Source organism: Thiothrix caldifontis (assembly GCF_900107695.1).
In the GTDB taxonomy this organism is placed as follows: Bacteria; Pseudomonadota; Gammaproteobacteria; order Thiotrichales; family Thiotrichaceae; genus Thiothrix; species Thiothrix caldifontis.
This window is the reverse complement of sequence record NZ_FNQP01000010.1, coordinates 57672-157157: the sequence shown is the minus strand read 5'-3', so window position 1 is coordinate 157157 and position 99486 is coordinate 57672. Positions and strand designations below refer to the sequence as shown.

General features: G+C 49.9%; 97 protein-coding genes, 6 tRNA genes and 1 other RNA gene (1 of these 104 cut by a window edge). 38 read left to right on the top strand and 66 right to left on the bottom strand.

What is annotated here, in order from left to right:
* Nucleotides 1–42: 42 nt before the first annotated feature.
* A complete protein-coding gene (locus BLV87_RS19355; protein WP_175517799.1) occupies nt 43–216 on the bottom strand; it encodes a hypothetical protein in 174 nt (57 codons plus the stop codon).
* Between the two features lie 89 nt (nt 217–305).
* On the opposite strand from BLV87_RS19355, the gene BLV87_RS10275 reads away from it, so the two are divergent.
* A complete protein-coding gene (locus BLV87_RS10275; protein WP_093068341.1) occupies nt 306–1325 on the top strand; it encodes a multidrug effflux MFS transporter in 1020 nt (339 codons plus the stop codon).
* On the top strand, nt 1322–1810 hold the full coding sequence (locus BLV87_RS10270) for a SixA phosphatase family protein (RefSeq protein WP_093068338.1): 489 nt from the start codon (nt 1322–1324) through the stop codon (nt 1808–1810). Before BLV87_RS10275 ends, BLV87_RS10270 begins: the two co-directional genes overlap by 4 nt.
* Before the next feature lie 11 nt (nt 1811–1821).
* Here BLV87_RS10270 and ychF read toward each other — a convergent pair whose 3' ends face one another.
* The 8 genes from ychF to BLV87_RS10230 form a co-directional block, all read right to left on the bottom strand.
* Nucleotides 1822–2916 (bottom strand): redox-regulated ATPase YchF, encoded by a 1095-nt coding sequence (gene ychF, locus BLV87_RS10265; protein WP_093068336.1) that lies wholly within the window; start codon nt 2914–2916, stop codon nt 1822–1824.
* Nucleotides 2917–2969: 53 nt separating this feature from the next.
* Complete coding sequence (gene pth, locus BLV87_RS10260; RefSeq protein WP_093068334.1) at nt 2970–3545, bottom strand: aminoacyl-tRNA hydrolase; 576 nt, start codon at nt 3543–3545, stop codon at nt 2970–2972.
* Between the two features lie 11 nt (nt 3546–3556).
* Nucleotides 3557–4129 carry a 50S ribosomal protein L25/general stress protein Ctc gene (locus BLV87_RS10255; RefSeq protein WP_093068332.1) on the bottom strand — a complete coding sequence of 191 codons (573 nt, stop codon included), beginning with the start codon at nt 4127–4129 and terminating at the stop codon, nt 3557–3559.
* Nucleotides 4130–4204: 75 nt separating this feature from the next.
* Complete coding sequence (locus BLV87_RS10250) at nt 4205–5161, bottom strand: ribose-phosphate pyrophosphokinase (RefSeq protein WP_175517906.1); 957 nt, start codon at nt 5159–5161, stop codon at nt 4205–4207.
* A gap of 30 nt (nt 5162–5191) precedes the next feature.
* Nucleotides 5192–5266, bottom strand: a tRNA-Gln gene (locus BLV87_RS10245).
* 7 nt (nt 5267–5273) lie between these two features.
* Nucleotides 5274–6131 (bottom strand): 4-(cytidine 5'-diphospho)-2-C-methyl-D-erythritol kinase, encoded by an 858-nt coding sequence (ispE, locus tag BLV87_RS10240; protein ID WP_093068329.1) that lies wholly within the window; start codon nt 6129–6131, stop codon nt 5274–5276.
* Nucleotides 6132–6137: 6 nt separating this feature from the next.
* Nucleotides 6138–6776 (bottom strand): lipoprotein insertase outer membrane protein LolB, encoded by a 639-nt coding sequence (gene lolB, locus BLV87_RS10235; protein ID WP_093068326.1) that lies wholly within the window; start codon nt 6774–6776, stop codon nt 6138–6140.
* 28 nt (nt 6777–6804) lie between these two features.
* Nucleotides 6805–8523: a tetratricopeptide repeat protein gene (locus BLV87_RS10230; protein WP_093068324.1), complete on the bottom strand. Its 1719-nt coding sequence runs from the start codon at nt 8521–8523 to the stop codon at nt 6805–6807.
* Nucleotides 8524–8713: 190 nt separating this feature from the next.
* On the opposite strand from BLV87_RS10230, the gene hemA reads away from it, so the two are divergent.
* The 3 genes from hemA to prmC are packed head-to-tail and all read left to right on the top strand — an operon-like array spanning nt 8714 to nt 11894.
* Entirely contained in the window at nt 8714–9976 is a 1263-nt protein-coding gene (hemA, locus tag BLV87_RS10225; RefSeq protein ID WP_093068321.1) for a glutamyl-tRNA reductase, read from the top strand.
* A 6-nt stretch (nt 9977–9982) separates the two neighbouring features.
* A complete protein-coding gene (prfA, locus tag BLV87_RS10220; protein WP_093068318.1) occupies nt 9983–11062 on the top strand; it encodes a peptide chain release factor 1 in 1080 nt (359 codons plus the stop codon).
* The gene (gene prmC, locus BLV87_RS10215; protein ID WP_093068314.1) at nt 11055–11894 is read left to right on the top strand and encodes a peptide chain release factor N(5)-glutamine methyltransferase; all 840 of its coding nucleotides are present in this window, start codon (nt 11055–11057) and stop codon (nt 11892–11894) included. Before prfA ends, prmC begins: the two co-directional genes overlap by 8 nt.
* Here prmC and BLV87_RS10210 read toward each other — a convergent pair.
* The 6 genes from BLV87_RS10210 to BLV87_RS10185 form a co-directional block, all read right to left on the bottom strand.
* Nucleotides 11891–15505 carry a PilC/PilY family type IV pilus protein gene (locus BLV87_RS10210; RefSeq protein ID WP_175517905.1) on the bottom strand — a complete coding sequence of 1205 codons (3615 nt, stop codon included), beginning with the start codon at nt 15503–15505 and terminating at the stop codon, nt 11891–11893. The two genes, prmC and BLV87_RS10210, sit on opposite strands and share 4 nt — an antisense overlap.
* A gap of 50 nt (nt 15506–15555) precedes the next feature.
* Nucleotides 15556–16023 (bottom strand): type IV pilin protein, encoded by a 468-nt coding sequence (locus BLV87_RS10205; RefSeq protein WP_093068309.1) that lies wholly within the window; start codon nt 16021–16023, stop codon nt 15556–15558.
* A gap of 12 nt (nt 16024–16035) precedes the next feature.
* On the bottom strand, nt 16036–16542 hold the full coding sequence (locus BLV87_RS10200) for a pilus assembly PilX family protein (protein WP_175517904.1): 507 nt from the start codon (nt 16540–16542) through the stop codon (nt 16036–16038).
* 10 nt (nt 16543–16552) lie between these two features.
* On the bottom strand, nt 16553–17425 hold the full coding sequence (locus tag BLV87_RS10195) for a PilW family protein (RefSeq protein ID WP_217629976.1): 873 nt from the start codon (nt 17423–17425) through the stop codon (nt 16553–16555).
* An 8-nt stretch (nt 17426–17433) separates the two neighbouring features.
* A complete protein-coding gene (pilV, locus tag BLV87_RS10190) occupies nt 17434–18003 on the bottom strand; it encodes a type IV pilus modification protein PilV (protein WP_093068305.1) in 570 nt (189 codons plus the stop codon).
* Between the two features lie 265 nt (nt 18004–18268).
* Nucleotides 18269–18451 (bottom strand): hypothetical protein, encoded by a 183-nt coding sequence (locus BLV87_RS10185; protein WP_093068302.1) that lies wholly within the window; start codon nt 18449–18451, stop codon nt 18269–18271.
* Between the two features lie 138 nt (nt 18452–18589).
* Between BLV87_RS10185 and BLV87_RS10180 the strand changes: the two genes are divergently transcribed.
* A complete protein-coding gene (locus BLV87_RS10180; RefSeq protein ID WP_093068300.1) occupies nt 18590–19480 on the top strand; it encodes a formylglycine-generating enzyme family protein in 891 nt (296 codons plus the stop codon).
* Here the strand turns inward: BLV87_RS10180 and BLV87_RS10175 are convergent.
* The 9 genes from BLV87_RS10175 to hisC all read right to left on the bottom strand — a co-directional run bounded on the left by BLV87_RS10175 (nt 19477) and on the right by hisC (nt 27441).
* On the bottom strand, nt 19477–20814 hold the full coding sequence (locus tag BLV87_RS10175; RefSeq protein ID WP_093068297.1) for a dihydroorotase: 1338 nt from the start codon (nt 20812–20814) through the stop codon (nt 19477–19479). The two genes, BLV87_RS10180 and BLV87_RS10175, sit on opposite strands and share 4 nt — an antisense overlap.
* A gap of 20 nt (nt 20815–20834) precedes the next feature.
* On the bottom strand, nt 20835–21320 hold the full coding sequence (folA, locus tag BLV87_RS10170) for a type 3 dihydrofolate reductase (RefSeq protein ID WP_093068294.1): 486 nt from the start codon (nt 21318–21320) through the stop codon (nt 20835–20837).
* A 5-nt stretch (nt 21321–21325) separates the two neighbouring features.
* A complete protein-coding gene (locus BLV87_RS10165) occupies nt 21326–21844 on the bottom strand; it encodes a ClpXP protease specificity-enhancing factor (RefSeq protein WP_093068293.1) in 519 nt (172 codons plus the stop codon).
* A complete protein-coding gene (locus tag BLV87_RS10160; RefSeq protein WP_093068289.1) occupies nt 21841–22470 on the bottom strand; it encodes a glutathione S-transferase N-terminal domain-containing protein in 630 nt (209 codons plus the stop codon). Before BLV87_RS10160 ends, BLV87_RS10165 begins: the two co-directional genes overlap by 4 nt.
* A gap of 84 nt (nt 22471–22554) precedes the next feature.
* Nucleotides 22555–23313 (bottom strand): cytochrome c1, encoded by a 759-nt coding sequence (locus BLV87_RS10155; RefSeq protein ID WP_093068286.1) that lies wholly within the window; start codon nt 23311–23313, stop codon nt 22555–22557.
* Nucleotides 23314–23324: 11 nt separating this feature from the next.
* On the bottom strand, nt 23325–24752 hold the full coding sequence (locus tag BLV87_RS10150; RefSeq protein WP_093068284.1) for a cytochrome b: 1428 nt from the start codon (nt 24750–24752) through the stop codon (nt 23325–23327).
* Nucleotides 24752–25354 (bottom strand): ubiquinol-cytochrome c reductase iron-sulfur subunit, encoded by a 603-nt coding sequence (petA, locus tag BLV87_RS10145; protein WP_093068281.1) that lies wholly within the window; start codon nt 25352–25354, stop codon nt 24752–24754. The genes BLV87_RS10150 and petA overlap by 1 nt, the downstream gene beginning before the upstream one ends.
* A gap of 282 nt (nt 25355–25636) precedes the next feature.
* Nucleotides 25637–26392, bottom strand: coding sequence for a Nif3-like dinuclear metal center hexameric protein (locus tag BLV87_RS10140; protein ID WP_093068278.1), 756 nt, complete (start codon nt 26390–26392; stop codon nt 25637–25639).
* On the bottom strand, nt 26389–27441 hold the full coding sequence (hisC, locus tag BLV87_RS10135; protein WP_093068276.1) for a histidinol-phosphate transaminase: 1053 nt from the start codon (nt 27439–27441) through the stop codon (nt 26389–26391). The genes BLV87_RS10140 and hisC overlap by 4 nt, the downstream gene beginning before the upstream one ends.
* Before the next feature lie 42 nt (nt 27442–27483).
* Between hisC and BLV87_RS10130 the strand changes: the two genes are divergently transcribed.
* Nucleotides 27484–28464, top strand: coding sequence for a hydrolase (locus BLV87_RS10130; protein WP_093068273.1), 981 nt, complete (start codon nt 27484–27486; stop codon nt 28462–28464).
* A 50-nt stretch (nt 28465–28514) separates the two neighbouring features.
* On the opposite strand, the gene ssrA is transcribed toward BLV87_RS10130, so the two are convergent.
* Nucleotides 28515–28879: a transfer-messenger RNA gene (gene ssrA / locus BLV87_RS10125) on the bottom strand.
* 180 nt (nt 28880–29059) lie between these two features.
* On the opposite strand from ssrA, the gene BLV87_RS10120 reads away from it, so the two are divergent.
* On the top strand, nt 29060–29608 hold the full coding sequence (locus BLV87_RS10120; RefSeq protein WP_093068270.1) for a sulfur globule family protein: 549 nt from the start codon (nt 29060–29062) through the stop codon (nt 29606–29608).
* Nucleotides 29609–29883: 275 nt separating this feature from the next.
* Here BLV87_RS10120 and BLV87_RS10115 read toward each other — a convergent pair whose 3' ends face one another.
* A complete protein-coding gene (locus BLV87_RS10115) occupies nt 29884–30561 on the bottom strand; it encodes a c-type cytochrome (protein WP_093068267.1) in 678 nt (225 codons plus the stop codon).
* Nucleotides 30562–30747: 186 nt separating this feature from the next.
* Between BLV87_RS10115 and BLV87_RS10110 the strand changes: the two genes are divergently transcribed.
* Both BLV87_RS10110 and BLV87_RS10105 read left to right on the top strand, forming a co-directional pair.
* Nucleotides 30748–31191, top strand: coding sequence for a hypothetical protein (locus tag BLV87_RS10110; protein ID WP_093068265.1), 444 nt, complete (start codon nt 30748–30750; stop codon nt 31189–31191).
* Nucleotides 31181–31627, top strand: coding sequence for a hypothetical protein (locus BLV87_RS10105; protein ID WP_093068262.1), 447 nt, complete (start codon nt 31181–31183; stop codon nt 31625–31627). Before BLV87_RS10110 ends, BLV87_RS10105 begins: the two co-directional genes overlap by 11 nt.
* Here the strand turns inward: BLV87_RS10105 and mnmC are convergent.
* Nucleotides 31624–33525, bottom strand: a complete 1902-nt coding sequence (gene mnmC / locus BLV87_RS10100) for a bifunctional tRNA (5-methylaminomethyl-2-thiouridine)(34)-methyltransferase MnmC2/FAD-dependent 5-carboxymethylaminomethyl-2-thiouridine(34) oxidoreductase MnmC1 (RefSeq protein ID WP_093068259.1) — start codon at nt 33523–33525, stop codon at nt 31624–31626. The genes BLV87_RS10105 and mnmC overlap by 4 nt on opposite strands.
* Nucleotides 33526–33566: 41 nt before the next feature.
* Between mnmC and dbpA the strand changes: the two genes are divergently transcribed.
* The 3 genes from dbpA (at nt 33567) to ssb (ending at nt 36881) form a co-directional block, all read left to right on the top strand.
* Nucleotides 33567–34943: an ATP-dependent RNA helicase DbpA gene (gene dbpA / locus BLV87_RS10095; RefSeq protein ID WP_093068256.1), complete on the top strand. Its 1377-nt coding sequence runs from the start codon at nt 33567–33569 to the stop codon at nt 34941–34943.
* A 72-nt stretch (nt 34944–35015) separates the two neighbouring features.
* A complete protein-coding gene (locus BLV87_RS10090) occupies nt 35016–36374 on the top strand; it encodes an MFS transporter (RefSeq protein ID WP_093068253.1) in 1359 nt (452 codons plus the stop codon).
* A gap of 33 nt (nt 36375–36407) precedes the next feature.
* Nucleotides 36408–36881 (top strand): single-stranded DNA-binding protein, encoded by a 474-nt coding sequence (gene ssb / locus BLV87_RS10085; RefSeq protein WP_093068251.1) that lies wholly within the window; start codon nt 36408–36410, stop codon nt 36879–36881.
* 229 nt (nt 36882–37110) lie between these two features.
* On the opposite strand, the gene BLV87_RS10080 is transcribed toward ssb, so the two are convergent.
* Both BLV87_RS10080 and radC read right to left on the bottom strand, forming a co-directional pair.
* The gene (locus BLV87_RS10080) at nt 37111–37824 is read right to left on the bottom strand and encodes a hypothetical protein (protein ID WP_093068248.1); all 714 of its coding nucleotides are present in this window, start codon (nt 37822–37824) and stop codon (nt 37111–37113) included.
* 37 nt (nt 37825–37861) lie between these two features.
* Nucleotides 37862–38533 carry a RadC family protein gene (gene radC, locus BLV87_RS10075; protein ID WP_093068245.1) on the bottom strand — a complete coding sequence of 224 codons (672 nt, stop codon included), beginning with the start codon at nt 38531–38533 and terminating at the stop codon, nt 37862–37864.
* A 53-nt stretch (nt 38534–38586) separates the two neighbouring features.
* Here radC and coaBC point away from each other — a divergent pair, with 53 nt between their 5' ends.
* From coaBC to argB, 5 genes are read left to right on the top strand one after another with little or no spacing between them, the layout of a single operon-like run.
* Nucleotides 38587–39810 (top strand): bifunctional phosphopantothenoylcysteine decarboxylase/phosphopantothenate--cysteine ligase CoaBC, encoded by a 1224-nt coding sequence (coaBC, locus tag BLV87_RS10070; RefSeq protein ID WP_093068243.1) that lies wholly within the window; start codon nt 38587–38589, stop codon nt 39808–39810.
* Nucleotides 39797–40252, top strand: coding sequence for a dUTP diphosphatase (gene dut / locus BLV87_RS10065; protein WP_093068240.1), 456 nt, complete (start codon nt 39797–39799; stop codon nt 40250–40252). Before coaBC ends, dut begins: the two co-directional genes overlap by 14 nt.
* 3 nt (nt 40253–40255) lie before the next feature.
* Nucleotides 40256–41656 (top strand): phosphomannomutase/phosphoglucomutase, encoded by a 1401-nt coding sequence (locus BLV87_RS10060; RefSeq protein ID WP_093068237.1) that lies wholly within the window; start codon nt 40256–40258, stop codon nt 41654–41656.
* 34 nt (nt 41657–41690) lie between these two features.
* On the top strand, nt 41691–42011 hold the full coding sequence (locus tag BLV87_RS10055) for a DUF3144 domain-containing protein (RefSeq protein ID WP_093068234.1): 321 nt from the start codon (nt 41691–41693) through the stop codon (nt 42009–42011).
* Nucleotides 41989–42876: an acetylglutamate kinase gene (gene argB / locus BLV87_RS10050; protein ID WP_093068231.1), complete on the top strand. Its 888-nt coding sequence runs from the start codon at nt 41989–41991 to the stop codon at nt 42874–42876. The genes BLV87_RS10055 and argB overlap by 23 nt, the downstream gene beginning before the upstream one ends.
* On the opposite strand, the gene BLV87_RS10045 is transcribed toward argB, so the two are convergent.
* From BLV87_RS10045 to thiL, 3 genes are all read right to left on the bottom strand, one after another.
* Nucleotides 42797–43477 carry a DUF4124 domain-containing protein gene (locus BLV87_RS10045; protein ID WP_093068228.1) on the bottom strand — a complete coding sequence of 227 codons (681 nt, stop codon included), beginning with the start codon at nt 43475–43477 and terminating at the stop codon, nt 42797–42799. The two genes, argB and BLV87_RS10045, sit on opposite strands and share 80 nt — an antisense overlap.
* A gap of 145 nt (nt 43478–43622) precedes the next feature.
* Complete coding sequence (locus BLV87_RS10040; protein WP_175517903.1) at nt 43623–44204, bottom strand: SPOR domain-containing protein; 582 nt, start codon at nt 44202–44204, stop codon at nt 43623–43625.
* An 83-nt stretch (nt 44205–44287) separates the two neighbouring features.
* Complete coding sequence (gene thiL, locus BLV87_RS10035; RefSeq protein WP_093068222.1) at nt 44288–45235, bottom strand: thiamine-phosphate kinase; 948 nt, start codon at nt 45233–45235, stop codon at nt 44288–44290.
* A gap of 127 nt (nt 45236–45362) precedes the next feature.
* Between thiL and BLV87_RS10030 the strand changes: the two genes are divergently transcribed.
* Complete coding sequence (locus BLV87_RS10030; protein ID WP_093068219.1) at nt 45363–45998, top strand: arginine N-succinyltransferase; 636 nt, start codon at nt 45363–45365, stop codon at nt 45996–45998.
* 3 nt (nt 45999–46001) lie between these two features.
* Here the strand turns inward: BLV87_RS10030 and nagZ are convergent, their stop codons facing one another.
* Nucleotides 46002–47084: a beta-N-acetylhexosaminidase gene (gene nagZ, locus BLV87_RS10025; protein ID WP_093068216.1), complete on the bottom strand. Its 1083-nt coding sequence runs from the start codon at nt 47082–47084 to the stop codon at nt 46002–46004.
* Nucleotides 47085–47105: 21 nt separating this feature from the next.
* On the bottom strand, nt 47106–47753 hold the full coding sequence (locus tag BLV87_RS10020) for a class II aldolase/adducin family protein (RefSeq protein ID WP_093068213.1): 648 nt from the start codon (nt 47751–47753) through the stop codon (nt 47106–47108).
* 32 nt (nt 47754–47785) lie between these two features.
* Here BLV87_RS10020 and BLV87_RS10015 point away from each other — a divergent pair, with 32 nt between their 5' ends.
* Both BLV87_RS10015 and BLV87_RS10010 read left to right on the top strand, forming a co-directional pair.
* A complete protein-coding gene (locus BLV87_RS10015; protein ID WP_093068210.1) occupies nt 47786–48535 on the top strand; it encodes a spermidine synthase in 750 nt (249 codons plus the stop codon).
* Nucleotides 48536–48577: 42 nt separating this feature from the next.
* Nucleotides 48578–50152: a peptide ABC transporter substrate-binding protein gene (locus tag BLV87_RS10010; protein WP_093068208.1), complete on the top strand. Its 1575-nt coding sequence runs from the start codon at nt 48578–48580 to the stop codon at nt 50150–50152.
* Between the two features lie 33 nt (nt 50153–50185).
* Here the strand turns inward: BLV87_RS10010 and BLV87_RS10005 are convergent, their stop codons facing one another.
* The gene (locus tag BLV87_RS10005) at nt 50186–51094 is read right to left on the bottom strand and encodes a CPBP family intramembrane glutamic endopeptidase (RefSeq protein WP_093068205.1); all 909 of its coding nucleotides are present in this window, start codon (nt 51092–51094) and stop codon (nt 50186–50188) included.
* A gap of 171 nt (nt 51095–51265) precedes the next feature.
* Here BLV87_RS10005 and oppB point away from each other — a divergent pair, with 171 nt between their 5' ends.
* The 4 genes from oppB to mnmH are packed head-to-tail and all read left to right on the top strand — an operon-like array spanning nt 51266 to nt 55274.
* A complete protein-coding gene (gene oppB / locus BLV87_RS10000; RefSeq protein ID WP_093068202.1) occupies nt 51266–52186 on the top strand; it encodes an oligopeptide ABC transporter permease OppB in 921 nt (306 codons plus the stop codon).
* Nucleotides 52179–53039, top strand: coding sequence for an ABC transporter permease subunit (locus tag BLV87_RS09995; RefSeq protein ID WP_093068200.1), 861 nt, complete (start codon nt 52179–52181; stop codon nt 53037–53039). The genes oppB and BLV87_RS09995 overlap by 8 nt, the downstream gene beginning before the upstream one ends.
* 60 nt (nt 53040–53099) lie before the next feature.
* Nucleotides 53100–54140 carry a selenide, water dikinase SelD gene (gene selD / locus BLV87_RS09990; protein WP_093068197.1) on the top strand — a complete coding sequence of 347 codons (1041 nt, stop codon included), beginning with the start codon at nt 53100–53102 and terminating at the stop codon, nt 54138–54140.
* A gap of 3 nt (nt 54141–54143) precedes the next feature.
* Nucleotides 54144–55274 carry a tRNA 2-selenouridine(34) synthase MnmH gene (mnmH, locus tag BLV87_RS09985; protein ID WP_175517902.1) on the top strand — a complete coding sequence of 377 codons (1131 nt, stop codon included), beginning with the start codon at nt 54144–54146 and terminating at the stop codon, nt 55272–55274.
* Here mnmH and BLV87_RS09980 read toward each other — a convergent pair.
* Nucleotides 55267–56904 carry an alpha-D-glucose phosphate-specific phosphoglucomutase gene (locus BLV87_RS09980; protein ID WP_093068194.1) on the bottom strand — a complete coding sequence of 546 codons (1638 nt, stop codon included), beginning with the start codon at nt 56902–56904 and terminating at the stop codon, nt 55267–55269. The two genes, mnmH and BLV87_RS09980, sit on opposite strands and share 8 nt — an antisense overlap.
* A gap of 157 nt (nt 56905–57061) precedes the next feature.
* Here BLV87_RS09980 and BLV87_RS09975 point away from each other — a divergent pair, with 157 nt between their 5' ends.
* Together BLV87_RS09975 and iscR are read left to right on the top strand one after the other, a co-directional pair.
* The gene (locus tag BLV87_RS09975; RefSeq protein ID WP_245706990.1) at nt 57062–57445 is read left to right on the top strand and encodes a DUF1249 domain-containing protein; all 384 of its coding nucleotides are present in this window, start codon (nt 57062–57064) and stop codon (nt 57443–57445) included.
* A 197-nt stretch (nt 57446–57642) separates the two neighbouring features.
* Nucleotides 57643–58146 (top strand): Fe-S cluster assembly transcriptional regulator IscR, encoded by a 504-nt coding sequence (gene iscR, locus BLV87_RS09970; RefSeq protein ID WP_093068189.1) that lies wholly within the window; start codon nt 57643–57645, stop codon nt 58144–58146.
* 80 nt (nt 58147–58226) lie between these two features.
* Here iscR and BLV87_RS09965 read toward each other — a convergent pair whose 3' ends face one another.
* From BLV87_RS09965 to BLV87_RS09945, 5 genes are all read right to left on the bottom strand, one after another.
* The gene (locus tag BLV87_RS09965; RefSeq protein ID WP_093068187.1) at nt 58227–58979 is read right to left on the bottom strand and encodes a metallophosphoesterase; all 753 of its coding nucleotides are present in this window, start codon (nt 58977–58979) and stop codon (nt 58227–58229) included.
* A 142-nt stretch (nt 58980–59121) separates the two neighbouring features.
* Complete coding sequence (locus tag BLV87_RS09960; protein WP_245706989.1) at nt 59122–59469, bottom strand: DUF423 domain-containing protein; 348 nt, start codon at nt 59467–59469, stop codon at nt 59122–59124.
* A 122-nt stretch (nt 59470–59591) separates the two neighbouring features.
* The gene (locus BLV87_RS09955; RefSeq protein ID WP_093068182.1) at nt 59592–60293 is read right to left on the bottom strand and encodes a class I SAM-dependent methyltransferase; all 702 of its coding nucleotides are present in this window, start codon (nt 60291–60293) and stop codon (nt 59592–59594) included.
* The gene (locus BLV87_RS09950; protein ID WP_245706987.1) at nt 60293–60484 is read right to left on the bottom strand and encodes a SlyX family protein; all 192 of its coding nucleotides are present in this window, start codon (nt 60482–60484) and stop codon (nt 60293–60295) included. The genes BLV87_RS09955 and BLV87_RS09950 overlap by 1 nt, the downstream gene beginning before the upstream one ends.
* An 18-nt stretch (nt 60485–60502) precedes the next feature.
* Nucleotides 60503–61723 carry an argininosuccinate synthase gene (locus tag BLV87_RS09945; RefSeq protein WP_093068177.1) on the bottom strand — a complete coding sequence of 407 codons (1221 nt, stop codon included), beginning with the start codon at nt 61721–61723 and terminating at the stop codon, nt 60503–60505.
* 90 nt (nt 61724–61813) lie between these two features.
* On the opposite strand from BLV87_RS09945, the gene BLV87_RS09940 reads away from it, so the two are divergent.
* The 4 genes from BLV87_RS09940 to BLV87_RS09925 all read left to right on the top strand — a co-directional run bounded on the left by BLV87_RS09940 (nt 61814) and on the right by BLV87_RS09925 (nt 66518).
* Nucleotides 61814–62926, top strand: coding sequence for a TRAP transporter substrate-binding protein (locus tag BLV87_RS09940; protein WP_093068175.1), 1113 nt, complete (start codon nt 61814–61816; stop codon nt 62924–62926).
* Nucleotides 62927–63010: 84 nt separating this feature from the next.
* Nucleotides 63011–64282 (top strand): DEAD/DEAH box helicase, encoded by a 1272-nt coding sequence (locus tag BLV87_RS09935; RefSeq protein ID WP_217629975.1) that lies wholly within the window; start codon nt 63011–63013, stop codon nt 64280–64282.
* 104 nt (nt 64283–64386) lie between these two features.
* On the top strand, nt 64387–64929 hold the full coding sequence (locus BLV87_RS09930; RefSeq protein WP_245706986.1) for a TRAP transporter small permease subunit: 543 nt from the start codon (nt 64387–64389) through the stop codon (nt 64927–64929).
* The gene (locus BLV87_RS09925) at nt 64926–66518 is read left to right on the top strand and encodes a TRAP transporter large permease (protein ID WP_093068170.1); all 1593 of its coding nucleotides are present in this window, start codon (nt 64926–64928) and stop codon (nt 66516–66518) included. The genes BLV87_RS09930 and BLV87_RS09925 overlap by 4 nt, the downstream gene beginning before the upstream one ends.
* 113 nt (nt 66519–66631) lie before the next feature.
* Here the strand turns inward: BLV87_RS09925 and BLV87_RS09920 are convergent.
* The 7 genes from BLV87_RS09920 to cysM form a co-directional block, all read right to left on the bottom strand.
* Nucleotides 66632–66705: transfer RNA gene (locus BLV87_RS09920), tRNA-Cys, on the bottom strand.
* A 30-nt stretch (nt 66706–66735) separates the two neighbouring features.
* Nucleotides 66736–66810: transfer RNA gene (locus BLV87_RS09915), tRNA-Gly, on the bottom strand.
* A gap of 51 nt (nt 66811–66861) precedes the next feature.
* A tRNA-Gly gene (locus tag BLV87_RS09910) sits at nt 66862–66936 on the bottom strand.
* Nucleotides 66937–67008: 72 nt separating this feature from the next.
* Nucleotides 67009–69018 (bottom strand): NAD-dependent DNA ligase LigA, encoded by a 2010-nt coding sequence (ligA, locus tag BLV87_RS09905; protein ID WP_093068168.1) that lies wholly within the window; start codon nt 69016–69018, stop codon nt 67009–67011.
* Nucleotides 69019–69041: 23 nt separating this feature from the next.
* Complete coding sequence (gene rlmD / locus BLV87_RS09900; RefSeq protein WP_093068165.1) at nt 69042–70406, bottom strand: 23S rRNA (uracil(1939)-C(5))-methyltransferase RlmD; 1365 nt, start codon at nt 70404–70406, stop codon at nt 69042–69044.
* On the bottom strand, nt 70403–71182 hold the full coding sequence (locus BLV87_RS09895) for a 3'-5' exonuclease (protein ID WP_093068162.1): 780 nt from the start codon (nt 71180–71182) through the stop codon (nt 70403–70405). Before BLV87_RS09895 ends, rlmD begins: the two co-directional genes overlap by 4 nt.
* A gap of 14 nt (nt 71183–71196) precedes the next feature.
* Complete coding sequence (gene cysM / locus BLV87_RS09890; protein ID WP_093068159.1) at nt 71197–72090, bottom strand: cysteine synthase CysM; 894 nt, start codon at nt 72088–72090, stop codon at nt 71197–71199.
* 186 nt (nt 72091–72276) lie between these two features.
* Between cysM and BLV87_RS09885 the strand changes: the two genes are divergently transcribed.
* Entirely contained in the window at nt 72277–74085 is a 1809-nt protein-coding gene (locus tag BLV87_RS09885; protein WP_093068157.1) for an ATP-binding protein, read from the top strand.
* On the opposite strand, the gene acpS is transcribed toward BLV87_RS09885, so the two are convergent.
* The 14 genes from acpS to rpoE form a co-directional block, all read right to left on the bottom strand.
* A complete protein-coding gene (gene acpS / locus BLV87_RS09880) occupies nt 74029–74412 on the bottom strand; it encodes a holo-ACP synthase (protein WP_093068154.1) in 384 nt (127 codons plus the stop codon). The two genes, BLV87_RS09885 and acpS, sit on opposite strands and share 57 nt — an antisense overlap.
* Entirely contained in the window at nt 74409–75143 is a 735-nt protein-coding gene (pdxJ, locus tag BLV87_RS09875) for a pyridoxine 5'-phosphate synthase (RefSeq protein ID WP_093068152.1), read from the bottom strand. The genes acpS and pdxJ overlap by 4 nt, the downstream gene beginning before the upstream one ends.
* Nucleotides 75136–75825, bottom strand: coding sequence for a DNA repair protein RecO (recO, locus tag BLV87_RS09870; protein ID WP_093068149.1), 690 nt, complete (start codon nt 75823–75825; stop codon nt 75136–75138). The genes pdxJ and recO overlap by 8 nt, the downstream gene beginning before the upstream one ends.
* Nucleotides 75826–76731 (bottom strand): GTPase Era, encoded by a 906-nt coding sequence (gene era / locus BLV87_RS09865; protein WP_093068146.1) that lies wholly within the window; start codon nt 76729–76731, stop codon nt 75826–75828.
* The gene (gene rnc / locus BLV87_RS09860; protein ID WP_093068144.1) at nt 76728–77393 is read right to left on the bottom strand and encodes a ribonuclease III; all 666 of its coding nucleotides are present in this window, start codon (nt 77391–77393) and stop codon (nt 76728–76730) included. The genes era and rnc overlap by 4 nt, the downstream gene beginning before the upstream one ends.
* A complete protein-coding gene (locus tag BLV87_RS09855; RefSeq protein WP_093068141.1) occupies nt 77390–77770 on the bottom strand; it encodes a DUF4845 domain-containing protein in 381 nt (126 codons plus the stop codon). The genes rnc and BLV87_RS09855 overlap by 4 nt, the downstream gene beginning before the upstream one ends.
* A gap of 48 nt (nt 77771–77818) precedes the next feature.
* On the bottom strand, nt 77819–78577 hold the full coding sequence (gene lepB / locus BLV87_RS09850) for a signal peptidase I (protein ID WP_093068140.1): 759 nt from the start codon (nt 78575–78577) through the stop codon (nt 77819–77821).
* An 18-nt stretch (nt 78578–78595) separates the two neighbouring features.
* A complete protein-coding gene (gene lepA, locus BLV87_RS09845; protein ID WP_093068137.1) occupies nt 78596–80401 on the bottom strand; it encodes a translation elongation factor 4 in 1806 nt (601 codons plus the stop codon).
* Nucleotides 80394–80651, bottom strand: coding sequence for a glutaredoxin family protein (locus BLV87_RS09840; protein WP_093068135.1), 258 nt, complete (start codon nt 80649–80651; stop codon nt 80394–80396). Before BLV87_RS09840 ends, lepA begins: the two co-directional genes overlap by 8 nt.
* The gene (locus tag BLV87_RS09835; RefSeq protein ID WP_093068132.1) at nt 80638–82038 is read right to left on the bottom strand and encodes a Do family serine endopeptidase; all 1401 of its coding nucleotides are present in this window, start codon (nt 82036–82038) and stop codon (nt 80638–80640) included. Before BLV87_RS09835 ends, BLV87_RS09840 begins: the two co-directional genes overlap by 14 nt.
* An 18-nt stretch (nt 82039–82056) precedes the next feature.
* Nucleotides 82057–82542: a SoxR reducing system RseC family protein gene (locus BLV87_RS09830; RefSeq protein WP_175517901.1), complete on the bottom strand. Its 486-nt coding sequence runs from the start codon at nt 82540–82542 to the stop codon at nt 82057–82059.
* An 82-nt stretch (nt 82543–82624) separates the two neighbouring features.
* Complete coding sequence (locus BLV87_RS09825) at nt 82625–83515, bottom strand: MucB/RseB C-terminal domain-containing protein (RefSeq protein WP_175517900.1); 891 nt, start codon at nt 83513–83515, stop codon at nt 82625–82627.
* On the bottom strand, nt 83502–84104 hold the full coding sequence (locus tag BLV87_RS09820) for a sigma-E factor negative regulatory protein (protein WP_093068125.1): 603 nt from the start codon (nt 84102–84104) through the stop codon (nt 83502–83504). Before BLV87_RS09820 ends, BLV87_RS09825 begins: the two co-directional genes overlap by 14 nt.
* A gap of 36 nt (nt 84105–84140) precedes the next feature.
* Nucleotides 84141–84716 (bottom strand): RNA polymerase sigma factor RpoE, encoded by a 576-nt coding sequence (gene rpoE, locus BLV87_RS09815; protein ID WP_093068122.1) that lies wholly within the window; start codon nt 84714–84716, stop codon nt 84141–84143.
* 112 nt (nt 84717–84828) lie between these two features.
* On the opposite strand from rpoE, the gene nadB reads away from it, so the two are divergent.
* From nadB to BLV87_RS09785, 6 genes are all read left to right on the top strand, one after another.
* Nucleotides 84829–86427 carry an L-aspartate oxidase gene (gene nadB, locus BLV87_RS09810; RefSeq protein WP_217629973.1) on the top strand — a complete coding sequence of 533 codons (1599 nt, stop codon included), beginning with the start codon at nt 84829–84831 and terminating at the stop codon, nt 86425–86427.
* A gap of 68 nt (nt 86428–86495) precedes the next feature.
* Nucleotides 86496–87863, top strand: coding sequence for an adenylosuccinate lyase (purB, locus tag BLV87_RS09805; protein ID WP_093068119.1), 1368 nt, complete (start codon nt 86496–86498; stop codon nt 87861–87863).
* A 1-nt stretch (nt 87864) separates the two neighbouring features.
* Entirely contained in the window at nt 87865–89010 is a 1146-nt protein-coding gene (locus tag BLV87_RS09800; RefSeq protein WP_093068116.1) for a cupin domain-containing protein, read from the top strand.
* Nucleotides 89011–89197: 187 nt separating this feature from the next.
* The gene (locus BLV87_RS09795) at nt 89198–89500 is read left to right on the top strand and encodes a hypothetical protein (RefSeq protein WP_093068114.1); all 303 of its coding nucleotides are present in this window, start codon (nt 89198–89200) and stop codon (nt 89498–89500) included.
* 230 nt (nt 89501–89730) lie between these two features.
* On the top strand, nt 89731–90432 hold the full coding sequence (locus tag BLV87_RS09790; RefSeq protein WP_093068111.1) for a response regulator transcription factor: 702 nt from the start codon (nt 89731–89733) through the stop codon (nt 90430–90432).
* A gap of 27 nt (nt 90433–90459) precedes the next feature.
* Entirely contained in the window at nt 90460–91926 is a 1467-nt protein-coding gene (locus tag BLV87_RS09785; RefSeq protein ID WP_093068109.1) for an ATP-binding protein, read from the top strand.
* A gap of 11 nt (nt 91927–91937) precedes the next feature.
* Here the strand turns inward: BLV87_RS09785 and pbpC are convergent, their stop codons facing one another.
* From pbpC to BLV87_RS09765, 4 genes are all read right to left on the bottom strand, one after another.
* Entirely contained in the window at nt 91938–94274 is a 2337-nt protein-coding gene (gene pbpC / locus BLV87_RS09780; RefSeq protein ID WP_093068107.1) for a penicillin-binding protein 1C, read from the bottom strand.
* 12 nt (nt 94275–94286) lie between these two features.
* On the bottom strand, nt 94287–99158 hold the full coding sequence (locus tag BLV87_RS09775; protein ID WP_093068105.1) for an alpha-2-macroglobulin family protein: 4872 nt from the start codon (nt 99156–99158) through the stop codon (nt 94287–94289).
* A 131-nt stretch (nt 99159–99289) separates the two neighbouring features.
* Nucleotides 99290–99365, bottom strand: a tRNA-Glu gene (locus BLV87_RS09770).
* 49 nt (nt 99366–99414) lie between these two features.
* Nucleotides 99415–99486 (bottom strand) — tRNA-Glu (locus tag BLV87_RS09765) (it continues 4 nt past the right edge of the window).

Here is a 99486-nt window from a genome sequence, read left to right as displayed (position 1 = left end):
CCTGTGGACTAATGGGGAGCTGTTGGAAGGCGGCTGTCCGACTTAATCCATCCAATGTGCTGGCAGGATTGCCCATCCAGCCAAACACCAAGCTGCGGATGAAGTTCGAGCCGCTGAGTTTGCGCTGGCGTTGAATGAAGCCGCTTTTTTTGCTAACGCGTCCGCTTTTTCATACAAGATGGCTTGCAATGCGGTGGCTACTTTTGTCAGTATCAATGCGCGGTCTCCTTGTCGAAGTCGATCTATTCGGTGTGCAAAACTAATAGCCTACCAGAGAGGGAGACCGCTTTCGCGGGTTAAAGTTGATGCGTATAGGGCAGGTATTTTTCGGCCCCTTATCCGACGCGACTGGGCGTAAACCGCTGATGTACCTAGGCTTAGGCATCTTTATGCTCGGCAGTTTGCTATCAATGGTAGCGCAAGACTTTTCGCACATGCTGATCGGGCGCTTTTTGCAAGGAGTCGGCGCATCTGCCCCGCGTGTGTTAACGATGGCACTGGTACGCGATTGCTATTCCGGGCGGGCAATGGCACGGGTTATGTCATTCACCATGAGTATTTTTATCCTTGTGCCGATGATTGCGCCATCATTAGGGCAAGGTATTTTGCTGGTGTCCGGCTGGCGCAGTATTTTCACGCTGTTTTTTGTGCTGGCGCTCAGTGTGGCGGTATGGTTTTGGTGGCGAATGCCAGAAACCCTACCCGCCGCACAACGCCGCGCTTTCCGTTTCAGCGAGTTCTGGCAGGGGCTAAAAGAAGTCGTCAGCAACCGCACCAGCATGACCTACACCCTCACCACTGGGATTGTGTTTGGGGCATTTCTCGGCTATTTGAGTTCATCGCAACAAATCCTGCAAATCCAATACGGCTTGGGGGAACGCTTCCCGCTGTATTTTGCGCTGCTGGCGCTGGCGATTGGCGGCGCATCGTTACTGAATGCCAAGCTGGCAATGCGCTACGGAATGCACTGGATTTCAAAGCGGGCATTGCTGCTGTTCACGCTGCTATCGGGTGCATTTTGGCTCATCACTTACAGCAGCGCCGGACACCCGCCACTGCCACTGTTGATGGCGTATTTCATACTGGCATTCTTGGCATTAGGGATGTTATTCGGCAATCTCAACGCGCTGGCGATGGAACCGCTGGGGCATATTGCCGGAATTGGCGCATCGGTCATCGGCTCGCTATCCACCCTGATTGCGATTCCGCTAGGAACATTTGTCGGGCAAGCCTACGATGGCACGGTAATACCCCTGATCAGCGGTTTCTTGATTTTCGGCTTAGCCGCAACCACCGCCCTATTTTCACAGCGAAAACCAGCATGACAACCACACTAACTTTTTTACGTCACGCCACTGCCGAAGATCATGATCTGCCGATTCCTGATGAGGCACGTCGCCTCACCCCCAAAGGTCACAAGCAAGTGCAACGGCTCGCCCGTTTTTGCCAACGCCACGCCTTACTGCCCACCCACTTGCTGTGCAGCCCACTGGTAAGGGCGTTGGAAACCGCGCAAGGTTTACGCGAGCACTTAGCCAATTGCCCCAAAGCCATTATTGTGCCTTGGTTAGCGCATGGCACAGATACCCAAACCACGCGACAAGCGCTGGCAACGTTAGCCGCAAACGGTGACGATAATGTTTGGCTGGTGGGTCATGAGCCGGAATTTTCAATCTTAATCGCACACTTGTTAGGCAGCCCTAACAGTCGTATTAAAGTCAAAAAAGCCGGATTGATACGCCTAGAAGTCGATATGACAAGCGGTGTTGGGGAACTCCAGTGGAACATCCCCAACGCGCTAATGAAGTAACGGGAACTCTCTTATACGTTAAACAGGAAATTCAATACATCGCCATCTTTTACAATGTATTCCTTGCCTTCCGCCCGCATTTTTCCGGCTTCTTTCGCGCCCTGCTCACCTTTGTAAGCAATGAAATCTTCATACGCAATGGTTTGCGCACGGATAAAGCCACGTTCAAAGTCAGTATGGATCACGCCCGCTGCTTGTGGCGCAGTCGCATTTTTCGGGATAGTCCACGCCCGCACTTCTTTCACACCTGCGGTGAAATACGTCTGCAAGCCCAGCAAGTCGTAACCGGCACGAATCACGCGGTTCAAACCCGGTTCGTCCAGCCCCATGCCCGCCAAAAACTCATCGCGTTCCACATCGTCTAATTGCGAGAGTTCCGATTCCATTTCTGCACATACGGGTACAACCACTGCATTTTCACGCACTGCAACGGCACGCACCTGATCCAGATACGGGTTATTTTCAAAGCCGTCTTCATTGACGTTGGCAATGAACATGAGCGGCTTGATGGTAATCAGGTGAAATTCGCGAATAGCCAATGCGCGTTCTTCGGGGGTCATGTCCATTGACCGTGCTGAATGCCCTTCGGACAAGTGCGCAAACAAACGTTCTGCCAAGACTTTTTGCGCAAGCAAATCTTTACTGCCGGATTTGGCGGAACGGGTCAAACGGTTCACCGCTTTTTCCGCTGTATCTAAATCCGCTAACGCCAATTCCGTATTGATGGTGTCGATGTCAGAGGCGGGGTCAATTTTGCCTGCAACGTGAATAATGTCATCATTATCAAAGCAACGTACTACTTGCGCAATCGCATCAGTTTCGCGGATATGCGCCAGAAACTTATTGCCCAAGCCTTCGCCTTGTGACGCGCCTGCCACTAAGCCTGCGATGTCCACGAATTCCATCGTCGTCGGTAGAATTTTGATGGGCTTCACGATGGCTGCCAAAGCATCCAAACGCGGATCGGGCATGGGAACGATGCCTACATTCGGCTCAATCGTACAGAACGGGTAATTCGCTGCCTGAATGCCCGCTTTGGTCAATGCATTAAATAAAGTGGATTTACCCACGTTTGGTAAACCAACAATGCCGCACTTGAATCCCATGAATCCGCACCTTCTTTCGTAGGTCGGGTTTCAACCCGACAAAAGTTATACCGTTACTTCGTATGCAGCGCGTTCATCGCCTTCTGCATCTCACCGGCTAAAATCAATTCAATCTGGTCGGCGGCTTTATCAATCGCGCGTGAAATGACGATTTCATCATCCAACGAGGGGCGCGACAGCACATAATCGACCACTTTATTACGGTCTCCGGGGTGTCCGACACCCAACCGCAACCGCCAATAATCCGCGCTCAAATGCGCATGGCAATCACGCAGACCGTTGTGTCCGCCATGACCACCGGCTAATTTCAAACGCACGTCACCCGGTGCAATATCCAGCTCGTCGTGCGCTACTAAAATTTGTTCTACCGGAATTTGGTAGAAACTGGCTAACTGCTTTACTGCCAGCCCGCTACGGTTCATGAAAGTCATGGGCTTGATCAGCCATACCGTGGCGCTGCCGACTTGCAGTTTACAGACTTCACCGGAAAAACGCTTCTCGACAGCAAACTTACCGGAGTAACGTCTTGCCAGTTCGTCCACAAACCAAAACCCGGCATTGTGCCGGGTTTTGTCGTACTGGCTACCGGGGTTGCCCAAACCTGCAATGAGGCGGATCGGGGTTCCCATCAGTATTGACCTTAGTGAATCGCCGCGATGGCGTTATCGTGGTCTTCGCCCAGTGCCAAGGCTGGCAGGCTCACGCCTTCTGGCAATTTCAGGTCAGACAAGTGCAGAATCTGACCCTTTTCGACGTTGATCATGTCAACTTCGATGAATTCAGGCAGGTTCTTCGGCAAGCAAGAGACTTCAACTTCAGAAATCATGTGGCTAACTGTACCACCCTGCTCTTTCACACCTTTCGCCGATTCGTCATTGAGGAAGTGCAGCGCCACGTGAACGCGGATTTCTTCATCGTCACGGATGCGCTGTAAGTCAGCGTGCATAATGATTGGCTTGGCTGGGTGACGTTGCAGATCACGCAGGATCACTTGCTCTTTACGATCGCCGAAATCCACCGTAATGATTTGCGAGTAGAAACCTTCTTCCTGCAAATTACGCAGCATTTCATTGTGACGCAAGGAAATGGATTGTGCTTCACCGCCTGCACCGTAAATAACGGCAGGAACCATACCGGTGTTACGCAGGCGGCGGCTCGCACCCTTACCCTGCAATTCACGTACCTGCGCTTGCAGAACGTATTGTTTTGACATGTTATTTCTCCAATAGAATCGTTACCGAACGCGACCGGACGGCAACTAAAAAAACCCGTGAACGGGGACTAAAACTTATATGCCATCAAACAAGGAACTCACCGAGTCATCTTGATTAATGCGTAAAATAGTTTTCGCTAACACCCCGGCTACCGAAAGCTGGCGAATCTTAGCACATTTTTTCGCAGCGTCGCTTAAAGGAATCGTGTCAGTAATAACCACTTCATCTAATTGTGAACTATCTATGTTGCTGACCGCTTTGCCCGAAAATACTGCATGAGTCGCGTAAGCCCGTACACTTAATGCACCATGTTGTTTCAGTGCTACAGCGGCATTACACAAAGTACCACCAGTGTCGATCAAATCATCAATCAGGATGCAATTACGCCCTTCTACATTACCGATGATATTCATGATCTCGGATTTGTTCGGTTCAGGACGGCGCTTGTCGATAATCGCCAACTCGACATCGCCTAACCCTTTTGCCAAAGCTCGGGCGCGAACAACACCACCGACATCCGGTGAAACCACCATGATATTATCTAAGCCACACGCCAGCACATCCTTAATCAACACACCCGATGCGTAAACGTTATCTACAGGCAAGTCAAAAAAGCCTTGTACTTGGTCGGAATGCAAATCAATAGTCAGTACACGGTCAACATGTCCTGTCGCGATCATATCCGCCACCAATTTGGCAGAAATTGGTACGCGCCGTGAACGTACCCGACGATCTTGCCGCGCATAACCGTAATACGGGATGACAGCCGTGATTCGCCCTGCGGAAGCCCTATATAACGCATCAGCGATGATCAGTAGCTCCATCAAATTATCGTTAGTGGGCGCACAGGTAGATTGCACGATGAAAACATCACGACCACGCACGTTTTCCAAAATCTCAACGTGCACTTCACCATCGCTGAAGCGTTCTGCTTTGATTTTACCGGAGGGAATTCCGAGGTGATCGACGATTTTGTCGGTGAGTTCAGGATTAGCGTTACCTGTAAACACCATCATTTTATCGTCAGCCATGACATATCCGCATAGATTGGGGGAAGAAAATGGCAGGGCCGCCAGGATTCGAACCTGGGAATGCTGGAATCAAAATCCAGTGCCTTACCGCTTGGCGACGGCCCTTCTGAAACTAATTGTAAAGCGTTGGCAATGTTACTAGCTTTTGCTGCAAAGGCGAAATAGTCACACCCTTTGCGACAAATCCGAACCATTCAACAGGTAGGTTTTGTAGGATTATTTCACCTTCTTGCCTACTGCTTACTGACCCAAACAGGCAACTGCCTGAACCTGTTAACCTTGCATGTGAGTACCCAGATAGCCAGCTTATTGCTTTAGCCACTTCGGGATAACGCTTTTCTACGACTGCTTGGAAGACGTTAATGCCTGCCCCGCCGTGGAAGGTCGCTAATGTAATCGCAGGGCAGTTGCGTGTCAAGTCTGATGCAGAAAAAAGTTCTGCTGTCGGAACATGAACCTGCGGATGGATCACCACATACCAAGATTCAGGCAAATCAACCGGCGTTAATTGCTCACCGACCCCTTCCGCCCATGCCGCATGACCCTGTACAAACACCGGTACATCCGCGCCTAAACATAGCCCTAACGCAGCCAACTCATCATTACTCAAATCACATTGCCACAGGTAATTTAACCCGTGTAACACCGTCGCTGCATCCGAACTGCCGCCCCCCAAACCGCCGCCCATCGGGATACGTTTCAACACATGAATATCCACACCGAGACGAACCCCCGTTGCCTGTTGCAACAATCGCGCTGCCCGCACCGTTAAATCAGCGTCTACTGGTACGTCCTCAGCTCCCTGCGGTCGACAAATTTCACCATCACTGCGCACGCTCAGCGTAATCTCATCCGCAAAATCAAGAAATACGAAGAGGGTTTGCAACAAATGATAGCCATCTGCCCTCCTGCCCGTAATGTGCAGAAACAGATTGAGTTTAGCGGGTGCCGGAAGTGTTAACGTTTGCATGGAAACTTAATAACGGGTTTGCCAATCTTTCGCGATCACCTTAACCTTGGTGTTATCAGGCACGCGGCTCAAATTAATTTTTTCAGGTAATGCCTTCCAATCGTTGCCTTGCCAACCCGTGTATTCGATCAACCAACCGGATTGTTGTAACGATTCGGGGCGGCCTTGCGAATCCAATTTGACTTGCTGCACGGGCGAGTCGGGTGAAGGTATACCTCGCACCCAATATTTCATCCCATCCAATGGCAATGAAACACCCAATTGTCCTTGCAACAAACGTTCAGCACTCGCGTCTTTGTAAGTCTTGCCATTGGCTTGCAAGGTCACTTCGGAACGGTCTCCCTTGAGGTAAGCCATAATCGAACCCGTCAGCGGATTCTTAATGTTCATTTCATACTGGTCTTTTCCCGTCTGGAGCCAAGACAGATTAAATGAAGCACTTTGCTCCTGAAACTGCATTCCCACCTTACCTTGCAACCGCCAGCTACTCATACGAGCAAAGTTAGTCTGACGTTGTTGCCAAGCACTTTGGGCGTTTACAGGTTTAGTTGATGCATCGACACCTTGGGAAGGGCTTTTTGTCTGCGTCGCACACCCACCAAACGTCACCGCACAACAAGCCGCCACCAGCATCCATTGTTTCATGATTCGTTATCCTTAAGTAATGAGAAGGTTACAAGCCAACCAGCTTTTCCTTAACCTTCAGCAACAAATTGTCATCAGGGAATTTACTGAGCATGGTATCGAGAATAGCCTGTGCCTCTGCCTTATTACCGCGAACTGCTAACACTTCAATCAAGTGACTGGCAACTTCGGGGTCTTGTAATTGAGTATAGGCTTTGCGTAACCAAGCTTCCGCCTCCTCCGTTTTGCCTGTGAGATATAATACCCAGCCCATGCTATCCATAATCGCGGGATCATCAGGGCGACCAGCCAAGGCTTTCGTAATGAGTTCGCTGGCTTCCGAATAACGTTGCGTATTCACCGCCAGCATATATCCCAATGCATTTAATACAGTCGTATTATCAGGCTGTGACTTAAGCACCGCCTGTAAATCAGCTTCAGCCTTACTGAAATCACCCAGCTTTTCAGCACTCAGGGCGCGAGAATACAACACATCAGGGTCATTTGCTTTTACATCCAGCGCCTTGCCAAAGCTGTTGATAGCCTCAGCGTATTGTCCCTGATCATGCAACAGTTGCCCGTCTAATTGTAGCAATAGCCCCTTACGTTCATTATCAGCGGCTATCTTAACTTGTTCTGCCACCCATTCACGCGCGCTGGCTAAATTGCTTGTTTCCACTAACAAACGTGCCACACGCACCGTCGCTTCACGGTCGTATTTCCCCCCAACAGCCTTTTTATAAACCTCGATGGCTGGTTTGGGGCGCTGCAATCCTTCATGAATTTGCCCCATGAAATAATTAGCCTCCGCAGCACGGTCTGGCACTGTCAGCAACTTACTGATTAACGGTTCTGCCGCTGTGAAAGATTTTTGTTCCAGATGCAATAAGCCTAAGGTATACAAAACGTCCACATTATCGGGGAAGCTGGTGTAAAGCTGTTGGTAAATCGGTGTCGCTTCCGCACGGCGATCTGCCAAAATTAGCAAACGCCCATAATCCAGCTTTAGTTCCGTATCCTCAGTGTTTTTATTGATCGCTTCTAACGCCTTAATCGCGTCGGGTAATTTATCCAACCCCACTAATGCCTTAGCAGCCCAGCGAGCAGCTTGCACTTTTTCAGCCGCATCCCCCTTTTGTTTCGCCGCTTGACTCGCCTGTAACGCTGCCTCAAATTGATCCGCATTCAATGCCAGTGAAGCCAGCGCCAATTGTGCACGGGGTGAACTATCCACGCTCTTCACATAACGTTTGAAAGTTTCGTAGGATTTAGTAGCATCAGGCTCTAGCGTCAACAACGACACAATGAAAGCAAAACCGTGTTCATTTTCTTTATTCGCCCTATCACGGATTTTTACCAAATCCTTCACCGCTTCATCGTACTTTTCGGCGCGTAAATTTGCCAATGCCTGATATTGAACTGCCTCGGAAGAATCCGGTGATAATGTAATCCAGCGCTCCAAAGCTCGCCCTGCTAAAGACGTATCTTGTGCACTCATTGCCAACTCCACCGCACGTTGCGCAACCGCAGGATCATTGGTCTGCTGAGCAGCAGCCACATAATGCAAGGCAGCCTGAGACACATTACCCTGTTTAACAAACATTTCCCCTGCGAGGATATTGTAAACCTGATAACTCAGCGGACTGCTGAAAGTCGCTACATTACTAACCGACTGATCCGCAAACGGGGCATTCCCCAAGGTGCAACCACCAATCAATAAAGCCAATACTAGGCTCACAAAACGGCGCGGCAAACGATTGCTGGGCATGTATTTCTCCGGTCCATCACAATCCCCGATTATGACTGATCGTGTTATGTTGCAAGAGGATTTAAGGATATATTCAACGAATTACCTTGTAATAAGCCATAACGTATCAGAAAATTCGCGGTTCCGAAAGTTAACTACCTCGTTCTGAAAAGGTGCAAAGGCTGAAATGTATCCGTTGGTGAAATACTGAATGTCCATCCTGATCGTTGGAGTCAATCATAAAACCGCCCCAGTCTCCATCCGGGAAAAGGTTTCGTTCTCACCTGACAGCCTGCCATTGGCACTGCACGCTGCCCATCAGGTTGTGCCTGAAAACCTGATACTCTCGACCTGCAACCGCACTGAAATCTACGCCGCTGCTCATCCGCAGCAATCCGTGGAAGCCTTGGTCGAGTGGCTGGCAAGCTGGCATAAAATGCCAGCAACACAATTACAACCCTACTTGTATATCTACCAACAAGACGAAGCAGTGCGTCACGCCTTGCGCGTAGCCTGTGGGTTAGACTCACTGGTACTCGGTGAACCCCAAATCCTTGGGCAACTGAAAACTGCCCTACAAGCTGCCAGCGACCAAGCCACCACCGGCAATCAATTAAACCGCCTGATGCAACATGCGTTTTCCACCGCTAAAAAAGTCCGCACCCAAACCAGCATTGGTGCTAATCCCGTCTCCGTTGCCTTTGCTGCGGTCAGTCTTGCCAAACAAATTTTCAGCAAACTCGAAAAACAAACCGCACTATTGATTGGTGCAGGTGAAACCATCGAACTCGTCGGCAAACACCTTGCCACCAACCACATTGGTAAAATCATTGTTGCCAACCGCAGCATCGACAAAGCCCAAAAACTCGCCGCAGAATACGGCGGCAAGGGCATCGGCTTGCCAGACTTAGCCGATCACTTGCCTCAAGCGGACATCATTATTTCTTCCACTGCCTCTCCCGTTCCCATTCTCGGTAAAGGCGCGGTAGAACGTGCCCTAAAAATTCGCAAACACCGCCCCATGTTCATGGTAGACATTGCAGTGCCACGAGATATTGAACAAGAAGTTGCCAACCTAGATGATGTCTACCTCTACACTGTTGACGACCTACACTCAGTGATTGAAGAAAACCTCCAATCACGGCGTGCTGCTGCCGAACAAGCTGAAGGCATGGTGCTAGAAGAAGTCACTAACTTCATGTCATGGCTACGTGCACAAGACCATATGAACACCATCCGTGCCTATCGTGCGCGTACCGACACTATTCGCCAAGCAGTATTCGATAAAGCCACCACATTATTACAAAATGGCAAAAGCCCCGAAGAAGCCCTGCAATTTCTAGCACATACCTTGGCGAACAAACTGTCTCACGACGCCACCCAAGCCATGCATCACGCAGCACGCAACGGCGACCATCAATTGCTGGAACACGCCCGCACCCTGTTTAACCTTTCTAATGACGATAACGGCTAAAAATCTGTGAAAGCATCTATCCTGCAAAAACTCGAAGCCTTGAGCGAACGTTACGCCGAAATTGCTGCGCTATTAGGTGAAGCTGATGTGATCAGCGACCAACAACAATTTCGTAAACTCTCGATCGAATACAGCCAACTAGAACCTGTGGCGCAAGGCTTTCACGCCTACCAGCAAACCGCAGCCGACATCGATGCTGCACAGGAAATGTTGGCAGACCCTGAAATGCGCGACATGGCACAAGAAGAAATCGAAACAGCCAAAGCTCGTCGTGCCGTATTGGAAATCGACTTACAGAAGTTGTTATTGCCACAAGACCCGCACGACAATAGCAATGTGTTCCTTGAAATCCGTGCAGGCACAGGTGGAGATGAAGCCGCCATTTTTGCTGGAGATTTATTCCGCATGTATGCCCGTTATGCTGAGAGCCGTCGCTGGCAGATTGAAATCATCAGCCAAAACGAAGGTGAACACGGTGGTTTCAAAGAAATCATTTCCCGCGTGATAGGGCAAGGCGCGTATTCACGGCTCAAGTTTGAATCCGGTGCTCACCGTGTACAACGGGTTCCTGCTACTGAATCCCAAGGGCGCATCCACACCTCAGCAGCAACCGTTGCTGTCATGCCGGAATTGGATGAAGTAGAAGCGGTTGATATTAATCCAGCCGACTTAAAGATCGACACCTATCGCTCCTCTGGTGCGGGCGGGCAGCACATCAACAAAACCGAATCCGCGATTCGTATTACCCACCTGCCAACCGGCATTGTGGTGGAGTGTCAGGAAGAGCGCTCTCAGCACAAAAACCGCGCAAAAGCGATGGGGCTATTGCAGTCACGCATCTTTGAGGGTGAACGCCAAAAACAAGCCGCCGAGCAAGCTGAAACCCGCAAAAACCTCGTTGGCTCTGGCGACCGCTCGGAACGCATCCGTACTTACAACTTCCCACAAGGGCGCGTCACCGATCACCGCATCAATCTGACGCTGTATAAATTGGATGAAATCATGGCCGGTAGCGTTGATCAAGTAATCGAACCACTCATCAACGAATACCAAGCGGATCAGTTGGCGGCATTGGCGGGTGAATAACCAAAACTTACTGGCTGAGGCGATTCAACAACTGCAATCCCATTCAGATTCAGCACAGGCAGATGCCGAAATATTGCTAACACATTGCCTTCAAAAGTCCCGAACGTATTTATACACCTGGCCTGAAAAAACCGTAGACAGTGTGACAGAAACCACCTTCCGGCAGTTGTTGGCAGAACGCTTGCGCGGTGTGCCGATTGCCTATCTAACTGGCCAACGCGAATTCTGGACACTCAATCTGAAAGTCACTCCCGACACCCTAATCCCCCGTCCTGAAACCGAACTCTTGGTGGAAACTGCCCTCTCTTTACTACCAACATACCCAGCAAACATCCTTGATCTTGGCACTGGCACTGGCGCAATTGCTTTGAGCCTCGCCAGCGAACGCCCTGACATTAGCATCACCGCTTGCGACTTCTCCACCGCAGCCTTAAGTGTTGCAGCAGAAAACGCCCACAACCATCAGATACAGAATGTACACTTCACCCACTCAGACTGGTTTGCTACCCTGCCCCAACAACGGTTTGATATGATTGTTTCCAACCCACCCTACATCGAAGCCAATGACCCGCATCTGATCCAAGGCGATGTGCGCTTTGAACCCATCACCGCGCTCACTGCCGGTCACGATGGGTTGGATGACATTCGCCATATCGTACAAACCGCACCGCATTGGTTGGTAAACTGTGGCTGGCTATTACTCGAACACGGTTATAATCAAGGTAATGCTGTCAAGGCTTTGCTGCAAACAATCGGCTTCCAACAGGTACGTTGCCTACCGGATTTGGCAGGCAACGATCGTGTTACCCTAGGGCAGTGGCTGGCTGCCTAGTCCGTCACATTGTGATCCAGCCAGAACATGCGTGGTAAAATATCTGTCAGGTCAACGCTACCAGTCACGCCTCCAACACCTGTACCCTGTTCGTCATTACTCGCATCCAGAATCGGCATTTCTAGTTTTCCAACCCGAATTTCCACGGTTTGCTGACAATCACCCTCAACACAAGTACCACCATCAGCAGCACTAGGCAAACGGAAGATAATCTTGGCGGCATCCAAAATTTCATTGAAACCCGCTACCACAAACTCATCCTTACTACCGCCAGTGTCTCGGTCAAGATTAGCAACTGCTTTACCTGTGAACAGATCCAACACATAAGCACGCGCACTATTCGGAGGTACTTCACATGGGTCAGGTGATGGCCCCTGTCCATCTTCATCCACAGGAGCAAAAGTGGTGAACACCACTTTATTGAGGAAAGTCACGGCGGGTGCAAGTACCTTTTCTCCACTATCGCTGAAGTCGTAATACCAACCCTTGTGATTGCCATTAAGCAAGTTGTCATTCGGGTCAGTAAAACCGGTACGCGCATTGGTCAAATCGGTATTTTTGAGCGCAACAAAACCTGCCGGTGGCTCATTGTAAACATTCGGATCCATCAAGACGTAGAAACGGTCTTCCGTATTCGTATTCAAGGGGTGAGAGCGGTAGCCGCTGCCCAGTGAAATGGTCATGTGAACCTTGCCATTATCCTGGATCAAGGCAATATCCGGCTCGTAGAAAAACTTGCGGGTATCCGTGCCGTAATCCCCATTGGTCCCCAAATCGGCTATTTTGGTGAGAATCGCATCATCGTAGTTGTACATGTCCGGGTCACTGTCACGCAGATCGTGATCCATATCGACCCGCCACACATTCCCCCCCGTATCAGAAAAATACAGACGGTCGAGTGCACCGTTACGATCCATATCCATGACGCGAATATCACCCGGAATGCTGTGTTTGACCGGGTTATTAGCCGCTACGTTATTATACAAGTCGCGCTGTAATGACCAGTGGATCGTACCATCCAAGGCATCCACAACCATGACATCCCGCCCCAACGTATCGGCTGGACGCTCACTTACCGTTTCCACGTCTTTGTTAGGGTCATACCCTGCCCCAAAGACAACCACATTGCGTATTTCATTCGAGGTGCTGCTGCCGACACGCATCTTGGCAAGCGTGGGTTTTGACCATGTTTCACCTAGGGAATCTAATACACCCTCATCAACGTCGAGATTGTTTTCTTTTTTCCACAAAATGACAGGGCTATCGGGTTCTGTAATATCCAGAGCGTAATAGGCGTTGCCACCACGGCGTAAACCAAAAAACAAGACACGCTTATCGCCAACATCGGCAATGTCACCGTCCGAATTTTTATCGTAATTCCACAACGTCAGCGGGCCATCAATGCCGTAAACATGGTCTTTAGTAGGTAAATTTTCCATAAAGGTTTTGATATTGGGTAACAAGCCTTTCGGCATGAATGCCCACTGCTCTTCGCCATCACCCGTATCAATAGAATGCAAGAAACCTTCGTTAGTCGCCGCGAAGATACGTTCCTCACCATCACCGTAGTCCACCACTAAAGGTTTACTGTTCAGCATGTCCCCCATGTGTTGGCGGGCAGTTCCATCTGGGTTTTCACCACGGGCAAAATCCAGTAAGGCTTCACGCTGACTATCCGTTAAATAATCGGAAGCAGGACATGTAATGGCAACACTGGCGATTTCGACACAACCTTCTTTGGTCTCATAATCGCCCAATACAATGTGTTTTTTACCCGTACAATCGTCGTAATACCCTAAACAACTTGTGCCATCACCATCAGCATCTGGCAGCCAATACTTCACCGGTCCACCGGCAATGTCACTTAAACCAACCAGCATACCATCCGTTATCTTGGCATTAGAGGAAATCAGCGCATTAGTCGTTGCTGTAAGATCCGCATCCGTACTGACATCGGTGTACAAATTCCTATCAGATGGCGCAGGTAATTGACTGGCAGCACCGCCACTGGTGACATCGGAACCGCTGATAGGCCCCCACACATCATCAGCCGTTTCTAAAAACTCGCCTTTGTCATTAACTACTGCTGCTCCACCTTCACCGACTATTTGACCATCCACAGTGCGGGTAAATTTTTTCAGATTACCAGACCACATAGCCGTGGTGCTGCGATCAAACATCGGGATGTAGACTTCATCGCTGTGTGCCAGCATATTGTTGGTGTCGATGGCATAGGTAGGAGAACTGAACGATGACGAAGCCTTGCTAATGGAATTCAGGATAGCTTTGAAAGCCCCTGCTAATTCCTCAGCATTGTCAGCGGTGAAAGCACCATCTTCTTTCGTTGCCAAATCTTTTAGGTATGCTGTGCCTTTTGGTTCATCGCCGAGTGCAAACGCCACTGTATAGGTTTCGACTCCCTGCTTACCCTTGAGGGTAGTATTGTGGTCAGTATCCGCCAACCAGCGTGTTAATTCTGGCCCACAACGACCACTGTTGTAATCTTGTGGTGCAGCGGCAGTCCCATCACACCCATTCGCGCCTGTTGTTCCCAGATAATCCTGTAAACGTGGCGCTACTTTAATCTGACTATTACTGGCGGTGATCAAGTCAGTAAAATACGTAGCCCAATCTGGATTTGGCATGGGTTTGAAATCGCCAATTGCCAGATCTTTCACAGAGGGTGGGTAATAATGCGTACCATCGGTATCCCCTAAGCCGGGAAAATAAGGGTATTCGGGTTTACCATCCGACATCAACACCAAATAGTTGGCTTGGCAACTGTATTGAATCGGGGATTTGTAGGTGGGATCACCCTCTACCGTATCGCAAATGGTGTGTTGGCACTTCTCAATGACCGTCGAACAGGTGTAATCATCATTTTTGCAAGAGCCAGATCCATCGCCTCCGGTCGGAATCCATTCACAGCACTGGTTGTGGCTGGTTGAAGCACAGCTACCCTCCACAATGTTGGTGTTACATTGCCCCCAACTCTTCACGCAGGGTTCAGTATGCGAGGCACTACACGTCGGGGCATTATCATACGTCAAGGGATGCGCTGCCCAACCAATCGTGGGTACATCCATACCCCACTCAACCGTATCACCGCGAAAATAGCGTGCCGCTTCATACAAGGAATCCACAATCGGCGTGTAACCATTAGCTTCCCAATCGTGCACAATGTCAGCGAGAAATTCACGCACCACCGTGCCAGCAGCAGGGTCAGGTAAATTGTCATCACCTAGAGCTGGTACTTCTCCATCAATCGGGGAGATTGGAAAATTCGTCCCCTTAATGGAACTCCACCAATAGTCATTACCTAAACCGTGGTTGGCGTAATGCATCAAACCTACATTGAGATTGCTAGGTGCGGTATTCATGACCTCCTGAAAGGAATCTTTCAAAACTTGTAGGCGGGTACGCCCGCTGGCATCGCCACTTACCACTTGCTTCATGCTGCCTGACGCATCAATAACAAACAAGACGTTGGGCGCAACAGTACCGCTTTTATCAGCAAAATAGATTTCAGTTTCATCCGCCATCAGCACGGAAGCAAACAGTAAAGGTGCGGTTAACAACAGCCACCGCAGGCTACAACGTAGTTTTTTCATGGCATTATTTTTGTGATTAAGTTTAACGAACGCTAATTCAAGGAGTTCAATTACTTCCAACATGCTTGGGTATTATCCGCCGCAGCTGTTGTCGCGTTGGTTCCGCCACGTTTTCTCCCACGGTTATCCAAGGTCATGACTTGACACGGGGTATCGTGAGTTTGCGGTTTCCCGGTCTCTGGCGTGGCACTGGCAACATATGACTCACATGCTGCTGCCCCTGCAACTCCAGTGCAAGCATTCGGCTCTCCAATAATACTCAGTCCATATTGACCATCCGCACTGGTAGCGGCATACCCTAGCTGCGTCACATCTTTGGCATAACTGTAATTGCGTAGGAAGTAGGCTTCTTGTCGCTGTGCTATTTCCTGTAAGGCTACCTGTGCATCGGCACGGCGGCTTTTTTGTACTTGTGCGGTATAGCTTGGGTAAGCAATAGCAGCCAGAATGCCGACAATGGCAACCGTGATCATGAGTTCAATCAGGGTAAAGCCTTGGTGATGTTTTATTGTTGTCATGGTTATTCCTGCTTAGTTGATTTTGGGTACAGGTTTGAGAACGCCTTCGGAATGCTGGCTTTGCGCACCTGTACCGGATAAGGATGCATTCGCCTCAGTGGTAAAAACTCGGCAAGCAATGCCACCCGCATCGGGGGTCATTTCAGTTGTCATGGCAATCCCTTTCAGCGGCGGGCAACCGGATTCCTCACTCATGGCGGATTCCCCCTGCACCTCAACGCCGCTTTCGGTATCATCAAACTTATCGAGCACTAACACCTTCACCTTGCTCGCTTTATAACCACTGGTTGGCGTCTCACCTGTTTGTGCCGTTTGCAGTACCTGATACAAGTTGGTCGAAATCCTAAGCAGCGAGTCCGCCCCCTGAAAGGTCAACATGTACATCATCTGATTCCCCGCAATACGGTTATCAACCGTTGCCATGCGAGTGGCGGCAAAACCAATAATCGTTAGGGTCAAGAGAATCACCATCCCCCACACGAGTACCGCACCTTGTTGTTTATGTTTACTGATTTGCATCGTTATCACCTTAGCCGTCAACCACATTGCGTAAATGGATCACCACGCTATACACCGAGCGTTGGTAACGGTCATTGCGATCCAAAGTTGTATCCAATACCTGATAAGACTTCTCTTCATCTGCGGGCAACACCGGCTCTAAGGAACGCACCAAAATACCGGCTTTAATGCTAATCACCCGTTGCCAAGCCGAGGCTAATGAAACGGCTGTCGCATTCAGGTATTGCTCAACCGTACCATCGGCATTGGTATCCACACCGTACAAAAACTGAAGATTTTCCACGCCATTGACAATGGGGTTTTTATATTGATTACCGTTGGAACCAACACCGTATAAAATCGGCACCCAATTTCCCAAAGAATCCTTGGTGATATCATCCTTATCCACATGGAACGCATTGTAAATCAGTGCTGATTCTATAGTCGGGCTACCGCCACGGCAGGATGCCCCAAGGTCACTGCCTAAAACGTCAGTAAACAATTTGTCATCACCAATGAAACGGATACTTACCGCATCACCGTAATTGCTGCTGAGGGAATCTTGTGTCGGGCTATTTTTGACGGCGCTCAGTGCACGGCTTTCCAACGTATCACAGTTGCCAGCTTTAGGATCCGCAGCGCCACTCACGTAAAAATACCCCCCCACGCTATCCAACGGTAACTTAGCCGGTGTTGCATAACCGGCGTGCTCCAGATGTTTGCTCAGGGTGTTCAACGCAACCCGTGCGGTTTCATCCATCAACGACAATTGGTCACGGGCATGGTAATTACGCTTACTGCTTACATAGACGGTTCCCACACCGGCTACCAGCACCAAGCTGACCACCATGGCGATCATCAATTCAATTAAGGAAAGACCCTGCTGTTTATTTTTATGGTTCATCATGCTACCTACAACACAGCATTCAGATTGATCGTGAAGGTTTCAATGCCATCCGTGCCGCCATCGAAATCCGCCTGACGGGTTGCATTACGTTCATCCCACTGCAAATTTATGGTCACACCATTACGGCAATTATTGGTTGGGCAGGTAATTTGCAACTGCCCTCCCATCAAAACATTACTGATACCACTGGTTGCTCCATACCCACACAACGTTCTGTAAAGGTCATAGGAGGCAACCGCCTCCTTGGTACAAGTTGTAGTGGCGCAGTTAGTCGGGGCAGGATTCCCGCAAAAAGTGGCCGCATTGGTAAGCTCAGGCAATAAATAATTGGAAGCAGGAGAAGAATCCGTGTCGACACGAAACACTTCTGTCCGATTTGCTCGCATTTGTTCCAATAAATCATGCACAATCCAAGTGGCTTGTTGCATCTGATAGGAATTGTGAGTGGTCTTCATCCCGGCAATTTGCAAACCTGCAAGACCAAGTAACCCAGTAGACAGCACTACCGTGGCAATTAAAACTTCAAGCAGGCTCAAACCTGACTGTTGGCGTCGGGAAGATAAGCGTATCGGCATAGAGCCACCTGTTACTATTATGATTGGGGCGTATTAACTAAAGCCATTATACCGAAAACAAAAATCTATGCAGGAAAAATACAAATCATGCTGATAAGCTGCCTGATTTAGGGAATCAATGGTATTTTCTGGATAAATATTCGCCTTACAAAAAAACCCCGGTAGAACCGGGGCTATAAACTCTCAACTCATGACTTATGACACTGTTGCGCTACCCTAAGAGTCGCTACATCTGTCCCAATGGTTCATGCGTATGTCAATGTTTTTAGTGAAGCCTTAATGAAAAAGCAGCGTCGAAACTTGATTTCACCCCACCTTCACGTAGCAAGCGCTCTAATTGCTTCCCTAAATCACCCAAATCTTGGCGATAAAGCATTAAACCATCCAGCAAAAGCTGAGCGGTAATCCGCTGCCTTACACTATCCCTAGCCAAAAGTCTTCTATTCATCTACCAGCTCCCCGGCTTTGACCACTAGTACTAACCCTCAGTTTAACTATAGTGCAAAAATAATTTTTTGGTGTTGTCTTTCCACTAAGTTTGGGGATAATACAAGAACTTTAGTATATTACCTGTTACTGATTGAGCATGATGATGACCGAAACTCTTACCTATGAATCGCACACAGTATTTGTTGACGAACTAAGTACTCAACAAATTAAACAGTTACAGCTAGAAACAGCCAACGCTCATGGCTTGTCACCACATTTCCACGATACATTGAAAGCAGGTATCAATGGCCCTGAATTAGCGGTCATCCCCGCAGGGCGCTTTGAAATGGGTTCAGAGCCTAGTGAATTAGGCCATCAGCGCGATGAAGCCCCTCGCCACCTTACCATGATCCGAAAATCATTCGCTATCGGCATCTACCCGATTACCGGCGAGGAATTTCGACAGTTTCGCCAAGAGACCGAATGGTTTTTACGTCCAGAACTCATCTGGCACGAAGGCCGTTACCCCGCTATTAATATACGTATGGAGGATGTCAAATTATTTCTGGCATGGCTCAGTACGCAAACAGGAAAAACTTACCGTTTACCAACCGAAGCAGAATGGGAATATGCCGCTCGTGCTGGAACCACCACACCGTTTCATCACGGCGAAGACGTCAGTTGCCGAGAAGTCCACTTCAATCCTTTCTTTCCTTACCGAGAACAACCTGAAAAGCGCTCATGGTTCATGCCACGTTGCTTCCCTAGCCCTAAAGCCAGCGAGGTTGGTTTGCAAACTCCGAATGCATGGGGATTGCACGACATGCACGGTAATGTTTGGGAATTCACGCAAGATCATTGGACAAGCTCCCACCTCAATGCTAATCGTGATGGCAGCCCATCAGTAGCAGCTAACCCTTACTGGTATGTCACCAAAGGCGGATCATGGTTCGATCCTGCAGCGCGTGCCAGAAGCGCTGCTCGCAAGAAACGCTACATGGATGAAATGGATACTAACCTTGGCTTTCGGGTAGTACGCGAACTTTAACGATCAAATTCCAGCGCCATACCTTTTGGCACAACATCCAGCAACTTGCCATCTTTCCAAACCAACTGTCCGTTCACAAGGGTAGCAGTAATGCTTGAGCGGAATTCATAACCATCAAAGGGAGTCCACCCACATTTTGATAAGCTGTTAGCGTGCGTCGAGGTGAATGGCTGCTCCAAATCAACCAACACCAAATCCGCCCAATAACCTTCACGGATATACCCTCGTTCTTTGATATTGAACATCTCTGCAACTGCGTGACTGGTTTTTTCGACAATGAATTCCAATGTAAAAATACCATCCTGATAATGCTCTAACACCAGAGGGAGTGCGTGCTGCACCAGTGGTAAACCTGAAGGTGTCTTGAAGTAACTGGGGTTGTGTTTTTCTTCCCAAGTATGCGGCGCATGATCAGTACCAATCACATCCAACCGACCATCCAATAATGCCTGAATGATACCCGCACGATCTTCCGCCGTTTTAATCGCTGGGTTGCACTTGATTAACGCACCTTTGCTGGCGTAATCTTCATCAGCAAAATGCAGGAAATGCACACAAGCCTCTGCCGTAATTCGCTTATCTTTCAAGTCGAGATCAGCAAACATCTCCGCTTCTTTAGCCGTCGAAATATGCAGAATATGCAAGCGCGTACCGCAACGCTTCGCCAACTCCATCGCCATTGACGATGATTTATAGCAAGCCGCTTCACTGCGAATAATGGGGTGCAAACTAAACGGGATGTTGTCACCGTAAATACTACGGTAACTTTCCTCATTTTCCATAATGGTTGGCGTATCTTCGCAATGCGCTGCAATCAGGGTAGGCGCATGAGTGAAAATTTGCTCCAACACCTCTGGGTCATCGACCAACATATTACCTGTTGACGCACCCATGAATACTTTTATCCCACACGCATCCTTAGGATTCAGCGCTTTAATCGCTTCAAGATTATCGTTAGAAGCACCGAGATAGAAAGCATAATTTCCCACAGACCGACCCGCAGCTAACTGTTTTTTCTCATTGAGAATCGCAGAAGTCAGGGTGTTAGGCACAGTGTTCGGCATATCCATAAAACTGGTAATACCACCCGCTACTGCTGCACGGCTTTCTGTTGCCATATCAGCCTTGTGAGTCATCCCCGGCTCACGAAAATGCACCTGATCATCAATCATACCGGGCATCAAATAGCGACCAGCCGCATCCAGCACTTCAATGTCTGGCGCTGACAATTGCTGACCGATAGCCTCGATACGCCCGTTGCGGACTAATACATCGGCCTCAAAAATCTGCCCTTCATTAACCACATTAGCATTGACAATCAACAGTGAACTCATGGGGAAGAGTCTCCTTGGGATCAGGATTCCCGTTCAAGAATCAGAAAAGAATAGGAATAAGGGTTTTTAGCGTCAGCAGGGTAATTGGCCTGCTCTAAAGTGCGCCATTGATGCTGATTATAGTCGGGAAAAAAAGTATCACCTGTAAAATCAGCATCAATTAGAGTTAAATACAGACGATCGGCCACCATGAGGAAATGCTGGTAAATTTGTGCTCCACCGACGACCATGATTTCTGGCGCATCAGTAATGGAGTCAAGTGCCGCTTCCGGTGAGTTAACACGTTCCGCACCGACAGGCTGGAATGCTACATCCCGCGAAATCACGATATTGCGCCGCCCCGGTAACGCACGTCCAATCGAATCCCATGTTTTACGCCCCATAATGATGGGCTTTCCTAGGGTATTTCGCTTAAACCACGCTAAATCAGCCGGTAAATGCCACGGCATAGCACCGTTGCACCCAATCACCCGCTGATGTGCCATTGCAGCAATCAGGGATAACATTGGTTTTATTTTACCACCCGCAACGCTGGACGTTTAGTAGGTTTAGGTGGTGGCGGCTCATCCTGACCACCATCGTCTGCTTCGGTACCGGTTTCGCTGACAGCCGCTCCACCCACCGTTGCCAACGCAATGGGACTAGCCGCTGACATTCCAGATTCAGGGGTTTGCATATTCTCGGAATATTCTTCTAGCGGGAAATGCAGCCCGTCTTGGGTTTCACGCGAATAAATCGCCATGATCGACCACATCGGTAACCAAATCGACATTGCTCGACCACCAAAACGTGCATTGAAGGTCACTTTGTCGTTATCCATCATCAAATTATTCGCAGCGGTCATACTAATATTAAGCACGATACTGCCATCTTTGACGAATTGACGTGGCACACTAACTTCGGTAGAACGGGCATCCACCAAGATGTGCGGGGTCATGCCGTTATCCACGATCCACTCATAGAAAGCACGTAATAAATACGGGCGTTTCGGGGTACTAGGGGGTATAGGTGGGTTGTTAGACTGGTTCATGGGCGAATCGACTTTTCAACCTTACTCAATGATTGCTGGAACGCATCCCGTGAAAAGACTCGCTCCATGTACTTTAAAATAGGCTTGCCTTGTTTCTCTGGCACATCAATACCGTATTTCGGCAAACGCCATAAGATCGGCGCAATCGTACAATCCACTAAAGAAAAATCGTCACTGAGGAAATACGGTTTGACTGCAAACACTTCAGCAGCAGACAACACACTTTCACGCAAGATTTTGCGTGCTTGTGATGCCGTTGCTTCATCACCGTGTTCAATATCATGCACTAGTGAGAACCAGTCTTTTTCGATACGGAACAATGCCAAACGGGAATGCGCACGAGTCACAGGGTCAACCGGCATCAAGGGTGGATGTGGGAAACGCTCATCCAAGTATTCCATGATAATACGGGCGTCATACAACACTAAATCACGATCCAACAAGGTTGGGGTGGTGTTGTATGGGTTCAACTCCGCGAGGTCTTCGGGTTTGTTATCGGGGTTGATGTTAAGAATGTCGACGGTAATATCTTTTTCCGCCAGCACAATACGCACCCGATGACTGTCTGCACAGTCGGGGGCGGAAAATAATGTCATCACAGATCTTCGGCTGGAAAGCGAAGCCATATAAGCGGAACTCCCTGGACTGAAAACAAAAAAGCCACTCTATATTACACTAGAGTGGCTTCAAGGTGTTATACCGATGAAAGATTAATGCACGTCTTTCCAGTATTCCTTCTTGAGCAGGTACGCAACCACGGCGAACAATACTAAGAACAACAACGTGAAGATGCCGTAAGTACTGCGGTGCAAGTTAGCAGGCTCACCCACATAAGTCAGGAAGTTAGTAATATCACGCACAGTTTGATCATACTCAACCGGCGTCATACTACCCGCCTTAGTCAATTTTAACTCACAATGCTCAACCGCGTGTTCGCCTTCCCCTTTGGTACAATGCTTTTCCTGCCAACCTTGCAATTCCCACAAAACATGCGGCATACCCGCATTAGGGAATACGGTGTTATTCGCACCAAGTGGACGGGTCGGGTCGACATAGAATGCTTTCAAATAACTGTAAATCCAGTCCGAACCGCGTGAACGTCCTACCAACGACAGATCCGGTGGCGGTGCACCAAACCATTCAGCAGACTGCTTCTGAGACATGCCGTTCTTCATTAACGCGCCCGGCTTTTCCAACTCACCATCCGCATCACGGGTAAAGATCAGGTTTTTAGCCACCTGTTCTTCGGTCAAACCCAAGTCAGCAGCTACACGGTTGTAGCGGCTGAAATTCAAGGAGTGACAACCCATGCAGTAGTTAACGTAATACTTCGCACCACGTTGCAAGCTAGGCTGGTTATGAATATCGACTTTCGCATCTTCCAGTTCAACACCGCCACTCGCCATCGCGGTAGTGGTCATCAGAGACGCGGACAGTGCGAACATTATACTGACAATAAATTTTTTCATGTTGCTACACCTCAACCTGTCACACGGTCTGGAACGGGCTTTTCCGCGTTGCAACTTGCTTTGAAAGCAGGCAACAACAACGTCAACGCCAAGTAAGCTACGGGCCAAATGAACTGAATCAACATTTGGCTGGTCGCTTCTGCATCACCGGGGATATAGCGGAACATAATGTCATACGCGACGATCGCCGCCAGCAAAATCCCAAACCACATCACATACTTTGCTTTCGCTGGCGTGCTGTGAATCCACAGAACCACAAAGAAGATGAAGTAGATTTGGGTCATACGAGTACCCAATTCTTTGTAGGCAGGCGTAACCGCCTCAACACCCATCCAACCCAACACAATGAATACCGCTGCGAACAAGAGCAAATTGATCTTGTGAGCGCTGTTACGATAACGCCAAGATTTCACTGGGTTACGGTCAATCCACGGCAGCACGAACAGTACCGCAATCGCACCAAACATCGCCAAGGTTCCCAAGAACGGGTCAGGAATTGCCCGCAATACGGTGTAGAACGGTGTGAAATACCAAACCGGCGCAATGTGCTCAGGCGTTTTCAGGGCATTCGCAGGCTCGAAGTTAGGCGCTTCCATGAAGTAGCCGCCGCCTTCTGGTGCGAAGAACAAAATGGCAAAGAAACCAATCAGGAATACCACCACACCCAAAATATCTTTCACAGAGTAGTAAGGGTGGAACGGAATACCATCAGCCGGAGCCGTTTCGCTCCAACGGTTGCCTTTAGGCCCTTGCTTGATTTCAACACCATCAGGGTTATTAGAACCCACTGCGTGCAATGCCACAATGTGAACAAACACCAAAGCAGGCAAAATCAGTGAGGGTAGGAAGAAGTGCAGTGCAAAGAAGCGGTTCAAGGTTGCATCGCCTAATACGAAGTCACCACGAATCCAAGTAGACAAGCCTTCGCCAATATAGGGGATGGTGTTAAACAAGTTAATGATAACCTGCGCACCCCAGTAAGACATTTGTCCCCAAGGTAGCAAGTAACCCATGAACGCGGTTGCCATCAATACCAGATAAATCGCCATGCCGATCAACCAGATCAGTTCACGTTTACCCTTGTAAGACCCGTAAATCAGGGCGCGGAACATGTGTAGATACACCACGATGAAGAACGCTGACGCGCCCGTGGAGTGCATGTAGCGGATAAACCAGCCACCCGGCACATCCCGCATAATGTATTCAACCGATGCAAACGCCAGATTCGCATCCGGTTTGTAATGGAGTGCCAAGAACAGGCCAGAGAAAATCTGGATAACCAGCACCAGCATCGCCAGTGAACCGAAGAAATACCAGAAGTTGAAGTTTTTAGGCGCATAGTAACCAGCCAAATGCGCTTGCCAAGTTTCCATCATCGGGAAGCGGTCTTCGACCCACCCCAAGAAACCGGTGTAATTGTGTGCAGGACGTTCAGCCATTATGCAGTGCCTCCGTTTTCACCAATGACGATGGTGTTATCATCTTTGAAATAGTAAGGGGGAACTTCAAGGTTTGCCCCGGCTGGAACGTTCTTGTAAACCCGACCTGCCAAGTCAAAACGCGAACCGTGGCATGGGCAATACCAACCACCTTTCCAGTCCGCACCCAAATCTGCCGGAGCCACCTCCGGGCGATAAGTCGGAGAACAACCCAAATGGGTACAAATCCCCACCAACACCAAATACTGCTCTTTACCTTCACGGGTACGTGCCAAGTTTTTGGCATATTCCGGTTGCTGCTTCACATTCTCAGAATTCGGGTCTTTCAATGCCTCTGCCAACCCTTCCAAGGTAGCGAGCATTTCTGCGGTGCGGTTTACCAGCCAAACCGGTTTACCGCGCCAAATGACACGAATTTGTTGTCCCGGCTCGGCCTTAGTCACCGAAATCTCAACCGGTGCACCAGCGGCAAGCGCCCGCGCACTAGGATTCCAGGAATTAAGGAACGGAGCCGCAACCGCTGCCACACCTGCTGCCCCAACCACGGATGTGGCGGCAATCAGGACGCGGCGGCGGCCTTTATCTACTCCAGAATTTGCCATCGTTAGCACTCTCCCAAATGTTCAAAACGTAATCTGCTGCACGCCTGCAAACACACCGTTATGATGTTTGCAGCCGCACTAAATATCTGAGCCATTAACTTAGGTATAGCTATATTAGCATATACTAAAAGACTACGTAGGATGTCCGAACTCACATGTAAAATCAAGCGGAAATCCGTGTCTTAATGGGTAAAACGCAAAGGTTTTGATTTAGATCATTTACGGCTGACCCATCAGCAAGGCGCGGCAATAGTAGCATAAAAACAAACAAAATAACCTGACTTATGCCGGGTTATTGATGTCCAGAAAATAATGTTCCAGCCCGAATTGCTCTGCCAGATAGTTTCCGAGCGCCTGAATGCCATAACGCTCAGTCGCATGATGCCCCGCCGCAAGGTAATGAATGCCGTTTTCCCGTGCAACATGCACTGTGTGTTCAGAAATTTCACCACTGAGATACGCATCCACCCCCAACTCAACAGCCTGCTGGATATGCCCTTGTCCACCACCAGTACACCATGCCATGCGCCGAATGGGATGCTCACCACCTGTAATCAGCAAGGGTTTACGCCCTAACACTGCCGCAACATGTTGCCCAAACGCGTCCAAACTCACGGGTTCAGCCAGCGAACCAACATTGCCCACGCCTTGCAGTTCACGTTCATCCATCACGCCTTCGGTGCAAATCCCCAGCCGTGCTGCCAGTTGCGCGTTATTACCCAACGTTGGATGCGCATCCAACGGCAAGTGATAGCCCAACAAGCTGATGTCATGCTGGAGCAAAGTCGCAATCCGGCGTTTTTTCATGCCACGAATCACCGGCGACTCACCCTTCCAGAAATAACCGTGATGTACTAATACCGCATCGGCATTATGTTCCACCGCTGCATCCAGCAAGGCTTGCGAAGCGGTGACACCTGTGACAATGCGCTTAACTTCCGCCCTACCCTCGACTTGCAAGCCATTCGGCGCGTAATCGCGGAACTTGCTGACATTCAGCAAGGTATTGATGTGGGTTTCGAGTGTGTAGAGATTCATAGCTCAGCCAATATGCTCAGGAAGGTTGCCATTTCCTCATCCGTACCGATGGTAATCCGCAAATATTCGTTAATACGCGGCCTATTGAAGTAACGCACCAAGACACCGCGCTGCTTTAGTGCCAGATATAAACTTTCTGCATTACCCGCCGGTGGACGCGCAAACACGAAATTCGCCGCTGACGGCAACACGCTGAAACCCATCTCGGTCAGGCTTTGCACCGTCATCTCACGGGTAGCGATAATTTTCTGGCAAGTATCCTCGAAATACGCTTTGTCACGCATCGCCGCTGCTGCACCCGCAATCGCCATGCGCCCCAAGGGGTAAGAGTTGAAAGAATTTTTCACCCGCTCCAGCGCATTGATCAAATCAGGATGCCCCACCGCAAACCCAACCCGCAAGCCCGCCAGCGAACGCGACTTGGAGAACGTTTGCACCACCAACAAATTCGGGTACTTGTCGATCAGCAGAATCGCGGTTTGCGCCCCAAAATCAACGTAAGCTTCATCCACGACCACCACGGATTCCGCGTGAGTTTGCAACAAGGCTTCAATCGCCTCCAAACCCAATGCCATGCTAGTGGGCGCATTCGGATTGGGGAAAATAATCCCGCCGTTATCCACCGCATAATCGCCCAGACACACCCGAAAATCCTCACGCAAGGGGATTTGTTGCGCATTAATCTGGTAAAGATTGGCGTAAACGGGGTAAAAACTGTAGCTAATGTCGGGGTATAGCAACGGCGCATCGTGCTTGAGTAAGCCTTGGAAAACGTGCGCCAACACCTCATCCGAACCATTGCCGACGAAAATATTGGCGCGTTGCACATTGTAATAGTCGGCAATCGCATCCTTCAGCTCGTCCGCATTCGGGTCGGGGTACAGCCGCAAGCGCTCATCCGCCGCCGCGTGAATCGCCGCGAGTGCATTCGGTGAGGGCGGGTACGGGCATTCGTTAGTATTCAGCTTGATGTAACGCTGGTCTTTCGGCTGTTCACCCGGTACATACGGGTCGAGATTGTGTACCAGCTTGCTCCAATATTGGCTCATGCGTGCTTCCGGTGGAGAATAGAAACGTGTGATGATATAGGGATGAAACGAATCCAGCAATCGACCTTTCGCCCCGCATGGTGGTTACGCTCACCCCACCTGCAAACCCTCTGGCCAGTATTCTTACGCCGCCGCGTACAACTGCCCCTGCAAGCCGAACGGGTTGAACTCAGCGACGGTGATTTCATCGACCTTGCTTGGTATCCGCGCCCAAATACGCCGCTGGTGTTGGTGATTCACGGGCTGGAAGGTTCGTTGCAATCGCACTACGCGCAAACGCTGATGCAAGCGTTGCATCAAGCAGGTTTTGCTAGTATTTTCATGCATTTGCGCGGCTGTAGCGGCACACACAATCGCTTGCCGAGCAGTTACCATTCCGGGCGCACGGCTGACATTGCGGAAGTGCTGGTGTATTTGCAGCAAACCCAACGAATGCCCAACGCCGCCATCGGTTTCTCACTCGGTGGCAACCTGATTTTGAAACACCTCGGCGAAATGGGTGCGAACGCTGGTTTGCAAGCGGCGATTGCGGTTTCCGTGCCATTCCAATTGCAGGAATGCGCTTGCAAGCTGGAACGGGGTTTCTCTGTCGTCTACGGACGTTATCTGGTCAACAAACTCAAGGCATCCTATCGTAGAAAATTCAGCCAAATGACCAGTCCGTTAGCGGTCGATTTGAATACACTCAAGACGCTGTTTGCTTTCGACGATCAAATCACTGCGCCGCTGAATGGCTTTGCCGGGGCGGAAGATTACTACAGCCGCAGCAGTTCACAGCAATTTCTGCAACGTATTGAAATCCCAACGCTGATTATTCATTCGCAAGATGATCCGTTTATGTACCCGACCACTGCGCCGACGGAAGCCATGTTGAGTGATAGCGTCACGCTGGAATTGACGACGCACGGCGGGCACGTGGGTTTTGTGGCGGGTCGTGTGCCTTGGCGGGCTGACTATTGGCTGGAAAGGCGGATGATCGAGTGGTTGCAAGGACGCGGGTTCAATTCCCGCCGCCTCTATTAAACTCATAGCATAAAAAAACCCGATAATTCAATGAACTACCGGGTCGTATTTGGTGGAGGCGGCGGGAATTGAACCCGCGTCCGCAAACCCTCCATCTGAAGGCTACTACATGTTTAGTCAGTCGTTTATTTAACCCGATTGCCGCCAACTGACAGGCTGCTCACAGGCTGTCCCAATACTGTTTAGTGGTTTGGCCTTGGGCGAGCCTCCCGCACGATCTTATGATTGGATGATGCCTGAATATTCGTACTGCATAAGCACAGTAGCGATCAGACAGCTAACTACCGGTTATTAAGCGGCGAGAGCGTAAGAGTCGTCGTTTGCGACTATTGTTTGTGACTAGAATTTAAGTGGTCACCACATCCACTACATGCTCCCCAGACTTTGTGATCCACGTCGAAGCCAAGTCGCCCCCGTCGTTCCGCAAAAGTTGCTGGACTTGTGATTATACGGTTTGACACAGCAAGTGTCATGTAGTTCCTCTCAATGAATCATATTTACCTGCTCAACGGCAAACAAAGCTTGACTTACATCATCACTAACCCAATATAAGAAGAACAATCTTTTAAGATGAATCCGTTAGGAGGAGTCAGTCATGGAATTCACTAAAATTGCACTATTGATAGTCTTACTTACCGTATCAAGTCAGCTCTCTGCTGAGTTTTTTGAAGGCTTCGACAATAATCGGAGTGCGGGTCAAGCTGATAGCGCTGAACAAGGGCAAGCCAATGTCACGGGGCAAAGTTATAACGCCGGAAACAGCGAGGCAAGTGGCTGGGTGCGCGGCTCAAGTAATACCGATGCTGAGGTAGATTTCAGCCTAAATTTTCAAGGCAAAGGCAGAACAGACATAGCGTCAGATGTATATGAGAGTAGCGGCGGACAAACCAATGCCTATTTACAAGGCTACACTGATAATAATGGATTAGGCTACAACAACCTATATGGCTATACCCAATCCTATACAGGAATGGGGAATTATTATCCGTTTTACAACATACCGTATGGGTATTTCCCTATGCCGATGAGTTACGGCTTACCCATAACGCAAGCACCGGATTTTAGCCAAATTCAGCAACAGATGAATGCACTAGCTCCCGCTAACGGCTCAGCCGTCAACCACACACTAGCGCCTACAAATTAAACAAATATTAAGCGCTTATTAATTGAACTATCCGTACACTGAAACGGACTGGTGGAGAGATATTTTTTAAGTACACCATCAAAAATAGACAACATTAATTAATAAAAACAATCAGGTTTATGACAATGGACATTGAATATAAATTTATTCTGGTACTGATCTCATTAGCAATGATCAATCTATTGACAGCATATCACTTAATCTAGATTTCATGCTCTGAACGAAAAAAGCCCCATAATGGGGCTTTTTCTATAATAGCAACGCTGGGCGTGCGATTACTTTGCTTTAGAAACCATCCAATCAACAGCTGCTTTTACTTCTGCATCAGACAGCGCCGGGTTACCACCTTTTGCTGGCATTGCGCCTTTACCATTCAAAGATGTTGTGTAAAGTGCATCCATACCCGTGGCGATACGTGGTCCCCATGCCGCTTTATCCCCTAACTTAGGTGAACCAGCAACACCCATGTCGTGGCAACTGAAGCACAGACCTTTGTAAACCTTTTCGCCGTCAACAGCACCTGCCGCTGCCACTGCATCGGTAGCTGCTTTAGCCGTTGCATCTGTTGCTTGTGTTGCTGCATCACCAGCAGCTTTGGCTGCATCACCAACCGCTTGAGTCGTTGCATCTGCCGCTTGTGTTGCTGCATCACCAGCAGCTTTGGCTGCATCACCAACCGCTTGAGTCGTTGCATCTGCCGCTTGAGAAACAGCATCACCAGCAGCTTTAGCAGCATCAGTCATAGCCGTCATTGGATTATTGCTCGCGGCTGGTTCAGCGGCAGGCGCTGGAGCTGGTTCTGCCACTGGTGCTGTTTGCGCGGCTTGTTCAACAGGTTTTTGTTCCGCAGCAGGTGCTTCCGCTTTTGGCGCTTCTTCTTTCTTCTCGCCACAACCACTCAGAACACCCAACGCGAGGAACAAAGCAGAAATACTGATGGTGATTTTTTTCATGACTAACTTCTCCTGAATTTGTAATACGGAATGCTAAATACATTATTGTGAAAGGAATATCAATGGGCGTTCATCCTAATGGAGGCATATAGTGATGTCAATTAAGTGTATTCAAAAACACATCAGGCTTGAGAATCCAGTGACTGCGAATTATGCTGACACCTTTTTCCATCGAATCAAGCCAATATGAGCGAAATACACCCTTTTCTGCAAGCCTTTCGAGGCAACTTTTTTGGCATACTGCGTTGGCATCAATTGGATGAACTCTGGCAACGCGTACTTATCGGCAAACAAGCAGGCTGGTATATTTACGCAGTAGGAGAAGAACCACCGACCTCCCCTCACACCGGCGAATCGCTGGAAAACATTATCCGTGAACTCAACACCTTGTTACACCGCGAACACCAAGAAGATTACTGTGGCATTGTGTACGTCGATAATATGCAACAACCCACTTACATAAAAGTATTTGACCCACATAACTTAGGTTCCGCCTGTGGCTCAAGTGCCATCCCCCCCTTACCGGGCTGGATACTCTCCCAAATGCAACCGATCAATTTACCTGCCGCCCTCCCACAACCCAACAACCGCCGCCGCTGGTGGCAAAAGCTGTTTAACCATGCCCACTAAAGACCCCATTACTGTCGTAAGCGTACTCGCCAGCATCTTATTGATTACAGGCGGTGTCATGCTGTACCTAATGCCTGCCCTGCAAGCCCCGCCTGAAGCTGCCGTGATTCTCAGCAGCCCTTTCAAAGAACCAGCACCCACTAAAACAGCCGCCGAACCCGTTTTACCACCCACCAACAGCACTCCTCCACCACTGCTCACCATTCCCGAACTCACACCGGATGATTTGAAAAAGTTGAGCGCAGACGAACGCAACAACTACGACAAGATGCGCGAATCCCTAAAACAAGCCCTACAACAACTGCAAGCCATCGAACAAGAAAATCAGCACCTGCAACAAAAATTGGAACAAGGCGAAATCACCATTCAAACATTGGATGCTGAAATCAGTAAAATACGTGCCGCAGAACAAACTGCCACAGCGTCCCAACCCTAACCACGCTTAAGCTGACGAATCAGAAAACGTGCCGGATGCAGGTTGCCATACAAGGTTGCCTGTAACGGCAGCGGCTCTCCCATCAGCAGCGCCGCCAGTAATTCCGCACCTAAACCACTGGTCGTCAAACCACGCGAACCGAAACCGGCCAACACCCACACCCCCGGCTGATAACGTGCGGGAGGAAACGCTTGGTTCACTCTGCCATGCCGCAAATCCGCATACGCTCGTTGAAAAAACTCCCGATCCGGCAATGCTCCCACCACAGGGTAACGGTCGGGTGTCGTCATCCGAATCGCTGCATGACTCGCTGTCACTGTGCCAAGTGAGGCGGCAAAATCAGGTAAATAATCCGCCAGTTGCTGTGTATTCACTGCATTAGCCGCCACCGTTAACACTGGCTCGCGCACATTACGCACAAACGTTGCCCCGAAAATATGCTTCCCCATCAACGCTGGGGTCAAATAGCCTTCATGCCCCAACGTTGTTTTCAGGCGGCTACTATCCGGCGTTGCTGCGGCGACACTGGTTTGCCCCATCACTGGCATAAACGGCAAACCAGCACTGGCTGCAAACTGATCTACCTCCCGCCCACCGGCAATAATCGTCACGCCATTAGCGGGTAATGCTTGCATAGCACTCAAGGTACGCACCTCAATACGCTCATGGGCAACCAAAGCCGCACATAAACTGGCGGGGTTCAACCACCCTGCTTGCGGGAAATAACTCGCCCCCGTTGGCAACGCAATACCCGCCACCGCCGAAGCCGCTGCTTGGTTCAGTATTTGAATAAAGTCGACTGGCAATTCACGCGCCAGAAGCGCTTGCTGCCGTGCTGCTTCACGCGGCTCATGTGCCAATTGCAATGCGCCGCATTGCGCCCAGTCGATGTATTGTCCCATTGCTTCCAGTTGGCGAATTTGGCGAATAGCAGACAAAAAGGCTTGGCGATAAAAGGTTTCACCCCAACTTGCCTCAGCCGTCATCTTGGGGGTCAATACCCCCGCACGGTTGCCGGAAGCTTCCGTCGCAAGGCGGGCGTGGCGTTCCCATAACGTTACCTGCCAACCCCGTTGCGCCAGTGCGTATGCCATTTGGCAACCCGCGATTCCACCACCAATAACCGTAGCATGAGCAGGCTGGGGCTGGGCAGGTGCTGGAAGAGCAAACCACGGTTCCACACGTTGGCATACACAGCTTTCCGGTAGTGTAGCGGTGAGCATTTCACGCTTTTTACCAAAGCCTTTGCATTTGGCGACATGGAAACCAGCAACCTGCAAGGTACGGCGCACCTCACTGGCTGCGCTAAAGGTTGCCAAGGTAGTGTTGACATGGCTGAGTTGGGCAATGCCTTGCATCACAGGCAAACTCCACATAGCGGGGTTGCGAGCGGGAGCAAAACCATCCAGATACCAAGCATCGACACGGGCGACAAGTTCGGCAAGGGCTGCTTGCACATCCATGAAGCACAGGGTGAGGGTGACGCGCCCATTAGCGAGATTCAAGCGGTGGAATCCGGCGAGTAATGGCGGGTAGTTTGCCAACAGTTCAGTACTGAAGGGTTGCAATTCCGGCTGATTGGCCAACAGTTCGCGCAAAGTATCGAGGCGAATCGGGTGCTTTTCGATGGAAATAAAATGCAAACGTTCGCAACGCAGTGAATCAGCTTGCCATGCCTGCCAAGTGGCGAGAAAGTTTAACCCAGTACCGAAGCCGGTCTCAGCAATGGTAAATTGATGCCAGCCCTGCCAACGTTGCGGCAGTTGATTGCCTTGCAAGAAAACGTGGCGTGTTTCTGCCAAAGCGTCTTGCTGGGAACAGTAGCAGTCCGCAAAAGCAGGCGCATAGGGCGTACCCGTGGGGTCGCGTTCGATGTGAGCGGGCGTTAATTCTTGCATGGGAAGGAGTATAATGCTCATTTTTACCAAAGAGCCACCCCATGCCTGCTTCTTTTGCTAATCTGAATCTTCCTACCCAACAACTCGCCAACCTTGGTAACTTGGGCTATAAACTCATGACCGGCATCCAAGCCAAAGCTCTGCCCCCTGCCCTACAAGGCGCTGATCTTATTGCACAAGCAAAAACTGGTAGTGGTAAAACCGCCGTCTTTGCCATTACCTTGTTGGCAAAACTTGACCCGCAAAACTTTGCCGCGCAAGCATTAGTACTCTGCCCTACACGTGAACTCAGCACTCAAGTCGCCACCGAAATCCGCCGTATAGCGCGTTATCAACCCAACATTAAAGTAGTAACGCTAACCGGTGGGCAACCACTCGCCCCGCAAGCAGCCTCCTTAGAACATGGCGCACACGTCATTGTCGGCACACCGGGGCGTATCAACGACCACATCGGCAAACGCACCATCAACCTGAACCAAATCCACACCTTGGTACTCGACGAAGCCGACCGCATGTTGGAAATGGGCTTTATGGAAGACATTGCCAAGATTATCAGCCTCACCCCGAAACACCGCCAAACGCTGCTGTTTTCGGCTACCTACCCCGACGACATCAAACGCCTGAGTGCACAATTTCAACGTAATCCCGTTGAAGTCAAAGCCGAAGCCTTACACACTGCTGGCGTGATCAACCAATACTCCTACCTCTGCAATAAGACCGAACGCCTACCCGCACTGGAAACTTTACTAGCACATTTCAAACCACGCTCTGCCGTGATTTTCTGCAATATGAAAGTCGGAGTACGCGAAATCACTGAGCATTTGAGCCAACTGGGTTTCAGTGTCAAAGCGCTACACGGGGAAATGGAACAACGCGATCGTGACGAAGTACTCGTGCAGTTCAAACACAACAGCCTCAATTTTTTGGTGGCAACTGACGTCGCAGCACGCGGCTTAGACATCGAAGATTTGCCCTGCGTCATCAATTACGAGTTGCCTCATGACGCTGACATTTACATCCACCGTATCGGGCGCACCGGACGTGCAGGTAAAGAAGGCATGGCACTCAACCTGCTCACCGATGCGGAGCGCCATAAACTCGCTGACATCGGCATTGCACAAAAAACTGAGCTGGATTACGACGTGATTTCTGTTCTGCCTAAGGCTCCCCTAAACCCACAACCAGCTACCAACGTCACCTTATGCATTGCAGCAGGACGTAAGGAAAAAATCCGCCCTGGCGACATCCTCGGTGCATTGACGGGCGAAAGCGGCATCAACGGCAAATCGGTTGGCAAAATTGATATATTGGATTACGCCGCCTATGTCGCGATCGAACGTGGTGCCGCCAAACCAGCACTCAATTGCTTACTCAATGGCAAAATCAAAGGGCGTAAATTCAAGGCAAAACAATTGTAAGGGATGTTTCATACTACCCAAAACCCGCTACTATATGCCCCTACCCCGTCTTTATAGAGCATTAACCAACCTATGAATAGTCTGGAATGGCGTGTCACCGCCTCGCTTGCAGCCATTTATGCCGTGCGAATGTTAGGTCTGTTTATGATCCTGCCTGTGTTTGCGCTGTATGCGGAAACCTTGCCGGATTCGACCCCGTTTCTGGCAGGCTTAGCCATTGGCATTTACGGCCTGTCACAAGCGGTGTTTCAGATTCCACTGGGAATTCTCTCGGATAAAGTAGGCCGCAAACCAGTGATTATTGGCGGGTTACTGATTTTTGCCGCAGGCAGTGTGGTTGCAGCCCTCGCCCAATCCATGTGGCTCATCGTCATTGGGCGCATGATTCAAGGCATGGGAGCAGTTGCAGCACCAACCATGGCACTTGCGGCTGATTTGATTCGTGAAGAACACCGTATACGCACCATGGGGGTTATCGGTCTAACCATTGGCGTATCTTTTATGCTAGGGATGATTCTAGGGCCAATTGTCAGTCAAGTCGGTGGTGTACCCAGCATTTTCTGGCTCACCATGCTGTTAGCATTACTGGGCATTGTGTTGGTCATGTTTGTTATTCCCACACCTGCTCGCACCCTCCAGCATCGCGACGCTGGCATTATCAAAGGCTATTTGGGTATTGCACTCGGCAATACCGCCTTGTTACGCATGAATGCGGGCGTATTTATCCTACATTTGGTGATGACCGCCAACTTTTTGGTATTACCAACGCTATTTACGCATGAATTAGGGCTGCCTACCGCAGAGCATTGGAAAATTTATTTACCCGTTTTCATCGGCTCATTTTTACTTTCTATTCCCTTGATTATTTTGGCTGAAAAGCAACGCAAGATTCGCCCCCTCTTATTGGGTTCCACAACGGCATTAATTGCCGCAGAACTGCTCATGGCGGTGGGTCACGCTCAGATTAGTTGGTTATTACTTGCTTTTGGGCTATTTTTTATTGGCTTCAATTTTTTAGAAGCAGTGCAACCCTCCTTGGTCGCTAAATATTCCGACGTCAATACCAAGGGAACGGCGATGGGCATTTTCAGCAGCTCACAATTTCTCGGCATTTTTGCGGGTGGCTCATTGGGAGGCATGGTCAATCATACCTGGGGTGCAACCGGTGTCTTTTTATTTAGTGCCGTTATTGTCGGCTTATGGCTGTTAGTTGCCCTGCAATTGCCCCAACCCACCTTCTATACGAGCAAGTTGCTGAGGCTTGACCCCTTACTGTTTTCAGATCCGCAACGCTTACACGCTGAGCTGTTAGCCGTATCCGGGGTCAAAGAAGTCGCTCTCGCCGTCGATGAGTGCATTGCTTACCTAAAAGTTGAGAAAGCCATACTGGATCAAACAGCCTTGGATGCATTCTCCCCCCCTTCAGCGTAGAATCTTACAGAAATATTCACATAAGGAACGAACATGGCACGAGGTATCAACAAAGTCATTTTGGTCGGCACACTGGGCAAAGACCCTGAAGTCAAATATATGCCCAGCGGTGGTGCCATTACCAATGTTAGCATCGCCACCAGCGAACAATGGAAAGACAAGCAAAGTGGTGAGAAAAAAGAAATCACCGAATGGCATCGCGTGGTCTTTTTCAACCGGTTAGCGGAAATTGCCGGTGAATACCTGCGTAAAGGCCAACAGGTTTACATCGAAGGCAGATTGCGTACCCGTAAATGGCAGGGTCAAGATGGTCAGGATCGCTACACTACGGAAATTGTCGCCGATGACATGCAAATGCTGGGGGGACGCCCCGGTGGCGGCATGGGAGCAGGCAACTACGAAGACTCACCACGTAGTAGCGCCCCTAGTCATACCCCAGCATCTGCACCTGCTGACAGCCACTCAAACCGTGGTTTTGAAGACTTTGATGATGACATCCCATTCTGATGTTCATCTAGGGCGTACCCTTGTATAAGCTGGCCTAGTTGCCAGTAGGCAAGCATGTCCCCTCTCCCTATAATCTTTCCCAGTGCTTGTACTGGAGAAGCGCATAGACGCCAGCTAGGAGGAATACAAGCACTCATTATGTTGTGACAAGCTATTAATACACAGACACAACACTAAAATTAAAAAAGCCATTTAAAGCCACCTATTGATAGGTGGCTTTTTTCTTTGCTCAACTCTCAAAACCTTGACCAATCCATGCAGTAAGTGTTTCGTGGAACATCACATCAGTCAGCTCCTCTGTAATCGCCGCCTCAATGTCTTCTGCCTCATGCTCTTGCACTTCTGTTTGTGCGGTTTCCAGCATTTCAGCACGCACTTGCTTTAGGTAAGCCAAAATCTCTTCAGCTTCAGTGCGCTCAATCGGCAGCATCCCAAAACTAAAAATGTACTGATTATCAGGCAAACTCAATAAACGTGAAGCGATACAAATATTGCTAGGAATATTGGTGGCATCCAGTTGCGCCAACACGGTTGGTTCACTCACCCCTAAGCGACGCACTTCAACTTTTTTGCCAACCTTACCCACAACTTCCCACAGGGCGAGTTCGGAACGCGCGAACGCTTCCAAATATTGGCACGCAAACGACTTTTCCTCTTGCTGTACCCGGGCACGCATGAATTCTTGCAATACCGTTTCACCGTCTTCATTGGTTTCGGTGGTCACAAAGTGTTCAAAAACATGGGAATGTACCATTTGCCCTAAAGGTTCTTCTTCCAGATAGTCCAATACCTCATCACCAGACAACTCCAGCATTTCAGCAGCATAGGCAATGGCATCAGAGAAAACTTCTACCATCCACTCTTCCCAAGGCGGGTTAGCAATATAAGCACTCAGCAGCTCCATTGTGCCGCTGACCTGTTTTTCCTGTTCGGCTGTAATCATGGGATGAATCCTTTTTTCATGGTGGTAAACCGTCATTCTACAACAACCCACGTTCAGCAAACGATACAACTTGGTCACCAATCACAAAATGATCTAATACCCGTACATCAATCAAATGCAAGGCATCTTTGAGCTTTTGGGTAATTCGCTCATCGGCTTGACTCGGTTCAGCAACACCTGAGGGATGATTGTGAGCAAAAATAACGGCGGCAGCATTGTGATAGAGCGCACGGCGCACCACTTCACGCGGGTGTACACTTGCACCATCAATTGTCCCTCGGAACAGTTCCTCATACTGAATCACGCGGTGACGAGTATCCATAAACAAACAGGCGAACACCTCGAAACGGTAATCGCGTAACTTAGAAGTGAGATAAAAACGTACTGCATCAGGATCCGTCAACGGGTCACCACGGCGCATTTTTTCGCTTAAGTAGCGACGGGACATTTCTAACACGGCTTGCAGTTGCACGTATTTGGCTTCGCCCATACCGTGCGTTGCACAAAAATTTTGTGCATCTGCGTCAAATAATTGACGTAAACTACCAAACGTTTGCAACAGCTCCCGCGAAAGGTCTACCGCCGTCTTACCCTTGACGCCAACCCGCAGGAAAATTGCCAGTAATTCGGCGTCAGATAAGGCTTGAGCGCCACGTGATAACAGCTTTTCGCGGGGACGTTCGTCAAGAGGCCAGTCGGTAATTGCCATAATGTTGTGCTTTTATTGTTTTGTATTATTGAAGGGTTTAGAACACAAATCTTATGTCATTCCTTCCCGGTAAAAACATCCTTTTAGGGATAAGTGGCGGTATTGCCGCCTACAAATCTGCCGAACTGGTACGTTTGTTGGTAAAACAAAGTGCTAACGTTCGGGTTTGCATGACAGCTTCCGCTCAAGCGTTCATTACCCCGCTGACGCTGCAAGCGTTGTCCGGCAATCCAGTGCATACCGAATTGCTCGACCCGCAAGCCGAAATGGGCATGGGGCATATCGAATTGGCACGCTGGGCCGATGTGATTCTGATTGCGCCCGCCACCGCCAATACCTTGGCACGTTTAACGTGGGGCATGGCAGATGATTTGTTGAGTACGGTTTGCCTTGCCTCCACTGCCCGCCTCATCGTTGCCCCGGCAATGAATCAGCAAATGTGGAAACATGCCGCCACCCAACACAATCTGCAAACCTTGCAACATCGCGGCGTGACGGTGTTTGGTCCGGCTGAAGGTGTGCAAGCCTGTGGCGATACCGGCTTGGGGCGAATGCTCGAACCTGCGGACATTGTGCGCGAATTAGCAAGCTGTTGCGCCACCGATCAATTGCTGCAAGGGGTGCGCGTCTTAATCACCGCAGGCCCCACCCGCGAAGCGATTGATCCGGTACGTTTTCTCACCAATCGCAGTTCCGGCAAAATGGGTTACGCCGTCGCATCCGCAGCGGTCAGCATGGGCGCGGACGTTATGCTGGTTTCCGGGCATGTGGCGCTGGATTGCCCCGCTGGGGTTAGCCGCGTTATCACAGAATCGGCTGCGGACATGCTCAACGCCACCCTTGACGCCGCCAAACAAGCCGATGTATTCATTGCCACCGCTGCCGTTGCCGATTACACCCCCGTTAACGTAGCAGACCGCAAAATCAAAAAGAACGCGGCAACCCTTCATCTGGAAATGCAGCGCACCACCGATATTTTGGCTACCATCAAGCAAACATACCCGAACCTGTTCACCGTAGGCTTTGCCGCCGAAACCCACGACCTGATGACCTACGCCCGCAGCAAACTGGAACGCAAAAACCTCGACATGATTGCAGCAAATTCGGTGGCGGATGGCAAAGCCTTCGACCAACCCACCAATGCGCTCGAAGTGGTGTGGAAAGACGGGCATACCTCCCTGCCTGAAATGGATAAACACGCGCTTGCCACCGCCTTGATGCAATTAGTGGCAGCCCAATACCTGCAACGGAAGCAACCGACACATGACCACGATTGAATACAAAATCCTCGACCCGCGCATTGGCACTGAATTTCCGCTACCCGCATACGCCACCACTGGCTCAGCGGGAATGGATTTACGCGCCTGTTTGGATGTGCCGCTGGAATTAAATGCAGGGGACACAACCCTCATTCCAACTGGCATTGCGATTCACATCGGCGACCCTAGTCTTGCTGCCGTCATCTTGCCACGTTCTGGGTTGGGGCATAAGCATGGGATTGTATTGGGGAATTTGGTTGGTTTGATTGATTCAGATTACCAGGGGCAATTGTTCATTTCCTGCTGGAATCGGGGCAGTGCCAGTTTCACGATTCAACCGGGCGAACGCATTGCGCAACTGGTGTTTGTGCCGGTGGTGCAAGTAGCGCTGCAACAGGTCGACGATTTCGACCAGTCGCACCGTGGCAAAGGTGGCTTTGGGCATTCCGGTAGGCACTAAACCATGAGTATTCCACAACCACTCGTCTCGCATTCCTTATTCCGTGCTTATGATGTGCGCGGTGTGTATGCTGATAACCTCACCGAACACAGTGTGCGCTTGATCGGGCAAGCCATCGGCTCAGAATTGCGTGATCGGGGTGATCAGGGGGTGGTGGTTGGGCGCGATGGGCGACTTTCCAGCCCAGCATTGGCGCAAGCAGCCATTGAAGGTTTAATGGCGACGGGTTGTCGTGTCACCGATGTTGGTTTAGTGCCAACGCCGGTGTTGTATTTCGCCGTACAGTCGGGACTTGCACCGCACGGGGTGATGATTACTGGCAGCCACAACCCTCCCGACCAAAACGGCATTAAAATCGTGATCAACGGCGAATGCCAGTATAACGAGCGCATTCAACGCCTGTACGAACGCATTATTCGCGGGGAACTCTGGCATCAACCCACAGCGGGAAGTGTGCGAACCGCCAGTATTCTGAGCGCGTACCAACACACGGTATGCCAGCAAATCCACCTGCAACGCCGATTGCGGATTGGGCTGGATTGCGGCAATGGCGCGACTGCGTTGTTGGCAGAACATTTGTTTCGGGATTTGGGTTGCGACGTTCACCCGCTATTTTGTGAAGTCGATGGCAATTTTCCCAATCATTCCCCCGACCCGACCCAACCTGCGAATCTGCAAGCGCTGCAAACCTTGGTACGCGCACAAGGGCTGGATATTGGCATTGCCTTTGATGGCGATGGCGACCGCCTGATTGCGGTAGATGGTAACGGGCATATCCTCTGGCCTGACCGTATCCTCATCTTGCTCGCACAAGTGGTGTTGCAACAGCAACCGGGGCGAATGGTGGCCTACGATGTGAAATGCACCTATCGGCTGGATCAAGCTATCCGCGATGCGGGTGGTGTTCCCGGCATGTGCATTAGCGGGCACTCCTTACTGAAAAAATTCATCCATGAGCATGATGCCATCCTCGGTGGTGAATTCAGCGGGCATATCGTGCTGCGCGATCGTGGTATGGAATACGACGATGGTATGTACATCGCCGCCCGCTTGCTGGAAGTGTTGTCGCATGAAACCGCTACTCCCGCACAAGTATTCGCCCAGATTCCCGAAGGTTTCAGCACCCCGGAACACAAGGTGTACTTCGCCTCCTACGAAGCAGCGGCAGCGGCCATGCAATGTTGGATGCAACATCAGCAACTGCAAGCGCAACGCCTGCTCACGCTCGATGGAATGCGTGCCGAATACGCCGATGGCTGGGGTTTAGCACGTGCCTCCAATACCAGCCCCACCATTACCTTGCGCTTTGAAGCCGATACGCCGGAACGCTTAGAAGCCATCCGCGCCCTGTTCCGCGCAGATATTCAACGCCTGCAATTGACCCCGGAGGCATTGCCGTTTTAATCTTGCTCCCCTTACCCTCAAGGATTCTCACCACATGAGCAAGAAACAAAGCAGTTCGCAAGACAATGACCCAGAATTCTGGGACTTGGCAGAGAAATTTATTGAGTTGGCGAATACCTCGGTCGACACCAGCGATTTAGGCAAAGTTGGCGCTGCCATGCTGTATGCAGCAGCGCGTTTTAACACTTTCGTGGTTGCCGCCTCCTCGCTTGACCGCAAAGAATTCATCGAAGATGCTGACGATACGATGGATTACCTCAGCAAACAATTCCGCCACATGCTCGGCGACAACCTGCGTGATTTCAAAGACAACTACAAGGTCTATATCAAACATGACGACGAACAGCCCGAATAATACCGCTGCCATTCTGATGGAGGCATTGCCTTACATCCAAAAATATTCCGGCAAAACCATTGTGGTCAAATACGGTGGCAATGCCATGACTGACCCCGCATTGCAACAAAGTTTTGCCCGTGACATCGTGTTGCTGAAACAAGTCGGCATTAATCCCGTCGTTATTCACGGTGGCGGCCCGCAAATCGGCAACTTGCTCAAACAAATTGGCAAGGAAAGCCATTTCGTGGATGGAATGCGCGTCACTGATGCGGAAACCATGGACGTGGTGCAAATGGTGCTGGGTGGTTTGGTCAATAAGCAAATCGTCAATATGATCAACCAAGCAGGCGGACGCGCGATTGGTTTGACCGGCAAGGATGGCAATATGATTATTGCCCGTAAGCTGGTACTGGAACGCAAAGCTGCCGAAAACCAACCTTCTGAAATCATTGACCTTGGTCATGTCGGCGAAGTCACTGACATTGATGCCAGCGTAGTACGGATGCTGGAAGAGGATCGCTTCATCCCCGTAATTGCCCCCATTGGCGTAGGGCGCGACGGCACGAGTTACAATATCAATGCCGACATCGTGGCAGGCAAAATGGCGGAAGTCTTAAATGCTGAACGTTTGCTACTCCTAACCAATACTCCCGGTGTACTCGATAAACAAGGCACTTTAATCGAAACCCTGAGTCAGGCTGGCATTCAAGACTTGATCGCCGACGGCACGATTCAGGGCGGTATGTTACCGAAATTGGCTTGCGCTACCGATGCCATTTCAGCGGGCGCGAAAAGTGCCAGTATTATTGATGGTCGAGTGCCGCACGCAGTGTTGTTGGAACTGTTGACGGATCAGGGCGTGGGGACGATGGTGACTCCTTAAGCAACTTGCTCAAGCGTTCCCGGTCTTTTTCATAACGCTGGCGCAGACGGTCTTGCTCGGTTTGGTTTTCCTGCAAGGCATGATCGTAAACTGCCAGCGTTTTTTCAGCATCGTCGACATAACCTTGGAGTTTTTCACGCTTGGTGAAGTCGTCTATTTTACTCACCTGTGCTTTCACAGAAGCTAATTTAGCCTCCAAAGAGGCGCGGCGCTCATTGATAGACTCGGTATTTTTAGCCAGCACCGCTAACTTACTATGAAAAACAGCTTCAAGCTCACTGGTATCGGCATAATTAGCCAGCAGGTGATTGTCTTGTTCTTGTTGTTTATTTTCCATAGCATCGCGTAGTTTTGCTAAGGTCTCACGGCGTTTAAGTGCGGCAATGTCTTCCTCACTCGGTGCTGCGGGGAAGGTTTCAATCGTCATGCCTTGCTTATTGAGCTGACTATGCCCTTGCTTTTCGATAGTGGGGGGTACAACATCTGAATAATGCACTGCACCAGCAGCATCTACCCAGCGGTATAAGCCAGCTTGCACTCCATTAGCGCAGAGCAACATGGCAGCTACAACGATACGCGATAATGTGATAAATGGGCTCATAATCTATAAAAATATCAAATGATTTATATACCCAGATTTTTATCACTTACTCACTCGTAAATCGCTGTACAGGCAGAAGAGCGGGGGAATTAGCGTTACGAAATGCACAATGCCCCAAAGTAAGGGGCATTGCAGCACTTAAATGTTAACGAACGGTGTAGAAAGCATCCGGCACACTAGAGCGGATACGCCCCAAGTTGGCTTTTGCTTCACTTTCGCTACTGAAGGGAACGCGAACTTTGTAGTAGCCACCGACTTGATCAACCACAGCATTGAAGCCCATGGATTGCATCTGACTACGCATCGCTTCTGCTGTGCCGCTATTAGGGCTAGCAACGACCTGAACTGCATAAGACCCCCCAGCAGTGTTGCTATAAGAGCCTGAATAACTACCGCTGGTACTACTGCTCGGTGCAGAATAATCGTAATAGCTGCCGCTGGTAGAACCAGTCGTTGTGCTGCCATAAGCAGAACTACCGGTTGAACTGCCTGCACCGTAGTCATAATAAGAGCTATTATTAGGCGTTGTATTGGTAGCGGCAGGCGTCGTACCAGTGTTATAACCGTAATCAGTGGAAGCCGTAGTTGTCGTGCCATAACTATTAGCACCGTAATCACCGCCAGTCGTTGCCCCTGCTTGTGGAGCTGTTCCAGGTACAGGTGCGCAACCAGCCATTAATGCTGCCAAAGTCAGCGCAACCGCGCTCATTTTCATTTGATTATTCATAAGTCTAAGCCCCAAGTGCTGATGGATTGTTGTTTTGATAGACAATGCTATGTTTACGAAGGTTCCCAAACATGCTGTCATTCTTACGAAAAATGTTCGTAGCCCTGTCGGTTATCAGCAAAGGTGTAATCAATGACCAAACCGTCCTGATTCGCATCCACTTCCCCGATAACCGTGACCTGAACCTGTTGCCTACCTGCTGCTTGCTGCACCTCGCATAAATTTTGCTTGGGCATGGTAAACAATAATTCGTAATCATCGCCTCCCCTGAGTGCAAAGTCCAGTCTTTGTGCTAATGCAATGTGTTGTAATGCCGCAGAAAAGGGGATCAAAGTATGTTGCAACCGCGCCCCCACCCCCGATGCACGTAACAAATGCCCCAAATCAGCCAATAAGCCGTCGGAAATATCCATGCAAGCATTGGCTCTTCCTAACAAGCTATTCGCGAATGCCAAACGTGGCGAAGGGTAATTCAAACGTTGAATGCAAAACGCTGCTGCCTCCGTCGGTAATGTCAAACGTTGTTGCAAGACGGCCAAGCCTGCCGCTGCATCCCCTAAAGTACCAGACACGCAAATAAGATCACCGTGTTGCGCTCCGCTACGCAATAATGCTTTACTCGGCTCCACAAACCCCATGACCTGAATGGTGATACTCAAAGCACCCCGCGTTGTATCACCGCCAATCAAAAAGATACCATGCTGTTCTGCCAACTCCCGCATTCCCCGAGTGAACTCCCTGACCCACCCTTCATCAGCCGCTGGCATCGATAAAGCCAATGTAAACCAAGCCGGTTCCGCCCCCATCGCTGCCAGATCACTCAAATTCACCGCCAAGGCTTTATAGCCGATAGCATGTGGCGCAGTTTCCAGAGGAAAATGTACTCCCGCATTCGAGGTATCAACCGACACCACCAACTGTTTAGCTGCCGGAACCCGTAAAACAGCCGCATCATCACCCACACTAACGCACACATTATCAGGCTTAGGTTGCCAGAAAAAATATTCGCGGATTAGATCAAACTCCGACATACTACCGCCCGTTAATCGTTAAATAATAAACTCTGGCAGATTTCCACAACCCCAGCCAGATGTTTTATGCTAAATGCTAACAATGGAACAGCCAACGCGGGCTGTACGTTTTCTTGCTGGAGCATAAATGGATACAAGCTCAGAAACAAAAATTGGGTGCTTACATGTCGTTGGCGTGATTTTATTAACAGTATTTATCTCTGTAAGCGTCACGCTGTGGGTTATTCAATACTTCTTATTTCCCAAACCGTTTAAACCTGTCACCCTTGATGAGCGTGAAACGACGGTATTGGAACAAAAGCTCCAACGAATCGGTTTACCCGCACCCCCAGATGATCTCACGCCCGAACCGTATACCGAAGTCGGTGCAAACCGTGAAATTTCGCTCACGGAAAAAGAGCTGAATGCTTTACTTGCCAAAAACACCGACATGGCAGAAAAAGCGGTCATCGACCTTGCTGATAATCTTGCAAGTGCCAAAATCCTGCTGCCGCTTGACCCCGATTTCCCGTTTATCGGCGGTAAAACGCTCAAGGTGAATGCTGGCATGGAATTGGCCTACGCCAACAACAATCCCATTATCAAACTCAAAGGCGTAAGCGTTTGGGGTGTAGCCGTGCCCAACGCATGGCTAGGCAACCTGAAAAACGTAGATTTGGTCAGCGAATTCGGTGGCAATGCCGGTTTCTGGCAATCCTTCGCCGCTGGTGTCGAAGACATCCACGTTGAAGAAGACCATTTGCTCATTAAGCTCAAGGAATAGCGCCTACAGCACAGTGCCGCCGCGCGTGGTCGGATCATACGCCAAGGTCATGCCGGATGCGCTATCCGCCGCAAATTGTGCCAACACCGCCTCTGCTTCAGCCCAATACGGCTGTTGCTGAGCATGTTGCAACGGCGTGAAATGGCGACTGTATAAGCGCGACAAGCGTGCTTGTGCCGCCAAATCGCGATAATCCGCCAATGCCTCCACCACCGCAATGGCGGCTGCGCGGTTATTGCACATCAACAATTGATCACACCCTGCTGCCAAGGCTGCTTTTGCCCGACCCACAAAATCTCCTACGGCTGCCGCTGCTGCCATATCCAAGGCATCGCTGAAAATTACTCCCTGAAAGCCCATTTGCCCGCGCAAAATCTCTTGCAACCATCGCGCTGAAAACCCTGCTGGTGCAGCGTCCACGCACGAATACACAACGTGTGACGGCATCACCGCCTCCAGCCCTTGCGCAATCAAATGCCCGAACGGGGCAATGTCTTCCGCCCACAAAGTTGCCCAACTGCGTTCGTCACACGGCAAGGCTTCGTGCGAATCTGCCGTCACACCACCATGACCTGGGAAATGTTTGCCGACTGACACCATGCCCGCCAAACGTGCGCCTTGCATCCAAGCGCCGGTCAATGCCATTACCGTCGGCGTATCTTGCCCAAAAGCACGATCACCGATCACCCGACTCAGCCCACGATCAAGATCCAACACGGGCGCGAAGCTGAAATCCACGCCCACCGCTTGCAACTCGGATGCCATCAGCCAGCCCATGCGTTGCGCCGCGTGCTTCGCCGCCTCCGGTGATTGTTGGCGCAACGCTGCGTAATACCCTGCTGGCGGCAAACGGTGGAAACCTTCACGAAACCGTTGCACTCGCCCACCTTCCTGATCCACCGCCACCAGCAAATGCGGTTCGCGCACTGCCCGAATCGCTGCGGTCAACGCCACCAATTGCATCGGATTTTGGTAATTACGCGCAAACAAAATCACGCCTCCCACGGCGGGATGTTGCAATAATTCACGGTCTTCAGCACTCAATGCCGTACCGGCTACATCCAGCATGACTGGCCCCAATGACATCAGGTTTGCTCCTTATGTTTTCTATGGAATATGCGCCGCATCCTGTAACAACTGGCGCACCAGTGCAACCGCTTCGGCAAGACTTTCGCCCCACGTAATAAACCCATCCTCATGCCCCAGCATCACAACCGTGTTACGCGCTGGCTGAGTATCGCGCAACACAGCTTGCATCACCTGCGCCATTTGCGGCGTGCCATAGGCGATATCCGCCGCCATACATACCAATCCCAACGCCTGCGCTTGCTGCCAAATCCGTGGATGATGCCCGTGAATAACCGCGTTGACGGTTGTTGGCATACACTGGTAAATCGCCGCATGGGTCATGGCTTCCGACGACGGTTTCCGCGCTCCAAACGCTTGCAACCAATGGCGTTTGACATCGTAAGACAGCACTTGCGCATAGTGTTGCGCGGTCAATGTTGGCAAATGCCCCGTTTGCGTCCCCGTAATCACAAACGCGCCTGTCGATTCACGCTCCACAGTACGCACACTGACATTACCATAACCCAAACCGCCGTAACGCAGATCATCCTGCCCGACCACACCCCACTGCCACAACAAACTACGGCTGTGATTGAGCGCGTCAAAATCAGGGCAATCCAATCCTTCGTCACTCGCGGTGTATGACAAGGTAAATTTAATAACGCCTTCAGCTTCTGGCAGGTGCATACGCTTTCCTGTTTTGTGATACTTTCGGGATTATGCAAGTAAACATCCAAACCTTACACCACAGCGAAGATGAATTCGGCACAATCACCGTGTTGGACGACGGCGAATGCCGCATTCTAGCCTTTGCACCCAATGATGAGCAAAGCCGCTGCTTAAAATCCGCCCCGCACGTCTTACAATACGAATACACCCAAGCCATGTTGCTGGTGCTACTATTCTGCCAACCCAAACGGGTACTCATTTTAGGTTTAGGCGGCGGCAGTTTGGTCACCGCTTTGCATCGCCACATTCCCGGTATTCACATTACCGCCGTGGAATTACGCGCCACCGTGATCGAGGTTGCCCAGCACTTTTTCCAAATGCCGCGCAGCAAACGTTTACAAATCATCCAGCAAGATGCCGACGACTTTCTGAACAACGCAGAATTGCGCAAAGTTGATGTAATCTTCGCCGACCTTTACCACGGTGATGGCGTGGATCATGTGCAATTGCGAGCCGATTTTGTCGCCCGCTGTGCCGCCAATCTCAAGGAAGACGGCTGGCTAGTGATGAATTGCTGGACAGAACAGCGCGAAGACCCCTTGTTACGCGATGCCTTACGCACACACTTTACCGACATTCGTACCGTGCTGACAGCCAGCAAAAACTGGGTGATCCTCGCGGGCAAAGTTCCCGATCAACAAACCACCCGCGCCTTGAAAAATACCGCTGAACACCTCAGCGCCTCGCTTGGCTTCCCGTTGATACGCGTCCTCATGCGCTCGCGGGCATTAGGCGAATAGCCTGTGTTATAGTGCTTCCCATCAACTTAACCGGAAAAAACCATGCGCAAACTGCCACGCTTATTCCTCGCTCTCTGTTTAACCTACGCCCCGTTTTCCATCGCCGAAACCGTGTTGAAGCGCGGTAATGGCACTGAACCGGAAACGCTGGATATTCACCAATCCTCCGGTGTTTCTGAGGCGAATATTCAGCGCGATATGTTTGAAGGGCTGGTTACAGAAGACGCATTCGGCAAGCTGCAACCCGGTGTGGCAGAAAAGTGGGGCATCAGCGACGACGGTAAGCGCTACACCTTCCATTTGCGCAAAGACAGCCAATGGTCAGACGGCACGGCGTTAACTGCTGAAGATTTTGTATACGCTTATCGGCGGGCGCTTGCCCCGGAAACGGCTTCGGACTACGCCTTTATCCTCTGGCCGATTGCAGGTGCAGAAGCCTTTAACAAAGGCGAACAAAAAGACCCTTCCAGCGTTGGCGTAAAAGCCCTCGACCCGCAAACCTTGGAAATAAATCTCAAAACCCCCACCTCCTATTTCCTCGGTATGTTAATGCACCCGATGGCATTCCCCATTCCCAAGCAAGCGGTTGAAAAAGCGAGCAAGGATTGGATAAAACCCGAAAACATCCGCTGCAACGGCGCGTACTGCCTGAGCGAATGGACACCACAAGCCCATGTCAAGTTAGTGAAAAATCCGCATTACCGCCGTGCTGCCGAAGTAAAAATCGACAGCGTGTACTACATCCCCACTGAAGACCAGAACAGCGAACTCAAGCGCTACCGTGCAGGGGAAATCGACATTACCTACGATGTACCTTCTGATCAGATTAAAACGGTCGCGCAAGATTTCGCCGCAGAATTCCGCAACACGCCCTACATTGGCACGTACTATTACGCGCTCAATCTGGAAAATCCCGCCTTCAAGGAAAACCCCAAGTTGCGTCGCGCCCTCTCTCTGGCGTTAGATCGCGACATTCTCACCGAAAAAATTACCCAAGCGGGTGAAATCCCCGCGTGGGGTTGGGTTCCGCCCGTCGATAATTACACCCAGCAAAACATGGAAGAAAAATCGCTGGATAAAGCCGCCCGCACCAAACTTGCCCAAGAGCTGTATGCCGAAAGCGGCTATGGCGCTGACAAACCGCTGGAACTCGAAATCCTCTACAACACCAGCGACAACAATAAAAAACTCGCGATTGCGGTCGCTGCGATGTGGAAACAAGTGTTAGGCGTGAAAACCAACCTGCGTAATGAGGAATGGAAAGTCTACCTCAGTTCGCGCAAGCAAAAACAGTTCCAAGTGGTACGCTCCAGTTGGATTGGCGATTACAACGATGCACACACGTTCCTCAGCCTGTTCAAGTCCGATGTCGGTGAAATGAACACCTCCGGCTACAAAAACCCCGAATTCGACCGCTTAATGGCAGAAGCCGAAACCCAAACCGACGTAAAAAAGCGCCAAGAAGCGATGGAACAAGCCGAACGGATTCTGCTGGCGGATACGCCGATCATCCCGATTTACTACAACACCACTCAACACTTGGTCAGCCCGAAAATCACCGGATGGGAAGACAATGTGATGGATGTGCATCCAACCCAATATCTGGGGCTGAAATAACCCTTGGCAACCGACCATGCACAGTCTGTGCTCTTATAGCCATGGCTGTGCATGGTTAACATTCCAGCGCCTAAACATAATCCAATAAAATAGAGCGGCTACCACCACAAAACTGATCAAGCTGATCAATGGGTCAACCTGACTGGCAGTGAATAATGCAGGTGACGGCAGCGCTGAATTAGCATAATTCATAATCAATACGGTAAACAGATTATTAGCGGCATGAACACCAATCGCTAACTCCAGTGAGTTGCTCTTCACGGTAATAATGGCTAGAAACAATCCCATTAACAAATACAACAGAGGAATTAAATACTTATCCTCACCCATTTCCGGGTTTGCTAAGTGCGCTGCCATGAATAGCAAGGAAGATCCAACGACCGGAATAATCGCTCTGCGGCTCAACAAACCCAAACCCTGCATAAAGTACCCGCGAAATAAAAACTCTTCCGCTGCCGCCTGAAGCGGGGTCACAAATAATGCGATGGGTAAAAATATCAAGAACTGTTTAGCGTCAAACGTCACTTGATAAGTATGGGGATGCCATAATGTTTCAAGCAATGTAGCCAAACCTATTAACCCCAAAAAGACGAAAAAACCCTTCAGCATCAACATCCAATTAACACTTGTCAGCGGGGTAATCACACTGGTGAAGTGACGTTGATGCAAAAAACGCACTGTCAGAAATACCCCAGTCAACATCGCCAATAATGTAAAATTAATACCCAAATAAGGCCATAAACTATCAATGCCTTCAAATTTCAGCGTATCCAAATTTACATTAGTCGCGGGGTTATTATCTCCCAAGATAAACATGATCATAATGCCCAAGGGAATAGCACCTAATACCTGCCAAAAAATAGCAATAACGACTAAACCCAGCACATAACGCCACCAATGATTTTGGCCTAGACTGGCTAGGCTTAGATAGTATGTATTCACTTATTTTTCCTTAATTTTGTCATTCACATGGCACATAATCACGCGCTTGTAGCTTATATTTTGAATTGCATCGGTGTTAACAGACAATCATAATCAGGACGAATAGCCCTAAGAAACCGACCTGCTTACAGTCCCACGTTTCATGACTCGCTAAAAAGGCTCAATGTTTATATGTTGCAGTATGTCTTCAAACGCCTGCTCGGTGCACTGCCCACGTTATTGGTCATCATCACCTTGGCATTTTTTCTGATTCGCTTGGCACCGGGCGGGCCATTTGATACTGAACGCCCTATTCCACCAGAAATTGCTGCGAATATTGAACGTGCCTACCACCTTGATCAACCCTTGCCCGTGCAATATGGTTATTACTTGCTTAATGTGTTACAGGGTGATTTTGGCCCATCATTCAAATACAAAGATCACAGCGTTAGCGCATTAATTGCCGAGGGTTTCCCAGTATCGCTGCAACTGGGTGTATTCGCGATGTTATTGGCATTATTGATCGGGCTTCCGGCAGGGATACTGGCTGCTTTGCATCAAAACCGCCCGATGGATCATGCTGTGATGGCAGTCGCAATGACCGGCATTACGGTACCCAATTTTGTCATGGCTCCCTTATTAGCGCTGGTCTTTGGGGTGTTTTTGCACTGGTTGCCGGTAGCGGGGTGGGATACAGGTTGGAAATCAGCCGTGTTACCTGTCATTGCCTTGGCCTTACCACAAATTGCTTATGCCGCACGGCTCATGCGGGCGAGTATGCTAGAAACACTGTCTAGCCCACATATCCGCACCGCATTTGCCAAAGGTCTACCCATGCGGCTTATTTTGTGGCGGCATGTACTGAAAGGCGCATTATTGCCCGTGTTATCGTGGTTAGGGCCTGCGACCGCTGCCATTATTACCGGTTCAGTGGTGATTGAGCAGATATTTGGAATTCCAGGTATCGGGCGGCACTTCGTACAAGGTGCATTAAACCGTGATTACACCTTGGTCATGGGGGTGGTAGTGTTTTATGGCGCGTTGATTATTCTGATGAATTTATTGGTCGATGTGATTTACGGGCTAATGGATCCAAGGGTGCGTTATGACTAAGCCGTTCAACCAAGGGTTGTGGAACAAAGCCTTACGGCGTTTACGGCGCAATAAAATGGCAGTAGGCAGTGCGGTGGTGTTGCTCGCGATTGGCTTGTTGTGCGTGTTGGGGCCGTTGTTTAGCCCACACCCTTACGATGAGATTTACTGGGACAGTATGGGTATTCCCCCCAATGCGGAACAAGGATTCTGGTTCGGTACGGATGCCAATGGGCGTGATTTGTTCGTGCGTACCCTGATTGGGGGGCAAATTTCGCTGATGGTCGGCTTAGCTGCCACCGCCGTGAGTTTATTGATCGGGGTATTGTATGGCGCAACCGCAGGCTATCTGGGTGGGCGTACCGATGCCCTGATGATGCGCTTGGTGGATGTGCTGTATGCCCTGCCCTTTATGTTTTTTGTGATTTTGCTGATGGTGTATTTTGGGCGCAGCATCTTCCTGATTTTCGTGGCAATTGGGGCGGTAGAGTGGCTTACCATGGCACGGATTGTACGCGGACAAGCGTTGTCGTTAAAAGGGCGGGCGTTTGTGGAAGCCGCACGGGTATGTGGCGTGAGCCATTTCGGGATTATCCGGCGTCATATTGTGCCAAATACCTTGGGATCAGTGATCGTGTATGCCACCCTAACCGTGCCGCAGGTGATTTTGTTTGAATCGTTCCTCAGCTTTTTAGGGCTGGGGGTACAGGAACCCTTAACCAGTTGGGGAGTACTGATTGCGGAAGGGGCCGCGCAAATGGAAACTGCACCGTGGATGTTGCTATTCCCGGCAGGATTTCTGGCAGTAACCTTGTTTTGCCTCAATTTTCTGGGGGATGGGCTGCGGGATGCCTTGGATCCGAAAAGCACCTAATCGCGTCATGCCTCACTTTCCAGTATGATTCCCCCCTTTGCTTAGCCAAGGATTCCCTGCATGGATACCCCCATCCGCATGACCGAATACAGCCACGGCTCAGGCTGTGGTTGCAAAATCGCCCCCGCTGTCCTCGATGTGATTTTGCACAGCCAATTACCGCCAGATGTCTGCGATGCCCTGCTGGTCGGCAACAGTTCCCGCGATGATGCTGCCGTTTACGATCTGGGCAATGGCACTGCCGTCATCAGCACCACCGATTTTTTCATGCCGATTGTGGATGACCCGTTTACGTTTGGGCGCATTGCAGCCACCAATGCCATCAGCGACGTGTACGCCATGGGCGGCAAGCCCATTATGGCGATTGCAATTTTTGGCTGGCCGCTCGACAAATTGCCACCAGAAGTGGGGCGTGAAGTGGTTGAAGGTGGGCGCAAAGCCTGTCAGGATGCCGGTATTCCCCTCGCAGGCGGTCACAGCATTGACGCACCCGAACCCATTTTCGGCTTGGCGGTCACGGGCATTGTGCAAACCCGCCACCTCAAGCAAAACAGCACCGCGCAAGCCGGTTGCAAGCTGTACCTCACCAAACCACTCGGTATTGGTATTCTCACTACCGCACAAAAACGCAAAGTGCTCTTGCCCGAACACCGCAATCTCGCCATCGACACCATGTGCCAACTGAACAGCATCGGCGCACAATTCGGCGAAATGCCAGCCGTCACGGCTCTAACCGATGTCACCGGCTTCGGGCTGGGCGGGCATTTGCGCGAAATGTGCGAAGGCAGTGGCTTGCAAGCCGTCATTCAGTTCGACCAAGTGCCAGTGTTGCCACACATTCCGCACTATCTGGAACTGGATTGCTCACCGGGTGGGGCGCAACGCAATTTCGACAGCTACGGCTACGCACTCGGTGCAATGACAGAACGTCAGCGGCAAATCCTCTGCGACCCCCAAACCAGCGGCGGCTTGCTGGTGGCGGTTGCGCCTGAAGGGGAGATAGAGTTCTTAGCCGTGAGCCGACAGGCTGGCATGAACTTACAACCCATCGGCTACTTGCGCGAACCTGTGGCAAATAGCGCCCTGATTACGATGGAGTAATTCATGTCACTGCGCAACGCTGGTAACGATTTACCTGTCATCGACGACTTGCTGCACTTGTTTTTGCAAGACGTGCCGTTGTTAGATGTACGTGCCCCCGTAGAATTCCACGAAGGTGCTTTCCCATGCAGCACCAACTTGCCATTAATGGATGATGATGATCGTGTCGAAATTGGTACACGTTACAAACAACAAGGGCAAGATGCCGCGATTGCATTAGGCTTGCAGCGGGTTAGCGGTGAAATTAAAGCGGCACGGGTTACAGCTTGGCAACACTTTGCCGACAAATACCCTGAAGGTGTGTTGTATTGTTTTCGGGGTGGCTTGCGTTCACGGACTTCCCAACAATGGCTGTATGAACAAACCGGCATTCGCTACCCGCGTGTCCAGGGCGGTTACAAAGCCATGCGGCGCTTTTTGTTGGAACAATTGGAAAGCTTGCCCCGCAAAATCAGCCCCATCATCCTGAGTGGGCGCACAGGTTCAGGGAAAACACGCTTTCTACGTGACTTGCAACAGCAAATTGACTTAGAAGCCTGCGCAAATCACCGTGGTTCAGCATTTGGCACACAACCTACACCGCAACCCTCACAAATCAGTTTTGAGAATAATCTCGCTATCCAATTACTGCGCAAGTGTCATCAAGGGCAAACCACTCTGGTATTTGAAGATGAAAGCCGTACCATTGGCTCGTTGCACCTACCCGACACTTTTTTCGAGACCTTACGCAATGCGCCGCTTGTATTAATGCAAGTACCTGATGAAGAACGGGTAGAAATCAGCTATCAAGAATACGTCGTGGATAACCTCGCCGCCTTTACCGCCGTACACAGCGGTGATGCACAAGCGGGCTTTGCCGCATTCAGTGCTTATCTGCTGGGTAGTTTGGCGAAGGTACAACGCCGCTTAGGGGGAGTACGTTACCAACAAGCGCGACAGATGATGGAACACGCCTTACAACAACAAACGCTTGATCACTCCACTACTGCGCATTACGACTGGGTACGTTTTATTCTGCTGGATTATTACGACCCGATGTATGACTACCAAATCAGCAAAAAGCAACAGCGGCTGGTGTTTACGGGTTCACCAGCCGAAGTACGTGATTACCTCAACGCGCAAAGCATTAGGTGATAACATCCGCCGCTGCACGTCCGGTAAAGTGCTCAATTCTGGCAACCTGTTGCACAATCGCGAGCAGATCCGCTAAGGCTTCCTGCACATCTTGGTCGTGCTTGCTGACATCCGCCTCGTACTTTTCAAGGTAAACGCGCAAGGTTGCCCCCTGCGTTCCCGTTCCCGACAAGCGGAAAATAATGCGCGAACCGTCGGCAAACAGAATACGGATACCTTGATTCTGACTCACAGAACCGTCCACCGGATCGGTATACGTAAAGTTATCCGCAGCACTTACGGTCAAATCACCAAACGGCTTGCCTGCCAAACCCGGCAACTGCGCTTGCAAAGCATCCACCAGTGCATTGGCATCTTGCATCTCAATGGCTTCGTAATCGTGGCGTGAATAATAGTTACGCCCGTACTCTGCCCAATGCTGGCGCACAATATTTTCCACCGAATCCTGCTTTTCTGCCAGCAAGTTCAGCCAGAATAATACCGCCCACAAACCGTCTTTTTCACGGACATGATCAGAACCTGTACCAAAGCTCTCTTCGCCGCATAAAGTGATTTTACCAGCATCCAACAAGTTGCCGAAAAACTTCCAACCGGTAGGTGTCTCAAAGCACGGCAAGCCCAACTTCTCTGCCACCCGGTCTGGCGCTTGGCTGGTCGGCATGGAGCGTGCAATGCCCGCAATACCATCTTTGTACCCCGGAATCAGGCGGGCATTCGCAGCTAACACCGCAAGGCTATCGCTCGGTGTCACGAAGAACCGTTTACCCAAAATCATATTGCGATCCCCGTCACCATCGGAAGCAGCACCGAAATCAATGTCGGAATTACGCGCATACAACAGATTCATTAACTCTGTGGCATGTGCCTGATTCGGGTCGGGATGCCCACCGCCAAAATCCGCCAAGGGTTCCCCATGAATCACGGTTCCTTCCGGTGCGCCCAAACGCTGCTCCAATATCCGATGCGCGTATGGTCCAGTAACTGCGTGCATTGCATCAAAACGCATCTTGAAATGATTAGAGGCCAACAACGCTGAAATCTTGTCGAAATCGAAAATCCGTTCCATCAGAGCAAGGTAATCACTAACAGCATCAATGACTTCAACTTGCATTCCCGCCAATTGATACTTTCCTAATTTATCAACCGGGATCGGTTGAAGCGGCGCAATATGGTATTCATGAATCTGTTTAGCGGCGGCAAACATCGCTTCGGTCATACTTTCTGGCGCAGGGCCACCATTCGCACCATTGAATTTAATACCGAAATCACCTTCTGGCCCGCCCGCATTGTGGCTTGCCGACAAGATAATGCCGCCGATGGCTTGGTATTGGCGAATCACGTTAGAGGCGGCTGGGGTGGAAAGAATTCCACCCTGCCCAACAATGACACGCCCAAAACCAGTCGCTGCCGCCATCCGCAGGATAATTTGAATCGCTTCACGGTTGAAATAACGCCCGTCACCGCCTAATACGAGCGTGCTGTCTTGTACATGCTCCAGCGTATTGAAAATAGCTTGTACAAAAGTTTGCAAATAATCGGGCTTCTTGAAGTGTTTGACACTTTTCCGCAAACCGGAGGTTCCCGGCTTTTGGTCATCGAAAGGTGTGGTCTTAATGGTCTGGATAGTCATGAGGGTACGCTTACCAGTAGGTTTTTGTTAGGATCATGGTTTCATCTGCACAGCATCGCAGCCGCACAAATCACGCACTCATTATGGATTTATGTTAGTCAAAGAACAACCCGCCACCTTCTCACCTCGCCCAAAATCTTTCGCGGCACTGATGGAAATGTACGAAATAAATTATATCCAACTGCGTCTATTGTGCGGCGACATCCGTATATTACCGAAAAGAATAGTATCAAGGGTGGCTGGTGGTATTCCCGTATCACTCATCATTACGGATCACACCATTCATACCACAACCTTGATGTTGACTTACTTGTTTGAAGAAGGTCGCCATGCGAAAGATAACCGCCCCGATATACTGATTCGGATTTACCATGACTCACGGCAGGCAGAAGTGCTGAGTCATCGCTGCCGACTCACCGAAGAAACTGTACATTATTGGAACAAAGACTTAGACACCATGTTGTTATGTCGCTGGAAAATGAACCGTTTTTTATACAAATGGACAAATTACTTACGCAGACAAGGACATTCTTTTGCCTAGGGTCAACACCACACAATAACAATGTATAGGTTTTGCATTTGAAAAATTGTACATCTATACTCTATCCATTCAAGAAATTTACATATTGTACAACTTAAATATGCAAATATTCTTGACTACAATACTAGGTTTATTTAAAATGCTGAGTAATCCAGTCAGGAATTAAAACGCAGTTATACTGCTAAGGAGTACACTCAATGAAACTGTCAACGAAAGGCCGGTATGCGGTCACTGCCATGATGGATTTAGCCATTCATGATCATCAAGGCCCCGTTACGCTGGCAGATATTTCACAATGCCAAGGTATTTCTTTGTCCTACCTTGAGCAGTTGTTTGCTAAGCTGCGTAAAGAAGGTTTAGTCGAAGGGGTGCGCGGCCCTGGTGGTGGTTATCGGTTAGGGCGTCCTGCGAGTCAGATTAGTATCGCCGAAATTATTAATGCGGTAGACGAAAATATTGACGTAACCCGTTGCCTTGGTAGTAAAGATTGCCACGGCGGTGAAAAATGCCTAACGCATCAATTATGGGAAGATTTAAGCGGGCGCTTGTATGAGTTCCTTGATAACCTCACACTGGCGAGTTTTATTAATCGACCAGAAATTCGGGAAGTCTCGCGCCGCCAAGACACCATTGCCAGCCGCATAGCCACCATGTTCCCACCCCGCCCAACGATTGGCGCAATTGCAAACGCTAGTTGCTAATAGGTAATTGCACATGCGGGTTGTGAAAATAAAAAAGGGCGAACATTTAGTCGCCCTTTTTGTTATGCGTCCCGAAATATTCACACCAGGATGTGCACCTCTGCTTCAGTGCGCACATTTAATTGGTGTAATTCCATAACTGGATGAATTTGCAACAGCGTTAATTTCCCTAATGCTTTGTCGTCCAGCAACGCTGCCCCCGTATCAATGTAATAGAAGTTAGCGGTGTGTAATGGTTGACTCATCGGCGTGTGCCCAAATACCACCAAATCAATGCCCTCGACGGGAACAGTACGCCCTAGCATTTTAAAATGCTTGTAACGATTACGCGACCACAGCGCGTACTCCTCCATATCAGGGTCAGACTCCAGTGAACGCACAAACTGATGCCAAGGGATGCCGGTAGGAATATCAGCGTGGACAATTCCAATATGGCCATTTGCAGTTGATACTTCAAAAGCAAGAGGTAATTGCCCTAACACCTTACGAATACGCGGGCGAATATGTTCCGGGACACGCTTCCACCAAGCCCCACCGTTATAGCGCGTCCAGTTTTCTAACACCGCTGCATTGTATTCCGAATCCAGCAACATGCGCTCATGATTCCCCATAATCGCATGAAACCAATCATGATTGAGAAACTCGATGACGCGATGTGATTCGCCACCACGATCAATCAAATCCCCTACCGAGAAAACGCGATCAGCCTCTGGGTTAAAGTTAATCCGCTGCAATAAACATTCCAAGGCTGAAAAAGAGCCGTGAATGTCACCCACAACAAAATCACGTCCACGCGCATTTTTACCGAAGAATTTAAATGGTGTATAACTCATGGTCATATTCCAAGAATAACCTAACTAAAATTAGCTAGTTAGTACAGGGCTTGCTTATGCATTTTGTTGTAACACCCACTATACCAGCATCCATCCTTGAAAAATCTTAACTCAATTAATGGCAATAAGAAATAAATTTATCTTATATTTTTTCTGAATGCATCCCGTTTTTAGCAGAAAAAGCCAGCAGCCCCCATCCTATAATGAAGCTAAGACCACCAAAGGGAGTCACTAATACAAACCCTTTGATATCTGTCAAAACATAGAGATAGAGGCTCCCAGAGAACAAAATCATACCTAACAGAAATGCATAACTGGCATAAGCCATATACTTATTTCTTATAAAATAATATAAAATACTAATCAATAATAATGCCAATGAATGATAGAACTGGTATTCGACACCGGTATGAAAACGTTGCAACATCTTAGCATCGACTAATTTTTCCAGACCGTGCGCACCAAATGCCCCCAGTATGACTGCGAGCATTCCTGACACACTAGCGATTAGCAGAAAATGATTCCTTTCCACAACTTAATGACCTTATGAATACACATGAAAAACGTCAATTATACCGCGTCATTCTCAGAATCATGGCATGGTTCGGTATTTTATTCCTGATGAGCGTGTTCTTGCGCAGTTGCTTTGCCTAAGTAGACATCGTAGCGCACTGCTTTCCCAGCAATAACAAAGGCAGGCTTAATACCTTGTAACTCAGGGGCATGACGTGGGCGTTTCACCACCACACGACGTGTTGCCTGCTGGATTGCCAACTCAAGCAACGCATCGCTATCTTCATCTGCACCCACGACTGCATGGAAAAATCGCATCTCTTTCTGCACCAAGGCCGATTTTTGTCGCTCTGGGAACATAGGATCGAGGTAAACTACATCAGGCAACGCATCAGCACTGACTGTTTTCAGCCACGCGAGCGCGTCTGCCTGATGCAAGGTCATTCGCGAGGCAATCGCCACTGATTCAGCATCATCACTCGCAAGCGCACGTTGCAAACCATCAGCCAGCAAAGCATAAACAATTGGGGAACGCTCCAGTAAAATTACTGTGCATCCCAAGGTTGCCAGCACAAAAGATTCACGCCCTAATCCCGCAGTCGCATCAATAACGTAGGGGTGTTTGAATTTGTGTAAGCCAATCGCTTTAGCAATGTCCTGCCCCTTACCACCACCGAACTTGCGGCGGTGTTGGGCTTTGCCTTCCACAAAATCAACGTACACCGCACCCACTTTGGGGCCGTGGGTGTCGTGCAATTCCAGTCGTGCAGGGGTTTGCACCAGTTGATAGCGCTCAGGCATCAATAATGCGGGGGTGGGGGTTCATCGGCTTGATTACCGACAGCCGATGGCGTGAGCGTTTTGAGCTTTTCATTCAGCCGTTCAATTTCCAGCAACGCCGAGGCGATGTCTTTTTGTTGCAGGTAAAGCTGATGGCTCAAGGTTTCCAGCATTTGCTCCTGTTCCATGAACAGGAGCTCCAGTTTTTCCAAGCGTGCTTCCATCAGGAATTAACGACCCTTGACCGCAGCAATTCGCATCCGCAGCGCATTCAGCTTGATGAAACCTTCCGCATCTTTTTGGTTGTAAGCGCCGCCGTCATCGTCAAACGTGGCAATACGTGCATCAAACAGGCTATCGTCAGATTTACGACCGGCAACGGTTGCAGCACCTTTGTACAACTTCATGCGCACCGTGCCGTTAACGAAAGCTTGGGATGCGTCAATCATTTGCTGCATCATCTTGCGCTCAGGACTCCACCAGTAGCCGTTGTAAACCAGTTCGGCGTACTTGGGCATCAGGCTGTCTTTCAGGTGGGCGACTTCGCGGTCGAGCGTGAGGGATTCAATCGCACGGTGCGCAGGCAACAAAATCGTGCCGCCGGGGGTTTCGTAGCAGCCGCGTGATTTCATGCCGACGTAGCGGTTTTCCACCAAATCCAGACGCCCGATACCGTTCGCGCCACCCAATTTGTTAAGGGTTTCGAGGATGGCAGAGGCTGGCATACATTGCCCATCCAGTGCTACTGGGTCGCCGCCTTGGAAGGTGATTTCGACATAAGTGGGCTTGTCAGGTGCAGTTTCGGGGGAAACGCTCCAACGCCACATATCCTCTTCGGCTTCAAACCAAGGGTCTTCCAACGGACCGCCTTCGTAGGAGATGTGCAGCAGGTTGGCATCCATTGAGTACGGGGATTTCTTGCCCGCTTTCTTGAAATCAACCGGAATATTGTGCTTTTCAGCGTACTGCATCAGGGCTTCACGGGAATTCATGTCCCATTCGCGCCAAGGGGCAATCACTTTGACACCCGGTTTCAGCGCATACGCACCAAGCTCAAAGCGCACTTGGTCGTTGCCCTTGCCGGTCGCACCGTGGGAAATGGCATCTGCACCGGTTTCATTGGCGATTTCAATCAGGCGTTTAGCGATCAACGGGCGGGCGATGGATGTACCCAACAGGTATTCGCCTTCGTAAATGGTATTAGCGCGGAACATCGGGAACACGTAGTCGCGCACGAATTCTTCGCGCAGGTCTTCGATGAAGATTTCTTCCGGCTTGATGCCCATTGCCAAAGCTTTGGAGCGGGCTGGCTCGACTTCTTCGCCCTGACCAATGTCGGCAGTAAAGGTGACGATTTCGCACCCGTAATTTTCTTGCAGCCACCGCACGATGATGGAGGTATCCAAGCCGCCGGAGTAGGCTAACACGACTTTTTTGACAGATTGTGCCATGTTTTAAGTGTTCCCGTTGTGGTAATCGAAACCGCGCATTATATGCGCTACACTCACGCCTTGCACTACAAACGAGAAAGAGGAGAACCTATGGAACGCCGTTCATTCTTCAAGCACGCTGCTGCCAGCACCGTTGCTTTAGCCGCTGTACCAGCCACCCTATTAGCGGACGAGACTACCAAAGCTGCCGCTTCAAGCGATTTACCCACCATCAGTTGGCGTTTAACCTCCAGTTTCCCCAAATCACTCGACACCATTTACGGCGCATCCGATGTACTCGCCTCGACCCTTTCCAAAATCACGGGGGGCAAATTCACACTAAAAGTATTTGCAGCAGGCGAAATCGTTCCCGGCTTACAAGTCTTGGATGCTATCCAGAACGGCACAGTAGAAGCGGGTCACACAGCCTCTTACTATTACTTCGGCAAAGACCCTGCCCTCGCCTTCGATTGTGCCGTCCCTTTTGGCCTAAGCTCGCGCCAGCAAACCGCATGGATGTTGCATGGCAATGGCATGAAACTGATGCGCGAACTTTTCGCTGAATACAATGTGGTCAACTTCATGGGCGGCAATACCGGCGTGCAAATGGGCGGCTGGTTCAACAAAGAAATCAACACCGTCAAAGATCTGGAAGGCTTAAAATTCCGCGTTGGTGGCTTTGCAGGGCGCGTATTGAGTAAGCTGGGTGTCGTACCACAGCAATTACCCGGTGGCGAGATTTACCCTGCGCTGGAAAAAGGCACCATTGACGCGGCGGAATGGGTCGGCCCTTACGACGATGAAAAGCTCGGTTTCGCCAAAATCGTCAAAAACTACTACACTCCCGGCTGGTGGGAAGCAGGCCCGCAACTCTCATTCTACGTCAATAAAGAGCAGTGGGAAAAATTACCGGATGCTTACAAAGCCGCGTGGGAAGCCGCTTGCCAACAAGCCCACAACGACATGCAGGCGAAATATGACGCATTGAACCCACAAGCACTCGCTAATTTAGTGGGTAGCGGCGTGAAATTACGCTCGTTCAGTGACGAAATCATGGAAGCCTGCTTCAAAGCCACCGTAGAAACTTACGAAGAAGAATCCGCCAAAAACCCCAAATTCAAAAAGATCTACGACGACTGGAAAATATTCCGTAATAACCAAGCCCAATGGTTCAGTGTCGCAGAACAATCCTACGCCAAGTTCGCTTTTTCCAAAAAACTCTAAGCTCAGCTCTAGACCGGGTTAACACCCGGTCTAAAACGCCAGAATGCCCCCCATCTTGCTATTCTCAAGGAAACACCTCACACCATGGAACCAGCCCTCACGCCAGAACCTCCTCCCCCTGCTTTCACGGATTTTGCCATTGCTGAACCCTTATTACAGGCAGTGCAAAAAATGGGCTTTACGCAACCCACCGCCGTCCAAGCAGCGGCCATACCCCGTGCTTTAACACGCTGTGATTTGCTGGTCAGCGCGGAAACAGGCAGTGGTAAAACCACCGCCTTTTTACTACCGACAATCCAGCACTTACTCAGCAATCCAGCGGAGCAGTACGGTACTCGTGCGTTGGTACTAGTCCCCACTCGCGAATTAGCCAAGCAAATTTACCAGCAGTGCCAACAATTGCTGGCATTCACGGGCTTGCAAGTCGGGCTGATCACCGGCGGGGCTGATTTCCGGGTGCAACAAAACATGTTGCGTAAAAATACTGAAATTGTGATTTCCACGCCTGGACGTTTGCTGGAATTGATGGCAGAAAAAACCCCAGACTTTTCCCACCTAGACGTGCTGATTTTGGATGAAGCCGACCGAATGCTGGACATGGGGTTCAGCCACGACTTGCAAGCCATTGCAGCACAGTGCAGCAAACAACGGCAAACACTCCTGTTTTCCGCCACGCTGAATCATGAGGGCATCATTAAAATCGCCGAACGGGTGTTACGCGAGCCGGAAATGATCGGGTTAAATACCCTGCAAGATCAGCATAATAACATCGAGCAACAAGTCATCATTGCGGATAATACCGAACACAAACAACGGTTGCTCGCATGGTTGTTATTGAATGAAACGTTCGTTAAAGCCTTGGTATTCACCAATAGCCGCGCACAAGCCGATAATGTGAGCGGTGTCTTGCAAGCACAACGGGTACGTTGCGGGGTGTTACATGGCGATATGGATCAAAAAGAACGCAACCGTATCATGACTCTCTTCCGGGAAGGCACTATCAATACTTTGATTGCGACTGACCTTGCCGCACGGGGTTTGGATATTCCGGGGGTGGAGTTGGTCGTTAACTTTGATATGCCGCGTACTGGCATCCATTACATTCACCGCATTGGACGTACCGGACGCGGCGCAACACGCGGTCTGACCATTGCGCTGATACAAAGCAGCGAATGGAATTTGATGGTAAATATTGAGCGCTTTTTGAAACAACAATTCAAACGGCGCAGCATAAAAGGCTTGGAAGGCACGTACACCGGCCCCAAAAAACTCAAAGCATCCGGAAAAGCCGCCGGTAGTAAAAAGAAAAAACTTGCCAAAAAAGCAGCAGCACTCAAAAAAGGCAAAAAGCGTTAGCCACCTTGAGCTTCGTGGTACTGCACCACCACATTGATAACCTTGCCATTCACTCTGAGTAAATGCACACTTATTGCCTCCATTGCCACCATGAGGGTTCAAATTTGCAACCATTCATACGCTTCTCTCACGCTGTTGACATGCTCAACGGCTGGTTTGGACAGCTTGCTAACATATTGATCTTACTAGCCTGTGTGGTCAATGCAAGCAACGCCTTATTACGTTACGGCTTTGACCTTAGCGACAACTGGCCGCTGGAGTTGCAATGGTATTTGTTTGGAGCAGCGGTCATGCTCGGTGCATCCCACACGTTGGCACAAAACGGGCATGTGCGTGTCGACATTATCTACGGCAATGTCTCTGAGCGTACTCGCTTGTGGATCGACATTTTTGGTCTACTGCTATTCTTGCTCCCCGCTTGCGCCCTGTTTGCATGGCTGTCGTGGAAAACGTTGTTCCTGCCATCATGGGATATTCTGGAGCATTCCAGCAATTCCGGTGGGTTGCCACGTTACCCGATCAAATTCATGCTCCCACTCGGCTTCGGCTTACTGGTCTTGCAAGGCTTATCGGAATTGGTAAAACGCTTCGCCGCACTCAAAGGCAAACTCCAGCTTAATACCCACTACGAGAGGCCAGAGCAATGATTACCTTAGAAATGATGCCCTTTCTCATGTTCGCGGGGTTGGTACTGTTCATGCTGGTCGGCTTTCCGGTCGCGTTTTCATTGATGGCGGTTGGGCTGTTTTTCGGCTTTATTTCGATCGAAATGGGCTTTTTCTCATTGTCTTTTTTGCAAGCAATTCCGCAGCGAATTTTTGGCAGTGTTATTGCCAATGAGTTGCTGCTGGCGATACCGTTTTTCACCTTCATGGGTGCAGTGCTGGAACGCAGCCGCCTTGCCGAAGACATGCTCGATTCAATGGGGCAGTTATTCGGGCGAGTTCACGGCGGTTTGGGTTATTCGGTGATTTTGGTGAGCTTTGTGCTGGGTGCAATTACCGGTACTGTCGCGGCACAAGTGATCGCCATGGCGATGATTTCACTGCCAGTCATGATGCGCTACGGCTACAATATGCGGTACACCACGGGCGTATTAGCCGCTTCAGGAACCATTGCGCAAATTGTGCCACCTTCCTTAGTGCTCATTATCCTAGCGGATCAGTTAAAAACACCGACCGCGAGTGCCGATGTAGGCAGCATGTATTTAGGGGCGTGGATTCCTGCCCTGCTGCAAATCGGCTTGTTCATGGCCTATACGTTTTTCCTCACCCGCATTCGCCCTGATTGGCTGCCACCGATTCCTGAAAACGAGATTAGCCTGAAAGGTGCTGCCTTGTGGAAAAAAGCCCTGCGCGGCATTATCCCAACGGCGGTACTGATTTTCTTGGTACTTGGCACGATCATGTTGGGCATTGCCACCCCAACGGAATCGGGCGCAATGGGGGCAATGGGAGCAGTTTTTCTAGCGTTCTTACGGCGTAAACAGCTTGGCGGCACGACAGAATGGTGGAGCCTGATCAGGCAAGCTTACAAAAATACCGCGCGGATTACCTCAATGGTGGTATTCATTCTTATCGGTGCAACCACATTTTCGGTGGTGTTCCAAGGTGTGGATGGTGGACATTGGGTGGAAAGCTTATTTTCGGATTTGCCGGGTGGTTGGATCAGTTTTCTGATTATCGTCAATCTGTTTATTTTCTTCCTCGCGTTCTTCCTTGATTTCTTTGAAATCGTGTTCATTCTCGTGCCATTACTCGCACCAGTGGCGCAGAAAATCCTGACACCGGTGTTATTAGCGAGTTTCGGTGGTAATGAACAAGCGGCTGCCACTGCGGCCTTGATCTGGTTTGGGATTACCCTGAGCGTGAATATCCAGACATCGTTTATGCATCCACCGTTTGGGTTTGCACTGTTCTACTTACGTGGCGTTGCGCCCAAAGCAGTGAAAAGCAGTGACATTTACTGGGGAGCATTACCTTGGGTAGGCTTACAAATGGTCATGACGATCATTGTCATGTTCTCACCGGGGCTGGTAACAGCGTTCTTGGATAAAGGTCATGCACCCGTGACACAGGGTCAGGAAATCAATTTCCAAATGGAAAGTGCTAAACCACCAGACGCCAGTTCAGGCAGTAACGAATTACAGTTCAAGTTGGATGGACAACCACCCACTCAAGCTGTCGATCCACCCAAAACAGACAGTAACGAGCTAAATTTCCAATTGGATAAATAGCAGCTAAAACGTGAGTACAAGGGACTGGATTTCTTGTACTCCCATGCTAAGGCTACAGGGAATACAGACAGTCATCATAAAGTGCTTCTATGATTTTGGAGGAAGTATACAGATGGAGGCTGAACTCAGAATCGAACTGAGGTACTCGGATTTGCAATCCGGTGCATTACCACTATGCTATTCAGCCTGAGTTGTGGGTGAACCACTGTTAGAAAATTGGAGCGGGAAACGAGGCTCGAACTCGCGACCCCAACCTTGGCAAGGTTGTGCTCTACCACTGAGCTATTCCCGCGTATTGACTTAGCACCAAAAGCACGGATGGTATGCGTACTTTCTTTGAATTTGGAGCGGGAAACGAGGCTCGAACTCGCGACCCCAACCTTGGCAAGGTTGTGCTCTACCACTGAGCTATTCCCGCTGAACAGGCTGCGAATCTTAATGATAGCAGCCTTTTCTGTCAACTGCTGATGCTATTTTTTTTCAAACCGCGCTATAAGCGGCTTAACAAGACCGACAAAGCAGCCTCATCGAGCACTGTGATCCCCAGACTTTCTGCTTTGTCCAACTTTGAACCCGCGTTTTCGCCTGCAATCAATGCGGTGGTTTTCTTGGAAACGCTGCCAGAGACTTTCGCCCCTAATGCTTCCAGATCCGCTTTGATGTCATCACGCGAACGGCTCAATGTTCCGGTAATCACGTAAGTCTTGCCCGCTAACGGCAACACTTCAGCAGGTTTGGCTTCGTAGTTTGACCAATGCACACCCAAATCGCGTAAGTGCTGGATGGTATCGCGGTTATGGGCTTCTGCGAAAAACTGAGCAATATTCGCCGCGACAATCACGCCAATATCAGGCACAAGTTTCAGCGTTTCTTCATTGGCGGCTTGAATCGCCTCCAGTGAGCCGAAATAGCGTGCCAAGCCTTTGGCAGTACCTTCGCCCGCATTGCGGATGCCGAGGGCGTAAATAAAGCGTTCCAACGTGGTGGATTTGCTGCTTTCGAGCGCGGCAATGAGGTTTTCGGCAGATTTCTTGCCCATGCGCTCCAACGCTGCGACAGCCTCCACATCCAGACTGTAGAGGTCGTCAACGTGACGGATCAAACCAGCATCAAACAATTGCTCCACCATTTTGTCGCCTAAGCCGTCGATATTCATCGCTTTGCGCGAGGCAAAGTGTTTGATGGCTTCTTTGACTTGCGCGGGGCAATACAAACCGCCAGTACAGCGGGCGACGGCCTCACCTTCGGAGCGTTTCACCTCTGACCCACACACTGGGCAATGGGTGGGCATCATAATCGGTGTTGCACCAGCAGGACGGCGTTCGAGAATCACGCTGGCGATTTCGGGAATCACGTCCCCTGCCCTGCGCACGATCACAAAGTCACCAATACGCACGTCTTTGCGCTCGATTTCATCCATATTGTGCAACGTAGCATTGCTGACGGTCACGCCGCCGACGAATACCGGTTTGAGACGTGCTACAGGGGTGAGTGCGCCGGTACGCCCGACTTGGAAATCAACCCCTTCGAGTTCGGTGATCTCCTCTTGTGCGGGAAATTTGTGTGCCACTGCCCAGCGCGGCGCACGGCTGATAAAGCCGAGTTCTTGCTGGAGCGCAATGCTATTGACCTTATAAACCACGCCGTCGATGTCGTAGGGTAAGCTGTTACGCCGTGCACCAATCTCGTGGAAATAGTCCAAACAGCCTTGCGCACCCTGCACAATGCGAATATCCGGGCAAACCCGCAAACCCCATGCGCGGAATTGTTGCAGAATCGCGTAATGGGTATCCGGTACTATGCCGCCTTCCACCAAACCTACCGCGTAGCAAAAAATATCCAGCGGACGTTGCGCCGTCAGGCGCGGATCCAGTTGGCGCAAACTGCCCGCCGCCGCATTGCGCGGGTTAACGAAGGTTTTCTCACCCAATGCCCGCATTTTGGCGTTGAAGGCTTCAAACCCCGCTTTGGGCATGTAGATTTCGCCACGCACTTCCAACACCGCCGGACAACCTTCCCCCAGCAAGCGCAATGGTACGGAGGCAATGGTACGCACGTTGTGGGTCACATCTTCGCCGGTTTCGCCATCGCCACGGGTGGCAGCGCGGATGAATACACCATTTTCGTAGAGAATACTGATCGCCAAACCGTCGAGTTTGGGTTCGGCGACGAATTCGGTTTCGGAATCGGACTTAAGGCGGTCGTGAATGCGTTTGTCGAACGCTAGCAATTCCTCATTGCTGAACACGTTGCCCAAAGACAGCATCGGGATAGCGTGTTTAATTTCGCCGAATTCGGTAAGCGGTGCCGCCCCGACGCGCTGCGTGGGTGAATCGGGCGTTATTAGCTCTGGATGGGCGATTTCCAATGCCTGCAACTCGCGGAACAGACGGTCGTACTCCACGTCGGGGATTTGCGGGTCATCCAGCACGTAATACAAGTGATTGTGGTAACGCAGTTGTTTACGTAGCTTTTCAAGCTGTTGTTGTAATGCTTGCATGGACTATCCCTTTGTTATTTATATTATTTTTCAAAAATCGCAATCGACTCGACATGCGAAGTATGCGGGAACATATCCATCACGCCCGCCCCCATCAAACGGTAGCCGTGTTCATGAACCAGCTCGTAAGTATCCCGCGCCAGCGTTGCCGGGTCACACGATACATACACAATCCGCCCCGCGTTGAGCTTGCCAAAATGAGCAATGATTTCTTTCGCGCCCGCACGCGGTGGGTCGAGCAAAATCTTGTCGTAGCGGTTTTTCTTCAGCCACGGTTCGTGCTGCAATTGATCGCCCATCAGATTACAAACGTGGTAATCGGTATTCATAATGCCATTGGCATGGGCCGCCGCCCGCGCACGTTCCACCATTGTTTGTTCGCCTTCCACACCGATCACTTGCGCCGCCAGCCGCGCTAAGGGCAGGGTGAAATTGCCTAAGCCGCAAAACAAATCCAGCACGGTATCAGTCGGTTCGGGCGCAAGCAATTCCAGCGCACGCACCACCATTGCACGATTCAGCGGCTGGTTGACTTGAATAAAGTCCAGCGGCATGAAATTAACCCGTGTATTGAATTGCGGGTGTTCGTAATATAACTCTGCGGGGTTCCCTTCGACTTCGCTCAGGGGACGATAGAGGCAATGGACGGTTTCAGGCCCCTTCGGCTGCAAATATATCTGGTAGTTGAACTGCTTGCCAAACGCCAACAGCTTGGCGGTATCCCCCTCGGAAAGTTCTTCCATGTGGCGAAAAATCAGCGCGGTGGCATTCTCACCATCACCGACGGCGGTTTCGATTTGTGGGATGGATTCACGTGCATCGAGGCTGGCAATCAGCGCTTGGAAGTCGAGCAAGTGTTCGCCGATACTGGGGTGCAAGATTTCACAACGGTTGAGTTCGGCAAGAAAACCGCCTTCTTTTTCACGGAAGCCGACGAGGGCTTTGTCTTTTTTGCGCACCCATTTTGCGCCAAGGCGGGCTTTGCGGCGATATGCCCAGCCGTCAGCGGTCAAGGGTGTAAACACGGTTTCCGGTTCGGCTTTGCCAATGTGTTTGAGGTTGTCGAGCATGGCACGTTGTTTGTAGCGGATTTGCGCTTCAAGGGAGATGTGTTGCCAGCTACATGCACCGCACACGCCGAAGTGTTCGCACTTGGGTTCGACCCGATCCGGTGATGGCGTGAGGATGGTTTCAACCTTGCCAATGTCATGCTTTTGTTTGTGCGAGGTATAGCGGAAGGTGACGGTTTCCCCCGGCAAAGCGCCGTCGATGAACACAGTTTTGCCGTCGATGTGCGTGACACCCTGCCCTTCGAGGGTCAGGGATTCGATGGTGGTTTCGACTAATGGGCTGTTCTGTACGCCCTTGGGTTTTCTGTGTCGGCTCATGCACCCGCCTCCCATGCGGCTTCAAAGGCTTGTAAATGTTCCTTGCCAGAATGCTGGAGGTGTTTGCGCACCAACGCACATTCAATGTCGTATTTTTCGTGGCTAATGTGCCCGCGCATCAACTGGAAGCGCAGATAAACCAGCCAAGTATTCAGCACGTCGGTTTCGCAGTAATTGCGGATGTCGACGATCTTGCCTTCTTGGTATGCATCCCAAACCTTTGCACCGCTCATGCCCATTTTGCCGGGGAAACCGAACAGGGTGGCGAGTTCGTCCAATGGCGCATTGGCACGTCCGCTGTAAAGTGCCAGTAAATCCATCAAATCGGTATGGCGGGTATGGTAGCGGCTAATGTAGTTGTTCCACTTGAAGCTGCTGTCATCTTCGCCCATGTCCCAGTAGCGCGGCGCAGAAATTTTGTGCTTCATGGCACGGTAGTGGATCACAGGCAGGTCGAAACCGCTGCCGTTCCACGACACGATGGTGGGAGTGTAGCGGTCGATGCCGTCGAAAAAGCGTTGCAGGATTTCCTTTTCGTCGGCAGATTCATCGCCTAGCGTCCACACCTTGAATTCATCGCCGCGCCCCCGGAAGGTGACGGAAATGGCCACGATACGGTGCAGGTGGTGCGCCAGAAATTCCGTGCCGGTTTTCTGGAAACGCAGGTGGTACATGGCTTTGGCGATGCCGTCAGCGTCGAGGTCGCCAAGGTCGTAGAGTTTGCGCCCACCCTCAATGTCGGGGATGGTTTCGATGTCGAAGACTAAGGTGTTCATATTGATTCTTTTAATTAAGCAGGAAAAACACCGGTAGAGATATAACGATCCCCCCGATCACAAATAATCGCCACAATAGTGGCATTCTCGACTTCTTTAGATAAGCGCAATGCCGCTGCTACCGCCCCGCCCGATGACACACCGCAGAAAATACCCTCTTCCGAGGCAAGACGGCGCATAGTCTCTTCCGCCTCCATCTGGCTCATGTCCATTTCGCGGTCAACTTCATCGCGGTGGAAAATTTCCGGCAAATACTCCGGTGTCCAACGGCGAATCCCCGGAATCTGGTCGGTTTGCGTCGCCGGTTGCACTCCCACAATTTGCACATCTGGGTTCTTGGATTTAAGGAAACGCCCCGTGCCCATAATCGTCCCCGTTGTGCCCATGCTGCTGACAAAATGCGTCACCTGCCCGTGGGTATCACGCCAGATTTCCGGCCCCGTGGAATGGAAGTGCGCCAGCGGATTATCTTCATTGGCAAACTGATTCAGCAACTTACCTTTGCCGTCACGATCCATTTGCATGGCAAGGTCACGCGCTCCCTCCATACTCGCTTCTTTGCTGACAAGGATCAATTCCGCGCCATAGGCTTTCATGGAAGCGCGGCGTTCGGCACTCATGGTTTCTGGCATGATCAAGATCATTTTATAACCCTTGATCGCCGCTGCCATTGCCAACGCAATCCCGGTATTACCGCTGGTAGCTTCTATCAGGGTATCACCCGGTTGAATGTCGCCGCGCGCTTCTGCTCGCTGAATCATGCTCAATGCAGGGCGGTCTTTCACCGAACCTGCCGGATTATTGCCTTCCAGTTTGACCAGAATCGTATTGGTGGTTTGCCCCGGCAAACGTTGCAGGCGTACTAGCGGGGTATTGCCGATGAAATCTTCAATGGTGGGGTAATGCATGTCCTGCGCTCTTGATTTTGTGTCAAGGTAGAGAGCTTACCAGCCACCCCCCGGATTCGCTACCTACTGGCGGATTTGACTTGACCTTAAGCAGTAATGCGGTAACGTCACTACCACTCATCATAAAAACAAATCGGAAGTCGTGTGAATTCTGTATCCGTAGGAAACGTCCCTGTATCAGCCGCCATGCGTATCAAAAGCGACTATGATCTAAGCCGCCGCTCGATCAATGGCGTGTTCCCTTACATCATTAGTTGGATCGTGTTGGTGTTGGGAACGGATATTGAGCAGCACAACCGTCCTCTCGTTTACGGTGTGGGTCTGTTGATGTTGATACTTGGTGGCATACGTTTTTTATTATTGAAACAATTCCCTGTCCGCTACCAAACACGACCCGATAGCGCACGGCTTCTGCTAGGTAGCAACCTGATAATATCCGTCAGTGTCTGGGCGCTGTTCACTGCGTGGGGGTTGGTGCATGTCGGGCTGGCGGAGCAAGGAACGCTGATGTTAATGCCACTGTTAATGCTGTGTGTCGGCACAACCACCAGCCTTGCGCCGCACAACCCCTTGTTTATCGCCTACGTCAATATCATGATTTGGCCACCAGTGATTGTACTGGTGAGCATGGGTACTGCCAGTGCTTATACCATCGCCTTGTCGTTACTTCTGTTCAGCATTGTCACCCAAACTTTTGGCAAGAGTCTCCACCGCGACTATTACCAACTCCTGTACAAAAATGATTTACTGGAACAGCAAGCTGCTAAATTGGCAGCCGCCAAGGAAACCGCCGAAGTCGCTAACCAAGCCAAAAGCCAGTTTCTGGCCAACATGAGCCATGAATTACGCACCCCGATGAACGGTATTCTGGGCGCAAGCGAATTGCTTACCCCGTTGGTAAAAACGGCGGAACAGCAGCAATACGTTGCTCTGATCCACCGCAGCGGCAAAACGCTATTGGCATTGCTGAATGACTTGCTGGATTTTTCTAAGATCGAAGCAGGTAAAATGGTGTTAGAACAAACCAGCTATCCCCTACGCGATATGGTGGCACATTTACAGCATTTGCTGGAAATTCGTGCCAAAGAAAAAGGGCTGGCGTTTACCATCAATATCAGTGCCGACATTGCGCCTTATTTGCTTGGCGATGAAATCCGCACCCAACAAATCTTGCTCAACTTACTCGGCAATGCCATTAAGTTCACCGAGGTGGGCGCGATCACACTGACCATTAAACGCACGGAAAATAGCGAACGGCTGCGCTTTGACATTACTGACACCGGCATTGGCATTGCAGCGGATAAGCAACGGCTGTTGTTCCAAAGTTTCCAGCAAATGGAATCGTCAACCGCACGTAAATACGGCGGCACGGGGTTGGGATTGGCGATTTCCAAGCAGTTAGTCAGCCTAATGCACGGCGAGATTGGAATGCACAGTGAAGAAGGGCGAGGCTCGTGTTTCTGGTTCGAGCTACCGTATCAGGTAGCCACACCAATACCTGAGACAATACCAGCCACCGCAATACCGCCGGATGCACCGCTAAACCCTGACTGCCGTATTTTGCTGGCAGAAGACAACCCGATTAACCAAATCATCGCCCAAGCCATGCTCGAAACCTTGGGGCTAACCCATGTTGAGATCGTGGAAAACGGCACACAAGCTATCCAACACCTGATTGATGCCGACTACGATTTAGTGCTGATGGATGTGCAAATGCCCGAATGCGACGGTCTGGAAGCCTGCCGCCACATACGCGGGAGCAGTATTCACGCGGGAATGACCGCAGTACGCAACCCAGCCATTCCGGTGATTGCATTGACGGCGAATACGATGTCGGCTGACATTGCCGAATGCTTGAAAGCGGGAATGAACGGGCATTTGGGTAAGCCATTGGATACGCCGACGTTAGTAGCGGAATTGCACAAGTGGTGTGCCACGTCAGATCCCCACCAAAATCACGAAAGCGAGCGCGTGGGTACGCTCATCGGCGACTGAAAGCTGGCATGACGTTACGCCCATTGCTGTGGCAGTTGTCAACGTTACGCCGTGCAATTGCAGCAGTGGTTTGCCGCGTGGATCGTGGGTGGTTTCGATTTCTTGCAAGCGGACTTCTTTGCCAATACCTGTGCCAAGAGCTTTAGCAAGGGCTTCTTTGGTAGCAAAGCGTTTCGCCAGCCATGCGATGGGGTTGGCTTGACTGGCGAAACGTTCAAGCTCATTGGGGTGCAGGATGCGTTCAGGAAAGCGTTTGGGGTGGCGTTGCAGAGTGGCTGCAAGGCGAGCGATTTCCACGATGTCCGTGCCAATGCCAAGAATGGTCATGCACCCGCTCTGACTGCTTGCATCAACTCCAGCATTTCCACCGTCGCTTGGCGGATACCGACAAATACCGCCCGCGCCACCATCGAATGCCCGATATTGAGTTCATGAATTTGTGGGATAGCAGCAATCGCCTGGGTATTGTCGTAATCCAGCCCATGCCCCGCGTTCACCTGAATGCCGAGGTTGTGGGCAAATTCAGTGGCTTCTTGAATTCGTCGCAGTTCGTGCTGTTTCGATTCCCCCGTAGCATTCGCATACGTGCCGGTATGCAATTCGATTACGGGTGCACCAATGTCCGGCACGCGGCGAATTTGCTCAATATCCGGCTCGATAAACAGCGACACGCGGATATTTGCCGCATTCAAGCGTTGGGTCACGCTGCGTACACGCTCGAATTGCCCGATAATGTCCAAACCGCCTTCGGTAGTGAGTTCTTCGCGTTTTTCGGGGACGACGCAAGCATCATTCGGCAATACGTCACAAGCAATCCCAACCATTTCATCGGTGGCTGCCAGTTCCAGATTCAAGCGGCGAGTACACATTTGGCGAATCGCGTACACATCCGCGTCCTGAATATGGCGGCGATCTTCGCGCAAATGGATGGTAATCGCGTGTGCGCCAGCGTCTTCCACTAAGCGCACCGCGTCCAGCAAATCGGGGTAAGCCGTGCCGCGTGCTTGGCGCAAGGTGGCGATGTGGTCAATATTGACACCGAGTTCGATCTTATTCATGGAACAATTTTCTCGCATTCAAGGTTTTGCCTTTCAGCAACATCTGGATCAGGTAATCAAGGGTATGGCGCAATTCCAGCCGCTGATCGGGGTTCATCGCTTCGGGTTCGCGCAATGCAATCAGCAAGTTACCCGAAATTGGCACACCTTTACCCTCCCCCACATCCGCATACAAACCATGGTCGGGGCGGAAACGGTAACGCATTGCGGGTTCAATGTCATGCCCTGCTGCGTCATCGTGCCACAGGTTGAGAACATAGCCCGCCATTGCCAGCACGTCCAGTTCAAACAACGGCAGTGCGAGTACGTCAGCGAGGTTTTCGAGACGAAACAGCGTTTGCTGGTATTGGGCGAATAATTCCGGCTGCGGCTGGTGTTGCCACAATGCCCGTAACAGCAATTCGTTGGCGTATACCGCCCGCACCAATCCAACAGCTTTTAGCGGGAAACGGCGTTTTTCTTCGGCATTGAACAGGGTGAAGACTTCGCCCTTGCCCGTCCAACTTGCATCGAGTTGGCGGAAGGGTTCGAGCATTCCTTTGGAGCGTGAGTTTTTGCCCTGCCCGAATTTGGCGACGCAAGTAATTTTGCCAGCATCGCGGGTAAACATATCCAGCAATAAGCTGGTGTCGCGGTAAGGATTACGCCGCAGGATGAAGGCTGGCGAAAGCTCCGGTGACACTCAGGTTGAAATCCCCAAACTTTGCAGATGCCGTGGGCTGTTTTCCCAATTTTCTTCGACCCGCACCCACAATTTCAACATCACCTTGCGCTCAAGGAAAGCTTCCAGCGCAATCCGTGCCGAGCTGCCAATGCGCTTGAGGGTATCGCCACGATTACCGATCACAATGCCTTTCTGGTTTTCGCGGCTGACCCAAATCACCGCGTTAATTTCGGTGAGTTTCGGTTTTTCCTCGAAAGTTTCAATTTCAATCGCGGTGGAATACGGCATTTCCTGATGCAAATACGTCATCAACTGTTCGCGAATCAACTCGCCACAAATAAAACGGGTGGATTGGTCGGTCACATCGTCTTCGGCGTAAACCCAATCTTGCTGCGGCATGACTTTCGCCAATGCGGCTTTCAGTTGCTGAGTATTCGTGCCTTTGGTGGCGGAAAGCGGGAAAATTTCCTTGAACGGGTATTTCTTCAACACTTCCGGCAACCAAGTCAGCAAACGCTCTTTCCGATCAACGCGGTCAACTTTGTTGGCAACCAAAAACACTGGGCAAGTAACATGCCCCAAGCGTTGCAATACCAAATCGTCTTCATCTTGCCATTTCAGCGCCTCCACGATCATCACCACCGCATCCACGCCTTCCAGAGCGGCAACAGCTTCAAGATTGATGGTTTTATTCAGCAAGCTCTTGGAAGTCCGGTGAATACCCGGCGTATCCACGAAAATCATCTGGTAATCGTCTTCGGTCAAAATGCCGCGAATGCTGTGGCGTGTGGTTTGCGGCTTATTCGCCGTGGCAGACACTTTGAAACCAATCAACCAGTTCATCAGCGTGGATTTGCCTACATTCGGGCGACCCACAATCGCAACATAGCCGCAACGTTGAGAAGGAGAAATCGATTCTGTCATTTGGCTGTTACCTGTTGAAAGGCGAGTTCGGCGGCTTCCTGCTCGGCTTTACGTCGGCTACCAGAAGTACCGGTAGTACGGATATTGAGTTTGGGGATAACGCATTCTGCCGTAAAGGTTTGGCGATGTGCTTCGCCTTGCGTGTCAATCAGGTTGTATTCTGGCAAGTCATATCCGCGTGATTGCAAGAACTCTTGCAAGCGGCTCTTAGGGTCTTTAAGACTGTCTTCAGTCGGTAAATTATCCAGCCGCTCACCATAAGCGGTCAACACAAAAGCCTTCGCAGACTCCATGCCCTGCTCCAAATAAATGCAACCGACAATCGCCTCAAACGCATCTGCAATAATGGATTTGCGCCGAAAACCGCCACTTTTCAGCTCACCCTGCCCTAGCCGTAAAAAATCACCAATAGCCAGTTCTGAAGCAATTCCCGCCAGTGCATTTTCATTCACCAGTGACGCACGCAAACGACTCAAGTAACCTTCACTTGCCCGTGGGATCCGCTGATAAAGCTCCGTGGTGATAATTAGCCCAAGCACGCTATCACCAAGGAACTCCATGCGCTCGTTATGCTTCCCTTCCGCACTGCGGTGGGTGATGGCGCGAATAAAGGTATCCGTCGCCATCAATTCGCTACCCAGTAGCTTGGTCAATTTGTTCAAGTATCGCTAGCCACTCCCAGCTCTTTGGAATATTCAAATGTCATCAAAAAATCAATGTTCGCCACCCAAGGCTTACGTACTTCATAGTATATCTCAAGTGCTTTGACATTATTCTTGCCTTCCACTGGCACGACTTGGAAATCCTTAGATGACAAGGAATTCAAACCATTCACATTCATGTAATCATCAACTTTACGCCGAATTTGCTGCAGCGAACTCTTACTCGAAGACTCCTGCGCTACACGATCTACGAGTGAACGCACCGTGTAAAACTCCATATACAAAGGGACAAGCTTTACTACTGTAATGAAAGCAAAAATCACCACGCCTACGCCCGCAACCCATGTCAAAAATGTTGCACCTTTCTGTTTACGCATACTGCTTTACCTTTATTGTTATTCATTGATTAGAAAATCGCAGTTAGCCTACTTCATGCCATTGCCAATCCGCGAAAAATTGAAACCATCCCCCCCCCAGTTCATGTGCATCCACACGATGGTCGCTTTGCCCACAACGTTACCTTCAGGGACTAACCCCCACATGCGTCCATCATTACTATTATCGCGGTTATCACCCATCATGAAGTAATGCCCATCTGGAACCGTCACGGAACCGCTCGGCCCCATACGTCCGGGTGTCACTAATATATCATGGGAAACGCCCAACAAATCTTCTTTCAGATGAATTGATGGTGGGGTTTTCTGATCAGGGCGCAGATAATCACCCAATAATGAACGGTTTAATTCCACCCCGTTCACGATCAGCGTCTTATCATTCCAACTCACTACATCACCCGGCACACCAATAAGACGTTTGATGTAATCAATTTCGGGATTATCCGGAAAGCGGAATACCACAACATCACCACGTTGTGGCTCACCTATCTCCAACACTTTATGGTGTAATACAGGCAAACGCAAACCATATGCAAACTTATTGACCAAAATAAAATCGCCAATTTCTAGCGTTGGCAGCATCGAGCCAGAAGGGATACGGAAAGGCTCGGCAACAAAGGAGCGTAGCAATAAAACGGCCAACAATACCGGAAAGAACGAACGCGCGTATTCCAACAACACTGGCTCATCATCAGCCGTTTTTTTCTTGGCAAATAGCGCATACAGCAGCCAAATAACCCCCGTAACGGCAGTAGCAGTGACTAGCCAAAATTCCAAATCAAAATCCATGTTCTATCCCTATTCGTTTTATTTGTCGCTGACCTTTAATACAGCGAGGAACGCTTCCTGTGGAATTTCCACGCTACCTACCTGCTTCATGCGCTTTTTGCCTTCTTTTTGTTTTTCGAGCAACTTACGCTTACGACTAACATCACCACCGTAGCATTTTGCGGTGACATCTTTACGCATCGCTTTCACTGTACTGCGGGCAATAATATTGCTGCCAATCGCTGCCTGAATCGCTACTTCATACATTTGGCGCGGGATCAAGTCTTTCATCTTTTCCACCAGTTGGCGACCTCGCGATTGCGCAAAATCACGGTGAATCATCAGTGCCAGTGCATCAACGCGCTCACCATTGACTAGTACATCGACGCGCACCATGGGGGCAGCTTCAAAACGGTTCATTGCATAATCAAATGATGCATAACCCCGACTGCATGATTTCAGGCGGTCAAAAAAGTCCATAACCACTTCTGCCAGCGGCAACTCAAACGTCAGTGATACTTGGTTGCCCATGTATTGCATGTTCTTTTGCACACCGCGCTTTTCAATACATAGCGTAATCACGTTGCCAACGTATTCCTGTGGAACAAGAATTGTGCCGACAATAATTGGCTCACGAATTTCCGCTAACTTATTTACCGGCGGTAATTCGGATGGGCTGTGGATGAATTTTTTCTCACCATTAGTCAGCACTACCTCGTAAATAACAGTGGGAGCGGTAGAAATCAGGTCGAGGTTATATTCACGCTCTAAACGCTCTTGCACAATTTCCATGTGCAACATGCCCAAAAATCCGCAACGGAAACCAAAGCCCAAAGCTTGCGAAGTTTCTGGCTCATAAAATAGTGCAGAATCATTCAATTTCAGCTTAGACAGTGCATCACGCAAGTTTTCGTACTGATCCGATTCAATCGGGAATAAACCGGCAAAAACACGCGGCTGAATTTCCTTAAATCCTTCTAATGGTGTCATTGCAGGCTTTTGCGCATCCGTGATAGTGTCACCCACTTTCGCCGCAGCAATTTCCTTAATACCAGAAATCATGAAGCCCACTTCGCCCGCACGCAGCACATCCAAATCTTTAGTTTTGGGCGTGTATACCCCCACACGTTCGACTTGGAAATCACGCCCCGTCGACATGAAGCGAATTTTCATTTTTTTGCGAATTTCACCGTCAATAACTCGCACCAACACGACGACACCTAAGTAATTGTCAAACCACGAGTCAATGATCAAGGCTTTTAGCGGTGCATCAGGGTCACCTTTGGGGGGAGGAATGCGCTCAACCAATTGTTCGAGCAAGTCTTCAATACCAATACCACTTTTGGCACTAACACGAATCGCATCAGACGCATCAATACCAATAATATCTTCGATTTCCTGACACACCCGATCCGGGTCAGCCGCAGGCAGGTCAATCTTGTTGAGGACAGGCACAACTTCAAGATTTAAATCAATCGCGGTGTAACAGTTGGCAACACTTTGTGCTTCTACACCTTGTGACGCATCGACCACCAACAAAGCACCATCACACGCTGACAAAGAACGGGAAACTTCGTAGGAAAAATCCACATGCCCGGGGGTGTCGATAAAATTCAGGTGATAGATTTCGCCATTACGCGCTTTGTAATCCAGCGACACGCTTTGTGCCTTGATGGTAATACCACGCTCACGCTCCAAATCCATGGAATCCAGCACTTGTGCTTCCATCTCACGCTGTTCCAACCCCCCGCAATACTGGATAAAACGGTCAGATAACGTAGATTTTCCGTGGTCAATATGCGCAATAATCGAAAAGTTGCGGATATTTTTGTTCGCTTCACCCATGCTGTAATGCTTGCCTCAAAATCGCCTCATCGAAGAAATGCTGGAACAGAATCCGCTCTCTCCATACCACCACTGGGACATCCGCATTAAAACGCACTTTCAATTCTGCATCCACGTCAATGTCAACCAGCCCGAAGGTAAATCCCAGTTCATCCTGAAACTCACACAAAAGGGCTGCCATTTCCTCACAGAGATGGCAGCCCACGCGATAATACACGGTCAGATGCGTTTTGGCTTCACTCTCTTGCATTTGGCTCGATCTTCATGGCTAGAAAACGTGCCGAACCCTCACGTTGTACCAGCACTGCGACCGTTTTTCCTGCCTCCAGTGTTGCTGCAATACTTTTAAGATCAGCACTAGATGTAATGGTCTTGCCGTCTAGTTGGGCAACAATATCGCCATCCATAATGCCCGTGCTACGCGCTGGTTCCCCAATCACAGCCTCAACAACAACACCTGACTCAGCATCTGTCACTTGCAGCCCTAATGTACCTGCCATTGGCGTTGGTTGCAGCGTAACTGCCGTTTCTGATTTAGTGCCAGTTCCATTGTCAGTTGGCTGCTCACTCACCGTCAATGTAACCGTTTCACGCTTGCCTTCTCGTAAGATGTCAACGACCACCGACTCACCGACCGCGATATTAGCCACGATAGGCGGTAATGCCCCCGCATTTGCCACTGGCTTACCGGCAAACGACAAAATAACATCCCCCTGATTCAACACCCGTGCGGCTGGGCCGCTCATAATAACTTGCGCCACTAAGGCACCTTCAGGTTTGCTCATATTAAAGGACTGTGCCAAATCTGAACTTATTTCTTGCACATAAACACCGATCCAACCCCGTGATACTTTCCCCGTGCTCTTCAACTGCTCAATCACCCCTAAAGCAATATCAATCGGAATCGCAAAGGAAACCCCCATAAAACCACCAGAACGGCTATAAATCTGCGAATTAATACCCACCACTTGGCCATCAAGATTGAACAAAGGCCCACCAGAATTACCTGGATTAATCGCCACATCGGTTTGAATAAATGGCACATAGTTTTCATCCGGTAAGCTACGCCCTTTAGCACTGACAATGCCAGCCGTCGCACTGTGATCGAAACCAAAGGGTGAACCGATCGCCAACACCCATTCCCCTACTGCCAATAACTCTGACTTGCCCATTTTTAACACGGGCAAACCAGTAGCCGCGACTTTTAATACCGCAATATCAGTACGTTCATCACTTCCCACCCATTGCGCAGGTAGTTCACGCCCATCACTCAACTTGATCGTAATCTCATCTGCATCTGCAACAACATGGTGGTTGGTAACAATGTAACCTTCTTGAGAATAAATGAACCCCGAACCCCGTGAATTACTGTCAAAATCGAAGGGATGACCGCCACTACCATCACGTTCAAAGAAGCGCTTCATTAACTCATCAAACAACTCTTCGGTTTCTGGTGACTGGAGTTCTTCAGGCAGTATTTGTTTAGGGGAAATGCTTTGTTTGGTGCTAATATTGACAACGGCAGGACTATTTTGCTTCACCAACTCGGTAAATTGGGGTAAATCACGTGCAGCAGTCATCCCGGTCGACAACACCCCACAAGCGAGCAACGCAACCCGCAACCACTGCATCAACATGGAATGACACCCCTAACATTACGCAATGCGTGTAAGCTCAGAAAACGCTGGCTGCCCCACAACACGTAGAATCACCGGCTGAAAATCACTGGATTTAAACGAACGTAAAGCCACTAGATTTGCGACTTGAAAGCCACCAAACAAACCAATCAATCCACTAAAAACGGTTGCCCATTCGTTAGTAATACCTAACATCGCCAATAGTTCCCGCCCTAACATAGCAACCACAATCAAACTCAACAGTGGCAACAAATAGCTCAACAAGGAGTACACCAATAAGGCATCGCCTTGCACTCCTACCACAACCGTATCGCCGGGACGTGCATAAGAAGGATTCAACACCCGCATTTTCTGCGGCTCTTTACGCAGAAAATCAAACGGTGATGAAGAAGATGCACAACTCGTTTTGGTTGCACACCCACTACATCCGCCTACTTTTTGTTGCGGCAAAATCCATGCGTAACCCGATTCTACACTGACCACGACTGCTGTCTGTTCAATCATTCCGTTGCCCTCATTATTCGCTATTGTGTGATTAGCATAAGGCAACGAACTTGATACAAACTTAATCTGGTCTGTTTTTTGATCAGCGAACATACTGTAAGCCTTCACTGATATGTTTCAGGGTCACAGCAGGAACCTCGCCCACCAGCGTAATCTGATGCTGCGCAACCTCTGTCGCATAAATATTCATTGCACCGGCTGACAGCCCGATACTGTCTAAAATGCTGGGCGTACCCGGAGGCGCGATGAATACCGACACGGAAGTCATACCATCCGACAAAATGATTTGCCGAATAGGAGCTTGCCCATTCACACCATCCTGCTTTAAATCCTGAACTTGTTGAAATCCAGCCGGTAATGAGGCAAATACCCAATCCGTTGCAGGTGTAGCGACGATAGGCACTGAACTAGCCGCACTGGCTTGAGCCGGAGCAGGCAGAGTCTCTTGTGCTGACGCAGCAATATCCAGCGTTGTAAACATCAACTGTTCAACTGCACGGTGCGAACGGTCAACCAGTGAGTATTTCAACAACATACCGCTTTCTGGCTCAATGCAGTAACGCTGCAAGTAACGCATTTTATCACGCGGGCGTGCCACCACAATCTGGCAACTGCGATTGGCAACGAACTCCTGTCCGCCTAAATCCAAGGCATATACCTCTTCCATCAAGGGCTGCACTTGCTGGAACTTTGCTAGAGAGAAACTTTCGACATTCTCACCTGCAACTCCTTGACCTTGTGCGAGACGCACTACACTTTCCTTTTCCGTACCATTTTCCAGTGTGTGGCTAATCTGATAATTGGAAAGTTCATTACCCTGAGAATATACCAGTGTTCCCGCATAATTCAGGGTATGCACCGCCGTGCGCATTTTAGCAAGTAAATCCACCGCTTCATTTGCCATACTTGGCGTCGCCCATGCCAAGATACCTGCCAACACAGCAAGCGAAACCGTGTACCTAATCGTTAGCATAAGAAACCGCCCGGATAGATGGTGCAATAACGGTGGTAGAAGCGTACTTGACATGCTGTGCCACATACTGTTTTAGGATGTCGCGGGTCTGCGGATCAACACGCCCCACTTGCTGAATACGGGTATCCGCATCAGCAACTACGGTAGGAGTAGTTGCGCTTACCGGTGCAGTAGCGGGCAATGTTGCCGCCATTTGTGCATTCGGGGTCGTGGGCTGGTTAAAAAACAACAAACCACCCACCGCAACGGCTGCCACGGTTGCCGCCATTCCCATGCCAAACCAACGGTACGCCTGCACACGGCTAGGCGTTGCTGTGGTTTTAGCAGCAGCAGGCATTGCTACGACATTATCCTGTTCATAGGCTGGCTCATCCGCCAATTCCTCTTGAATGCGGGATAACAGAGAAACGCCCTGCCCCATCGGTTGCCCTTTGCTGGCACGCATGGTTTCGCCGATAAAGGCGTAGCGTGACAAAGTTTGCCCTAATGCGTCGTCTTTTTTCAGTTCATCAAGCAAACGACGCCGCTCAAATCCACCGCTCTCGTCGTCGAGAAACGCCGACAAGAATTCTTCTTTACTGGTATTCATAATTTCACCTGCACCTGAGACACTACTCTCGGAGGTTTAGCCAAGTAGCGGCCTCAATACTTTATCAATCGACTCACGCGCCCGGAAAATCCGCGAGCGTACAGTACCTATTGGACAATCCATTGTCACGGCAATTTCTTCGTAACTCATGCCCTCTAACTCCCTCAGCATGATGGCAGTACGCAAATCTTCCGGTAAATCATCAATCGCTTGAGCGACTGCCGTCTGGATTTCTGCCGTCAACAATTCACGTTCGGGAGTAGCATATTCCTTTAGAGCAGACTCACCCCCAAATTGTTCCGCTTCTTCTGCATCAATATCGGTATCAGGTAAACGGCGGTTTTGTGAAACCAAATGATTCTTAGCACTATTGATCGCAATTCGGTACAGCCAAGTATAAAAAGCGCTCTCCCCACGAAAGTTTTTCAACCCTTTGTACGCTTTAATAAAAGCTTCTTGCGCAACATCTTGAGCGGTGTCATGGTCATGAACATAGCGCAACACCAAGTTGACAACCTTGTGCTGATACTTCAAAACTAACACGTCAAATGATCTTTTATCCCCCGACTGGACGCGTTGTACCAGCTCGAGATCGGTTAGGCTCATGCCCATCAGGGCCTTACTCCTTGGTTATTATCTCACTAAGACTATATGCTACATGCCATACAGCAATATTAGAATAGTTAAACCTGATCAATTCCGCACAGGAATAAGCGAGATAAATATGTATGATGTATTAATCATCGGCAGCGGTGCGGCTGGCCTAACCCTAGCACTCAGCCTACCCCACACTTGCAAGATTGCAGTATTGAGCAAGGATGTGCTCACTGAAGGTAGCACCGTCTACGCACAAGGCGGCATTTCAGCGGTTTTGGATGCCACCGACAGCGTAGCTTCGCACATTGAAGACACCCTCAACGCAGGTGCAGGTTTGTGCGATGAAGCCGCTGTGCGTTTTACCGTGGAAAATGGTGCAAGCTCGATCAAATGGCTGCTGGAGGCGGGTGTACCCTTCACCCGAGAAGAAAATGACACCAACCGTTTACACCTGACCCGCGAAGGCGGGCACAGCCACCGCCGCGTCGCCCACGCTGCCGATGCCAGTGGCGCTGCCATTGAACACACGCTCGTGGGGCAAGTACGCCAGTGCAACAACATCACATTATTAGAACACCACATCGCGGTCGATTTAATTACCTCGCGTAAATTAGGGCATCGCAGCAACCGGTGTATCGGCGCATATGTCCTCAACCGCAAAGTCAAACGCATTCAAACCCTGCAAGCACGTTTCACCGTATTGGCAACGGGTGGCGCAAGCAAAGTTTACCTGTATACCAGCAACCCCGACGGCGCAAGTGGCGACGGGATTGCCATGGCATGGCGTGCCGGTTGCCGCGTTGCCAATATGGAATTCATGCAATTTCACCCCACCTGCCTGTATCACCCCCATGCCAAATCCAGCCTAATTACCGAAGCGGTACGCGGCGAAGGCGGGCGTTTATTGCTCCCCGATGGCAGTCGCTTTATGCCACGTTTTGACCCGCGAGCAGAACTTGCCCCGCGTGACATCGTAGCCCGCGCCATTGACCACGAAATGAAACGGCTGGGGTTGGATTGCGTTTACCTCGATATTAGCCACAAACCGCGTGACTTCATTCTCAGCCACTTCCCAAATGTGTACGCCACCTGCGAAAAGTTTGGTTATGACATGAGCAAAGAACCTGTCCCTGTCGTTCCTGCTGCGCATTACACTTGCGGCGGGGTGATGGTTGATCATAACGGACAGACGGATGTAGATGCCTTGTATTGCATCGGCGAAGCCTCCTACACCGGTCTACATGGCGCAAATCGACTCGCCAGCAATTCCTTATTGGAATGTTTGGTATATGGCAAATCGGCGGCGCAAAACATTATGCAACGCCTGCAAGAACCTGCACTAGACTTACCTATCCCCAACTGGGATGAAAGCCGCGTGACCGATTCGGATGAGCGCGTGGTCATCACGCATAACTGGGATGAAATTCGCCGCTTTATGTGGGATTACGTGGGCATTGTGCGCACCACCAAACGCTTGCAACGGGCGCGGAATCGCATTGAATTGTTGCTGCATGAAATCGACGAATACTACGCAAATTTCCGTGTCACCAGTGATTTGATCGAATTGCGCAATCTGGCGCTAGTGGCCTGGCTGATTATCCGCTCGGCAATAAATCGACCGGAGAGCCGTGGCTTGCATTACACCCTCGACTTTCCGAAAACGAATGCCAAATTGGAGGGGATTCCGACGATTTTAGACCCAATGACGACTTACCATGCGCATTAACAGACTTAACACCCGATGAATTTGCGGTACAATCCCAGCCTTTCAGACTTTTGGCTTCAGGATACGGCATGGAACTTTCTGCACTCACCGCTCTTTCTCCCACTGACGGGCGTTACGCCAGCAAAACAGCGGCGTTACGCCCGTGGTTCAGCGAATATGGCTTGATTTACCACCGTGTACTCGTGGAAATCCGCTGGTTGCAAATGCTCGCCGCCCACCCACAAATCAGCGAAGTCCCTGCCTTTTCTGCCGACACCAACGCCTTTTTAGAACGCATTATCAGCAACTTTGGTGAAACCGATGCGCTGCGCATCAAAGCCATCGAGCGCACCACCAACCATGACGTGAAAGCCGTCGAGTATTACTTAAAAGAAAAAATTGCGGGGCAAGCCGAGCTAGAAGCCGTCAGCGAATTCATCCACTTCGCCTGCACCTCCGAAGACATCAACAACCTCTCCCACGCCCTCATGCTCAAAGGCGGCATGGAACAGGTGATCCAGCCAGAACTTGCCGCCACCCTCGGCGCAATCCGCCAACTCGCGCACGACTACGCCGAGATTCCGCTGCTGTCACGCACCCACGGACAACCCGCTACCCCGACGACTTTGGGCAAAGAAATGGCGAATACCGCCTACCGCCTGCAACGCCAACAACAGCAGATTCTTGCCACGCAATACTTCGGCAAAATCAACGGCGCAGTCGGCAATTACAACGCCCACCTCAGCGCCTACCCCGACATTGACTGGCAAGCCACCGCCGAACAATTCGTCACCTCACTCGGCTTAACGTGGAACCCGTACACTACCCAAATCGAACCACACGATTACATCGCCGAAACCTTCGACGCCGTGGTGCGCTTCAACACCATTCTGATCGACTTCTGCCGCGACGTGTGGAGCTACATCTCCCTCGGGCATTTCAAGCAAAAAGTCATCGCGGGTGAAGTCGGCTCCTCCACCATGCCGCACAAAGTCAACCCGATTGACTTTGAAAACGCCGAAGGCAACCTCGGTATTGCCAATGCGCTAATGACACATTTGGCACAAAAACTGCCGATTTCACGTTGGCAGCGTGACCTTACCGACTCTACCGTATTGCGCACCCTTGGTGTCGGCTTGGGGCACTCCTTAATTGCCTACCAATCCGCCTTAAAAGGTATTAGCAAACTCGAAGTCAATACCGCCAGCACCGCCGCCGACCTCGATGCCAATTGGGAAGTACTCGCTGAACCCATCCAAACCGTGATGCGTCGCTACGGTATCGAACAGCCGTATGAAAAACTCAAAGCCCTCACCCGTGGGCAACGCATTACATCAGAAGGCTTGCGGGAGTTCGTCAATACGCTGGATATGCCGCAGGAAGCTAAAGATGCGTTGATGGCGATGACACCGGCGACTTACATCGGCAATGCCATTGCGCAAGCCAAGGCGGTCTAATATGTTTGGTGATATTTCCGTTGAAGAATTTCTGCGCGATTACTGGCAAAAAAAACCGCTACTGATCCGTAATGCCTTCCCCAATTTCCAATCGCCCATTACGCAAGACGAATTGGCAGGTTTGGCATGTGAAACCGATACTGCCCGCATTGTGATCGAACAAGGCGGCGCACACCCGTGGGAAGTGCGTCACGGCGCATTCGACGATGATGATTTCAGCAACTTGCCAGCAACGCATTGGACATTGCTGGTCAACGACACCGATCAACATTTGCCCGAATTAAAAGCGGTGATGGAACCATTTCGCTTCATACCCGACTGGCGTATCGACGATTTGATGATCAGCTTTGCGGTAGAAGGCGGCTCGGTAGGCCCGCATGTGGATGCCTACGACGTATTCCTGTTGCAAGCGCAAGGGCAACGCCGCTGGCAAATCACCACACAACCCGCTCACCCTGACAATTTCCTGCCTGATTTGGAATTACGCATCATGCGTGATTTTCAAGCCGAACAGGAATGGATTGTCGAGCCGGGTGATTTGCTCTACCTCCCCCCCAATGTGCCGCACTACGGGGTTGCGCTGAACGAATGCATGACCTATTCCATCGGTTTCCGCGCCCCCTCACAAGCCGATATGCTGGAAAAACTGCTCGAAGATTCGCTGGAAGATGCGCGTTTGCAACAACGATTTGCTGATCCTGAGCGCATCCCGCAAGCTAACCCCGGTGAACTAACCACTGTGGACATGGATCGCTTAATTGATTTTGTGGTCGATGCTCTTCCACAAGATGAACAATCTTTACAACTTTGGTTAGGAAAATACCTAACAATACCTAAAGGTAATACACAACCCATTGAAGCAGAACCCGTTAGTCGCTCTGAGTTTAGCCGCTTAGTTAGGCATAAAAAACGCTTTGAAAAGTCGCTGGATACACGAATACTGTACTTTCTATCAGCCAGCAACTTGCATCTTTTTGCGAATGGAAATCATTACTTAATTGATACCCAACACCTTCAATTTATTGAATACCTATGCCAGACTTCCGTGCTATTGCATAAAGATTATGCTCACTTTCTTACTCAAGAAGTGAGCTTTGACACCTTACATGAATTGCTATCAATTGGTGTTTTCTCAGTAAGAAAATAAGTTACCGACCTGCTATTTTGTTTAAATATTTTTCTATAATTATCATTGCCTTGGATAAAATAAACTAATGATTATTCACCCTCTGTTCAGTTTTGCTCGATTAATATACTAAACAATAAATGACTTGCCTCTCAGTCGAGAGAGTTTTAGCGCTTTAGCTTATTTTTTATGTAACAGGGGAAACACGATGGATTTCAAACGATCCATGTTTGCTGCTTTATGCAGCGCAATGGTTGCGGGTGCTGCTATCACCATGCTACCAAATTTTGCAGTTGCGGCTGACAGTGATAAAAAGATTTCACTCAAGCGCAGCAATCCTGCAGAACCAATCGGGCGGGATGCTATCCTTTCAAAAGTGAAAGCAGCCTACAAAGGTCGAATATTATCTGTTCAGGAAAAACCTTTACCTGACTATCCAGATTGTCATATCGTGCGAATGCTTTCATTAGAAGGTGAATACCTAACCATTAAAGTTGCATGTAGTGACTAAAAAACATGCCGAAAAGCATTGAAAACAAAGAAATTTAATTTAAAGTACCCGAAATTCTGAACGAATCTTCGGGTATTTTTTTATAGTTTTTATTAATAATTAACACTGATTGTTTTTTATTACAGGCAAGCTGGTGTATGATTGCTCTTACCGGGGTTTGCTACTTAAAAAGCTCCCGAATTATATTGACCAAATAATGATCAATTGACCAACCAAGAAAGAGCTGTGTCATGCGCGTACTTATAATAGAAGATGAAAACATTATTCGCGAACAAGTAGCCGAAAACCTTAAAAAGAACGGCTTCACCGTAGACTTAGCGGCTGATGGTTCCCAAGGGCTGTATGTCGCTCTCGAATACCCTATTGATGTTGCTGTCATTGATTTGGGTTTACCCCATGCGAAAGGGGGAGCTGTTAACAATGATCTGGGACTAGATATTATCCGCTCCATTCGAGCTAAAGGCTTGAGTTACCCTATTATCATTTTGACAGCACGCGACCGCTGGCAAAGTAAAGTAGAAGGGCTGGAAGCAGGTGCTGATGATTATGTAACCAAGCCCTTCCATACTGAAGAACTGATTGCTCGCTTGCGGGTGCAATTACGGCGCACGGGTCGTTGGACACAAGCTGAACTCAGTTGCGGCCCGATCCGTTTAAACACCTCTGAACAACGCGTTTATGTGCATGAGCAGGAAGTAACACTGACAGCCTATGAATATCGGGTATTAGAACACTTAATGTTACACGCCGGTGAAGTCATTTCTAAAACACGCTTGACTGATAGCTTGTATGAAGAAGATACCGATCGCGATAGCAATGTTATCGAAGTGTTTATTCGCCGTTTACGCATTAAACTTGACCCGGACGATACACTCAAGCCTATCGAAACCCTGCGTGGTCGTGGCTACCGCTTCACCTTAACACGTACATAATACTACGAATACTCGGTAGGCATCCTTATGCTCAGTTCATTACGTAGCCGCCAGCTCATCAGTGGGTTTGGCGTTATTATGGTCGGTATTCTGATGCTCGGCGGGATGCTACACTGGTTTTCCTACAGCTACAAAATAGATCAAAAAAAAGTGGAACTCAGAGAAACTTCTTATGATCTATTAGGTTTTCTTAATTTTGAGGAAGGACAATTCAAAACATCCGAAGAGAAGGATGTAGAGGCTAAAGCAAAGGAAATGATTCGCTTTCGTAAATTGGATGATGTTGAACAGAATCGTTTTGCCTATATAATCGACACTAAAACGAATGATATTGTATGGACAGCAAATACAATGGGTAAGCCAGATCAGCTAATAGAAGCTGACTATCTGTTGCGTTTTAGTCTTAAAAAAGACATTCCTGTTAGTTTTGAACCAACCTTTGACCAACAAAAACCCTTACCCCCTAAAGATCCCAATAAATTAGTGGATGATGAGGTACTTCAGCAAACATACTCTCAAGAATACTTACTCGCTATCCAAAGTTTCTTTCATCCAGAATACGGGACGTTCCAATTTGTTTTGGGCATTTCTATTGCTGACATTCAAAAAGAAATGCAGGACATGCGACAAAAATTTGCCGTGTTGTTATTCCTATCTGCCGTACTCGTTCTGATTGCTCAACTGGCTTTGAGTTTTTGGGTTGTTGCCCCAATCAAAGAATTTGAGAACGAAGTTAAAGCGATTGAAGCTGGCGATAAAGACAGTATTAGTGAACATTATCCTGAAGAACTGCTTCCCGTCAAAAATGCCTTAAATGGCCTACTCAGCTATGAGAAAGGCCAAAAACAGCGCTATAAAGACACGTTAGATGACTTGGCACATAGCATCAAAACACCATTAACGGCTATGCAAAATCAGCTTGATCAATTACGCCGCGATGCTAATCCTGATGCCCAAATTAAGATCGCCACCACAGTATTTGAGTCACAAATTGAGCGCATTCGTGAAATCATTGGACATCAACTACGCCGCGCCATGGTGACAAATCAAGGCGCGATGATTTTATCTCAACCCGTGCGCCCGGTACTCTTCCGTTTACGTGAAACACTGCAAAAGGTGTACCGTGACAAAGTGTTTGAAATCCGTATTAATGTGGATGAATATGCCAAATGTCGCATGGATGCCGAAGACATGATGGAACTGTTTGGCAACTTACTTAACAATGCCTGCCGTTTCTGCAAAGATCTTGTAGAAATTTCTGCACACCATGATAACAATATGCTAATTATTGATATTGATGATGATGGATTAGGCTTTCCGATCAACAACCCCAATAAACTATTACAGCGTGGTATTCGCGAAGATAGCAAGAGTGATGGTCAAGGTATTGGTATGGCCGTCAGTACCGAAATTGTTTCTGCTATTGGCGGCAAAATTGAATTGCTAGTCTCCCCCTACGTCGGTGCACGGGTACGTTTGCATTTGCCCGTGTAATGCTATTATACCTATGGCTGGCTAATGACTCTAATGCTCACTTTGTCAACAGAACCAGCCATATCAAATACCGTCAGCTCATAGTCACCTGCCCGGGTAAAGGTATGACGTAAGCCGCCGCGCTTGGTATCGACACCTGCCGGTTCACCATTGACTAGCCAAAAATATTGCCCTTCACCACCTTCTGCTAACAAATCCAAGGTCACTCCTTTAATGGCTTGCCCAGAAACGTCTTTGGGTAAATACAACTGGCTACTCGCATCTAAGTTACGAATAGCCAGTTGTGTCCCACTCTGATATTCGCTGCCGGGTGGACAACTACGATCAAAGGCGGGTAAGCGTATTTTTTCCAACATATGATTCGCCAACCACGGGTGCAATTCCAACGGCCACTGTGCGACCTGCCGGGCGCTGCGTTCAGACGTATTGCAGGCTGCCGTTACCCGTAATCCTGTCACTGGGTTAACCCAGTAGGTCTGTAATCCGGCTGACCAAGAATGTTGCTGCAAATGCGGTAAAGTCGGTGGAATATTGCCATCCAAAATCCACGCTTGTTGACGTAAATGACAATGCTCAACGGGCGTTTGCGCCACACTTTCGCCCAAAGGCCAGCAAATGTCCGTCTGTATCACTGTAGCAGGGCGACGACGCGCCTTAACATCCACTGCGTTAGGCAATGCCCGAAATACATCAAATAAAATAGGCCCTGCCGCCGCAACACCCAAACGACCAGGTAATGGCGTCCCATCAGGACGTCCTGTCCACACCCCAACAGTATGATTATCGCTAACCCCAATAGCCCATGCATCTCGAAAACCGTAACTGGTTCCTGTCTTCCATGCCACACCTACTGCATTCGTGCTCCCTTCAGGAGGAGGAATCGAGCGCAATATCTCTTGAATAATCCATGCAGCCCCCGCTGACAATAACCGTCGTTCTTCCAACGGGTCATCTTCGGCAAATCGGGGTTTGATGCTAATCCCGCCACGCGCTAGTGCAGTAAAACCACGCACTAAATCTTCCAACGTTGTGCCAGCCCCCCCCAAAATCACGCTTAAATTTGGCTCAGCTTGTTCAGGAAAACTGATGACTACGCCACCATTACGTAACCGCGCCACGAACACGCTGGGTGTTAAACGTTGCAACACATCCACTGCTGGAACATTCAGGGATTGTTGCAAGGCTTGTGCCACGCTAACCGCCCCCGAAAAATGCCGGAAAAAGTTCTGCGGTGCATAATCGTTCAACTTCAGCGGCACATCACTCAACAAACTAGCAGAATGCACCAAACCATCATCCAGTGCCATACCGTATAAAAACGGCTTCAGTGTTGACCCCGGAGAACGCACAGCTTGAACCATATCAACATGCCCAAAACGCTCAGCATCATGAAAATTAGCCGACCCCGCATACGCCCGCACGTAACCGGTACGATTTTCAACGACCAATACACCGATGGACGCTTTCTCTGGCAAACTGTTCACACGGTTACGCAATACATTATCAACGGCCCACTGTGTATTGGTATCCAGTGTCGTCTGTAACCGTGATACCTTTGCTGCAAACGCCCGTGCTTTCATGCGTTGTGCAAACAACGGTGCTTTCAGTGGCTGTTGAAAACGCAGCTTCATCACTGGCTCAAGCATGGCATCGTCCACGATTTCCTGTGACCAAACACCTTGCGTAGCCATGCGCCGCAACACTTTATCACGGTAACGTTGTGCCAACTCAGGCGAACGATCAGGACGCAAGCGCGAAGGTGCTTGGGGTAAGACCGCTAACAATGCCGCCTCCGCATGACTCAAGGCCAATGCAGGCTTATGCAACCAAGCAAAACTGGCTGTCTGTACCCCTTCAATAGGCCCACCAAACGGCGCAAGATTGAGATAAAAAGTCAGAATTTCTGCTTTGCTGTAATGCCATTCCAATTGCAACGCACGGAACATCTGCTGAATTTTTCCAGCAACAGTACGTTCATGGGGATCCAGAATCCGTGCCACTTGCATGGTTAAGGTAGAGCCACCCGAAATAACTTGCCCACCTTGCAACCATTGCCAGCCAGCCCGTAGCAAAGCAAATGGATTAATCCCCGGATGCTGGTAAAACCAACGGTCTTCGTATGTCAGCAAAGCCTCAACATACAAGGGTGAAACCTCATCCAACGTCACCGGATAGCGCCACACCCCTTCATTATCGGCAAATGCACGTAACGGCGTGCGGTCTTGCGCCAGAATCAACACGCTACGTACCCGCTCCGGCTCTGGTAATCGCCATACCCGATCTGCCAACATAAACAGCAACAGGCAAACCAATACCGAGGCTCCCAGCCTGATCAGGTAACGACGCATTAAGGCTCCCTCTTACGGAATCACCAATGCAGGCGGCACAGCACCTAAACCATTCAGTTCCGGTCGATACATATCTTCCGCATACGGCGGCGGTACAGCAAAGCGTCCGGCTGACACCACCCGCACCAAATAAAAGAGATGATGGCGCGTTTTAGCTCTCAATGGCAAAGCCGCCACATAACGATCGTCACGGAACTCCTGAGTACGCAATTCACTACTACCCAACAACTCCAGCACTGGCTTATCCATTCCCTCCAATTGCAAACCTTCTAACGATTCGTTATTCGACAAGTTGGTATTTTCAATCTCAAATCCAGCAGGCAATAAATCCGCAACCAGTGCATCGTTAATATCACTATTGCTACTCACCATAAGATGGGTCAACAATAATGCACCCGCTTTAATCCCATCTGGCGCTACTTTTTTACCATCCAAACTGTACCAGCCCCGTTGTATCTCAATCGGATCACTGTCGGGTGCAGGCACTGTATTCGGATAGCCATCCACACTCAAAGCAACATACAGAGGCTCTTTAGCCGTCACCCGAATACCTTGCTGAAAATTGTCAGCACTTAGGGAACGGTATTGCGTACTACTACCCGACAAATCCACCGTATCCTTGCCCACTGTCAGCATAGCCTTCCAACCCGCCGTGGCCTTCTCCTGTACTTTTAAGCCAGCCAACAAAGTAAAGAGTTGTTCTTGCGTGCTGAAATAAGTACGGTTGTGCAACAACTCTACCAACTGATTTATTTCAGTCGACAGTTGTGACAGCTTGGCTTTGTGGCGCAGTAACAAATACAGCATCGCCGCCTGATCCCTTAAGCTACTGCCATAATCACCAAGGTACTTTTGTTCATCACGAACCATCGCTAAGCCACGCTGAATCGCATCCTCGCTGCGCGTTTTATCCCCTCCCGGCATCATCTGAAGCGCCAACCCCAAATGCACCAATGGCAAACCGGAAGCTGCTTTACTCACATCTTTTTCATACATCACTTTTAGCGTCCCCGGTGAGGCACGCTTTACGCGTGATAACACATATCCCGCGTAAGCACGTGCCGCAAAATCCAAGTGTGCAGGCATGTCCGCAAACTCATAACGGCTCTCCGCCGCGCCCTCACCCTCCTGTAAACGCTCTTCCAAATTCTGAAGTGCTCGCTGTAATAACCACTCAGGTACAATAAAACCTTGTTCTTTTGCATCCAGCAAAAAATCCACCACATACGGTGTCAGCCAATATTCCTCCTGCCCACCGTTCGCATCCCCCCACAGGGTGAAACCACCGTTAGCTAATTGCATTCCTGCAAGACGTAATAACGCCGCACTCACCCTCTCATTGCGCTCCTTCATTTCTAAAGGTTCTAAACCCAGCACTTCAGAGACGTTCGCGTCCAAGAACAAGTAAGGCCATGCACTGCTGGTCGTTTGTTCCAAACAACCATAGGGGTACTGTAACAAGCCTTGCAAAGCACTCCGCAAAGGTAACGGTGGAGTCGCCGCCAAACTCAAACTCGCTTGCAAGCCTGCTGCCTGATACTGTTGAATCGTTGTGGCATCCAACGTTAAGGTTTCACCAGCGGCTAACTCACGGTTTTGTGCCAAGTATTGTGCAGGGTAGGCAGGGCGCACCGCGACTTGAACCTGCCGCCTCGCCGTAAAGCCTTTTCCCGTCAACTCCAGATTAATTTGCCCTTGCCCGAAAGCTTGTTGAGCCGATACAGGTAATCGTAAGGTTTCACGCTTACCCGCCGCTAAAATAAGCTCGCGAGTATCCGCCACGCCGGATAATAAATCATTACTGCTCAGTTTCAGCTTCACGACTTGCGCTTCAGGCGTGGTGTTATTCACATCCACCGTCAAGAAACTGCTGTCACCAGCGGCAAGAAAACGCGGTGCCGCAAGACTCGCCACGACTGGAGAGGCTACTTTCATCTCATGCTCGGCGCTACCAAAACGATCTTCTGTTGCGGCAACCGCCATCAAGCGTAATGTCCCATCAAAGCCGGGTAATGGCAGTTCAATTTTTGCTTTACCTGCTGCATCAAATGCCACAGCACCACTGAATAGCGAGACGATACGCACATCTGCTTGTCCCAAAGCACCGCCACGCCGCGTACTCGCATCCCCCCCAAAACGTTGACGTAACGGTGTACCCTCAACACCTTCAATGATTTTGCCATAAGCGTCATACAGGCTGGTCGTATACTGATGCTGTGAGAAATAAAAGGCCAATGGGTCTGGTGTCTTAAAATCGGTAAGGCTTAACACCCCCGCATCCACTGCCGCCAACGTGACGATTGCTTTTTCTCCACTGAGATTGTCCGCACTCACGGTGACAGTGGTAGTTTGTTCTGGCAAGACTTTTTCTGCGGCCTCAATACTGAGGTTCAAGCGCCGTTGTTCCCGGTCAAGCGGCAAGAAAATCACACCCAAGGCGCGATTAGGTGCGATCTTTTGCTGGCTACTGGCTGGGCGGAAGGAAGTCACCGTGATGTACAAATCGTGGCGATTCCATTCCTGACTCACCGGAATCTCCACAATCGAGCCTTCTGCTGGCAAGGTTACTCGCTTCGACCATAAGAGTGACTCACCCTCCACGGCAACAATGGCTTCACCTGCACTGGGCGGCGTTATTGTTAACTTGACTACATCACCAGCCTGATATTTCGCTTTATCCAACGCTAATTCAATCTGATCAGGGCGAGCTGCATTATTCGCGTCTTGTTCCCAATCCCAACCTGCATGAAAGGGGTAAACCGCTTTCAAACCTGTCTCAGCATCTTCCACTTCTAAACGATAGTGACCATATTGCACCGCAAAAACAGCCTTACCTCGTGCCGCTGCATCCAATGTCAGCTTTTGCTGTAAAATCGGGTATTCACTGGAAATATCCTTACGCTGCCAACCTTCAGCATTGTTGTACTCCCAGAAATATTCTTTTTCTTCTCTTACCAACGTCACCGCAAGCGCTTGGGTTGCAGGGGCGGGCTGCCCTTGTGCGTTGAGACGCACCAACTCAAAACCCGCTTCACCATTATCAGCAACCGTGTCGTTGCTGAATAAGGGGCGAATCCCCACCAAATTCTGAGTCGGCCAAAATGGCACATCTAGCTTACGGGTTACACTACGTCCGCCTGTTTCATGCAGACTGCCGATAACGCTCAAAGTCAGCGGAGAACTGATTTTTCCCACCAAAGCAGGACTTTCCACAAAGCCACCACCCGTTTCATTTAAGGAAATTTCTGGTAAATCTTCACGACTAATCAATTTTTCATCACGAGGATCACCAAAATAATAATCGTTGAATGCTGGCAAGGGGTGACGATTCACACTGACAGTACGCACCGCTGTCAATTTATTGCCACTGGCAGGCGCACCATATAAATAGTCCCCCTGCGCCGCCACAACGAGCTTTTCACCAGCAGTCAGTAATTTATTTTCGGCAGTTAAGGCCAACTTCATGCGTTCGGGCATGAAGTCTTCTACATGAAACGTAAAACTGCTAACAGGCGCAACATCTTTAGCATTAATGCGAACTTCCGCTTTCCATGTCCCTGTGGGAGCATCAACAGGAATCGGTAAGCGATACGTAAAAAAACCCAACTCAGCGTTAGCCGCAAGCAAGTTTTCTTCCAACAACAATTTTGTATCAGGGCGGACGATGCGTAAATTCAGGTTCTTTGCTGAAACGGCCTGACCATCACGGTCACGTAACAGCACAGATAAATCCATCGCTTCACCGGGCCGGAATAGATCACGGGTACTGTAGATAAACGGCGCAATGGGTTTATCAGGCAAGCCTGTTACTGCGTATTCCGACAAATCCAACGCCGCTTCACGTAGATCCAAGAAAGCAAACTGTGTTTCCTGTTGCGCCGTTAGCAATAAATCGCCGCCAGGCCGATGTTCAAAACTGACACGTCCTTCCTCATCCGTTTCCAGCGTCAAAGCCTCTTTTTCGCCTTGCAATTTCAATTGAACCCCAGACAACGGTTTTCCCGTATCCAAAGCATTGGCGAAAACCTCCAACCCACGCGCGTACAAACGCACATGTAAACCAATATTCGTGACAACGAACTGCGTAATGCGGTAAGCCTCATCGTTAAAACGCCCCGGTTCCCGCATTACGGCAAAATACACGCCCGGCGTTTTCAACTCTTGAATATCTTCTACCGGAATCAACATCGAAGTACGCGCATTCAACTTGGCATCGGTGACATAGCGGCGGGAATAAACACTTTCTGTCACTGCATGGATTTCTTCCAATTGCCACTGCGACAAGCGCCCCCCTAAACTGATTGTTTTCAGCATATCTGGCAATTTTTCTGGTTGCACCCGCAGAAATTCAATATCCAACTCTGGTACATTCACGACTCGGATAGGTAAACCACCCGTTAGTTTAGCAGGCAAAATACTGCCAATCGCTGCGAAATCAAACGCGGGGCTAATATCACGGGTTTTGATATTAGTATCATAGGGTTTTTGCAATTGCAGGCCGTTTTTACTGGTTAAACCCGGTCTAATTTGCACACGGTAATCGGTTTGTGGCTTGATATTACTGAAAAATAAACGGCGTGTCTCATTCGTCATTACCCAACTACCTTCGACCATTTTGCCGTTAGCTGTTACGGTAATGAAGGTGTTGTAATCTGCTGTCGGGTTCAAATCTTGTGAAAACGTCACGGCTAAGGCAGGGCTGGTATCCAAAGTACGTTCAGACACATCCACCACCAGCATTTGTGTCAGTAAGGCTTCATTGCTGTATTGTGGGCTAGGAACAACTGACGCAGGCACAGGCTCTTCTGCCCTTGCCTGCCCCATGAGTAGCAGTAACAGACACAGCCATAACCACGGTAACACGCGACGAATTTGATAAGCCATTATTGTTTTCCACCCTGCGAGACTAGATGTATTGTGTAGAATGCCAGTATAGACTTTTTCGGCGCAAAGAGGTTACAACAATGTTGGGATAATGTTTGATTGGAGGAGGAAGAGTAAGCATAAAGAAAAAGTGGCGACCCTATGGGGATTCGAACCCCAGTTACAACCGTGAAAGGGTCGTGTCCTAGGCCTCTAGACGATAGGGTCGCTGATGTGAACCTGTTGTGTGCTACTTACTTAGCTAGACTTGGAAAAGTGGCGACCCTATGGGGATTCGAACCCCAGTTACAACCGTGAAAGGGTCGTGTCCTAGGCCTCTAGACGATAG

Excerpts from the sequence above, each read along its gene's own strand:
- BLV87_RS10250 (WP_175517906.1), bottom strand. The coding sequence starts at position 5,161 with ATGGCTGACGATAAAATGATGGTGTTTACAGGTAACGCTAATCCTGAA.
- hisC (WP_093068276.1), bottom strand. The coding sequence starts at position 27,441 with ATGAGCCAATATTGGAGCAAGCTGGTACACAATCTCGACCCGTATGTA.
- lepB (WP_093068140.1), bottom strand. The coding sequence starts at position 78,577 with ATGGATTTTGATTTGGAATTTTGGCTAGTCACTGCTACTGCCGTTACG.
- BLV87_RS10140 (WP_093068278.1), bottom strand. The coding sequence starts at position 26,392 with ATGAATCTCTACACACTCGAAACCCACATCAATACCTTGCTGAATGTC.
- BLV87_RS10160 (WP_093068289.1), bottom strand. The coding sequence starts at position 22,470 with ATGGCTTCGCTTTCCAGCCGAAGATCTGTGATGACATTATTTTCCGCC.
- BLV87_RS10230 (WP_093068324.1), bottom strand. The coding sequence starts at position 8,523 with ATGCCCAGCAATCGTTTGCCGCGCCGTTTTGTGAGCCTAGTATTGGCT.
- BLV87_RS10015 (WP_093068210.1), top strand. The coding sequence starts at position 47,786 with ATGCAAGTAAACATCCAAACCTTACACCACAGCGAAGATGAATTCGGC.
- folA (WP_093068294.1), bottom strand. The coding sequence starts at position 21,320 with ATGTTATCCCTGATTGCTGCAATGGCACATCAGCGGGTGATTGGGTGC.
- BLV87_RS10115 (WP_093068267.1), bottom strand. The coding sequence starts at position 30,561 with ATGAAAAAAATCACCATCAGTATTTCTGCTTTGTTCCTCGCGTTGGGT.
- BLV87_RS09955 (WP_093068182.1), bottom strand. The coding sequence starts at position 60,293 with ATGCCTGAGCGCTATCAACTGGTGCAAACCCCTGCACGACTGGAATTG.
- BLV87_RS10130 (WP_093068273.1), top strand. The coding sequence starts at position 27,484 with ATGAAACGAATCCAGCAATCGACCTTTCGCCCCGCATGGTGGTTACGC.
- BLV87_RS10120 (WP_093068270.1), top strand. The coding sequence starts at position 29,060 with ATGGAATTCACTAAAATTGCACTATTGATAGTCTTACTTACCGTATCA.
- BLV87_RS09775 (WP_093068105.1), bottom strand. The coding sequence starts at position 99,158 with ATGGCTTATCAAATTCGTCGCGTGTTACCGTGGTTATGGCTGTGTCTG.
- iscR (WP_093068189.1), top strand. The coding sequence starts at position 57,643 with ATGAAACTGTCAACGAAAGGCCGGTATGCGGTCACTGCCATGATGGAT.
- BLV87_RS09945 (WP_093068177.1), bottom strand. The coding sequence starts at position 61,723 with ATGGCACAATCTGTCAAAAAAGTCGTGTTAGCCTACTCCGGCGGCTTG.
- BLV87_RS09960 (WP_245706989.1), bottom strand. The coding sequence starts at position 59,469 with ATGCTCGCAGTCATACTGGGGGCATTTGGTGCGCACGGTCTGGAAAAA.
- pilV (WP_093068305.1), bottom strand. The coding sequence starts at position 18,003 with ATGCCGATACGCTTATCTTCCCGACGCCAACAGTCAGGTTTGAGCCTG.
- BLV87_RS10010 (WP_093068208.1), top strand. The coding sequence starts at position 48,578 with ATGCGCAAACTGCCACGCTTATTCCTCGCTCTCTGTTTAACCTACGCC.
- BLV87_RS09840 (WP_093068135.1), bottom strand. The coding sequence starts at position 80,651 with ATGCAAGAGAGTGAAGCCAAAACGCATCTGACCGTGTATTATCGCGTG.
- BLV87_RS10205 (WP_093068309.1), bottom strand. The coding sequence starts at position 16,023 with ATGACAACAATAAAACATCACCAAGGCTTTACCCTGATTGAACTCATG.
- ssb (WP_093068251.1), top strand. The coding sequence starts at position 36,408 with ATGGCACGAGGTATCAACAAAGTCATTTTGGTCGGCACACTGGGCAAA.
- BLV87_RS10175 (WP_093068297.1), bottom strand. The coding sequence starts at position 20,814 with ATGAGTTCACTGTTGATTGTCAATGCTAATGTGGTTAATGAAGGGCAG.
- rpoE (WP_093068122.1), bottom strand. The coding sequence starts at position 84,716 with ATGGGCATGAGCCTAACCGATCTCGAGCTGGTACAACGCGTCCAGTCG.
- coaBC (WP_093068243.1), top strand. The coding sequence starts at position 38,587 with ATGTCATTCCTTCCCGGTAAAAACATCCTTTTAGGGATAAGTGGCGGT.
- BLV87_RS10060 (WP_093068237.1), top strand. The coding sequence starts at position 40,256 with ATGAGTATTCCACAACCACTCGTCTCGCATTCCTTATTCCGTGCTTAT.
- purB (WP_093068119.1), top strand. The coding sequence starts at position 86,496 with ATGGAACTTTCTGCACTCACCGCTCTTTCTCCCACTGACGGGCGTTAC.
- BLV87_RS09925 (WP_093068170.1), top strand. The coding sequence starts at position 64,926 with ATGATTACCTTAGAAATGATGCCCTTTCTCATGTTCGCGGGGTTGGTA.
- BLV87_RS09790 (WP_093068111.1), top strand. The coding sequence starts at position 89,731 with ATGCGCGTACTTATAATAGAAGATGAAAACATTATTCGCGAACAAGTA.
- BLV87_RS10200 (WP_175517904.1), bottom strand. The coding sequence starts at position 16,542 with ATGCAAATCAGTAAACATAAACAACAAGGTGCGGTACTCGTGTGGGGG.
- pbpC (WP_093068107.1), bottom strand. The coding sequence starts at position 94,274 with ATGCGTCGTTACCTGATCAGGCTGGGAGCCTCGGTATTGGTTTGCCTG.
- nagZ (WP_093068216.1), bottom strand. The coding sequence starts at position 47,084 with ATGTCATTGGGGCCAGTCATGCTGGATGTAGCCGGTACGGCATTGAGT.
- petA (WP_093068281.1), bottom strand. The coding sequence starts at position 25,354 with ATGGCAAATTCTGGAGTAGATAAAGGCCGCCGCCGCGTCCTGATTGCC.
- thiL (WP_093068222.1), bottom strand. The coding sequence starts at position 45,235 with ATGTCGGAGTTTGATCTAATCCGCGAATATTTTTTCTGGCAACCTAAG.
- dbpA (WP_093068256.1), top strand. The coding sequence starts at position 33,567 with ATGCCTGCTTCTTTTGCTAATCTGAATCTTCCTACCCAACAACTCGCC.
- BLV87_RS10040 (WP_175517903.1), bottom strand. The coding sequence starts at position 44,204 with ATGAATAATCAAATGAAAATGAGCGCGGTTGCGCTGACTTTGGCAGCA.
- BLV87_RS10105 (WP_093068262.1), top strand. The coding sequence starts at position 31,181 with ATGCCCACTAAAGACCCCATTACTGTCGTAAGCGTACTCGCCAGCATC.
- BLV87_RS10150 (WP_093068284.1), bottom strand. The coding sequence starts at position 24,752 with ATGGCTGAACGTCCTGCACACAATTACACCGGTTTCTTGGGGTGGGTC.
- BLV87_RS10155 (WP_093068286.1), bottom strand. The coding sequence starts at position 23,313 with ATGAAAAAATTTATTGTCAGTATAATGTTCGCACTGTCCGCGTCTCTG.
- BLV87_RS09995 (WP_093068200.1), top strand. The coding sequence starts at position 52,179 with ATGACTAAGCCGTTCAACCAAGGGTTGTGGAACAAAGCCTTACGGCGT.
- rlmD (WP_093068165.1), bottom strand. The coding sequence starts at position 70,406 with ATGAGCCGACACAGAAAACCCAAGGGCGTACAGAACAGCCCATTAGTC.
- BLV87_RS10270 (WP_093068338.1), top strand. The coding sequence starts at position 1,322 with ATGACAACCACACTAACTTTTTTACGTCACGCCACTGCCGAAGATCAT.
- acpS (WP_093068154.1), bottom strand. The coding sequence starts at position 74,412 with ATGACCATTCTTGGCATTGGCACGGACATCGTGGAAATCGCTCGCCTT.
- BLV87_RS09935 (WP_217629975.1), top strand. The coding sequence starts at position 63,011 with ATGGAACCAGCCCTCACGCCAGAACCTCCTCCCCCTGCTTTCACGGAT.
- argB (WP_093068231.1), top strand. The coding sequence starts at position 41,989 with ATGACGACGAACAGCCCGAATAATACCGCTGCCATTCTGATGGAGGCA.
- BLV87_RS10020 (WP_093068213.1), bottom strand. The coding sequence starts at position 47,753 with ATGCACCTGCCAGAAGCTGAAGGCGTTATTAAATTTACCTTGTCATAC.
- BLV87_RS09965 (WP_093068187.1), bottom strand. The coding sequence starts at position 58,979 with ATGAGTTATACACCATTTAAATTCTTCGGTAAAAATGCGCGTGGACGT.
- lepA (WP_093068137.1), bottom strand. The coding sequence starts at position 80,401 with ATGGGTGAAGCGAACAAAAATATCCGCAACTTTTCGATTATTGCGCAT.
- BLV87_RS10055 (WP_093068234.1), top strand. The coding sequence starts at position 41,691 with ATGAGCAAGAAACAAAGCAGTTCGCAAGACAATGACCCAGAATTCTGG.
- nadB (WP_217629973.1), top strand. The coding sequence starts at position 84,829 with ATGTATGATGTATTAATCATCGGCAGCGGTGCGGCTGGCCTAACCCTA.
- hemA (WP_093068321.1), top strand. The coding sequence starts at position 8,714 with ATGTCCATCCTGATCGTTGGAGTCAATCATAAAACCGCCCCAGTCTCC.
- radC (WP_093068245.1), bottom strand. The coding sequence starts at position 38,533 with ATGGCAATTACCGACTGGCCTCTTGACGAACGTCCCCGCGAAAAGCTG.
- BLV87_RS09895 (WP_093068162.1), bottom strand. The coding sequence starts at position 71,182 with ATGAACACCTTAGTCTTCGACATCGAAACCATCCCCGACATTGAGGGT.
- BLV87_RS09940 (WP_093068175.1), top strand. The coding sequence starts at position 61,814 with ATGGAACGCCGTTCATTCTTCAAGCACGCTGCTGCCAGCACCGTTGCT.
- BLV87_RS10110 (WP_093068265.1), top strand. The coding sequence starts at position 30,748 with ATGAGCGAAATACACCCTTTTCTGCAAGCCTTTCGAGGCAACTTTTTT.
- BLV87_RS09980 (WP_093068194.1), bottom strand. The coding sequence starts at position 56,904 with ATGACTATCCAGACCATTAAGACCACACCTTTCGATGACCAAAAGCCG.
- ligA (WP_093068168.1), bottom strand. The coding sequence starts at position 69,018 with ATGCAAGCATTACAACAACAGCTTGAAAAGCTACGTAAACAACTGCGT.
- mnmC (WP_093068259.1), bottom strand. The coding sequence starts at position 33,525 with ATGCAAGAATTAACGCCCGCTCACATCGAACGCGACCCCACGGGTACG.
- BLV87_RS10180 (WP_093068300.1), top strand. The coding sequence starts at position 18,590 with ATGATGATGACCGAAACTCTTACCTATGAATCGCACACAGTATTTGTT.
- BLV87_RS09785 (WP_093068109.1), top strand. The coding sequence starts at position 90,460 with ATGCTCAGTTCATTACGTAGCCGCCAGCTCATCAGTGGGTTTGGCGTT.
- BLV87_RS10090 (WP_093068253.1), top strand. The coding sequence starts at position 35,016 with ATGAATAGTCTGGAATGGCGTGTCACCGCCTCGCTTGCAGCCATTTAT.
- BLV87_RS09800 (WP_093068116.1), top strand. The coding sequence starts at position 87,865 with ATGTTTGGTGATATTTCCGTTGAAGAATTTCTGCGCGATTACTGGCAA.
- BLV87_RS10045 (WP_093068228.1), bottom strand. The coding sequence starts at position 43,477 with ATGAGCCCATTTATCACATTATCGCGTATCGTTGTAGCTGCCATGTTG.
- oppB (WP_093068202.1), top strand. The coding sequence starts at position 51,266 with ATGTTGCAGTATGTCTTCAAACGCCTGCTCGGTGCACTGCCCACGTTA.
- BLV87_RS10185 (WP_093068302.1), bottom strand. The coding sequence starts at position 18,451 with ATGAATAGAAGACTTTTGGCTAGGGATAGTGTAAGGCAGCGGATTACC.
- BLV87_RS10030 (WP_093068219.1), top strand. The coding sequence starts at position 45,363 with ATGGATACAAGCTCAGAAACAAAAATTGGGTGCTTACATGTCGTTGGC.
- BLV87_RS09820 (WP_093068125.1), bottom strand. The coding sequence starts at position 84,104 with ATGAATACCAGTAAAGAAGAATTCTTGTCGGCGTTTCTCGACGACGAG.
- pdxJ (WP_093068152.1), bottom strand. The coding sequence starts at position 75,143 with ATGAATAAGATCGAACTCGGTGTCAATATTGACCACATCGCCACCTTG.
- BLV87_RS09885 (WP_093068157.1), top strand. The coding sequence starts at position 72,277 with ATGCGTATCAAAAGCGACTATGATCTAAGCCGCCGCTCGATCAATGGC.
- era (WP_093068146.1), bottom strand. The coding sequence starts at position 76,731 with ATGACAGAATCGATTTCTCCTTCTCAACGTTGCGGCTATGTTGCGATT.
- ispE (WP_093068329.1), bottom strand. The coding sequence starts at position 6,131 with ATGCAAACGTTAACACTTCCGGCACCCGCTAAACTCAATCTGTTTCTG.
- BLV87_RS09855 (WP_093068141.1), bottom strand. The coding sequence starts at position 77,770 with ATGCGTAAACAGAAAGGTGCAACATTTTTGACATGGGTTGCGGGCGTA.
- BLV87_RS10165 (WP_093068293.1), bottom strand. The coding sequence starts at position 21,844 with ATGAACCAGTCTAACAACCCACCTATACCCCCTAGTACCCCGAAACGC.
- ychF (WP_093068336.1), bottom strand. The coding sequence starts at position 2,916 with ATGGGATTCAAGTGCGGCATTGTTGGTTTACCAAACGTGGGTAAATCC.
- BLV87_RS09795 (WP_093068114.1), top strand. The coding sequence starts at position 89,198 with ATGGATTTCAAACGATCCATGTTTGCTGCTTTATGCAGCGCAATGGTT.
- pth (WP_093068334.1), bottom strand. The coding sequence starts at position 3,545 with ATGGGAACCCCGATCCGCCTCATTGCAGGTTTGGGCAACCCCGGTAGC.
- cysM (WP_093068159.1), bottom strand. The coding sequence starts at position 72,090 with ATGCATTACCCCACCATTGAAGATTTCATCGGCAATACCCCGCTAGTA.
- mnmH (WP_175517902.1), top strand. The coding sequence starts at position 54,144 with ATGTCACTGCGCAACGCTGGTAACGATTTACCTGTCATCGACGACTTG.
- BLV87_RS09975 (WP_245706990.1), top strand. The coding sequence starts at position 57,062 with ATGTACGAAATAAATTATATCCAACTGCGTCTATTGTGCGGCGACATC.
- BLV87_RS10275 (WP_093068341.1), top strand. The coding sequence starts at position 306 with ATGCGTATAGGGCAGGTATTTTTCGGCCCCTTATCCGACGCGACTGGG.
- lolB (WP_093068326.1), bottom strand. The coding sequence starts at position 6,776 with ATGAAACAATGGATGCTGGTGGCGGCTTGTTGTGCGGTGACGTTTGGT.
- selD (WP_093068197.1), top strand. The coding sequence starts at position 53,100 with ATGGATACCCCCATCCGCATGACCGAATACAGCCACGGCTCAGGCTGT.
- BLV87_RS10210 (WP_175517905.1), bottom strand. The coding sequence starts at position 15,505 with ATGAAAAAACTACGTTGTAGCCTGCGGTGGCTGTTGTTAACCGCACCT.
- BLV87_RS09825 (WP_175517900.1), bottom strand. The coding sequence starts at position 83,515 with ATGCTAACGATTAGGTACACGGTTTCGCTTGCTGTGTTGGCAGGTATC.
- dut (WP_093068240.1), top strand. The coding sequence starts at position 39,797 with ATGACCACGATTGAATACAAAATCCTCGACCCGCGCATTGGCACTGAA.
- BLV87_RS09830 (WP_175517901.1), bottom strand. The coding sequence starts at position 82,542 with ATGATTGAACAGACAGCAGTCGTGGTCAGTGTAGAATCGGGTTACGCA.
- BLV87_RS10195 (WP_217629976.1), bottom strand. The coding sequence starts at position 17,425 with ATGAACCATAAAAATAAACAGCAGGGTCTTTCCTTAATTGAATTGATG.
- BLV87_RS10255 (WP_093068332.1), bottom strand. The coding sequence starts at position 4,129 with ATGTCAAAACAATACGTTCTGCAAGCGCAGGTACGTGAATTGCAGGGT.
- BLV87_RS09835 (WP_093068132.1), bottom strand. The coding sequence starts at position 82,038 with ATGTTGATGCAGTGGTTGCGGGTTGCGTTGCTCGCTTGTGGGGTGTTG.
- BLV87_RS10080 (WP_093068248.1), bottom strand. The coding sequence starts at position 37,824 with ATGATTACAGCCGAACAGGAAAAACAGGTCAGCGGCACAATGGAGCTG.